We start from the raw sequence: 115,343 nt of genomic DNA on the forward strand, positions 1-115,343 counted from the left end.
CGTCCAGATCGCCGAAGAGCTTCACCAGCAAGGAAGGCGGGTGTATCTCTCGGTGGGCCCCCATGATCGCCCTCCTCGGCGCTATCGCGGACGCGATTTCTGCTGGTGGCTGGGGGTACTGGGGGAGTGGGATGCCGAGGCCATGAAGCCAGGCACCGAACACGTCACCATCGCCGTGAGTGGCGCCGGCGGCGGCAAGACCATCGACTTTCGCTCGCTGGCCCACCAGGGCATCACCCTGGTGGGGCGAACGCGAGACATCACCCATGGCGTTGTCAGCTTCGAACAGGACCTGGCCGATAACCTGGCCCGCGGCGATGCCAATTACCTGGCCATGCTGGATGCCGCAGATGCCTATCTGGCACGCAACGGCATGGACCTGCCGGAAGACCCGGACGCCAGGCAGATACCGGCCACGCCAGCATGCGTCAGCACTCCACTGGCATCGCTCGATCTGGGCGCTGAAGGGGTCACCTCGATCATCTGGGCGACAGGCTTTAGCGTCGACTATCGCTGGCTTGAGGTGGACACCTTCGATGCCCAGGGGCGCCCCCTGCATCAGCGCGGCGTCTCCCGCGAGCCCGGCGTCTATTTTGTGGGACTGCCGTGGCAATCTCGGCGCGGCTCAAGCTTTATCTGGGGCGTATGGCACGACGCCAGACACATCGCCGAGCATATCGCCACGCAACGCAAGTACCTGGCCTACGACGAAGACCGCCGTCAGCATGAACAGGCGTCGTCAGCGCTCCCGGCATCTCCCTGCGCCTCCCGTGACCTGAGGATCAGCTGATGCCGACACACACGCGTATTCGCATGTTCAACACCAAGGACACCTATCCCAACCAGACGCTGGACAACGATCTGTGTCAGGCAGTGAAGGCGGGAAACACGGTCTATGTGCGCGGGCAGGTAGGCACCGATTTCGAGGGCCAGCTGGTGGGGCTCGGGGACCCCGGCGCCCAGGCACAGCAGGCCATGCGCAACGTCAAGCAGCTGCTGGAAGAAGCCGGCTCCAGTCTTGACCATATCGTCAAGACCACCACCTATATTACCGACCCTCGCTATCGCGAGCCGGTGTATCGCGAGGTGGGCCGCTGGTTGAAGGGGGTGTTTCCCATTTCCACCGGACTGGTCGTGGCCGGTCTCGCCCAACCGGAATGGTTGATGGAAATCGACGTGATTGCGGTCATCCCTGACACGCAGGAGTCTCAGCCATGACGTTTTCCATTGCCGGCTATTGCAGCGACACCGGCCAGTTCGGCACCGCGATCAGCTCATCCAGTATCTGTGTCGCCAGCCGCTGCCCCTTTGTCGCGCCAGGCAAGGGCGCGGTCCTGTCGCAGAATGTCACCAATCCTGCCCTGGGCCAGCTCGGCGTGGCGTTGCTGGAAGAGCGCCTGGACGCTCAGGCTGTGCTGCAGCGACTGCTCGAACAGGAAGCGTTTCCCGAGTGGCGCCAGCTGCTGGTCCTTGATGCCAACGGCCATAGCGCCGTGCACAGCGGGGCCGAAACCCTGGGCATTCATGCCACGCGGCAAGGACACCACTGCGTTGCCGGTGGCAATATGCTGGCAACCACTGAGGTCGTGAGCGCCATGGTGGAGGCCTTTGAAGCGCACCGCGGCGAGCTGGCCGAGCGTTTGCTGGCGGCGATGGAGGCCGGGCAGGCCTCTGGGGGAGAGATGGGGCCAGTGCACTCTGCAGGACTGACCGTGACCGACAAGGCTAGCTGGCCTAGCGTGGACCTTCGCGTGGATTGGCACATTGCCCCGCTCACTGAACTACGCATGATCTGGGAGAACTACCGCCCACAGCGCGATGCCTATCTGCAGAGAGCGGCGGCACCACAGGAGTCACCCTCCTACGGCGTGCCCGGTGACCAACGCTGATAAAGCGGACCATGACAGCGGATTAGGACACATCAGGGGGCACATCTGGCGCCCCCCTTTCTTCCACTCACCTGTCTTTTTGTGAACCGCCTTTCTGGCAATGAACCCAACCTGCTGTTGGCGAACCTGCGAGGTCTAGCATGGCTCAAGATGCTGTTGTCGAGTTGCTCGCCGAGCTGGTGGCCATCGATACCACCAGCCACCGTTCCAACCTGCCCTTGATCGCCTTTGTCGAGGACTACCTCTCTCGCCACGGGGTAGACGCGAAGCGGATCACCGATCACAGCGGTCACAAGGCCAATCTGTACGCCACCATCGGACCGTCGGATCTGCCGGGATTGATGCTCTCCGGGCATACCGATACGGTCCCGGTCACCGGTCAGGCATGGACCCTTGCCCCCTTCGCACTGACCGAGCAGGACGGGCGCCTGTATGGCCGCGGGACCACCGACATGAAGGGCTTTCTCGCCGCCGTGCTGGCGGCGGTCCCTGCCATGGTCAAGGCCGACCTGGCGATGCCCTTTCACCTGGCGTTTTCCCACGACGAAGAGGTCGGCTGCCTGGGCGTGCGAACCCTGCTCGCCGACCTCGCCCACCAGCCAGTACGGCCTGCTGCATGCCTGGTGGGCGAACCCACTTCCATGCGCCTGGCCACCGCGCACAAGGGCAAGCTGGCGCTGCGCGTGCACCTGCACGGCAAGGCATGCCACTCGGGGCTCGCTCCACAAGGGGTCAACGCCATCCACGCCGCCGCCCACCTGGTCACCTGGCTGGAGGCGAAGGCCGCCACCAAGGCCTCGGAGGGACCTTTCGACACACGCTTTGCGATTCCCTACACCACCCTCCAGGTAGGCACCATACAAGGGGGAACGGCCCTGAACATCGTGCCCCAGGACTGCCAGCTGGATCTCGAATTTCGCAACGTACCGGCGGACTCCACAGAAACGCTGCTCGGGGAGCTCATGGAGGTGGTCACCTCGCTGGAAGCCAGAATGCAGCAGGGCCACCCCCAGGCCAGCATCCGCGTGGAGCCACTGAGTGACTATCCGGGCCTGTCCATGACCGATGACGACGCCCTGGTCGGCTTCATTCTCGATGTACTGGAAGACCGCCGCCTGGAGCCCATTGGCTACGGCACTGAGGGTGGCCTGTTTCAGCAGGAGCTGGGCATCCCGACCATCGTCTGCGGCCCCGGCAGCATGGCCCAGGGCCACCAACCCGATGAGTTTGTCACCCGTGAGCAGCTGGCTCACTGTGAAGCCTTCCTGACGCGACTGATCCGCGCCATGCAAGACCCCCAGGTCCACGCCCGGCTGGCAACCTCAGGCTGAGCCGGCTCTTCACACTGTCCCAGTCACACAGCCCCAGTCACACTGCCCCAGCACCCGCGCGAACGCAGGCGTCGATCCCGAGGCCAGCGCTGTGGGAAGATGGGGTTTTCTCAGCCATGACAACAGACCATGCGCCCCTTCACCCTCAAGCAATTGCGCTACTTCGTGGTGGCCGGCGAGCTATCGAGCGTCACCCAGGCGGCCAGGAAACTGCATGTATCCCAGCCGTCCATCTCCGCTGCCATCCATCAGATCGAAGAAGCCACCGGACTGCAGCTGTTTGTTCGGCACCACGCCCAGGGGCTGTCGTTGACCCCCACCGGCAGACAGCTGCTGACTCGGGCGCGCCAACTCCTGCGTGACGCCGAGGGGCTGGAAAAATTCGCCGCATCGCTAGGAGAAGAGGTCGGTGGCGAGCTTCGTCTGGTCGCATTCCCCACCTTTGCCCCGCTGTTCTTGCCACAGCTGCTGCGCCAGTTTGCGGACAGGCACCCTGCCGTCAGTCTCTATTGTGATGAGATGACTCAGGTCGACATCGTCAATGGTCTGCAGCAAGGCGACTATGAGTTGGCGTTCACCTACGACCTGGAGATTCCCGACGACATCGCCTTCATTCCCCTCTACCGCTTCCCTGCCTACGCGGTAGTGGCTGAGGATCACCCCTTGAGCGAGAAGGATTGTATTGGGCTGGCCGAATTGGCTACCTACCCGATGGTGCTGCTGGACTGGCCGCTGAGTCGCGAGTACTTCCTGTCGATATTTTCCCACCACCAGCTGCTGCCCCATGTCGCTCACCGTGCCAAATCCATGGACATGCTTCGTGGCCTGCTCGCCAATGGCTTCGGCTTTTCCCTGTTCAACACCCCCATGGGTGCCTTCAGCGCCGCCGACAACGCTCGCCTCAAGGCGTTGGCGCTGGAGGACGATGCCCAACCCCTGACCATGGGCCTGGCCTGCCTGCGTGGCCTGAGACTCTCTCCCGCGGCAGACGCCATGCGGCAACTGGCGCAGGAGATCGACACTATCACTGATGTGTTCGGAGCAAGCAGCGCTGTCACGTCGCGCACCTGAGGTCATCAAGGGGTAACGCCTACGTCCGCTGCCTGCGTCCGCTTCCACGCCCCTTTCTCTGACGCCCTTTTGGATAGGAAAAACTGAAGCTGTCGTTAATTTAATAGTATTTTAATTGATCAACAGCCTGGGGATATGGTGCTTGTACAGCCGGGTAGCGGAGTTGCACGGCCAAGATAACAACACTCCGACCGAGGTACCTTCCCCATGACGGAACATGATCTTTCCTATTGGCGTGACCTGAGCGCAAAGCTTGTCCTGCCCCACGATGCGTTCATCGACGGCGCGGCCACCGCTGCCAGTGATGGCGCGACACTGGTCACCTCCAACCCTGCCACCGGCCACCCCCTGACGGAGGTTGCGGCCTGTAGCGTCGACGATGTGGATCGGGCGGTCGCAGCCGCTCGCACAAGTTTCGAGTCAGGGGTCTGGTCACGCCTCGCCCCGGCACAGCGCAAGGCCACGCTGCAACGCCTGGCGGCACTGATTCGGCAACACCGAGAGGAGCTGGCGCTGCTCGAAACGCTGGATACCGGCAAGCCCATCCGTGACGCCTATGAACTGGATATTCCAGGCGCAGCCGGGTGTTTCGAGTGGTACGCCGAAGCGACCGACAAGCTCTACGGTGAAGTCGCACCGACCGACGGCGACAACCTGGCGACCATTACTCGAGAGCCCATCGGTGTGGTGGCGGCGGTGATTCCCTGGAATTTTCCCCTCGATATCACCGCCTGGAAGCTGGCCCCAGCGCTGGCGGCGGGGAATAGCGTGATTCTCAAGCCGGCGGAGCAGTCTCCGTTGACCGCACTGCGCCTGGCGCAACTGGCCAAGGAGGCAGGCTTTCCTGACGGCGTCATCAACGTACTGCCCGGTCATGGTCATGTCACCGGACAGGCCCTTGGACTTCACCCTGACGTTGACTGTCTGACCTTTACCGGATCCACCGCTACCGGCAAACGCTTTCTCGACTACGCCTCCCGCTCCAACATGAAGCAGGTCTGGCTGGAGTGTGGCGGCAAGAGCCCCAACCTGATCTTTGCCGACAGCGATATCGACGCTGCGGCGAGAGCCGCCGTGCAAGGCATCTACTTCAATCAAGGGGAGGTCTGCTCTGCCAACTCGAGGATTCTCGTCCAACGTGATATCAGGCCAGCCTTCGTCGACGCCTTCGTGGCCGCCGCCTCGCGGTTGGTGGTGGGGGATCCCCTGGACCCTGCGACAGATGTAGGAGCGCTGATCGACAGCGAGCACGCCGCCAAGGTCCGTGGCTACATTGCTCGCGGTATCGAAGAAGGTGCATCCCTCGCCATGGGCACCGCGCCGAGCGGAGACGAACAAGGCGCCTTCGTCGCCCCTACGCTGTTCGTCGATGTGGCGCCCAAGATGACCATCGCCCATGAGGAGATCTTCGGGCCCGTGGCTGCGCTGATCGACTTCACTGACGAAGACGAGGCCGTGGCCATCGCCAACGACTCCATCTACGGTCTGGCCGCCTCCGTCTGGACGACCGATCTATCCCGCGCCCACCGCGTCTCGCGCCGCCTGCGAGCAGGCACCGTCTCGGTCAACACCGTGGATGCCATCGACTTCACCACGCCCTTCGGCGGCTACAAGCAATCAGGGTTCGGGCGAGACCTGTCGCTGCATGCCCTGGACAAGTTCACCCAGCTGAAAACGACCTGGATTCGCCTGTAGCGAGTGTCTTGAGCAAAGGTCTAAAGCAGAGGCCTTGAGCCAGGGTCTTCGCTCCTTCCCATCCACCGCGGGAGGGCCCTGCGGCTTGCTGGGTGCTCGTCTCGGGCGGGCGCCTGCCGAACCATCCACGCTGCGCTCGCCAGCACTCAAATATCTATTCCGAACAAAGGCTTGAAGAACCCTTCTGAAAAACAGCTCCGAATCACAATGTCGAACAACAACAAGAGGATGTAGTGATGCAAACACACTCCCCCACCTCCCACCAGGCAGCGCCATCTGCCTCGGGCTCCTGCCGCAAGGCGCTGGGCCTGAAGTCGTTGATGGCGATCGCGGTGGGCCTGGTCGTCTCCCAGGGCGTCATGGTGATCATGCTCCAGGGCGTCGGCATTGCCGGGGCAGCGTTCCTGCTGCCCCTGGCCATCGCCTGGATACTGGCCATGTGCTACGCCGCCTCGTTCTCGGAACTGTCGCTGATGATTCCCCGAGCCGGTAGCCTCAGTACCTATACCGAGGTCGCGCTCGGTCACTTTCCCGCCATTCTGTCGGTGTTCTCGGGCTACGTGGTCGTCGCCATGTTCGCCCTGTCTGCAGAGCTATTACTGGTCGACTACCTGCTCGGTGTGCTCTACCCCGCCCTGGACAGCACTCACTTCATTGCCTTCGGCATTCTTGGCGCCTTTACCCTGCTCAACCTGATGGGTATCGATGTCTTTGCCAAGCTGCAGAACGTACTCGCCTTCGCCATGGTGGTGGCGCTCACGCTGCTGGGCATCAGTGCGCTGACCGGCGGCGTCGCACCCCATGCCTTCAATGCCAGCCACATCTTCGCCGAGCTTGACCTGGGCAGTGGCGCCTTCAGCCTCATGGCACTGGCGATCTGGGGCTACGTGGGGGTCGAATTTGTCTGTCCGCTCGTGTCGGAAACGCGTGATCCGGTTCGTCATATTCCCCGCTCCATGTACCTGGGGTTGACGGTTATCTTTGCGGTCTTCTCCCTCTACTGTCTCGGCGTCCTGTTCTACTTGCCGCAGGAAGCCCTGCTGGCGGCCGAACTTCCCCACTTGGAATATGCACGCGCTGTCTTCGGAGATGCCGGGCATCTTGTTCTTGCCGTCGCTGCTGTCACCGCCACCTGCAGCACCGTCAACACGTCCTTGGCGTCCATACCCCGTATGCTGCAAGGCATGGCGGAACAGGGCCAGGCCTTTCCCGCCCTTGGCTGGCTGACGAGCTCCACCAGGGTTCCCTGGGTTGCGGTCCTGTTCATTGCAGCCGTCACGGGGCTACCTCTGCTGGTCTGGGGAAGTGACCCTGGCACCGTCGGGCTACTGCTGACGGCGGCGGCGATTGCCTGGCTGATCGCCCACATTATCGCCCACGTCAATGTCATCGCCCTGCGCCGCCGCCACCCCGATGCACAGCGCCCCTACCGCACGCCCTTCTACCCCTTGCCTCAGCTCGTCGGCATTGCGGGCATGGTCTACGCGATCGTCTATGCATCCCCTTCCCCCGACATGACCCAGCAGATCTTCACCAGCGCAGGGGTGGTACTCGGACTGGTCAGCCTTGTGGCCTTGGTCTGGATCAAGGTCGTGATGAAAAAACCCCTCTTCACGCCGGAACCGCTTGACCGAGTCATCAGCCGCTAGAAATAACACCAGAACAGGCCAGGAATGAGGCCAATGCCCTGCCCGGATAGCATCATAAAGGAGAACGACAATGAACAGTTTTCAAGGCTCCCCCTCCCTCGACAAGCAGGACATCTGGGAGAAGGATCGCGATCATTTCACCCACCCATGGACCGACTTTTCCACCTTCAAGGAAAACGGCTCCATGGTCTTTACCAAGGCCGATGGCGTCAGCATCGAAGACGCCGATGGGCGGCGCTATCTGGATGGCATTGGAGGACTCTGGTGCGTCAACATTGGCTACGGCCGGGATGAGATCGCCGACGCGGTGGCCGATCAGATCCGCGCCATTCCTTACTTCTCGACCTTTGGCCACCACACCACGGCACCCGCCGCTCAGCTGGCGGCCAAGCTTGCCGAGCTCGCCCCCGGGGACCTCAACCACGTCTTCTATGGCTGCGGCGGATCGGTGGCCAACGATACCGCGGTAAGGATGATCCACTTCTATTTCAATCAGCTTGGCAAGACCAGCAAGAAACAGATCATCTCTCGAATCGATGGCTACCATGGCAGCACCTACATGGCGATGTCGATTACCGGCGTCAAGTTCGACCATATCGGCTTTGATATCGACGACACCCTGGTACATCACATCAGCTGTCCGAATCCTTACCGGCGCCCTGCGGGCCAAAGCCTGGAGGACTTTTGCGACGAGAAGGTCGCGGAACTGGAAAGCAAGATTCTCGAATTAGGGCCGGACAATGTCGCCGCCTTCTTCGCTGAGCCCATCATGGGCGCGGGCGGTGTCATTGTTCCCCCTGAGGGCTATCACCGCAGAACGCTGGAGGTGTGCCGCAAGTATGACGTCCTGTACGTCTCGGACGAAGTGGTCACCGCCTTCGGCCGTCTTGGCCACATGTTCGCCTCGGAGGACGAATTCGGTATCGTCCCGGACATCATTACCTGCGCCAAAGGGCTGACCTCGGGCTACCTGCCGCTAGGGGCCACGATCTTCTCCGACCGCATCTATGAGGTGATCAGCAAGCCCCAGGCGGACGGCGCCCTGTTCACCCACGGTTTCACCTATTCAGGCCACCCGGTGAGCTGTGCAGCAGGCCTCAAGAACCTGGAGATCATGGAGCGCGAAGGGCTGTGCGAGCACGTACAGGACGTGGGGGCCTACTTTGAACGCCGTATCCGCGAACTGTCAGACCTCCAGATTGTTGGCGATATCAGAGGCCGCAAGTTCATGATGTGTCTGGAAAACGTCGCGGACAAACAGACCAAGGCACTGATCGACCCCGCGGCCAAGATCGGTAATCGCATCGCCGATGAATGTCAGCAGCGAGGCCTGATCGTTCGGCCCTTGGCGCATATGAACATCCTGTCACCGACGTTGATCCTGACCCGAGAGCACGTCGACTTTGTCGCCACCACCCTGCGCGACAGCATCGAAGCCGCCACCGAGTCCCTCAAGGCCGACGGCTACCTGCCCCGCTAGTCCCGGCACCAACCGATAGGCCCAGCATCGCCCCTCTCCGACGTTGATAGCGGCGCCGTCAATGGCAGCGCTATCGATAACCGAGAGGGGCGATGCCGTTGGACCGGTTTAGGGGGAAAGTCATCTTGGGTAAACGTCCTGGGTAAGAGTCCTAGGTAAGACTCACGGCAAATAGCGTTGGGGACAAGTGCTGAAGAAAAGTGCTGGGCGTAACAGTTGCACTGGCCCGACGCACTTCCATCAGCAGACGACAAGCACTCGGGACGAAGGTGTTCCCTGCCATCAACCCTTCAGACAGCCCCCCTTGCCAGCCAACACAACCAATGCAACTTGGCCAACGCAGAGCGTCAATCGCATGAGCAGCGCGCCGTAAACGGGCAACATAGCATAAGGAAAGCGACGACTAACCCAGTCGACAGGTAATGATCATCACGGGGTCAAACGAAGGGAGGAAACAACGAGCATCGTACAAGAAAGGAATGGTGCCGGTGGTCGGACTCGAACCGACACACTGTTTCCAGCGGCGGATTTTGAATCCGCTGCGTCTACCAATTCCGCCACACCGGCAACGGGCGCTGATTATACGTGGGTGACAGCGAACGTCAATTGCTTCAGCTACCTATGCGCGATTCAAGCGCGCATTTGTTGCCCTCTGCGGGTGGTCCAGGTCCCTTGCAGCGCGTCCTGGCCTGTTTTTTTGCCCGTGCCGCCTGCTGGGCAGCAAGTCCACCGGGCCGCGCATAGGGGTGGTGGGTGCACGCGTACAGGCTCAACGGCTTCGCCCAGGGTGACCAACCACGTGAATGGCTGCAACGAAGCCGCCTTGCTATTGGACAAGCCCTGAGTGGACAAGCCCTGAGAGGACCAGCCCTGAGCTTGTCCAACAGCGACGTCTTGGCCAAAGATGGCTCGCCCCGGCGGCTTCGACCTTGGTAGACTGCCGCCGCCCTGCGTCAGGTTAACAATGCGTAAGTCTCCATCAACAACAGAACCGGCGCCGCTTGACCGCGCTGCTGATCCGTACCCCTGATCAGCCCCCTAGGCAGCGCTTCGCGAAGCACCTGTCGCGTCCTGCCGAGCGTATTTGAGGAGAAAGGAATCTGCCATGGCCGATACCCGCAACGATGCTGTTCCCCATCCGTCCGTCGCCAGCCGTATAGGCCTGGTGCTGGGCCCGCTGCTTCTGCTGCTCACGTTGATTCTGCCGCCTCCGGGCGATATGTCCCACGCCGCCTGGGGCTGTGTCGGCATCGCATTGCTCATGGCCAGCTGGTGGTCGACCGAGGCGATCCCCATTCCGGTGACATCACTGATTCCGCTGGTACTGGCACCAGCGCTGGGCATTGGTGGCATCAAGGATATCGCGGCTAGCTATGCCAATCCGATCATCTACCTCTTCTTGGGCGGCTTCCTGCTGGGCATCGCAATGCAGACCTGGAACCTGCACAAGCGCATCGCCCTGCATGTGCTCAAGGTGGTCGGCAGCGAGCCACGCCGCCAGATTGCCGGCTTCATGATCGCCACCGGCTTTCTCAGCATGTGGGTCTCCAATACCGCTACGGCCATCATGATGCTGCCGATCGGCATCTCGGTGCTCAGCCTGATGGAAGATTCCGATCCCAAGGAACTGCGGCGCTTTGCTACTGCGCTGCTGCTGGGCATCGCCTACTCCGCCAGCATCGGTGGCGTTGCAACGCTCATCGGAACGCCGCCCAACGCCTTGCTGGCCGGCTATCTGGCAGAAGACCGCGGCATCGATCTGGGCTTTGCACAGTGGATGCTGGTCGGCGTGCCGATCAGTGTGGTGATGATGGCTCTGGCCTGGTGGTGGCTGTCCCGCAAGGGCTTCGCGCTGAATATCGGCCAGGGAGACAGCGACAGTCTGATTCGTGATCAGCTCGCCGACATGGGCCCCATGAGCTCGGCCGAGCGCCGGGTGGGCCTGCTGTTTCTGGCCGCTGCCGCGCTGTGGATCGTTCGCCCGCTGCTCAATGACATGGGTGCGGACTGGCTGTCGGACACCACCATCGCCATCGTCGCCGGCATGGCCCTGTTCCTGATCCCGTCCAAGCGCCAGCCCGGCGAAACGCTGATGGTATGGGAAGATGCGGTGAAGCTCCCCTGGGGCATTCTGCTGCTGTTCGGCGGCGGCCTGGCGCTGGCCGGTGCCATCAGCAAGTCAGGACTTGCGGAGTGGATCGCCAACCAGCTTGCCATCCTCGGCGCCCTGCCTACGCTGGCGATCATCGGTGGCGTCGTACTGGTCATCATCTTCCTGACCGAGGTCACCTCCAATACCGCCACCGCAGCGGCGTTCCTGCCGCTTCTAGGCGCATTGGCCATGTCGCTGGACATTCCCGTCATGCTGATCACCGTGCCGGCCGCCATCGCCGCCAGCTGTGCCTTCATGATGCCTGTGGCGACGCCTCCCAATGCCATCGTGTTCGGTACCGGCCACATGCAGATTCAGTCAATGATTCGCGCCGGTTTTGCACTGAACCTGATCAGCACCGTACTGGTGACGCTGATGGCCTACGGCTTGATCCTGCTGCTCTGGTAACGCAGAGATGATCACCGTTTCCTGACGTGGCGGTCAGGAAACGGTATCCTTGTGCGCCTTTGGCATTCGATCTTCCTGCCTGACGACTTGCGAACCTCCATCTTGTGAATCCCCATGCAGCGCGCTGACTTTCACTTCGAGCTCCCCGAGGAGCTGATCGCCCGTTACCCCTCCGACATCCGCAGCGACTGTCGGCTGCTTTGCGTCGATGGCGCCAGTGGCCAGCTTGACCATCGTCGCTTCCCCGACCTTGAGCAGTTGCTCGAGCCAGGGGACCTGCTGGTGTTCAACGATACCCGCGTCATCCCCGCGCGGCTGCACGGCCACAAGGCCAGCGGCGGCAAGGTCGAGATGCTGCTCGAACGCCCGCTGGATGCCCATCGCGGGCTGGTGCACCTGCGCTCCAGCAAGTCGCCGAAGCCGGGCACGGAATTGATCTTCGAAGGTGACATCAAGGCCGTGGTAGAGGGACGCCACGACGCTCTGTTTGAGCTGCGCTTCCTCGGTGATACGCCGATGATCGCGCTGCTGGAGCAGCATGGACACATGCCGCTGCCACCCTACATCACTCGCGAGGATGAGCTGTCCGACCGGGAGCGCTATCAGACCGTCTACGCACGTCGCGACGGCGCTGTCGCGGCGCCGACCGCAGGCCTGCACTTCGACGAGCCACTGCTCGAGCGTCTCGCAAGCCGTGGCATCGAATCGGCCTACGTGACCTTGCACGTCGGTGCCGGCACCTTCCAGCCGGTGCGCGTCGACAATATTCACGAACACCACATGCACAGCGAGTGGATCGACGTCAGTGACGAGACCTGTGCCAAGGTGCGCGCAGCCAAGGCAAGAGGCAACAAGGTGGTGGCGGTGGGTACCACCAGCGTTCGTTGCCTGGAAACCGCCAGCGCCTCGGGCGAGATCGCGCCGCTGTCAGGCGACACGGATATCTTCATCTACCCGGGTTATCAATGGCGTTGCGTCGATGCCCTGATCACCAACTTCCACCTGCCTGAATCGACCCTGCTGATGCTGGTGTCTTCCTTCGCTGGCTACGATAACGTCATGGCGGCCTATCGAGAGGCGGTCAAGCAAGGCTACGCCTTTTTCAGCTACGGCGACGCCATGCTGCTGACGCCGACACCCGCGGCACTGAAAGCACAAGACTGATACAGCACAACGGATACGGCAGAACCGCGTTACGCCCCACAGGGGCACGGAGAGACCCATGCGAGAGCAATGTTTCATGCACTTCGACCACCTGGCCAGCGATGGCCGGGCACGCCGAGGCCGCATCACCTTTCCCCGTGGCACCATCGAGACACCGGCCTTCATGCCGGTAGGCACGTATGGCACGGTCAAAGGCATGACCCCCTCTTCGGTGGAAGAGATCGGCGCCGAGATCATCCTTGGCAATACCTTTCACCTGTGGCTGCGCCCGGGTACCGAGGTCATCGAAGCCCACGGCGACCTGCATGACTTTGCCCAGTGGGACAAGCCGATCCTGACGGACTCCGGCGGCTTTCAGGTCTTCTCCCTGGGAGAAATGCGCAAGATCACAGAGCAAGGCGTGCACTTTCGCTCGCCGGTAGACGGTGCCAAGGTCTTCATGGGACCGGAAGAGTCGATGGCAGTGCAGCGCTCGCTAGGCTCTGACATCGTGATGATCTTCGATGAGTGCACGCCCTACCCGGCCACCCATGCCGAAGCCAAGGCCTCCATGGAGATGTCGCTGCGCTGGGCCCAGCGCTCCAAGGATGCTCACGGCGAGTCACCGTCGGCGCTGTTCGGCATCATCCAGGGCGGCATGTACCCGGACCTGCGTGAGGCGTCGCTGAAAGGCCTCAACGACATTGGTTTCGACGGCTATGCCATCGGCGGCCTGTCAGTGGGTGAGCCCAAGGAAGAGATGATCGAGGTCCTCGATTATCTGCCCGACTGGATGCCGGCAGACAAGCCGCGCTATCTGATGGGCGTCGGCAAGCCCGAAGACCTTGTCGAAGGCGTTCGCCGCGGGGTCGACATGTTCGACTGCGTGATGCCAACCCGCAATGCGCGCAATGGTCACCTGTTCACCAGCGAAGGCACGGTGAAGATCCGCAACGCCAAGCATCGCCATGACACTCGTCCGCTGGAAGACGACTGCGACTGCTACACCTGCCAGAACTTCTCACGGGCCTACCTGCATCACCTGGACCGTTGTGGAGAGATGCTCGGTTCGATGCTCAACACCATCCATAATCTGCGTCACTATCAGCGCCTCATGGCTGGTTTGCGCGGTGCTATCGAAGCGGGTACATTGGCTGACTTCGTGGAAGGGTTCTACGCCAGGCGTGGCCTGCCGGTTCCCCCCGCCCCGAATTGATACATCGGTCGGCAGTTGCCGGCCGCTTGCTCCTGCTTTTCCCACGACTTACGGAGACCGTCGTACATGTTGGACTTCTTCATCTCCCCGGCCCAGGCCCAGGATGCCGGCGCCGCTGCCGGTGGCGGCATCGCCCAGATTGTGATGCTGGTCGGCTTCGTGCTGATCTTCTACTTCCTGCTGTGGCGCCCCCAGGCCAAGCGGGCAAAGCAGCACAAGCAGCTGATCGGCGGCCTCTCCAAGGGTGACGAGATCGTCATCGGCGGCGGCCTGATGGGCCGCATCACCCGGGTCAGCGAAGACAGCGAATTCCTGGCCATGGAAATCAGCGAAGGCACCGAGGTCAGCGTTCAGAAGAATGCCGTGGCCGCCGTGCTGCCCAAGGGCACGCTCAAGTCCATCTGATTGGTGCTCTTCCCCACCCCGGATCCCATCCGGTCGGTGGGGATGCCCCATGCTGACGCGGGGCGAGCCGATCGGTCGGCTGTCGCGCGTTGGCGAGGCAGCCGCACCCGTCGCCTCGGAACCTTGCAGTCCCATCTTGTTTGATCCTGCGATGTTCCCTCATTTGTCAGCAACCTGAGGGCAGAGCCCCGATGCTCAATCGTTACCCTTTGTGGAAGTACCTGCTGATTCTAGTGGTGCTTCTCGTCGGCCTGGTCTACTCCCTTCCCAATCTGTTTCCTGAAGATCCCGCGGTACAGATCAGCAGTGATCGCGGCGACCTGAGCCTTTCCGAGTCTCAGCAGCGAAGCCTGGAGCAGGCGCTTGCCGACGCCGATATCGAGATCAAGCAGGTCGAGCAGGAGCCCAACAGCCTGCTGATTCGCCTGCGTGATGCCGAAGACCAGATTCCCGCCCGCGACCTGATCAGCCAAGAGCTCGGCGAAGATTTTGTGGTCGCCCTGAACCTGGCAGAGTCCACCCCGGATTGGCTCGCCTCGCTGGCAGCCTCCCCGATGACTCTGGGCCTCGACCTGCGAGGCGGCGTGCACTTCCTGCTCGAAGTCGACATGGATGCCGCGGTCAGCCAGCGGCTGGAAGTGAATGCCAGCGCGATGCGCGAAACCCTGCGTGACGAGCGCATTCGCTATCGCAATACCGAGATCGACGGTCGCACCATTTCGCTGGACTTCATGAACGCCGAAGACCGCGATGCTGCCGAGACCCTCATTCGTCAGGAATTCCCCAACCTGCAGTATCAGGATGTCGATCGCGAGCGCGGCGCCGCCCTGGCCATGACCCTGACCGATGCCGCCGTCGATGAAATCCAGGACTATGCGATCAATCAGAACCTGACCACGCTACGCAACCGCGTCAATGAGCTGGGCGTGGCGGAGCCCCTGGTCCAGCGCCAGGGCCCGGATCGCATCGTGGTTGAGCTGCCTGGCGTCCAGGATACCGCCGCGGCCAAGCGCATCGTCGGCGCCACCGCCAACCTCGAGTTCCGTCTGGAGGCACGTACCGACACCCCCTCCAACGAAACCGAGGCACTGCCCTTCCGCAACGAACCGGCCCGCAGTGCAGACCTGATGCGTGACGTCATCATCACCGGCGACAGCGTCTCCAGCGCCAGCCGTGGTTTTGATGAAAACGGTCGCCCCCAGGTCAATATCAACCTGGACGGCACCGGCGGCACACTGATGAACCGCGCCACTCGCACCAATATCGGGCGCAACATGGCGGTGGTGTTCATCGAGCACAAGACCCGCGACCGCACGGTGATGGAAGATGGCGAGCGGGTCACTGTCCGCGACCCGTACACCGAGCGCGGTATCATCAGCCTGGCCACCATCCAGAGTGCCCTGGGCAACAGCTTCCGCATCACCGGGCTGGACAGCCCCACGGAAGCCGGGGAACTGGCCCTGCTGCTGCGCTCCGGCTCGCTGGCCGCCCCGATCTACTTCGCCCAAGAACGCACCATCGGGCCGAGCCTGGGCGCCGACAACATCGAACGCGGCATGCTGTCGGTCCAGATCGGTCTGTTGCTGGTCGTGCTGTTCATGCTGATTCGCTACAAGGTGTTCGGCATCATTGCCAACGTCGCCCTGGCGCTCAACCTGACCATGCTGGTGGCCGCCATGTCGATGCTCGGCGCCACTCTGACGCTACCGGGTATCGCCGGTATCGTGTTGACCCTGGGTATGGCCGTCGATGCCAACGTGCTGATCTTCGAACGTATTCGCGAGGAACTGCGTAACGGACTGTCGGTCCAGCAAGCCATCCACGCCGGCTACGAGCGCGCGTTCAGCTCCATCGTCGACGCCAACATCACGACGCTGCTGGTGGCACTGATCCTGTTCTCCATTGGCACCGGGCCGGTCAAGGGCTTTGCCGTGACCCTGTCACTCGGCATCCTGACCTCGATGTTCACCGCACTGCTGGTCACCCGCGCCATGGTCAACCTGATCTACGGCGGCAAGGCGGTGAAGAAGCTATGGATCTAAGCCCATGTCCACTCGCACACAACGGGGAGAGGGTATGAATCGCCTCACCAACCTCCAACTCGACTTCATGGGTCAGCGCAAGATCGCCTTCAGCCTGTCGGCGATCCTGATCCTGGTGTCACTGGTATCACTGGTGGTTCAGGGCCTTGCCCTGGGCCTCGACTTTACCGGCGGCACCCTGGTCGAAGTCCGCTATGCCAGCGCCCCGGCCCTGGACAGCGTGCGCGCAGCGCTGGAAGGCGCTGGTTTCAACGACGTCTCGGTGCAGACCTTCGGCGCCGCCAATGAAGTGCTGATCCGTCTGCAGCAGACCTTTGAAGCCAATGTGGGTGAGCAGGTCGTTGGCCTGCTCGCCCAGGGCGGTACCCAGGTGGATCTGGTGCGCGCGGAATTTGTCGGCGCCCAGGTGGGCGACCAGCTGCGTGACCAGAGCGGCCTTGGCATGCTCGTCGCTCTTGGCGTGGTCATGCTCTATGTGGCCTTTCGCTTCCAGTACAAGTTCGCGATCGGCGCACTGCTGGCCCTGGTCCACGATGTCATCATCGTGATTGGCGCCTTCTCGCTGTTCCAGCTGGAATTTGACCTGACCGTACTGGCCGCCGTGCTGGCCGTCATCGGCTACTCGCTGAACGACACCATCGTGGTCTACGACCGCATTCGCGAAAACATTCGCAAATCGCGGATCGACGACATGCCGGCGATCTTCAACGAAGCCATCAACCAGACCCTGGCGCGCACCCTGGCCACGTCCGGCACGACCCTGCTGGTGCTGATTGCTCTGGCCTGGCTGGGCGGCGACATGATCCACAACTTCTCCGTTGCCCTGCTGATCGGCATCGGTGTCGGTACCTTCTCATCGATCTACGTGGCAGCAGCGCTGTTGCTCAAGCTGAAGCTCCAGCGTCGCGATCTGATCCCCGAGAAGAAAGAAGACGCCGAGGAAGAGCAGCTGCCCTGACAGTGGCTTCCTGGCAGCCTCTTTCAGGCAACTGTGCCAGGCAGCTCTTTCACGCAGTTCTTTCACGCAGTTCTTTCACGCAGTTCTGGCTGGCCCCGCCGTGTTTCACGGCGGGGCTTTTTCATGTCTGCGGTGTTTCCGCAACAGCTCCCCTACAGGGCTGCGATACGTCAGGAAACATGAAAATATGCGGTATCGCTTGCCCTGCAGACGACCACCTTTCATGCTTAGCCCCTACCCTTTCGCCTTGATGAGGCCGCATGTTCCTGCTGATCGCCTTTGCCGTACTCTCCATTGGTGCGTCCTTCCTGTGCTCCGTGCTGGAGGCAGCACTGCTGTCACTGACACCGAGCTACATTGCACGGGTGCAGGAAACCAATGAACGGCTGCACCTGAAGCTGAATGCCCTGAAGCGCGACATTGACCGCCCCTTGGCTGCCATCCTGACCCTCAACACCATCGCTCACACCGTCGGCGCTACCGGCGTCGGCGCTCAGGTGACCGTGGTCTTCGGTGAAGCCTGGCTGGGTATCGCCTCGGCCCTGATGACGCTGGCCATCCTGATCCTCTCGGAAATTATTCCGAAGACGATTGGCGCCAACTACTGGCGCCAGCTGTCCCCCTGGCTGCCTCCTATCCTCAACACCATGATCCTGGTGCTGAAGCCCTTCATCTGGCTATCCGAGCAGATAACCCAACGCATTGGCGGCAACGCTGCCGATACCGATATGCGCGGTGAAATCAAGGCGCTGGCCCGCATCGGCCTGGATGAAAAGGCCCTGGATCCGGATGAAACTCGCACCATCACCAACATCCTTAACCTGCACGAAATTGCGGTCAGCAAGGTCATGACGCCACGCACCGTGTGCGTGACGGTTCGTCCAGGGCTTACCGTGGCGGAGTTCGAGGAAGAGCTGGTGCGCTCTCCCTTCACTCGCTTCCCGGTGATGGATGGCGGCGAACAGGCCATCGGCTATGTGCACAAGGCTGACGCCTACCGCGCAGACGAAGACCACAGCATGAAGGACATCATGCAGGATGCCCCTTCGGTACAGGCAGATGACAGTGTCGAAACCGTCTTCACGATGATGCTGAAAGACCGTCAGCACCTGGCGGTGGTCTACGATGACCATGGTACCTGGGTGGGACTGATCACCATGGAAGACGTGCTGGAGACAGTGCTTGGACAGGATATCGTCGATGAAACCGATGATGTCACCAACATGCGCAAGTACGCCAAGCAGCGCTGGACCCAACGTCGTCAGGCGGACTCTGAGAGACACCGGCAGGTCGACCCCAACCCCTCCTGATGCCACCAGGGGTGTTCATCGTTGCGCAACATGCCGTGCCATCGATGCCACCCCACTTCGGGCACTATTTGCGATAACATCTCCATTGAAAATGATTATCAATGGAGATCTCATGTACAAGCCCCTCGCCATCGCCGCCCTGCTCAGCGTGACTGCCCAAGCCTGGGCGCACGACGCCCCGGAACGGGTCGCCGCGCTGGACTACGCTACTCTCGATATTCTCGACAACCTCGACCAGGACGAGCACATCGCCGGTGTCGCACAGTCGACCCTGCCTGAACACCTGTCTGCCTTTGCCAGTGAGGAATATGCCGACGTCGGGACCCTCAAGGAGGCCGACATGGCAGCCCTTGGCGCCATTGAGCCGGACGAGATTCTGATCAGCGGCCGCCTGGAAGCACAGCGCGATGCCCTTGAGGAAATCGCTCCGGTCTACAGCTCGGCCAATGCCGGCGACACCACCTGGGACCAGCTGGAAACTCGCGTCGACCAACTGGCGGAACGTTTTCATATCCGTGATGAGGGCGACCAGGCGCTGGAGGATCTGCGCCACTTCCTGGATCAGCGCCTGGCCACTATCGACGGCTCCCCCAGCGTGCTGGTATTGACCCATAACGACGGCCACTTCTCAGCGCAGAACAATGCCATCGTGCACGACCTCATGGGACTTGCTGCTCCCAGCCTGCCAGACGATGTCACCCCGGTCACTCGCGGTGAGCGCACCTTTCTGCCCATGACACCGGCCCAGATACAGGCCACTGGCGCCGACCTGGTATGGATCGTGGATCGCAGCGCCGCCATTGGGGAAGCGGGCCTCGACCTCGCCACGCTGCAGCAGGACATCGGCGCTGACACGCCTCTGGCAGTGGGCTCACCGCGACTGTGGTACCTCGCCGGCCAAGGCCTGGCCAGCACTCGCCTGCAAGTCGAGGAAGTGATGACTGCCCTGGCGCGCTGATCCTCCGCGGCGGGTTCGTCACCCCCGGTGATCTTCGCCTTATCGGCTTCACGTCACTGACATATCGGCAACCCGCCCTATAACGACAATGCCCCCGCAGCATGGCTGCGGGGGCATTGCGTTACAGGCCCTGAGGCAGAGACGTCAAACGCCGTTGGCGCTGACTCTTACTGCCGTCCAGACGACTCAGTCTTGATCTTCCAAGCTCGGCGCCGTCTGCACATGGGGGGCCAGCTGCTTGATCAGCGCCTTGAACAGGCGAGGATTGGCGGCCATCAGTGCGCCTTCCACCGCTACCGAAGGCTTACCGTCAGGGGTTCCGATCAGCGCACCAGACTCCTTGAGCAACAGCGAGCCGATATCGAGATCCTGCTCTTCAACGCCAAGCACAAAGGCTGCGTCTGCGCGACCAGCCGCCAGCCGGGCCATGTCCAGAAGGCCACAGGCGCTGGACTGAAGCTGCTCAGCCTGCGGGCCAAGCTGCTGTACCAGAGTCAGGTAGGTCGGCAGGAAACGCGACCGCAGGTAGGTGTCCGGAAGACTCAGGGACAGACGTGCACCACCGGCTCCCTTGATCTTGGAGACACGCAGGCGCTTGCCGTTCAGCTGGGCGCCACGCCCACGGCTTGCCAGGTACTCATCATCGCTGAACGGACAGATCACCACCGCATGCTCCGCTCGGCCCTTGATCAGGCAGACCACGGACAGCGCAAACTCGGGAGAAGCGACGCTCAGGTTGGAATACCCGTGGAAAGGCTCGATGCGCCACAGTACATCAGCGCCTTCGCCCTCACCCGCGCGATGCGGAGTGTAGCGACCCACCACGCCGTGCTGCGGGTAGCCGCGGGTCAGCTGACGAGTGATCAGGGATTCGGCGTTGCGTGCCGTGTCCTCGAGCAAGCGATCGAGGTTGTGCTCTTCGTGGGCATTCTCGATACGTTCGCGAATGCGCAAAAACTGTTCGCCGGCGCTGCGGGCAGCGCGCAGGGCGTACTGGACCATCGGATGCATGATCAGGCCTTGGGAGTCGGTGGTGTTAAAGAACGGAGTCGACGAAGGGAACGGACTCGGCGCGAATCCTAGCAGAAGGCACGCATGAATGCCACGGACTTTGCCGTGTCTAGCATGCTAAACTGGTCGACCGGCTGGTCTCCAGCGGCACGTCGGCAGCGTCAACGTGCACCCTCGATGGCTTGCTCGACCAGTACACCGCACCCGCCCACTCTCGAACCCACTCGCCGCGTCGCAACAGGATCTTTCATGCTCGAGCGTATTCGCATCGTTCTCATCGGCACCAGCCATCCCGGCAATATTGGCGCTACCGCCCGCGCCATGCACAACATGGGGCTGGCCGATCTGGCCTTGGTAGCTCCTCGCTGCGAGGTCATCACCGCCGACAGTGTGTCTCGGGCATCCGGCGCTGACCGTCTGATCCAACAGGCCCAGGTGGTCGATACCATCGAACAGGCGGTGGCAGATTGCAGCCTGGTGGTTGGCGCCAGCGCTCGTTCACGCACCTTGCCCTGGCCGATGATCACGCCTCGGGAGCTTGGCGAGCGCCTGCCGACAGAGCTCGCCAGCGGCGACGCCCGCGTGGCACTGGTGTTCGGCCGTGAGGACAGCGGCCTATCCAATGCTGAGCTACAGCGTTGCCATGCCCACGTGCATATCCCGACCAATCCCGATTTCAGCTCGCTCAACCTTGCGGCGGCCGTTCAGGTACTGGCCTACGAGTGCCGGCTCAGCTGGCTGGCCCAGGACGCTACCCCCGCACAGCCCGACGAGGACCTTCAGCCCCTCGCCACCCACGACGAGCTGGAGCACTACTTCGCGCACCTCGAGCGCACCCTGATTGCCATCGGCTTCCACGATCCAGCCAAGCCAAGACAGCTGATGGCTCGACTGCGTCGCGTCACCCTGCGTTCGCGCCCAGAGCGTATGGAGCTCAATATCCTGCGGGGCATTCTTAGTGCCACCGAGAAAGCCGCAGGAGCGCCGGCGCTAGGCGGTAGAATGACGATGAGTGAGGCAGACAGAGCGACGACTGAAACGGCTGCACGTCATGCAGATATGGTAGCGGACGCCAGCACTGACCAGGACACCCAAGAGGCCGGACCAGAGGATCACCAGACGCCCTCCCGTTAACCCCGGGTACGCCTCTGCCACAGCCAGGCACCCAGCTGCGTTGCCTGGGCTTGAATGGCGTCACGTCTGTCCCCACTATGACCTTCTTAGCCGACCAAGGACCGCCGCATGTTTCAACGCCTACGCGAAGATATCAACAGCGTATTTGCCAGGGATCCGGCGGCGCGCAACTTTCTTGAGGTCCTGACCAACTACCCTGGACTTCATGCGCTGCTGCTCCACCGTATCTCCCACGCACTATGGAAGCGCAACCTGAAGTGGATCGCGCGTACGCTGTCGACGCTAGGACGCTGGTTCACAGGCATCGAGATTCATCCCGGTGCCACCATCGGTCGTCGCTTTTTCATCGACCATGGCATGGGCGTGGTGATCGGCGAAACCACGGTGGTGGGCGATGATGTCACGCTGTATCAGGGGGTCACCCTGGGTGGCACCAGCTGGAACAAGGGTAAGCGCCACCCGACGCTGGAGGATGGCGTCATCGTCGGGGCGGGGGCCAAGATTCTCGGACCCTTCACCGTCGGGGCCGGTGCCAAGGTGGGCTCCAACGCGGTCGTGACCAAGGCCGTCCCCGCAGGGGCCACGGTGGTCGGTATCCCCGGCAAGATCGTTCAGCGTGCCGACCCGGACAGCGACCCTGCACTGGAGGTCGACCCCGCTCGGCGCGAGGCGATGTGCCAGAAGTTTGGCTTTGATGCCTACGGCATGAGCCAGGACATGCCGGACCCCGTGGCCAAGTCGATGCAAGCCATGCTCGACCACATGCACGCGGTGGATGAGCGTATCGGCAACATGTGCCAGACGCTACGTCGCCTCGACCACAGCTATCGTGCTGGGCAGATGCCTGGCATCAAGGACGAGGACTTCGCCGGGATTCTGGAGGACGTCGACAAGGCCTGCGAGCCGGTGGTCGGCAGCCGCCACAATGCCACTCCCCCGCGCGATACCGCTGCAGACGATTCCGGCAGCCCAGACTCCGATGAACACTCTGCTGGCAGTCAGCTGTCGACGACCGCCCGCGATGACGCCAGCGCTCACCGTGAGAGCTCCCGCCACCGGCAGGAAGGTTGATGTACCGCAACAGCCAAACGTTCGAGCGTTGGCACACTGGCCCGGACACGCAAGCGCAGCACGCGCCAAATAGTTGACCGTGATGGTCGGTCTTTCTCATAATGACGGATTGCCAGTGGCGTCACCCTCAGTGGTGGCGCCATAACGTCAAGATTGCCGGCACCACTTGGCATCGAGGGTCCACCCCATGCGCCTGACCACCAAGGGACGCTACGCCGTCACCGCCATGCTCGACATGGCCGTCAATGCCGAACGAGGCCCCATTTGCCTCGCCGACATCGCCCAGCGTCAACAAATATCACTGTCCTACCTTGAGCAGCTCTTCGCGCGACTGCGGCGCGCCGGGCTGGTGGAGAGTGTGCGTGGCCCGGGGGGCGGTTACCTGCTGGCAGCGCCAGCTGAGGCGATTACGGTGGCCCGAGTGATCGACGCCGTCAAGGAGTCCGTGGACACCACTCGCTGTGGCGGCCTGTCGGATTGCCAGAAGGGCGATACGTGCCTGACCCATCACCTGTGGTTCGAACTGTCCGAGCAGATCCAGACGTTTCTCGACGGCGTGACGCTCGGGGAACTGGCCCAACGCCAGGAAGTGGCAGAAATCGCCGGTCGCCAACGCCGCCGCCAGCACAGCGACAGCATTGTGACGTCAGCCCCCTAAACTAGACTGTCGCCCTCGACGCTCGCCAACGATGACATTGCCCATGACTGCTCCCGTCTACCTTGATTACGCCGCCACCACCCCCGTCGACCCCCGTGTCGCCGAGGTCATGAGCCGGCACCTGACGCTCGAAGGCACCTACGCCAACCCCGCGTCGCGCAGCCACATGCCCGGCTGGCTGGCCGAGCAGGCCGTGGAGAACGCCCGCCGCCAGGTCGCTGACCTGATCAAGGCAGACCCTCGCGAGATCGTCTGGACCAGCGGCGCCACCGAGGCCGACAACCTGGCCATTACCGGCTACCTGCGGGCCAATCGCGACAAGGGCCGCCACCTGGTGACCTCGATCATCGAGCACAAGGCGGTCATCGACACCGCCAAGGCGGCGGAGCGTGAAGGCTTCGACGTGACCTGGCTGACGCCAACCCCCGATGGCCGCATCACCCCGGAACAACTGGCCGATGCCATGCGTCCCGATACCGTGCTGGTGTCACTGATGGCGGTCAACAACGAGCTGGGCAGCATCAATGACGTTGCGGCGCTCGCCGAGGTGGCCCACGCACACGGCGCCATGCTGCACGTCGATGCCGCCCAGGCCGTCGGGCGCATCGATCTGGACGTGACCGCCAGTGCCGTGGACATGATGTCTCTGTCTGCCCACAAGGCCTACGGCCCCAAGGGGATTGGCGCCCTCTTCGTGCGCCGCAGCCCAGATCTCAAGGTGGAAGCGCTGATTCACGGCGGCGGTCACGAAAGAGGCATGCGCTCAGGCACCCTGGCAACCCACCAGATTGCCGGCATGGGTGAAGCCTTCGCCCTGGCAGCAGCACAAGGTGACAGCGACCAAGCGCGTATCACCACGCTTCGTGATCGACTGTTGGCAGGAATCGACGACCTGGATGGGGTTCATCTGAACACCCAGCTGGAAACCGCAGTCCCCAATATTCTCAATCTCGGTTTCGACGGCGTCGATGGCGAGTCACTGTTGATGGCGCTGCGTGACATCGCCCTGTCCACGGGCTCCGCCTGTAATTCGGCCAGCGTCGAGCCCTCCTATGTGCTGAAAGGGATCGGCGTACCGAGACGTCTGGCGCTGTCTTCCCTGCGCCTGAGCATTGGACGCTTTACCAGTAACGACGACATAGACCGCGCTGGCCAGGCACTGCGCACTGCGCTGATTGCTCTGCGCCAGCGCGCCATGACCTGACCGCCGCCACGCGAGTTCGCGGCATGGTCATCAAGTCCACGCAGGCTGCTGCCTCTTCAGGCGGCGCCCGACCCAGGAGTAAACAGATGGCACACCTGACGATCACCCCTGCTGCAGCCAACCAGATCCGGCGCGTTCTGGAGGAGCGAGGCCAAGGCCTCGGACTGCGGGTAGCGGTCAAGCCAAGTGGCTGTTCCGGCTACAGCTACGTGCTGGACTTCGCCGACGAAGCCCAGGCCGAGGACGCCCTGTTCGAGGAGCATGACGCACGGGTCTACGTCGCCCCCGACGCTCTCGAGATGCTGGACGGCAGCGAAGTCGACTACGTCAACGAAGGCTTGAACCGGTTCTTCCGCTTCAACAATCCGAACGTCAAGGACCAGTGTGGCTGCGGCGAAAGCTTTACTGTCTAGCCGCCGGGCCGATCCCTCCAAGGGCTCGCGTACCCGCTGACGAACACTGTGTTCAAGACGCCATGAGAACGCTATAATCGGCGCTCTTCGGCGCAAGGCGCCACATCGCTTCGTTTTCCGCGTCGCGCCGCCCCGGTCTCCGGGGCGGCGCGACGCCATCTACCTGGCACCATGCCCATGTCCTGGGCTCAACCACTGGAGAGTTTCATGGCTACAGAGCGCACTCTGTCTATCATCAAGCCCGACGCCGTCGCCAAGAATGTCATCGGCGAGATCATCACGCGTTTTGAAAAGGCTGACCTGAAGGTCGTTGCCGCCAAGATGATCCACCTGTCCCAGGAACAGGCGGAAGGCTTCTACGCCGAGCACAAGGAACGCCCCTTCTTCGGCGACCTGGTGTCCTTCATGACCTCTGGCCCGGTCGTGGTTCAAGTACTGGAAGGTGACAACGCCATCCTGAAGAACCGTGAACTGATGGGTGCCACCAACCCGAAGGAAGCAGACGCTGGCACCATCCGTGCCGACTTCGCTTCTTCCATCGACGCCAACGCCGTCCACGGCTCTGACTCTGCCGAGTCTGCCGAGCGCGAAGTGACCTACTTCTTCAGCGCTGACGAGATCTGCCCGCGCTAAGGGCGTCGGGGGCTGTCACTATCGACGCCCCACCGGCGAGCGGATGCCCCGGGCATCCGCTCCCTCATATTCTGCCCACCGACTCGCTGATCCGATCATGACCACCACCGCCTCCCCCGAACGCACCAATCTCCTTGGCATGGCCCGAGAGGACATGGAAGCCTTCTTTCTCTCCATTGGTGAGAAGAAGTTTCGTGCCGCCCAGGTAATGAAGTGGATCCACCACGAAGGTGTCAGCAACTTTGCCGACATGACCAACCTGTCCAAGTCGCTGCGCGCTCGCCTTGAGGAAACCGCAGAAATACGCGGACCCAAGGTCGTCTACGAAGGCACCTCCAATGACGGAACGCGTAAGTGGGTGGTAGAGGTCGAAGACGGCAGCTATGTCGAGACCGTCTTGATTCCTGCTGACAACGGCAAGCGTCGCACCCTGTGCGTCTCTTCCCAGGTCGGCTGTTCACTGGACTGCAGCTTTTGCTCCACCGGCAAGCAAGGCTTCCAGCGCAATCTGACCAGCGCCGAGATCATCGGTCAGGTCTGGGTAGCCGCCAACAGCGACGGCGCCCGCAAGGACAGCAGCCAACGCCCTGTCACCAATGTGGTGATGATGGGCATGGGCGAACCGCTACTGAATTACGATAACGTCGTGCCGGCGATGAAGCTGATGCTCGACGATCAGGGCTATGGCCTGTCGAAGCGCAGGGTCACCCTGTCCACCTCTGGCGTGGTGCCCATGCTCGATCGTCTCGGCGATGAGCTCGACGTCAGCCTGGCCATCTCGCTGCACGCCGCCAACGATGAGCTGCGCAACGAGCTGGTACCGCTTAACCGCAAGTACAACATCCGCACCCTGCTGGATGCCTGTCACCGCTATCTGGCCAAGTGCGACGATACGCGTCAGGTGACCATCGAATACACGGTCATCAAGGATATCAACGATCAGCAGGAGCACGCTCGGGAACTGGCCGAGCTGTTGAAGGAGCTGCCCTGCAAGATCAACCTGATCCCGTTCAATCCGTTCCCGCACTCCGGGTACGAGAAGCCCTCGCGCAATCAGGTCGTTCGTTTCCAGCGCTGGTTATATGAACTGGGCCATACCGCTCCGATTCGCTCGACCCGCGGCGATGACATTGACGCTGCCTGTGGTCAGCTGGTGGGCCGGGTCAAGGACCGTACACGCCGTCACGAACGTTATATCCAGTCGATCCAGATCGACGCCGACTGATCCCGTCATCTTGACTTCGTTGAGGCACGGCGCTTTGATATTCGGGCCTTTTCCAGCCCTCCAGAGGGTGTCGACGACACCCCTCTGGCGGGGCCATGCAGCGGGAGAACGATAACGCCATGACGAGCCATGCAGACCGCCTGCCCCACTGCCTGCGCATTGTCGTCATGAGCCTGGCCATCGTGCTACCCGCCGCCTCCCTGTCAGGATGTGCCGTACCAGTCACTGATACCGAACACACTCCCGCCACCGCCTATCGCGACCTGGGAGAGGCCTACCTGCGCCAGGACAACCTGCCTCGGGCCCTGGCGGCGCTGGACAAGGCCTATCAGCTCGACGCCGCGGATCCGGTGACCCTGCAGGCCCTTGCCCTGGCACATCAGCGCCAGGGGGAGACCCACCTCGCCGCACAGTTTTTCCAAGATGCCCTTGAAAAGGACCCCAACTTTACCCGGGCACGCAACAATTACGCTGCCTTCCTGTATGATCGGGGGCAAACACGTGAGGCTTGCGATCAACTCGACCAAGCCAGTCACGACATACACTACGCTCACCGGGCCCAGCTGTTTGCCAACCTGGGACGCTGCCGGTGGGATCTCGGCCAGATCGAGGAGGCAAGAGCAGCACTACAGCGGTCACAGCAGATCGATGACCAGCTGGCTGCCAGCCACCTGATTCTGGCCGACCTGGAATACGCACAGGGCAACCTTATGCGCGCCCGTTCACAGCTGGATCGCTTCGTCAGTCTGGCGGGATGGAACTCCGCCGCCCGACGGCTTGCCGCGGACCTGGGGAACGCCGAGGGCTATCGTTCTCCGGCAGTCCAGGGCGAAGCCCTCCAGCCTTCACGCGCGCTTTGACCACTGTTTTCACGATGAAGGATGCTCAGCCATGAGCGACAGTCAGTACACCGACTCAGAGGTTTTCTCGTCTCAACCGTCTGCCGGAGATGACTCACCCGGCGCCCTGCTGTTGCGTGAGCGGGAGCGCCAGGGCCTGACCCGAGAGGAAGTCGGGGCAGCCCTGAACCTCCGACCCGCCGTCATCGAAGGGTTGGAGAACGACAATTACGACGAAGTCCCGGTCGTTACCTATCGACGCGGCTATCTGCGCAGCTATGCCCAGCTGCTGGGCGTCGACGTAGGCCGTGTGATGACGCTGTACAGCACGCGCATGGGCAACGAAGAAGTCGAACGCAAGGTGACCCCGGTCTACATCAACAAGCCCCCTTCGCGCCTTGGGGCCTGGCTGTTCCGCCTGATGACGCTGATCGTCATCGCTGGCTTGATCGGTCTGACCCTGATGTGGTGGCAGAGCCGTGGCGGCAGCCAACCGCCGGAAGTCAGCGACAATGGCCCGGTATCGGTGGATACCATCGACGGCAACGCTGCGGTCAGCGAAGACAGTGCCAGTAGTGACGAAAACCTGCCGCCGCTGCCTTCGGAAGACAGCGAGATGGGGCTGGTCGACGAGCAGGCGGAAGAAGCCAGCGCCGAAGTGGCCGAGAGCAGTGCCGACGCCACTCCGAGCACCGTGGCCGCCACCGAGGCAGCTGCCGCCAACGACGCAGCAAGCTCCGACAGTGACGACGCCGCACAGGACCTGGCCAGCGCGGATGACGCCTCCGAGCAAGACGCCGAGACTGACAGTGCCAGCGCTGCCGACGAGCAGAGCGCCAGCGAGGCAACGACCAGTCGGCGTATCCTCAAGCTGACCTTCAACGAGCAGTCCTGGACGGAAATCTTCGACAGCACCAACACCCGTGTCTTCGTCGGCCTGCAGTCACCGGGCACCGAAGCCACCGTGGAGGGCGAGCCGCCCTTCCGCATGACTGTCGGCAACGCCACCGGTGTCGAGCTCACGTGGGGCGGCGAACCCGTCGACCTGCAGCAACGCGCCGGCAGAAACAATGTCGCCCGCTTTACCCTGGGAGAGTGATTGATCGCCATGCATTCGCACTCACCGATCATCAGACGCAAGTCACGCCAGATTCATGTCGGCTCCGTGCCGGTTGGGGGCGATGCCCCCATCTCGGTCCAGAGCATGACCAACACCGATACGCTGGACGTCGAGGCCACCCTCGCGCAGATTCGCGCGCTGGAGCAGGCCGGTGCCGATATCGTGCGCGTATCCGTGCCGACCATGGAGGCCGCAGAGGCCTTCGGTCGCATCAAGAAAGGCACCCAGGTACCCCTGGTCGCAGACATCCACTTCGACTATCGCATCGCGCTGAGGGTGGCTGAGCTTGGGGTCGATTGCCTGCGTATCAACCCAGGCAATATCGGCCGCGAGGATCGCGTCCAGGCGGTGGTATCGGCAGCTCGTGACAACGGCATCCCGATTCGCATCGGCGTCAACGCCGGCTCGCTGGAAAAGGATCTGCAGAAGAAGTACGGGGAACCGACACCGGCCGCTCTGGTCGAATCGGCGATGCGTCACATTGATCACCTGGACCGTCTCGACTTCCCTGACTTCAAGGTCAGCGTGAAGGCTTCAGACGTGTTCATGGCGGTGGCGGCCTATCGCGATCTGGCCGCTCGCATCGAGCAGCCGCTGCACCTGGGCATCACCGAAGCGGGCGGTTTGAGGTCTGGCACCGTCAAGTCGTCGATCGGCCTTGGCATGCTCCTGATGGACGGCATCGGCGATACGATCAGGGTCTCCCTGGCCGCCGACCCGGTCGAGGAAATCAAGGTCGGCTTCGACATGCTGAAGAGCCTGCGCCTGCGCGCCAAGGGCATCAACTTCATCGCCTGTCCCAGCTGCTCGCGGCAGAACTTCGACGTCATCAGTACCATGAACGCCCTCGAGGAACGCCTTGAAGACGTCATGACACCGCTGGATGTTGCGGTCATCGGGTGTGTGGTCAATGGCCCCGGCGAAGCCAAGGAAGTCGACCTGGGCCTGACTGGCGGCTCCCCCGCCAACCTGGTCTACATCGATGGCAAGCCTGCCAGCAAGCTGCGCAACGACCACCTGGTCGACGATCTCGAGGCGCTGATTCGCCAGAAGGTCGCCGAGAAGGAAGCTACCGAACAGAACGTCATCGCTCGCCAGCTGTGACTCCGTCCCGGCGAACAGGCGCCGGCTAAACGTCACAGTCAGCCTACGAGAAGCAAGAGCGGCGAGACCAAGGAGCAAGTTTTGAGCAAGAAGATCCAGGCCATCCGTGGCATGAACGACCTGCTGCCGGATGCATCGCCCGTGTGGCAGTACTTCGAGGCCCAGGTACAGGCGCTGATGAAGCGCTACGGCTACAACGAGATTCGTACCCCGATCGTCGAGCAGACCGCGCTGTTTGCCCGCTCCATCGGCGAGGTCACCGACATCGTCGAGAAGGAGATGTACACCTTCGACGATCGCAATGGGGACAGCCTGACCTTGCGTCCAGAGGGCACCGCCAGTGCCGTTCGCGCGGCCATGGAGCACGGTCTGCTCTACAACCAGACGCAGCGCCTCTGGTACACCGGCCCGATGTTTCGCCACGAGCGCCCTCAGAAGGGCCGCTATCGCCAGTTCCATCAGGTCGGCGTCGAGACCTATGGGCTGGAAGGTCCTGATATCGACGCAGAAGTCATCCTGCTGTCGGCGCGGCTGTGGAAGCAGCTCGGACTGTTCGAGCACGTCACCCTGGAGCTCAACTCGCTTGGTTCCAATGAAGCCCGCGCCGCCTATCGTGACACGCTTGTGGCCTACTTCGAGGCTCACCGAGAGGTGCTGGACGAGGACTCTGTCCGCCGCCTGACCAGCAACCCGCTGCGGATTCTCGATTCGAAGAATCCGGCCATGGCCGCGATGCTCAGCGGTGCGCCGCAGCTGATGGATCATCTCGACCAGGAATCTCGCGATCACTTCAACGCGCTCACCGCGCGTCTTGATGCCGCAGGTATCGACTACGTGATCAACCCGCGCCTGGTGCGTGGGCTCGACTACTACTGTCGCACCGTGTTCGAGTGGACGACCGATGCACTGGGCAGCCAGGGCACCGTGTGCGCTGGAGGCCGCTATGATGGCCTGGTCGAGCAGCTTGGTGGCAAGCCGACCCCGGCGGTCGGCTTCGCCATGGGAATCGAGCGCCTGATCCTGTTGCTGGAGACGCTGAATATTGTCCCTGAAGAGGCCCGCGCGCCGCTGGACGTCTACGTCCTCGGCATGGACAGCGCCACCGATGGCGATGCCATGGCGCTCGCTGAAACACTGCGCGACCAGCTGCCGGAGCTTGGCGTGCAGCTGCATTGTGGCGGCGGCAGCTTCAAGAGCCGGATCAAGAAAGCGGATCGCAGCGGCGCCAGATTGGCCCTGCTGATCGGCGAAAACGAACGTGACACGGGCCAGGTGGCCATCAAGTTCCTGCGCGACGACCGCGAGCAGCAGCTGGTCGAGCAGGCCTCGCTCGAGACGACGCTAGAGCGCCTGCTGTCCGATTGATAGCCCCATTTCAGAAGGAGACCGCCCGTGGCGGAGCTGAGAACGGAAGAAGAGCAGCTTGAGGCGATCAAGCGCTGGTGGAAAGAAAACGGCACCTCGCTGATCGCGGGCGCCGTGCTGGCTGCCGCCGGCGTGTTCGGCTGGAATGCCTGGCAGGACTATCAGGAAGGCCAGTCCGTGGCCGCTTCCAGCAGCTATCAGCAGCTGCTGGACCTGGCCAGCCGTGATGAGCTGAGCGACAACGCTCTGACCCAGGCCGAGTCGCTGGTCGCATCGCTGCGGGAAGACCACGGTGACACGCTCTACAGCGAGCTTGCACTGCTGATGGAGGCGCGCCTGGAGGTCGACGGCGGCGATCTGGAAGCGGCCAGGGAAGCGCTCGAGTCGCTGATCGAAAGCAGTGACGACGGTTATCTGGTCGGTATCGCGCGTCTGCGCCTGGCTCGCCTGCAGAGTGCCGAGGGCCAGCACGACACGGCGCTGGCTACGCTGGATGGCGATATTCCTGCTGCGCTTGCAGCACAGCGCGACAACATCCGCGGCGACATCTACCACGCGACAGGTCAACGCGACCAGGCCGCCAAGGCCTGGCAAAGCGCCCAGACCCTGGCCGACGAGAACGGCCAACCGCTCTACGGCATTTCGCTCAAGCTCGATGACCTTGGCGACCAGGAGGCCACACTATGAAGCAGCGCACCAACAAGACCCGGATCGCCATCGCCACCGCCGTGACCATGGCCGCTTTGCTGGCGGGTTGCGCGAGCAAATCCGAGCCACAATATCCGCCGAAGGAACTCAAGGACTTCGCTGAATCGACCCAGGTGGACACGCGCTGGAGCGAAGGCGTTGGCGCCGGCCTGGGCGAGGCGACCTATCCCATCGAGCCCGCGCTGTCCGGGTCGACGCTGTTCGCCGCCGATGAGGAAGGCCTGGTCGAGGCGTTCAACACCGCCAATGGCGACACCCGCTGGGAAGTGGAGCTGGAATCTCCGATTTCCAGCGGCATCACCGCTGTAGACGGCGACGTCTTCCTGGCTACCCGCAATGGTGAAGTGGTGGCACTCGACCAGGACAATGGACGCGTCAAGTGGCGCACCAAGGTCCCCAGCGAAGTGCTGGCAGCACCGCAACCGACGTCGCAACTGCTGATCGTCCAGGCGGTGGATGGCACGGTGACGGCTCTGGACCGCCTGTCAGGTGACCGTCAGTGGGTCTTCACCGCCAATATGCCGTCCTTGACCCTGCGCAGTACCGGCACTCCGACCGCCATTGACCAGGTCACCTTTGCTGGCTTCGCCAATGGCCGCCTGTCGATCATCGACAATCGCTCCGGCCAGCAGATCTCAGAACGGACCATCGCCGTCGCGACCGGCATGAACGACATCGACCGCCTGGTAGACCTGGCCGGTCAACCGGTGCTGACGCCGGACGGTCGACTGTATGTCACCAGCTTCAACGGCCGCGTGGTAGCGCTCAACGCCCAGAGCGGTGAGACCCTGTGGTCAACGCCACTGTCCAGTTACCACACCCCGGTGCTGGTGGGCGACACCCTGTACGTCGTCGATGAAGCCAGCCGCCTGGTGGCCTTCGACGCCAACAACGGCAATGAGCTGTGGCGCCAGGAAGACCTCTACGGTCGCTCTGTCACTGCCCCGGCCTTCGCCGATGGCCGCATCGTGCTCGGTGATGCCGAGGGCTATGTGCACTTTATCGACGCCAGCAGTGGCCGCATGGTTGGCCGCACCCACATCGACGGCTCCGGCGTCAGCGTGCGCCCGCTCACCGATGGCAAGCGCGTCTACGCCCTGGCCAATGACGGAAGCCTGGAGGCTCTGGACATCCGCCCATGACCCCCGTTATCGCTCTAGTCGGCCGCCCCAACGTGGGCAAGTCGACCCTGTTCAATCGCCTCACCCGCTCGCGTGATGCGCTGGTCGCCGACTTCCCTGGACTGACCCGGGATCGCAAGTACGGCAACGGCATGCTCGGCAACAAGGCCTACACCGTCATCGACACCGGTGGTATCAGCGGTGACGAGGAAGGTATCGATGCCGCGATGGCCGAGCAGTCGCTGCAAGCCATCGACGAAGCCGACATCGTACTGTTCCTGGTGGACGCACGGGCCGGCCTCAACGTCGCTGACGAGGCCATTGCCAACCACCTGCGGGTCAACCAGAAGAAGACCTGGCTGGTGGTCAACAAGACCGACGGCCTGGAAGAGCATTCGGCCATGGCCGACTTCTGGCAGCTCGGTCTGGGCGATCCACGCCCGATCGCGGCTGCCCATGGTCGCAATGTCACGGCCCTGATCGACGAGGTGCTGTCGCCGTTCCCTGAGCGCGACATGGACATTCCCGCCGACACCGGCAGCAAGGGCATTCGTATCGGCGTCATCGGTCGTCCCAACGTCGGCAAGTCGACGCTGGTCAATCGCCTGCTCGGCGAGGATCGTGTCGTCGTCTTCGATGAAGCGGGCACCACCCGAGACGCGATCGAGATCCCCTTCGAGCGCCGGGGCAAGCCCTACGTGCTGGTCGACACAGCCGGTGTACGCCGGCGCAAGAACGTGACCGAAATCGCCGAGAAGTTCTCGATCATCAAGACCCTCGACGCGATAAAGGAATGTCACGTCGCGATCATGGTGCTGGATGCCCGTAGCGGCCTGGTGGAGCAGGACCTGCACCTTCTCGACTATGTGCTGACCTCGGGTCGCGCCCTGGTGCTGGCGGTCAACAAGTGGGATGGCCTGGAAAGTGAAGCCAAGGACAAGATGCGCGCCGAAATCAAGCGTCGCCTGGGCTTTGCCGATTATGCAGAGCTGCATTTCATTTCGGCGTTGCATGGCACCGCGGTGGGTGACCTCTATCCTTCGTTGGAGCGCGCCTTCGCTTCGGCCAATAGCCACTGGTCAACCAACCGCTTGACGACCCTGCTGCAGGACGCGGTGGAGCAGCACCAACCGCCGATGATCCACGGCCGCCGCATCAAGCTGCGGATGGCCCACCAGGGTGGCAGCAATCCGCCCATCATCGTGGTGCACGGCAACCAGACCGACAAGTTGCCCGACGCCTACAAGCGCTACCTGACCAACACCTTCCGCAAGGTGCTCAAGGTCCGGGGCACCCCCATGCGTTTCGAGTTCCGCTCGGGCAAGAACCCGTACGACCGCATGGCCGACGCCTCGGATAAGGTCAAGGCCAAGCAGCGCGAGCTGGGACGTACCAAGGAAGCGCGCAAGAACCGCAGGTAATCCGGCTCAAGCCGCACGCCAACGCCCGGCCACCGTGAGGTGGCCGGGCGTTTTGCTTCTATGGCTGTTCCGCCAGACGGTGTCGACCCACCCAGTCCACCGCAAACTGATAGGCGCAGCGTCCACTGCGCCCGCCGCGAAGTGTCGCGAAGCGAACTGCTGCCGTGTCGGCCTCATCTGTCCAGTCGCCCGCCTGCCCTAGCCGCGAGACCCAGTGGCGGCAGGTCTCCAGGTAGGTGTCACGATTGAAGGGATGAAAGGCCAACCACAGGCCGAAGCGGTCGGACAGCGAGATCTTTTCCTCCACCGCATCACCGTGATGCAGCTCCTCGCCGTCCGCGGTCAGCCGGCTCTCCAGATTGTCGCTCATATGCTCGGGCATCAGATGCCTGCGGTTGGAGGTCGCATAAATCAGCACGTTGTCGGGAGGCCCTGTCAGGGTGCCATCCAGCACGCTCTTCAGCGCCTTGTAGGCGTCATCCGAACCTTCGAAGGACAGATCATCGCAGTACACCACAAAGCGCTCGGGCTGGTGCCGTAGCTGCTCCACCAGTATCGGCAGCCCGGACAGATCGTGCCGGTCTACCTGGATCAAGCGCAGTCCCTCATCGGATAAGGTATTCAGCAAGGCGCGGACCATGGAAGACTTGCCGCTGCCACGGGAACCCCACAGCAACGCGTGATTGGCCGGGAGTCCCTGCAGAAACGCTCGTGTGTTGGCCACCAGTTCGCGTTTCTGGCGCTCGACGCCCACCAGGTCATCGAGCCCGAGGGCGTCCCTGGGGGGCACTGGCACCAGCTGGCCGCCGAGGGCATGACGCTGCCATAGCGCCGCCACATCACGGCGCCAGTCGACAGGCGTAGGTGGCTCAGGCAGCCAGGGGTCGACACGGTCGAGAAGGTTGAGCAAGCGCTGCGCTAGTTGGGTATCCATGGGGTGAGTGTCCTTGTCGCGTGTTAAAGCCGCCGGTCAGGGTCAGTGTCGCCTCGCGGAGACCCAGGTTGCACCACCTTTGCGGTTGACCCTTCCAGCAGTCCGGGTATCTTTGGCCAAACGCTTCTGATTCTACACGGGCAAGCGATGCCCGCTGTACCACGACAAGGAGACTCACCATGCGCTGGATGAAGGCTGTTGGCGCCTGCGCCATCATGGCGACCGTAGCTGCCTGTGCGACCTCACCGACGGGCCGCTCCCAGATGCTGTTGCTGGACGAGCAGCAGCTTAATCAGATGGGTGCCCAGGCCTTTGCCCAGTACCAGCAGCAGCTGCCTACCGTAGGCGGCAGCACCCTGGAGTACGTGCAGTGCGTGACGCGCAATGTGGTGCAGGCGCTGCCGGATGACCAGCGCAACCAGAACTGGCAGGTCAAGGTGTTCGAGTCGGAAGACGCCAATGCCTTCGCCTTGCCGGGTGGCTATGTAGGGGTCAACACCGGCCTGCTCGACGTCGCCACCAACCAGGACCAGCTGGCCACCGTGATCGGCCATGAAATTGGCCATGTGCTGGCTCATCATGCCAACGAGCGCGCCTCCACCGAGAGCGCGACGCAGCTGGGACTATCCGTGGTCGGCTCGGCGCTGGGCACCCAGGGAGTCACCGGCAGCGATCAGCTGATGGCCGCCATGGGCATGGGCGCCCAGTACGGCATCCTGCTGCCGTTCTCGCGCAGCCACGAAAGTGAGGCCGATACCATTGGCCTCGAGCTGATGGCCCAGGCCGGGTTCGACCCACGCGCCAGCGTCCAGCTGTGGCAGAACATGAGCGCTGCAGGGGGTGGCCAGCCGCCGGAATGGATGTCGACTCACCCGGCACATGGCAACCGCATCGCGGGTCTGGAAGCCGCCATGGGTGATGCCATGGCCCGCTACGAGCAGGCCCAGGCGAATGGCCTCAGGCCTAACTGCAAGGCACCCTGAGCCGTTCATCAAGGAGCGCCGTCGTCATGACCCTCAATCGCCTCGGACTGCTGTTGCTGGTCCTGCCCATCCTGCTACTGCTGGGGTTCTACTTCGCGGAATGGGGCGATATTCGCCAATGTGAGATGATCGACCAAGGACATTGGAACTATCTGACGGGTCAATGCAGCGAGAGCCCTTCACCCTTTGTACCGTGGATCGTCCGCAGCCCGTGGTTGGTCAACGGGGGTCTGTTGGTGTCGGTCATCGGCCTGGGCTGCTGCATGGTGGGGCTCTATCGGCGACGCCGCTAAGGCGCCAGTGCTGGTCTCTCATTACCGGGGCTCTATATCGGACGCGAATGCCGGGCGCCATGCCAGCCCCGTTGCCGGACCCGCTGCCCTGACCCTCTCCCCCGTACACCGCCCCCGTACACCGCCCCAGTCCAACACACAGCAGGCGCCCTGGTGGCGCCTGCTGTGTGTTGTGGATAGCGGCCATGACCACGATGGTCAGGCACCCGCCGATAACGCCTGTCGCAACGTCGACAGCACCGGCGCCGTCTCCGGAGCGACGCCTCGCCAACGGGCGAAGGACGCGGCGGCCTGCTCGACCAGCATGCCCAATCCATCGACACTGCGTGCACCACGCTCTGCTGCCCACGCCATGAACACGGTCGGCTCGGCGCCATACATCATGTCGTAGGCCAGCGCGCCCTCGGCGAAGAGATCGTCCGGCAGGGGTGGCAGCTCTCCCGAGAGGCTTGCGCTGGTGCCATTGATGACCAGATCGAAGGGTCCCGCCACACTGTCGAAGCCGCCCCCCCGGATAGTGCCAAGATCGGCAAAATCCTGCGCCAGGGCGCTCGCCTTGGCCGCGGTGCGGTTGGCTACGGTCAAGCCAGCAGGGTCATGGGCCAGCAACGGCGCCAATACCCCACGTACTGCGCCTCCAGCCCCCAGGACCAGGATATTGGCGCCCTGCAAGCGTGCGCCCTGACGCTTCAGATCCGCGACCAGGCCCACACCGTCCGTGGTATCCCCTTCCAGATTGCCGTCAGGCAGCAGACGAAGGGTGTTGACGGCTCCTGCGCGACGGGCCTGCTCGGTCAGCTGAGTGCACAGTCGATACGCTTCCTCCTTGAAGGGGACAGTGACATTGGCCCCCTGTCCCCCGGATGCCATGAACGTCTGCCAAGCGCCGGCAAAGTCATCCAGCGGCGCCTCGATGGCCACGTATTCGATGTTCTCACCTGTCTGGGCTGCAAAGGCCGCATGGATGGCCGGTGATTTGGAGTGACCGATGGGATGGCCGAACACACAATAGCGAGTCATTTCTGCTCCTGAGCAAACACTGCATCAATATCGCGACGGGAGGATCACCGCTCCGCCCACGGCGGGCGCCGGAAGCCGCTCACGGGGAAGCGCTGGTGGCCTGCTCTTGCTCTTCGGCCAGCCAGTCACGAGGGCGCAGGTAATCCTGCAAGGCCGCCTCGGCGCTTCCCTCTGCGGGTCGATAGTCGTATTCCCAGCGCGCCAGCGGCGGCATCGACATCAGAATCGACTCGGTGCGACCTCCGCTTTGCAAGCCAAACAGCGTGCCCCGATCCCATACCAGATTGAACTCGACATAGCGTCCGCGCCGATACAGCTGAAAGTCTCGCTGTTGCTGGCCCCAGGGCGTGTCGCGACGGCGTTCGACGATCGGCAGATAGGCCTCGAGAAAGCCATCTCCCACGGCTTGTTGAAACGCAAAACAGCGATCAAAGCCACCTTCATTGAGGTCATCGAAAAACAGACCGCCCACCCCTCGCGTCTCATCCCGATGCTTGAGGAAGAAGTAGTCGTCACACCAGCGCTTGTAGCGCGGATAGACATCCTCACCGAAAGGCTCGCAAAGGTCTCTGGCAACCCGGTGCCAATGGCAGGCGTCTTCGTGTTGGGGGTAGAACGGGGTCAGATCGAAGCCACCACCGAACCACCACACCGGCGCTTCGCCCTCGGCGGTGGCAATGAAGAAGCGCACGTTACCGTGGCTGGTCGGCACATGGGGGTTATGCGGGTGCAACACCCAGGATACGCCGATGGCCTGAAAGCCCCTACCCGCAAGTTCCGGCCTGGCGGCGGTGGCTGAGGGAGGCAGGGTTGTGCCGTGCACATGGGAAAAGTTGACGCCGCCCTTCTCGAATAGCGCACCGTCTTCGATAACCCTCGAGCGACCGCCGCCGCCTGCCTCGCGAACCCAGTCGTCCTCACGAAAGTGCGCTTGCCCATCGGCATGCTCCAGCGCCTCGCACAGGCGATCCTGAAGCTCCAGCAGATAGCGTTTGACCACGTCGAGATTTGGCTGTGTCACATCGACTCCGTCGTTGCTTGTCGAATGGGCGTTGTCGCGTCACGCCCCACCCCGGTCTTGTGCAAATACAAGGCTGCCGCGCCATCGTCAGTGGCGCAGCACCTCACCACTGACCAGGTCGCGAATGATACTGGGGCGCGGATTTCCCCCCAGGTCACCGGGCACCACTGCGTCGAGTTCATCGCCGAAGATCCGATGGATATCGGCTTCGCTCATGGCCGGAGGCTCTCCAGCGCGATTGGCAGAGGTCGATACCAGCGGCCCCCCGAAGGCGCGACACAGAGCCTGAACCCCAGGATGATCGCTGACCCGTAGCGCCACCTTGTCATGGCTTCCGCGCACCAGCGCCGGGGTGCGCCCGTTGTCGGGCACGAGCCAGGTGTTGGGCCCAGGCCAGGTGCCCAGCAACAGGGCTCGCTGTTCTGCTGATACGGCGGTCAGCCAGGCATCGAACTGAGCAATATCTGCCGCTACCAGGATGACCCCCTTGGCGGGGTCCCGCTGCTTGAGCGCGAGCAAACGCTTCAGCGCCTCGTCGTTGTCAGGATCGCAGCCCAGCCCCCACACGGCCTCGGTGGGGTAGGCAATCACACCACCACGGCGAAGCACGGCGGTGGCTGAGGTCAGAATGGAATCAGGGTCACTCATGGCATCGAAGTCCGAATCGGCACATCGTGATAAACGGGTTGGAGCCGCATACTAGCATGAGGCACCGGACGCGTCGCACTGCGCCCTGCTTCGCGAGCGGGCGATACTTGGCCTCTAGCTGCCTCCGCCCAGCCTGACCCACCCACCGGCCACCAAGCCAGCGTGTCCCTCTATCTCGAGCAAGGTCAACTCGCGCTGACAGGTGGCGACATCACATCCCGCCAGCCCCATCAGCACATCCACCGGCAATGGCCTGGCACTCAGCAGATCGAGCAGCGAGCGGGCAGCGGCGCCGGATGGCGCCTCACTCCCAGTCGAGGACACTGCCCCCTGACGCGGCCCCCAACTGGCCAGCTCCTCGAACAAGTCATCGGGGTGACGTATCAGGGCGGCTCCCTCACGAATCAGTCGCAGGCAGCCTCTTGCCTGAGGGGAGTGGATAGAGCCAGGTACCGCCAGCACTTCCCGCCCTTGCTCCCCGGCCAGGCGGGCACTGACCAGAGAGCCACTGTGCTCTGCGGCCTCGACCACCAGCACGCCACAGGACACCCCCGTCACAATCCGATTGCGCCGGGGAAAATCCCCGGAATGAGGCCTGCGTCCAGGGGCAGACTCGGCCAGCAACAGGCCACCGTCATCCCGCAGGCGCCGGTACAGTGAGCCATGTTGGCCGGGATAGACGACATCGACACCACCGGCCAGCACGGCAACGCTGCGCCCACCCACATCCAGAGCCGCGGCCTGAGCCGCGCCATCAATTCCCAGCGCCATACCACTGACCAGGCACCATCCCGCTTCCGCCAGGCTGATGGCGAAACTGCGTGCATTGACAAGCCCTTCCCGGGTAGGGCGCCGCGACCCCACCAGGGCCAGCCGCGGTGGGGTCAGCGCATCCAGATCCCCCAGCGCCCAGAGCACCACAGGGGGATCGGCAATCTGATCGAGCAAGGCCGGCCAGCGTGGATGCCCCGGATGCAGTAAATGACGCTGTTGCCCATGTGCCGCCCCCTGGGCCTGCCATTCCAGGGCCTCTTCGACAGGCGCCGTCAGCGGGCTGCGGCGTGGGTGCTCCAGCCACAGTCGCAGTGCCGCAGCAGCCATGGGGGGCAAGCCGGGCAACCAGCCTTCCGGCCAGGCAGGATTCAGGGAGCGTAACCGTGCCAGGCGCTTCGGTCCTACCTGAGGAAGCGCTTGCAATACCATCCAACGCTCGAAGTCGGAGTCCATGTCTACCCTCCCTGGGAAACATCGACGCATAGTCAGTGACGCTGTCGCGCCGGTTATTGTTATCGCTGTCGTTCTTGTTGATGTGCTTGCTGATGTTCTTGCTTTGCCGTTGTCGCCCACGCCGCCACTTCCGTCATGGCCGAAGGTGTGGCTGTCAGCGTGGACGTCGCTGGCGCTATCGGCGCTACTTTCGTCGTTGCTTATGTTTAGCCAGTGTAGAAGGCCCGCCACGCCGCAAAGCGATGGGCTTCGCCGCAACGCCACGCGGTATCAGGCGATGACGTTTTGAGCATGGTATAGTGGTCGCCTATCAAGCCCATAGACGACAGCGGCTACTGCAACTTGCAGCGCCCCCCTAAAATGGGCATCACGAACTGTACGAACAACGGTGGAACCACAGCATGGCCAGACTCCCCATTCTCGAGTTTCCAGACGAGCGGCTGCGCACCAAGGCGGTTGTCGTGGAGCACGTCGATGACGAAGTCCGCCAGCTGGTCGATGACATGCTGGAAACCATGTACGCAGCCCCTGGTATTGGTCTTGCCGCCACGCAGGTGGATGTGCACCGCAGGGTCATCGTGATCGATGTCAGCGAAGACCAGTCAACGCCGGTCGTACTGATCAATCCCGAGGTCACGCCGCTGGGCGACGAGCGCGAGCCGATGCAGGAAGGTTGCCTGTCCATCCCTGAGTACTACGCTGAAGTCCCGCGCGCCCTGCGCGTGCACTTGAAGGCGCTGGACCGTGATGGCAATCCCTACGAGCTCGAAGCCGACGGACTGCTGGCCCACTGCATCCAGCACGAACTCGACCATCTCGAGGGCGTACTCTTCGTCGATTACCTGTCGCCGCTCAAGCGCGACCGCGTGATGAAGAAGATGCAGAAGCGCCACCGTCAAATGCAAGGCGCCTGACCCCTACCTCTCCATCGCCATCAAGATGCAAGGCCGATAGCACTCCAAGTGCTATCGGCCTTCGTCGTTGCTCGCGTCTCCGTTACTATTGACTCCGCATTCTTCGGCCAAGGCCCTGAACATGACCCAAGCGCTGCGCGTGATCTTCGCTGGCACGCCTGACTTCGCTGCCGAGAGCCTCTCGGCGGTACTCGACAGTCACCATCAGGTGATTGCCGTCTACACTCAACCAGATCGACCTGCAGGACGCGGTCGCAAACTGACACCTAGCCCGGTGAAGTCACTGGCGTTGTCTCATGACATACCGGTATACCAGCCGGAGCGGCTCAAGGATGCTGAGGAGCAGCAAGCGCTGGCAGCCTTGGAGGCAGATGTCATGGTGGTGGTGGCCTACGGCTTGATCCTGCCGCTTCCCGTGCTCGAAGCCCCCCGCCTTGGATGTCTCAACGTGCATGCCTCACTACTGCCACGTTGGCGCGGCGCTGCACCGATCCAGCGAGCCATTGAAGCCGGCGACAGCGAAAGCGGTGTGACCATCATGCAGATGGACGAAGGCCTGGATACCGGCGACATGCTGATGATCCGCCGCACCGAGATCAGCAATACCACGACGGGTGGCGAGCTTCACGACCGTCTGGCCAGCCTGGGGGGCAAAGCCATTGTCGATGCCCTTGATCAGCTTGCCGCAGGCGAGCTGACGTCGACGCCCCAGCCGGATAGCGGCGTGACCTACGCCGCCAAGCTGAGCAAGGCCGAGGCAGAACTGGACTTTCGCCAGGATGCACAAACGCTCGCCGCGCGAGTGCGGGCGTTCAATCCGTGGCCTGTCACCTGGTGTGCCCTGGGCGATGACCGCCTGCGCATTCATCTGGCAGACGCCGTGGACAGCGCTGACGCGGCTACACCAGGCACCATCGTCAAGGCGGAAGGAGAGCTGCTGGTCGCCTGTGGTCAAGATGGCCGCGAGCGCCTGCGCATCACCCATGCCCAGCTGCCCGGTGGCAAGGCGCTGCCGATCAATGAGCTGCTACGTGCCCGAGCAGAGCGTTTCGCCGTAGGCGCCTGCCTGGGCCAGCCGCAAACGGAGGCCAGCGAATGAGCGATTCCCGCCCACGCCAGCACGGCCAGCGCAACGCTCGCCAGCGCAAGCCCGATCAGCAAAGCCGTGCCCACACCAATGCGCGCAGAGACATGGGTGACTGTGTTCGAGCTGCAGCAGCGAAGGCGCTGGTTCCGGTCATTACCGGCAAGGGCTCGCTGTCTTCTCTGGATGATCATCAGGTCGTGGCTCGCGACAGGGCGTTGTTCAAGGCGATGTGCTTTGGTGTCTGCCGGACGCTGCCCAGACTGGAAGCGCTGGCGGACCAGTTACTGGAAAAGCCCTTCAAGACTCGCGACGCCGACATTCAGGCGCTGCTGCTGCTCGGCATCTTCCAACTGCTGTACCTGCGCATTCCCGCCCATGCGGCGGTAGGCGAGACCGCAGGGGCCGCTCGCCTGCAGGGCAAGGCCTGGGCAACCCGCGTTCTTAACGGCTGCCTGCGCCGTCTGCAGCGCGAATCCTCAACACTGGAAGCAGAAGTCGACCGTGACCCTGCAGTGGCCTTGCTGCATCCGCGCTGGTGGCTCAAGGCGCTGCGCCAGGCGTGGCCTGACGACTGGCGCGATATCTGTGAGGCCAATAACCAGCCAGGCCCAATGACCCTGCGCGTCAACCGTCGCCACAACGACCGAGAGCAGTATCTGGACATCCTCGACGGTGCCGGGATCAGCGCACGTCTGTGTTCACACGCGCCTGACGGCTTGATCCTGGATGCCCCTCGCGATGTGGACAGCCTGCCAGGCTTCGCCGAGGGCCATGTCAGCGTCCAGGATGAAGCCGCCCAGCTGGCCGCTGTGCTGCTGGGCCCTGTCATCGCCCCTCGCCCCGGCGCGAGAGTCCTGGATGCCTGCTGTGCACCTGGCGGCAAGACCGCTCACCTGCTTGAGCTGTTCGACATTGATCTGCATGCCATCGACTCCGACGCTGCACGTCTTGCCCGTGTGGAAGACACCCTGACTCGCCTCGGACTCTCGGCCACCCTGGCCCAGGGCGATGGTACCCAGCGGGACTGGTGGGATGGCACGCTGTTCGATGCCATCTTGCTTGACGCTCCCTGCTCGGGCAGCGGAGTCATCCGCCGTCATCCCGACATCAAGCGCTTGCGCCGTGCCAGCGACATCCGCCAGTTGACCGAGTTGCAGCAGGCCTTGCTCGATAACCTGTGGCCGCTGCTCAAGCCCGGCGGCACCTTGTTGTACGCCACCTGCTCGGTCCTGCCGGAAGAGAATCGCGACCAGATTCGCGCCTTTCTTGAGCGCACTGAGGATGCCAGCGCCAACATGCCTTCCGACATTGCCTGGGGCCAGACATCAGGAGCCGGACGCCAACTGTTACCGAAGATCGACAGTCACGACGGTTTCTTCTATGCCAGACTGGTCAAGGCAACCCACTGAGCCACACGGCAGCAGGGTTGCTTGCCCGCCACCAGGCCGCTGTTGCCCAGGCGGGCGGTCCCACGACGTCTACCGCTACAGGGAGTATGTATGAGCCAACACGTGTACAAGCAGATCGAGTTGACCGGTTCGTCCGAGACAAGCATCGAAGACGCGGTCCAGCGCGCCATCACCAAGGCGTCTGAGACGGTGCATGACCTGCGCTGGTTCGAGGTGACCGAAACACGCGGGCACATCGAAAACGGCCGGGTCGCCCACTGGCAGGTGACGTTGAAGGTCGGCTTTACCCTGGACTGATCCAACGATCAGCTCTCCCCGGAGATGCCTGGGCTTGCATACTGACAGGCCTTCGGTGTTTCCTTTCGGCACAGGGCGGGAGACATCCCGCCCTGTTGGTCTGTTCAGGGCTCAGGTATGCTGGCCCTATGTTGCAGCGCACCATGCGCTCTCGACCTCTCTTCGGACACGACGATGAAGATCATCATTCTCGGCGCCGGCCAGGTTGGCGGCACCCTGGCGGAGCATCTGGCCCGCGAGGAGAACGACATCACGGTGGTAGACACCGACGGTGAGCGTCTGCGCGAGCTGCATACGCGGCTGGATATTCGCACGGTTTCCGGGGCGGCCTCCTACCCCATGGTGCTGCGTCAGGCAGGCTGTGAAGATGCCGACATGCTGATCGCCGTGACCAACTCCGATGAAGTCAACATGATCGCCTGTCAGGTGGCCCATACCCTGTTTCGCACACCGACCAAGATCGCCCGTGTGCGCGCCACGGCCTACCTCGCCCGCAAGGGCCTGTTTGCCCATGAGGCCGTCCCTATCGACGTGCTGATCAGTCCCGAGCAAGTCGTCACCGATCACATCCGGCGCCTGATCGAGCATCCTGGTGCCTTGCAGGTGCTGGAATTCGCCGGGGGCCTGGTCCAGCTGGTGGCGGTCAAGGCCTTCTACGGTGGCCCGCTGGTCGGCCAGGAGCTTGGCTTCCTGCGACGTCACATGCCCAGCGTCGACACACGCGTTGCCGCCATCTATCGCCGCAATCGCCCGATCATTCCCCGCGGCGACACGGTCATCGAAGCCGACGACGAGGTCTTCTTTATCGCCGCACGCCGTGATATCCGCGCCGTGATGAGTGAGTTGCGACGGCTCGACCGGGATTTCCGCCGCGTCGTGATCGCCGGTGGCGGCAACATCGGCGAGCGCCTGGCCGAACATCTCGAGCACAGCCACCAGGTCAAGATGATTGAACACAGCCTGGACCGCTGCACCCAGCTGTCAGAACGCCTTGACCGCACCGTGGTGCTGCACGGCAGTGCCACCAGCAAGCGGCTGCTGGAAGAAGAGAACATCGAAGACTGCGATATCTTCTGTGCGCTGACCAACGACGACGAGGTCAACATCATGTCGTCGATGCTGGCCAAGCGGATGGGGGCCAAGAAGGTTCTCACCCTGATCAACAACGCGGCCTACGTCGACCTGGTCCAGGGTGGCGAAATCGATATCGCCATCTCGCCTCAGCAGGCCACGATTGGCAGCCTCCTCACCCACGTTCGCCGCGGCGACATCGTCAACGTGCACTCGCTGCGCCGGGGTGCCGCGGAGGCCATCGAGGCGATTGCCCATGGCGACAGCCAGTCATCGCGAGTGGTGGGACGCGCCATCGGCGACATCGATCTCCCCGGGGGCTCGACCATCGGCGCCATCGTGCGCGGCAAGGAGGTCTTGATCGCCCATGACGACGTGGTAGTGGAAAGCGGCGACCATGTCATCCTGTTCGTGGTCGATAAACGCAAGATTCGTGACGTCGAGCGCCTGTTCCAGGTCGGGCTGACGTTCTTCTGATGCGCATGGCGTTACCTCGAGAGACGACCATCGAGTTACCACAAGGAGAGCCGCCGCATGAGTCCGTTCCCGACCGGGCTTGAGACGACGACCCGTTCACTGACATCTTCCCCTTGCGCTACTTTGCACAGGAGCCGGATGGCATGAGCCTGAGAATGATTCTGCGTATTCTCGGGCTGCTGCTGATGATGTTCAGCCTGACCATGGTGCCGCCCATCGCCATTTCGCTGCTGTTCGGCGATGGCACCTGGGACGCCTTTCTGATCGCCATTGCCATCACCGTGTTCACCGGTGCTGCGATGTTTCTGCCGAATCGACATGCTCGGCGGGAGCTGCGGACCCGTGACGGCTTCCTGATCGCCGCCATGTTCTGGACGGTACTGGGGCTGTTCGGTTCCCTGCCACTGATGCTGACGGGAAGCACGGCGCTGTCTTTTACTGATGCCGTTTTCGAATCCTTCTCTGGGCTGACGACCACGGGTGCGACGGTCATTACCGGCATCGACTTCCTGCCGGAGGCCATCCTCTACTATCGTCAGCAGCTGCAGTGGCTAGGCGGCATGGGCATCGTGGTCCTGGCGGTCGCCATTCTGCCGACCCTCGGCGTCGGCGGCATGGCGCTGTATCGCACGGAGATTCCGGGACCGCTCAAGGACTCCAAGCTGACCCCTCGGATCACCGAGACCGCCAAGGCACTGTGGTACATCTATGCCACCCTGACGCTAGCCTGCATGCTCGCCTACATGGCGGCGGGCATGGATTGGTTCGATGCGCTGGGCCATAGTTTTTCCACGGTCGCCATCGGTGGCTTCTCGACCCATGACGCCAGCATTGGCTACTTCGACAGCGCCTTGATCGAAGCGATCTGTGTGGTATTCATGCTGATCTCGGCGCTCAGCTTCAGCCTGCACTTCCTGGCCTGGCGCGAGCGCCGCATCAGCCACTACTGGGAAGACTCCGAGGCACGGTTTTTGCTGCTGTACCTGACCGGCCTGGCGGCTATCACCGTCATCGTGCTGTGGCTGACCGGCACCGAGGAGACCACGGTCGGCCTGCGCCACGGCATCTTTGAGGTGGTCTCGGTCGCGACCACGGCCGGATTCTCGGTGGCCGACTTTTCTGCCTGGCCAGGCGCCTTGCCGCTACTCCTGTTCATCGCCGCCTTTGTCGGCGCAAGCTCAGGCTCTACCGGTGGCGGCATGAAGGTCATTCGCATCATCCTGATCATCAAGCAGGGAATGCGCGAGATCATGCGCTTGATTCACCCCAACGCCGTGATCGCCGTCAAGATTGGCAAGGTCAGCGTGCCTGACGGCATTGCACAGGCGGTCTGGGGGTTCTTCTCGGCCTACGTCCTGCTGTTCTTCCTGATGCTGGTCGGGGTCATGGCCACCGGCGTTGACCAGGTCACGGCCTGGTCCACCGTAGGCTCCGCGCTCAACAACCTGGGCCCGGCGCTGGGTGAAGCCAGCCTGCACTACGGCGATATGCCGGCGATGGCCAAATGGATCCTGGTGATGGCCATGCTGATGGGACGCCTGGAGATCTTTACCGTACTGGTACTGTTCACACCCGCTTTCTGGCGCAAATAGTGCGGACTCCTGGGCCGCGTCGACGCTCAAGCGTGTCCGCCTGCCGACCTGCCCGCTTCAGCGTCGGCAGCCGTCCCCATCACCAGCAGGGCACGCTCGGCTCTGGACGATAGCGGCCATTCAGCCCGATGTATCAGGTAGAGGGTATCCGCCACCTCGGGCTGCCCCGTCACCACCCGAAGGGAGGCCTGCTGCTCAAACGCCTGACGGGCGAAGCGTGGCAGCACGGTAAAGCCCAGCCCCTCCGCTACCGGCGCCAGAATCAAGCCGATCTGATTGGTGAAGCCGCTGATTGGCCAGTGGGCATAGCCGGGGGAGCCCGGAAAGCGTCGGCTCAACAGTCGAGACGCCAGCGCCTTGCCATCCGGATGGTCGATGAACCCCAGCGACATCAGGTCATCCCAGCGCTCTACCTTTGCGGCGGCAGGCACGATCAGCTCCAGCGGTTCCGTCGCAAACTCGCTGACGGTCAGCCTCGGGTCATCGGGACACTCGATGACCAGCCCCATCTCTACCCGCGCCGCCAACACCGCGTCGATGATGTCCTGGGTCGGCCCGAAGCGATGTCGAATGCACAGGCCAGGCGAGCGCTTCTGCAGCTCCAGCAGCCGGGGATACAGCGCCAGGCCGATGCTCCCCGGCGTCATCAGACTTATCTCGCCATGATCATCGCGATCCCCGGCCAGACGCAGCTTAAGCCGCTGGTCCACCTCCGCACGCTCCCCCAGATAGTCGACCAGGGCGTGCCCCGCCGGGGTCAGTTCGAGCTGCCGCGGCCGTCGGATGAACAGCGCCCCTAGCTCGGCTTCAAGTTTCTGTACATGCTGACTGACGGCCGCCTGGGTGAGCTCCAGTTGATCGGCAGCCCTGGTGAAGCTTCCCTGTTCGACCAGGGCATGAAAAGAACGTAGCCAGAGCGGATTAAGCATAAGCATCTATTATCACCACCATAAGCGGCACACTATTTTCATTATAGCCATCACCGCCCAGACTGTGTGCATTCACTCCACAGCAAGAGGCAACGAGACATGAGCTCATCCCATCAGGACCGCCCCAACTATCCACGCAGCTTCTCCCATATCGGCATCTCGGTACCGGACGTCGAGGCGGCCGTGGCGTTCTACACCGAGGTCCTGGGCTGGTACCAGATCATGGCCCCCACCACCATCGAGGAAGACGACTCCGCCATTGGCGAGATGTGCACCGATGTCTTCGGGCCTGGCTGGGGCAGCTTCCGCATCGCGCACCTGTCCACGGGTGATCGCGTCGGTGTCGAACTCTTCGAGTTTGCCAACCATGAAGATCCCGAGAACAATTTCGAATACTGGAAAACCGGCGTCTTCCATTTCTGCGTGCAAGATCCGGACGTGGAAGGGCTGGCGGAGCGCATCGTCGCCGCCGGCGGCAAGAAGCGCATGCCCAAGGTCCGTGAATACTATCCCGGGGAAAAGCCCTACCGGATGATCTACATGGAAGACCCCTTCGGCAACATCCTCGAGATCTACTCCCACAGCTATGAATTGACCTACTCGGCCGGCGCCTATCAGGACGAGAGCAACGCGTGACATGGTGATCGACAGGCCTGGGATGGGTACCCTCAAGCCCCTCCTTGCGTCACGAATCATGACAATAGCGTGATTTGCCGACGGACAGGGCAGGCCATGTTTGGCCTGCCCTGCTGGTTCATGGATAATCGATCCTTCACATTCTTCAGGCCTCGAGGCCCATGAGCGAGATCGACGACACCGTACTGGCCGAGCGGCCGGAGACCCAAGGCGGCCCACGCCGCGATATCACCGTTGGCGAGACCACCTTCACCTTGCTCGGTACCGCCCACGTCAGCGCCGAAAGCGCCGACGAGGTTCGCTCGCTGATCGATTCAGGCGACTTCGATGCCGTGGCTATCGAACTCTGCGATGCCAGACACAGCAACCTGGCCAACCCTGACGCCCTGGCGGAACAGGATCTGTTCCAGATCTTTCGCCAGGGCAAGGCCGGGATGGTAGCGGCGAACCTGGCGCTCGGGGCATTCCAGCAACGTATCGCAGAACAGTCAGGCATCGAGCCGGGGGCCGAGATGCGTGCCGCCCTGGAGGCCAGCCAGCGCCACCAGCTCCCGCTGTTGCTGATCGATCGCGACGTGGGCCTGACGCTGAAAAGGATCTACCAGAATGTTCCCTGGTGGCAGCGTTTTAGCTTGATGTCCGGGCTACTGGGCAGCGTGCTGTCCCGCCAGGAAGTGTCGGCAGAGGAAGTGGAGCGCCTCAAGCAGGGTGACGTGCTGGAGTCGACCTTCAGTGAGTTTGCCGCTGAATCCGAAACCCTGTTCACCCCGCTGATCAGCGAGCGTGATCGTTACATGGTCATGCGCCTGGCCCAGCAATGCCCGCCAGGCAAGTTCCGGCGAGTGCTGGTGGTGATAGGCGCGGGTCACCTCAAGGGCATGGCGGAGCACCTCGAGGGCCCTCCCTCTCAGGCTCCAGACGAGGAAATCGCCGCGCTGGAGGCCACGCGTCCCGCCTCCAAGGTGTGGAAGATGGTGCCCTGGATCATCACCGCACTGGTCCTCACGGGCTTCGCCATCGGCTTCTCGCGCAACACCGAGCTTGGCTGGCAGCTGGTGGCAGAGTGGTTCATCATCAACGGTGCGCTGTCGGGCATCGCCACCCTGTTCGCCCTGGCGCATCCCGTCACGGTCATCGCCACCGTCTTTGCCGCGCCGCTGACCTCGCTTAACCCGACCATCGGCGCAGGCTTCGTCGCTGCAGGCGTGGAGCTGGCCATGCGCAAGCCCAAGGTGCGTGACTTCTCCACGCTGCGCCACGATGTGACCGAGGTGAAGGGCTGGTGGAGGAACCGTGTGTCCCGCACGCTACTGGTCTTCCTGACCGCCACGCTCGGGTCCGCTGCGGGCACCTGGATCGCCGGTTTCCGGATCGCCGGCAGCCTGTTCGGCTAAGCGGACCATCGATCGCATCCACCTCGCCGTCGCTGACGCGGCGGGGTGGAAGGCGCCTGTCACCCGCTAAGCGTTGCTCTGGACCATCCTGCGTTCCCGCCCCCTCCACCGCTCCGCCGAGGCAATCGTCAGCTCTGCTGCCGCCCGCTCACTCGTAATCTCATGTTTTCCTCCAGCGCCGATGTCTCGGTGCGGCTGCAGATCCAGTCATGCACCAAACGACCTCGATGGTAGGTTTCCTGCACCGCGCCACTCATGCCTTCTGCAGGAGCCGAGATCGCCTGGCGATAGGCTCTGACGACGCCTGCAGGCAAGCCAGCCGCCCATGCGCCAAGTACTGGCGACGACGCCTCCTGGCGATCCAGTAACTGATGAAACTCCTGCATGGGCAGACGCAATGCCGGCAGGGCAGCGTCCAGCAGGCCGCATATCGTCCGAAAGCCATCTAGCTCCTGGCGCTCCCTGTCGGGGTCAAGGTATTCCAGCCGAGTTGCCAGATCCTCGAGAGACTCCATCAAGATGCGACACCCGGGGTCCACGGCCAGCAAATTGACCCGGGGCGTCCCCTCTCTGACCTCCGCCAACCGCTGCAAGAACGCATCGGCGCCGTGGTTGACCAGGATCCTGCCCAGGGCCAGGCGCAGGTAGTGGAAGAACTGGCCCGGCCCCTCAGAGCGGTCCCGCTGATAGCGCGCCAGAGCCCAGTCCAGCATGCCGCCTAGACTCCAGCGTCGCACTACCCCGTGGCGGCAGAAGCAGCGCTCGTTGAGCGCAGTGGGTCGCTGGCCTTGGCGCCGCTGAAAGGTATCTTTCAATTGGGTCATCAAACCTGCGGGATCTATCAAACCCCGTTCCACGATGGCCTCGAGCCGGGCCAGGGTCTGCGCGATGGCATCGGCGGCATCGACCAGGTAGGCGGCCGGGTGACGGCTTCGATGGGTCAGTCCCAGCGCCCCACGCATGGCCGTTTCGATAGCGGCCTCACTACGGTAGCTGTTGCCCGTAAAAGGCCCAGACAGGGCCTGCTCGGGCCATGGTTCATGCCGTCCTAGCAATGTTGCGCTCTGCGTATGGGTCAGGCTGATACCTTCCAGGGTCACAATGCTGCGCAAGGCCTGGGCACGTGCATCAAAGCGGCATAGCTCCGCCAGCACCGCGTGCCCCTCCTTCTTGTCGACGGACAGCCCCCCTGCCGTCATTCCTCCAAACTCCGGCAGGTGGCTGTCGAACCAGCCACACACGGCAAGCTCTCCCGCCTGACCGAAGGGAGGACGACCGACATCGCAAAGCAGGCAGCCAACGTCGACCAGACAGCCGAGCGCAGTGTCGAGTCCTGTCAGTTCGTGCCTGGCGGGCTCCTGCTCAGTCAGCTCTTTTTCTGCCAGTTCGTGCCTGGCCAGTTCGTGCTTAGCCAGGTTGCCGTGGAGCTTGCGATAAATCAGGTGGACGATACGGCGACCCACTTGCTGACGTTCAAGCGCCAGCGACAGCAACCGTCGATCGCTGTCCTGGGCCAGGATTCCCCCCTGCTGCGGGAGCAACTGCAGTCGACGAACGCTGGCGCTATGAATGACCCGAGAACGATCCTTGTCGAGACGACGCTCGAGCAAAGGAAGCGACAGATCGACCTCCTGTGCATCATACGGCCAGCCACCTAGCCGTTGATCATCGGGCTGTGGCCGACAGGAAAGAAAACGCTGGTGTAGGTGCATGGGGCTCCCCGCGCGTCATCGCGCTCATTATCGTAGTTGTGTCAAAAAGAGAGCCTGTCGCAGAAAAAGTGCAGGCGAACTAAGACATTTACGACAATGAGTGCCCGATTTGCGGGAATAATGATGTAGCTGATCAGCGATTCATCTGCCTAAAACTTCGCATCAGCACATAACGACCGAGTGCTAGCGCCCCTCAGTTGATGAGGATGGTGCCTGCTGAGCTCTCCTCAGCGCTGCCAGCCTTGTCATCGAGGGGGTGGGCGTCTCGATCTTGGTGTAGTGACGACTGGCCGCATAGCTGTCATTGAACACATCAAAGTAGTCGTCGAGCACCTGAGCCGCCGCCACGTCACCGCTTTGCCGCAGCAACTCGGCTGCCACTTCTGCCGTGCACAGGTGTGCCTGGGAGGCCGGCTTGCGCAGCTGATAGCGGGTCAGGCGATCGGTGCGAAGGGGTAACACGGGAAGGTGTTCCAGGTAGGGGCTCTTGCGAAAGATCCGACGTGCCTGGCGCCAGGTGCCGTCCAGTAGAATCAGCACGGGAATGCGCCCGTCTTCCACCTGGGTGACGGCCTCTACCTCTACCACGCGATCCGCGTAGTCAGGCTGGTCGTCAGGAAAGACCACGAAGGGCGCGTAGCGCGGATCAGCGAGCAGGGCCAGCAGGGTGTCATCTGGCGCCGTGCGATACCAGGTGAAGACGCGAGTCGTGGCCAGCACGTCAGCAATCAGCCGTCCGGTGTTGGTGGGCTTGTGATGTTCCAGCGGATGCGTCATCAACCACACCTGCACCCGGCTGTCGGCCTTGGCTTGATAGGGACAGAGGCAGTTGAGTTCCGGCAGATTGCAGCCTTCACAGCGGGTCACGAAGCTGCCGCGCGCCTTGAACTCGCGACGCGGAGGGCGGGGGTGGCCAGTGGCAGGATCGACCGCGGCAGACTCGGCGCCATCGCTCATGGGCGCAGCATCACGTTCGGCGTCGAGCGAGGCGGCAGGGAAAGCATCACAACGGGAATCACACATGGCAAGGAGGGTGCTGAGGCAAAGGGCGCCCAATCTACCACGCCAGACGGAACACGTCAGTCACGCTGCCAGCACCGCGTACCCGCCACGACCGTCGACATCGCTATCAGGCGTTACCTGATGGCGGCACGAACAGGCGCCCCTCACGCTGCCAGTGGCGGGTAAGCGCAGGCACCCCTTCCCCGGCAGGCATCACCCAGCGGGTCACCCCGGCGGGCACCTGCAGACCAGGGTCTGGATCCACCAGCACGCACTGTGCGTCCAGCGGCAGCTCATGGATCAGGGCAGCGGCAGGCATCACCGCCAACGAGGTCCCTACCACCAGCAGCAGATCCGCGTCGGCCACTAGCTCGCAAGCCTCCTGATAGGCGGGAACCGCCTCACCAAACCAGACCACGTCAGGTCGCAGCTGGCTGCCTCGATCGCAGACGTCCCCCATGGCGATGTTGCGCCGTCCAAGGGGGTAGCGCATGCGCTCATCGACGGAGGAACGTGCGACCATGATCTCACCGTGCAAGTGCAGCACCTGGCGCGAACCGGCCCGCTCATGCAGATCATCGATGTTCTGGGTCACGATGCTGACATCGAACCCCAGGGCCTCAAGATTGGCCAACGCACGATGGGCCGCGTTGGGGCGCGCATCCCGCACCTGCTCACGCCGAGCATCGTAGAAACTGAGCACTCGCTGAGGATTTTTCGCCCATCCTTCAGGCGTCGCCACGTCCTCGATCGGATGATTGGCCCACAGGCCATCTGCTGCCCGAAAGGTCTCGATGCCGCTCTCGGCACTGATGCCAGCGCCGGTCAGCACTACCAGGTGAGGAGATTTGGCCATGCAGGCGCTCCGTGACAGATTGCAGTGATCTTCGCGCCGCCGTTCGCGATCAGTAGGTCAAGCCCCCGGGGTCCGAGGCGAAGCGCTGCTTGTTGCGATAGGGATAGACATCGATCACGTGTCCATCGGTGATCGCACGCTGCAGGCTTTTCCAGTAATCGGCGTCGAACAACTCCGGGTGCAGCTCGTAGAACAGCTTGCGCAAGTGAACGTTGGCGAACAGGAAGGGCCCGAATTCCTCGGGGAAAATATCATTGGGGCCAACCGAGTACCAGGGTTCGTCAGCCAGCTCCTGCTCGGGGTACAAGGGCTCTGGAATATGCCGGAAGTTGCACTCGGTGAGGTAGCTCACCTCATCGTAGTCATAGAAGATGACCCGACCATGCCGGGTGACGCCGAAGTTCTTGAGCAGCATATCGCCTGGAAAGATGTTGGCCGCCGCCATCTGCTTGATGGCATTGCCGTAATCTTTCAGTACCGCGCGGGTTTCCGCCTCATCACACTGTTCCAGATAGAGATTGAGCGGGGTCATCATGCGCTCGGTGTAACAGTGCTTGATGATGACCTTGTCATCCTTGAGATACACCGTGGAGGGTGCCACTTCCAGCAAGTGTTCCAGGCACTCCGGGTCAAAGTGATCCTTGCGCGACACCAGATAGGAAAATTCCTGGGTATCGGCCATGCGCCCTACCCGATCATGGCGTTTGACCAGCCCATACTTGTCGCGCACGTTGTCCCGACTCATCGCCTTGGACGGATCGAAGCGGTCCTTGATGATCTTGAACACGGTGCGATGGGACGGCAGCACGAACACCGCCATGACCATGCCACGCACCCCTGGCGCGATGATGAACTTGTCCTCGCGGCGAGCAATCTGCTGATTCAGCGCGCGGAAGAACTCCGTCTTGCCATGCTTGAAGAAGCCAATCGCAGCGTACAGTTCACTGATGGGCTTGTCCGGCATCAGCATGTGCAAATAGGCGACGAACTCTCTGGGTACCGTCGCATCGACCTGAAAATAGACGCGGGTGAAGGAAAAGATGATCGAGACCTCGTCGGGCTCGATCAACACCGTGTCCAGATGCAGCCCCTTGCCCTCTTCATGCAACACGGGCAACACCAGCGGCACCTGCTGATCTCCGCGATGCAGGCGTCCAACCAGGTACGCCCCCTTGTTGCGGTAGAACACGCTCTTGAGCAGTTCGATCTCGACTCCGTGGCCGTCACGCAACCCCTCGGGCAGGTGATCGACCAGGAAATCCCGGGCCAGATGCCCGCAATGATCGAGGTCGATAAACGGAAGTCCCAGCTGCGCGCCCTCCAACGCCTGGTGGATGGCCTGCGCCCAGTTGCCGTCGACGGCGATGCGTCGACACAGATCGATGCCGGAGTGATGACTGGCGGCGTCCCGGGAGGAATTCACGAACATCCAGTCGTCGCGAATATGACGATGATGGAAGATCGAGCAGAACTGGGAATTGAAGTAGGTTTCCGCCAGCTCGTAGTCGAGGCGCTGGCTGATCAGCTCGATGTAGTGCCCCTTGGCTTCTCGCCAGCACTCGCAGTGGCTCAGGGTATCTTCATCAAAGGTCCGCCTCAGACGCTCCAGGGTCTCGTCGACCTTGGCCTGATACAGGTTGATCCGCTCGGCGGAGGCTTGCTGCGCCTCGCGCCAGGCAGCGTCGCAAAAGCGCCGATTGGCGTCCAGGGTGATCTGCTTGAAGCGCGAACGGTACTCATCGAAGCCATGCAGGATGGTGGCAGCGATGCGATAGGCAGGGGACAGTTTCATCTCGGCACTCCCGGCGGACGTCGACTCAGAATGACGGTCCCCGCCGGTCTCGGCGAGACGACCAATGTCGACTGTCATGTTGCCCCGCAACATGACCAGCGCCAACCCCACTGTCCTAACCAGCACATTGATGACGTCAACGCTTGGCGCGGGCGTCCCACATCGCCTATTTGCGCCAGAACATCGGAGTCAACAACACCAGCACCGTCAGAATTTCCAGGCGCCCCATCAGCATGCCCACACATAACAGCCACTTGGCCGCATCGGGCAGGGTCGAGAAATTTCCGGCAGGGCCAATGATGTCGCCAAGCCCCGGCCCCACATTGGTGACCGCCGTGGCTGCCCCGGTCAGCGCCGTCACCAGGTCCAGCCCCAAAAGGCCCAGCGCCAGTGCCAGACCGGCAATGGTCAGGAAGAAGAAGAACGAGAAGGCGACGACGCCTCGACTGATCTCGTCCGATAGCGGGACGCCGTTATAGCGCGATACGAACACGCCATGGGTATGGATCAGAAAACGCAGCTGGCTCAGCAACATCTTGATAGCCACCTGAAAGCGGAAGATCTTCATGCCACCGCTGGTAGACCCACTGCAGCCGCCCACGAAGGTCAGATAGAAGAACGCCATCGCCGCAAAGGGGCCCCACTGACTGTAGTCATCGCTGGCATAGCCCGTGGTGGTCACCACTGACACCACATTGAAAGCAGTGTGCGTCAGCGCCATGAATCCCGGCTCGCCACGCCATACCCGGTAGAGGGTGAGCGCCACAATGACGACCACTAACAGCCACAGCAGACCGCGTACCTGCTCGTCACGCCACAGCGCCAACGGTGCGCCTCTCAGGCAGCGGATATACAGCACGAACGGCAAGGCGCCGAGCAGCATGAACAGCGTAGCCAGCCACAATAGATGAGGCTGATCGGCATAGGCCCCGAAAGAAGCATCCGAGTTGGCAAAACCGCCGGTCGACGCTGAGGTCATGGCATGGACCACCGCGTCCAGTGGGGTCATGCCACCGATGGCATAGGCCAGCGTTGCCGCCAGGGTACCGAAGACGTAGATGCCAAGGGTGGCCTTGGCGATTCCGCCGGTACGCGGCATCACCTTGTCCGACCAGTCAGACGACTCCGTCTGGAACAGGCGCATCCCGCCGACCTTGAGGAAAGGAAGGATAGCGATACCCATGACGATGATGCCGATGCCCCCGAGCCACTGCATCAGGCCACGCCATAGCTTGAGGCCATCGGATAGCCCATCGATATCCGTGAGGATGGTCGAGCCGGTGGTCGTGATCGCGGACACCGACTCGAATACCGCATTGGTCAGCGTCAGGTGGGGCGCCCCCAGCACCAGTGGAAGGCTGGCGAAGCCACTGATACTGAGCCAGCTCAGGGTGGTCAGCACGAACATCTGCCGGGTCTTGAGCTCCACCGGGATGCGCCAGGTCAACCACCAGCACACCAGCACCGTTGCCAGTACCGTCAACAGCGAGCGGGCGAAGGCGGGAGCATCACTGTCGCCCTCCCATAGCAGTACCCCCCATGGCAGCAGCATGAACAGCGCCAACACCAGCCACAGCACCGACAGCACCTTGAGCACAGGTGCCCAATCCAGCCACCAGCGCAGCATCCCAGTCCCTCGGGCCATAGTGGTTCTCTCACTGATTGTCGGCGCTCATCATAGACCAACGGCGCACCCGGAAAAGCCCCTTCTGCTCACACCCTGATGTGATCACGGATGACAGAACGGCACGACATGGCGACAATAGCGCGCCTTGAGTTCGCATTCACGCCATAGGTACCCCCACGATGTCTCTGCCCCTGCCCATTCTTTACCAGGACAACGACCTTGTGGCGGTGCACAAGCCTTCAGGGCTGCTGGTTCATCGCAGCCCCCTGGCCCGAGGAGAAACCGAGTTCCTGCTGCAACGGCTGCGCGATCAGCTGGGGCAACGGGTCTACCCGGTGCACCGACTCGACAGACCGACCTCAGGAGTGATGGTGTTTGCCCTGTCACCTGAGATGGCCGCGCCGTTGAGCCAAGCCTTCAGCGAGCGCCACGTCGACAAGCGTTATCTGGCAGTGGTGAGGGGCATCGGGCCCGATCATGAGCGCATTGATCGAGCGCTGCGGGAAGAAGATGGAACACGCCCCAAGGCCGACATGCCGGCCATGCCCGCCATCACCGAGGTGCGACGGCTCGACAGCGTGGAGCTGCCGGTGCGAATCGATCGCTACCCCCAGGCCCGCTATTCACTGATGGAAGCCACACCAATGAGCGGCCGACGCCACCAGATCCGCCGACACCTCTCTGGCATCGGCTACCCCATCATTGGCGACGCCAAGCACGGCAAGGGCAACCATAACCGCTTCTTTCGTGACCAACTGGACTGCGATCGCCTGCTGCTGGCCGCCGTGAGCCTGGCATTCGAGCACCCCCGTGAACGCCACCGGCTTCACCTCTGCTGCCCACTGGATGACACCATGACTCGTCTGTTCGATCGCTTTGGCTGGCGCGCTCACCTTCCTCGGCCCGGCGCTGACCTGACGCCGCCAACGACCCACCGAGATCCCCCATGAGTAACGATATATCCCACCAGGACAACGACTACGACTTGCGCTTCGGGGGCATCCGCCGCCTGTATGGAGCGACCGCCGTCCAACGCCTCGCCCACGCCCACGTGGTGGTGGTCGGAGTGGGAGGCGTCGGCAGCTGGGCGGTGGAGGCGCTGGCGCGAAGTGGTATCGGCAAGTTGACCTTGATCGACCTCGATGACGTCTGCGTGTCCAACATCAATCGTCAACTGCACGCACTGGACGGCACCATCGGTCGTCCCAAGGTGGAGGTACTGGCCGAGCGCTGCCGAGCCATTCACCCCGGTATCGAGGTAGTGACCGATGTGGCCTTCGCCACGCCCACCAATCTCGCCGAGCGCATTCCTGCCGATGCCGATCACCTGATCGACGCCATCGACAGCGTGGTGGCTAAGGCCGCGTTGATCGCATGGTGCAAGCGCCGCAAGCTGCCCCTGACGGTGACCGGCGCCGCCGGTGGCCAGACCGACCCTACGCGAATCAAGGTCGCCGACCTGACCCGCACGGAACACGACCCGCTGCTGGCCAAGGTTCGCTCACGCTTGCGCCGAGACCATGGGTTCTCGCGCAACCCCAAGCGACGCTTCAGCGTCGAGTGCGTCTACTCCGACGAACAGCTGGTCTATCCCGGACAGGACGGCGAGGTCTGTCACACCAAACCTGGTGCCGGTGAGGCCACTCGACTGGATTGTGAAGGCGGTTTCGGCGCCGCCACCTTTGTCACCGGCAGCTTCGGCTTTGTCGCCGCTTCCCGTGCGCTGGCCAGACTCACCCGGGTCAACTGAGCAAGCGCCTTGCCACACCGCTAGACACCTTACGGGCCAGCCACGCCACGGGCCTCACGAAAAAGCCCAGCCCGAAGGGAGTCCGGCGTCCATCATGTCAGGAGACGACCATGACACCCCTTTCCCATCCTCCGGTACCCGGCATCTATCGCCACTACAAGGGCGCGCTTTACGAGGTCTGCGGCGTCGCCCAGCACAGCGAGAACGAGGAGGCGCTGGTGGTCTACCGCGCGCTGTATGGCGACTACGGCCTGTGGGTACGTCCGCTGGAGATGTTCTGCGAAACCGTCCAGGTCGACGGGGAGAACCGACCGCGATTTGCCCTCGAGAAGGCATTTTGAACGGCGGCAAGGCGTTTTTTAACGCCGTATCACCAAGCGCAGGCACTTTTCGTGCAAGCCCTAGGCGGTAAAGCCGCCATCGACGGTATATTGCGATCCCGTCACAAAGGCGGCCTCATCGGAAAGCAGGAACGCCACGACATTGGCCACTTCCTCCGACGTTCCGATACGCCCGATGGGATGCAGCGCAGCGAGCGAGTGATATTCTTCACGGCTCAACGCATCAAGCAGCGGCGTGTCGATGTAGCCGGGATGCACGGAGTTGATGCGAACGCCCTGGGCGGAATACTGAAGTGCTGCACTTTTGGTCAACCCCGATACCGCATGCTTTGCCGCGGCATACGGCACATAGTTAGGCGTACCCAAGAGGCCCAGGACGGACGCTGTATTCACAATGGCCCCACCGCCACCCGCAACAATGGCGGGAATCTGGAATTTCAGGCCATAGAAAACCGCATCAAGGTTGATATCGATGAGCTGCTTGTACGCCTCGATATCGACGTCGTGCAATGGCCCTTGCGGGCCGATGATGCCGGCATTGTTGAACGCTAGCTGCAAAGCCCCGAATTCTTCGACGGCAAACGCCACCGCGGCCTCATTCACGGCGGGTAACGTGAAGTCTCCGCCGAATGCGACCGCCTTGCCACCCGCTGCAGCAATCTCGTCCACTACCGCCAGAGCAGCTTGCTCGTGCAGATCTGCGACGATCACCGCCGCGCCTTCGGCGGCTAACTTGACGGCTGTCGCCTTCCCGATCCCGGAGGCCGCGCCAGTGAGCAGTGCTGTCTTTCCCTCGAACCGAATCGACATGAGTCTTCTCCCTTCTGCACGGGACATGCGTGCGTACGCAGCAGGCGTACATCGCACAGCCTCGTAGCCTCTCAGTGCTCGGGTTGCTGCGCATGAAGCAGATTAGCAGACGGCCAGCCGCGCGCTGGCCTCAAGGTATCGCTCAGGCAGGCCGATAACCGGCTTGATCATGGCCAAACGCTGGACGCGGCTCGCCGCATGGGCCCTCGCGAAGTGGCAACGCGCTTCACCGCCACCATGGCGACCTCCCGATAGAGCACAGTTATCTCCATCAGGCGCACGTGTGCGGCAGTGCCTTCGAAGAGTAGGACTGCGAGTTCCCGCGTCCACTGGCTCACCAGAAAAGGCCGATCCCAGTGCGCGCCAAGCGTGACCTAGGTGCTACGCCCTGGGCCCTGGACTCACCGCTATGTGGGTGACGTGCCCTAGTCCTGATCAAGGGTCTTCTGATCAGCCTGATCGAGGGGTAGCTCCTGCTCCCATTTCCGGGTCGACGTCACAAGCGAAAGGGGAGGCCAGTGGCCTCCCCTTTTTTGACATTCTGGATTTAGACATTCTGCGCTTAGACATCCAATGCCTGGCCATCCAACGTTTGGACATCCAACGCCTGGACATCCAGCACCGCATCAGGCGCTGGACAATGTCACAGGTTACTCTTCGCCGCCGGCTTCCTGCATTTGCTTGTGCAAGTAGTTCTGCAGGCCGACCTTGTCGATCAGGCCAAGCTCGGTCTCGATGATGTCGATGTGCTCTTCCTCGTCGTCGAGGATCTTCTGGAACAGATCACGGCTGACGTAGTCCCTCACCTGCTCGCAGTAGGTGATGGCTTCGATCAGATCATTGCGACCCGTGTGCTCTGCCGCCAGGTCAGCCTCGAGCATTTCGCGAGTGTCTTCGCCAATGTGCAGCTTGCCCAGGTCCTGCAGGTTGGGAATCCCTTCGAGGAACAGAATGCGCTCGATCAGGGTGTCAGCGTGGCGCATTTCCTCGATGGACTCGTCGTACTCCCACTTCGCCAGGCGCGCCAGGCCCCAGTCCTTGTACATCTTGGCGTGGAGAAAGTACTGGTTGATGGCCACCAGCTCGTTGCCCAGCACGGTGTTCAAATGCTGAATGACCTTGGGATCGCCTTTCATGGGAAGCTCCTCATTGCTTGTCGGTGGTGACCGACCATGCGTTGCCAGTCGACTTGCTATCAATGAACGAGGCTCTACTACCGCCTCGTTTGCGTATCGTTATTGGACTGCCATCCGCCGGGGGCCTTGCCTCCCGCCTCAAGCATCACCAACACACTGGCACGGCAAAAGTAGCCCTACCAGCTCCTGTTAAGAAGCAGTATAGGCCACGAATGAGAAAATTCAATCAAATCAATAACTTGATAAAAAGAACTACAACGATATTGATTGCCAATTCAGGCGATAGAGACCCTCGACAAGACTGCTGGCGGCTGCCGTAACCGTCTCAGGATCAACCGCTTACACCGCCGCTTACACCGCATAGGCGAGCGATTCCAGCTCGACGCTCGTCGCTTCCTGGATGGCATCACGAGTAATTTGTTTACCTACACAGGCACACTTGCCGCACTGAGTGCCACAACCGGTCTCGCGTTGCACCTGGCGCCAGCTGCGCGCACCGTCGTCTACGCTCTGACGAATCTGGCGGTCACTAACCCCTTTGCACAGGCATACGTACATTGCCATCTCTCCTGAATCACTATAGGCAATGTAAATGATTCCCATAGCGGTACGCAACCTTTTCGAGATTTATTCGTATTCGCTTTCGCTAAAGATATGAATTTCCATGATTCCGCTCAACTTCTGACGCCGCCGTTCAGGCAAGACGTCAGCGTGCGAGGCCCATAACGGACGTAAAAAGAAGAAAGGCCAGACAGGAGAAAGCAGGTGAAGGACTCACCAGGAAGAGGATGGGGCGTGCACAAGGCAGGCCTGGACCACGAACGCTGCGACGCCCGCGCGAGCCATCACGCGTCCATCAAGACCGTTTAGGCAGCACCACGACTTGGGTACCGGAGGCCAGGTCCGCCCAGCTGCGTCGCTCGCCGTCAAACACTACCCAGAGGTGCCCAAGCCCCAAAGGCAGAAAGGACACCGCCCCTACCGCAAATCGCACCATGGTCTGACGCAAGCTGATAGGCGCCCCGTCAAGCGTCTGTACCCGCAAGCGCCACGCCTGCATGCCCAGAGTCATGCCGCCGCGGCGCCAGAAGAAAGCGAAGAAGGCAAACGCTGCGGCCACCAGCAGCAACCTGAGACTGAACACTTGCCACACACCAGCGCCGACCTCTGCCGGTGCCAGTCCCAGTACCTTGCGCACCACCAGCACGTGCAGCGTGGTAATGGCGATCCAGATGGCGAGCAGCAAAAAACCGTCGTAAAGCATGGCACCGAGGCGGCGCCCGAGCCCCGCCGGCCAGACATCATCAAGATCGGTAAAGCGTCGATTCATGGCAATTGCTCGACCACATCAGCGCACGCCGGCAGAGTGCCCGCGCGCATAGCCTAACCACAGACACCGGCCCTGCCGGTATCCCCCACCCATCAACCGGATCGTCTCAGCAGGTGCAGGCCCAGCAGGGCGCACACCAATGTAGGTGCAAGCACCGCCCAGGCAGGAGAGAAACCGAACACGGTAGACGCAGGCGCCAGCAGGTCCTGCAGGTACTTGAACACCAGTCCGGTAATCACGCCGTAGAACACCCGTGTGCCAGCGGCTACTGTCCGCAATGGACCAAACACAAAGGACGCTGCCACCAGGACCAGCGACGCCATGGTCAAGGGCATCAGCATCTTCTGCCAGAAGTACAAAAGCGGCTGGGTAGCATCCAGGCCCTGGTCATCCAGGTAACTGGCATACGCCCACAGCTCACTGGGCGCCTGGGTTTCCACATCCCGCAGCAGCCGCGAAAGCTGGGTCGGCGACAGACTGGTTTCCCAACGCTGGTCCGGCACCTTGATGACCTCGGTGCGATCATCATTGAAGCGAGTGACTTCTACCTGTTGCAGCTGCCAGTGCTGCCCCTGCCAGACCGCTCGATGGGCCGTCGTCACCGACTCCAGGCGATGGCCATCAAACTCATAGCGAGTCAGATCCAGCACGGTATCGTCGGCGCGTATGGCACCAAATCGATAGAAATCGTCGCCTTCGCGCTGCCAGCCGCCACGCTCGGTGACCACGGCGCCCTCGCCTTGCATCTGCTGTACCTTCCAGGCGTGGGCAAACTGCTCCGTGCGTGGGCTGACGAACTCGGCCACCGTCAATACGATCACCACCACCAAAATGATGGGCTTCATGACGCCCCAGACGATCCGCGCCAACGAACGGCCCGCTGCGCGCATGACGGTCAGCTCGTTGTTGGAGGCCATGCTGCCAAGTCCGATCAACGCACCAATCAGTACGCCTACCGGCGCATATTGGTAGAAGCGCCAGGGCAGCCTCAAACAAAGAAACAGGAACACTTCGAAGGCACCATAGCCTCCCTCGATGTCTCCCAGATCGTCGATGTAGGTGATGATGAGGTCGAGACCCAGCAACACCACCTGTACCACCAGAATGGCACCCAGCACATTGCGGGCGATGTAGCCGTCCAGCCGATCGAGAATCATCCGCTCATTCCCTTGCGTTGGGCGTTGAATGCCAGGCCCAGGCCAAGCAACAGAAAGCCTGCGTGAATTGGCCACATGCCGATGATGGCCGGCAGCGTCCCACCACCGATGGCATCCATGGCGGCCAGCAGCATGCTGAGATAGGCCACATAGAGAAAGATCGCCGGCAACAGCTTGGCGAAGCGCCCCTGACGTGGATTGACCCGCGACAGGGGTTGGGCAAGTAACGTCAGCACAAACACCATCAACGGCGCCCCCAGGCGCCACTGCAGCTGCGCCTTGGCTTCCGGGGTGGGGTCCGCGAGCAGCGCTGGGGTAGTGGCAAACTCGGCCGAGTCCGTTTCGACGGCCTCGACCGCCCGGGCCAGGCGGACGGCATAGGTGCCGAACTCCAGCCGCTCGGCATCGGCACGCCCTGCTTCCGCGCTGTAGCGCTCACCATCTTCCAGCACCAGATAGCGGCTACCGGTATCCGGGTCCACCGTCTGGTATCCCTGGGTCGCCCGGGTCACCACGCTTTCGGGAGACCCGTCGCTGCGTTTCTGGCGCTCGCTGATAAACACCTCCTGCATGCGCTCGCCGTCTGCCGAGACGTCGCTGGCATAGGCAATGCGGCCACTGCCGAACTCCTGGAAGCGTCCGGGCGCCAGCGCCGAGAAATCAAGCTTGCTGCGCTGCTCTTCCAGTACCAGCTCGTTGTGCAGCGCACCGGCCGGCGTCAACCACAGACTGAACATCCCCACCAGCACCGCCACCAGAGTGGCCGGGACCAGGCTGACCGTCAGCAGCCGATTGGGACTGGTGCCGCAGGCCACCAGTACCGTGATTTCGCTGTTCAAGTAGAGCTGGCCATAGGCCAACAGGATGCCCAGGAAAAATGCCAGTGGAAGAATCAGCTCAAGAAAGCCGGGCATGTGGTAGAGCATCAGAGAGCCAAGAATGCTCGCGGGTATCTCGCCCTCAGCCGCATTGGCAAAGTAACGGATGAAACGGCTACCCATGATGACCAGCAACAGCACGCCAGCCACTGCCGACATGGTCAGCAGGATTTCACGGGTAAGATAACGAAAAATGATCAATGCACACTCCTGGCCATGGGCATTCCCAGCTGTCTTCCTTGCTCCAGTGTAACCCCGGGGCGAGTCGCCTTGCCTGAGGCGTTGCCTGATCCCGCCAACGCTAACGGCGGCCATGCAATCCACAGGGTGCTTGGGTACACTGGGTGGACTCGGCATCGTGCCGGCATTATCCAGAATCCCCCTACGCTTGTCTTGTGGAGTCAGCATGGAATTCCCTGTAAAGACGGCCAATCCGGTCAAGATCGAGACTGCCTGCCTGGTTATCCCGGTGTTCAAGGACGGCCAGCTCACCCCTGCCGCAGCCAAGCTCGATGACGCCAGCGAGCGCCTGATTGGACAGCTGATCGAGCGCGGCGACTTCAACGCCAAGCTGGGCAACGTTCAGCTGGTGCCCTTCGCACCGGGTCTGTCTGCCGACCGCCTGCTGCTGGTCGGCTTCGGCGATCGCGCAAAATGTCAGGAAGGCGCCTTCTGCAAGGCCGTCGATGCCGCCTTCGCGGCGCTGTCCCAGCTCACCATCGATGAAGTCTCGGTCGCTCTCACCGATGTGCCGGTCGATGACCGCGACGTCGACTGGAAGGCCCACAAGATTGCCGAAAGCGCACTCCGTGCCAGCTACCGCTTCACCGACTTCAAGAAGGACGCCGGTCCTGCCCCGAGCCTCAAGAGCGTGTCGATTCTGCTCAGCGAGGGCGATGACCGCGCCTCTGCCGAAGAAGGCGCTCGTCAAGGCGCCGCCGTCGGCACCGGCATCAACCTGGCGCGTCAACTCGGCAACCTGCCCGGCAATGTGTGTACGCCGCGCTATCTGGCCAGCGAGGCCGAGCGCCTGGCGGCAGAGTCCGCGGGTGCCCTGTCCACCGAGATCCTCGATGAAGAGGCATTGGAAGCGCTTGGCGCTCACTCGCTGTTGTCGGTTGGCCATGGCAGCGACGAACCCTCACGGTTGATCGTAATGCGTTACCAGGGGGCTGACGACGAGAACGAAGCCCCCCACGTCCTGGTCGGCAAGGGCATCACTTTCGACACTGGTGGTATCTCGTTGAAGCCTGGCGCGGGCATGGACGAGATGAAGTTCGACATGTGCGGTGCCGCAAGCGTGTTCGGCACCGTGGCCTCCGTGCTGGCCATCAAGCCCAGGATCAACCTGGTGGCCATCGTCGCAGCGGCAGAAAACATGCCCAGCGGACGCGCGACCAAGCCCGGCGATATCATCAAGACGCTGAAGGGCCTGTCGGTGGAGGTGCTCAACACCGACGCCGAAGGCCGCCTGGTCCTGTGCGACGCCCTGACCTATGCCGAGCGCTTTGAACCCGCCAGTGTCGTCGATATTGCCACCCTGACAGGCGCCGCCATCATCGCCCTGGGTCATCACGCCACCGGCCTGATGTCCAACGATGACGATCTGGCCCTGGACCTGCTCGATGCCGGCGAGACCGCCTGGGATCGCGCCTGGCACCTGCCGCTGTGGGACGAGTACCAGGAGCAGCTGGACTCCAACTTCGCCGACCTCGCCAACATTGGCGGGCGTCCGGCGGGGACCATCACCGCCGGCTGCTTCCTGTCACGCTTTGCCACCGACTTCCCCTGGGCACACCTGGATATCGCCGGCACCGCCTGGAACAGCGGCGCCGCCAAGGGTGCCACCGGTCGTCCGGTAGGCCTGTTGACCCGCTACCTGCTCGACCGCGAGTCAGAGGTCGTCGCCAGCGACGACTGAAACAGCGTCTGTCAGGCCAGGCGGTCTGCACTGACAACCCAGCAGCGCCAGCCCCACGACAGTGATGCTGCGTTGTGACCATGACCAGGCTTCCCCGACAGGGGGAGCCTGTGTCATTCTGGCTCTATCGGCAGGAGCGCATTCTGCCCGCCCCATCCTGGTCGAGCCCCTGACTCGACCCCGATCCGCTGTCGCCGCTTGCCATTGCGGCGCGATACGATTCTGGAGAACGACCCGTGTCCATCCAAGGCTTCTCGCTCGAGCCCAACGCCAACGCTACCGATGCGAGCATCCGCAACACTATTCTCGAGAACCCGGGCTTCGGTCGTCACTTTACCGACCACATGGCTCACATCCGTTGGACCGAAGACGCCGGCTTCCACGGTCATCAGGTACGCCCTTACGGCCCGCTATCGCTGGATCCGGCGGCATCCGTGCTGCATTACGCCCAGGAAATCTTCGAGGGCATGAAGGCCTACCGCCATGCCGATGGCAGCGTCTGGACCTTCCGCCCCGAGAAAAATGCCGCACGCTTCCGTGCCAGCGCTCGTCGCCTGGCCTTGCCGGAACTCTCCGACGAGGACTTTATCGGAGCCATCAAGGCGCTGGTTGCCCAGGACGTCGAGTGGGTACCGACGCCGGCAAGCGAGGCTGAAGAGTCCAGCCTTTATCTGCGTCCCTTCATGATTGCCTCCGAGGCCTTCCTGGGTGTGCGTCCCTCCAAGGAAGTGGATTTCTACGTTATCGCTGCACCGGCCTCCGCCTACTTCAAGGGCGGCATCAAGCCGGTGTCCATCTGGCTGTCCTCCAACTACAACCGTGCGGCCCCCGGCGGCACCGGTTCTGCCAAGTGCGGCGGCAACTACGCGGCATCACTGCTGGCTCAAAAAGAAGCCTTCGACCACGGCTGCGACCAGGTTGCCTTCCTCGACGCCGTCGAGAACACCTGGGTCGAGGAACTCGGTGGCATGAACCTGTTCTTTGTCACCCGTGATGGGCGCCTGGTCACGCCCCGCCTGACGGGCACCATTCTCGAGGGCGTCACCCGAGACTCCATGCTGCAGCTGGCCCGTGACGAAGGCCTGACCCCGGAAGAGCGTCCCATCAGCATTGATGAATGGCGCGACGGCGTCGCGTCCGGCGAAATCACCGAGGTGTTCGCCTGCGGTACCGCCGCGGTGATCACGTCCATTGGTCGACTGGTCAGTGAAGACGGCGTCATCGAGCACTCAGGCAGCAATGAAGTGGCCAGTCGTCTGCGCAAACGCCTGCTGGACATCCAGTATGGTCGCGTCGAGGACACCCACGGCTGGTTGACGCGACTGGTCTAGTACCCGCCGTTCCCCCAACCGCCTCAAGCCACTTCAGACAACAGGCCGCCTGCGGGCGGCCTTTGCCGAGTTTTCAGGTCAGATTGCATGACCAAGATCGACTTCTACATCCTTCCCGACACCACGCTGGAGGCGCGTATCGCCTTCGCCTGCCGGCTGACCGAAACCATCGCACGCAAGGGCTACCGTCTTTACCTTTACGCCGAGGACGAAGCCATGGCCCGCGAGCTGGATGAACGTCTGTGGGACTTCCGCCCAGACGCCTTCGTCCCGCACGTCCTTGAAGGCAGCGACGACGCCAGCATCGAAGCGGCCAAGCGTGTGGCAGTGACCATCGGCTGGGAAGGCCCGCCGGCAAGCCTGGACCCGCCTCCCCAGGCCATGCTCAACCTGTCGCCGGAGATTCCCGAGTGGTTCTCCCGCTTCGAGCGGGTGGCAGAAATCATCAACCAGCATCAGGACGTGCTGACGGCCAAGCGCGAGTGCTGGAAGACCTACAAGCAGCGCGGCTATCCCGTCACCCCGCACCAGCTCAAGGGCCAGGGATAAGTACCGTCTTATTCGCCAGCCGATACCCTGACGCCCTGCTTCAGTTCAGGGTATAATCGACGCCATTTTTCGCAGGCCTCGCTCTCGCCAGCGCTCCGTCGGGACGCGTCACGCACGCTCTTGTCAGGCGCGCTGACTCGAGCCGAAGGCCAGCCATCGAACGTCCCGCCCACCCTCGCCATGGCAAGGCCATGATGTCGTCAGGGCGCCGCCAGCAAGAGCATTCCATGGAAAAGACCTACCAACCCGAAAGCATCGAAACCCGCTGGTACCAACGCTGGGAAGAAGACGGCCGTTTTACCCCGTCGGGTGAGGGTGATCCCTTCGCCATCATGATTCCGCCGCCCAACGTGACCGGCAGCCTGCACATGGGCCACGCTTTCCAGGACACCATCATGGATACCCTGATCCGCTGGCGGCGGATGCAGGGCCGCAACACCCTGTGGCAGGTGGGTACCGACCATGCAGGCATCGCCACGCAGATGCTGGTAGAGCGCAAGATCGCCGCAGAGGAAGGCAAGACCCGCCATGACCTGGGCCGCGACGCCTTCATCGACAAGGTGTGGGAGTGGAAACACGAATCCGGCGGGCATATCACTCGTCAGCTCCGCCGCATGGGCGCCAGCCTCGACTGGAGCCGCGAGCGCTTCACCATGGACGACGGCTTCTACAAGGCCGTACAGGAAGTCTTCGTGCGCCTCTACGAAGAGGACCTGGTCTACCGTGGCAAGCGCCTGGTCAACTGGGACCCGACCCTGAACACCGCGATCTCGGACCTTGAGGTAGAGAACCGCGACCAGCAGGGCCAGTTCTGGCACTTCCGTTACCCTCTGGCCGATGGCGTCACCACCGATGCGGGCCTTGACCACCTGGTGGTCGCCACCACTCGTCCCGAGACGCTGCTCGGCGATAGCGCCGTCGCCGTCAATCCAAAGGATGAGCGCTACGCCTCGCTGGTCGGCAAGTTTGTCGAACTGCCGCTGGTCGGTCGCCGCATTCCCATCGTCGCCGATGAACATGCCGACATGGACAAGGGCTCTGGCTGCGTCAAGATCACCCCGGCCCACGACTTCAATGACTATGAGGTCGGCAAGCGTGCTGGCCTGCCGCTGATCAACGTCTTCTCCAAGACCGCCCATATTCTCGAGTCTGCCGAAGCCTTTGATATTCAGGGCCGCCCCCTTGGCGATATCGACACCGCGCTGCCCGCGGCCTACGCCGGACTCGACCGCTTCGCCGCACGCAAGGCGGTTGTGGCCGACATGGACGCCCAGGGCCTGCTGGAGAAGACCGAAACCGTCAACAATACCCTGCCCTACGGCGATCGTTCCGGTGACGTGATCGAACCGCTGTTGACCGATCAATGGTTCGTGGCGGTGGAGACCCTGGCCAAGCCCGCCATCGAGGCGGTCGAGAACGGCGACATCCAGTTCGTGCCCAAGAACTACGAGAACATGTACTTCTCGTGGATGCGCGACCTGCAGGACTGGTGCATCTCACGCCAGTTGTGGTGGGGCCACCGCATTCCCGCCTGGTACGACGACGAAGGCAACGTCTATGTAGCGCGCACCGAGGCCGAGGCCCGCGACAAGCATGGCATCGCAAGCGACGTCGCCCTGACCCAGGACGAGGACGTGCTCGACACCTGGTTCAGCTCCGGCTTGTGGACCTTCGGCACCCTGGGCTGGCCCGAACAGACCGACGAGCTCAAGACCTTCCATCCCAGCAGCGTGCTGGTGACCGGCTTCGACATCATCTTCTTCTGGGTCGCGCGGATGATCATGCTGACCCTCAAGTTCACTGACGAAGTGCCGTTCAAGACGGTCTATGTCCATGGTCTGGTGCGTGATGGCCAGGGCCAGAAGATGTCCAAGTCCAAGGGCAATGTGCTCGACCCGATCGACCTGATCGACGGCATCGATCTGGAAGCGCTGGTGGAAAAGCGCACCGGCAACATGATGCAACCGCAGAAGGCCAAGGCCATCGCCAAGGCGACCCGCTCGGAATTCCCCGATGGCATTGAAGCCCATGGCACCGATGCCTTGCGCTACACCTTCCTGTCCCAGGCCACCACCGGTCGTGATATCAAGTTCGACATGGGGCGTCTGGACGGTTATCGCAACTTCTGCAACAAGTTGTGGAACGCCTCACGCTACGTGTTGATGAATACCGAAGGCGAAGACTGTGGCCGCCATGGGGAAGACGTCGAACTGTCCCTGGCCGACCGCTGGATCGAGGCCCGCCTGACCCAGACCATCACCCAGGTGACCCGGGCGATGGAAGAGTTTCGCTTTGACCATGCGTCGCAGGCGCTCTACGACTTCGTCTGGAACGAGTACTGCGACTGGTACGTCGAGCTCTCCAAGCCGGTGCTGTGGGACGAAAGTGCCAGCGAAGCCGCCAAGCGCGGCACTCGCCGCACCCTGGTGCGGGTGCTGGAGTCCATCCTGCGTCTGGCGCATCCCATGATGCCGTACATCTCCGAGGAGATCTGGCAGCGCGTGGCGCCGTTGGCCGGTACTCTCGAGGGCGACAACGACTCGCTGATGGCCAAGGCCTGGCCGCTGGCCGACGACGCCCTGATCGACCAGGACGCCATTCGCGATATCGAATGGCTGAAGGGCGTGATCGTGGCGGTACGTAACATTCGCGCCGAGATGAACATCGCCCCAGGCAAACCGCTTGACGCGGTCCTGACCAAGGGCAGCGAGGCCGATCGTACACGCTTGTCCGACAACCGTCTGTTCCTGTCGAAGCTGGCCAAGCTCGCGTCCATCGAATGGCTGGAGGACGCAAGCCAAGCCCCGCTGTCCGCCACTCAGCTGGTGGGTGAGATGGAAGTGCTGGTGCCGATGGCTGACCTGATCGACAAGGACGCCGAACTGGCACGTCTGGGCAAGGAGATCGACAAACAGGACAAGCTGATCATGGGCGTCGAGAAGAAACTCGCCAACGAAGGCTTCGTGGCCAAGGCGCCGGCGGCGGTCATCGACAAGGAGCGCGGCAAACTCGAGGAGTATCAGGCGGCTCGTCGTGTGCTGGTCGAGCAGCGCGAGAAAATCGCCGCGCTTTAACAAGCACCCGCCCATCGGCCTGACATCGACCCCGCCCCTCGCACTGGCGGGGTCGATGTGTTGGGGCCAGCGCTCAGCCGGCAGCCTGGCTGGCCAGCGAGCGTCGTGCCAACTCCACGGCCGACGCCACCGCCGTCCTGGCCTGGGGGCTGTTCTTCCAACAGGTACTGCCAAGCATCGACGCCACCTGTTCAACGATGTCTGGCATCTCGTACTCGGCCAACGCCTCGAAAGAGTCGATGCCGATCTCCTCGAAGCGCTGCACGACGCTGGGTCCTACCCCGCGTAGCTCAAGCAGCGCCGCCCGTTCCTGGTCAGTGAATGCCATGCTGTCTCTCCGTGTGTTGTCGGCTTCCCCGTGGACACCATCAGCATAGTCGTTGCGCACTAGTGGCCGGCTGCCACATGCCACTGACGCACAGGCGCGGCGTCTTGCCCCCTCATGCATCAGCTGGCGTCGCGGAACCCACCCAGCACCAGCGAGTTGGGGCCAAAGAACACCAGGCGGTCATGATCGATCAGATAGCGGTAGGCGTTGTCGAGCATATCGCGAACCTGCTGGGCCCCCTGGGGGTTGGCACAGGCCATGCGGGTAGCCGCCAGCTCGCTGAAGTCGATCCGCTGACTGTCGCCAAAGCGCACGCTACCGGTAAATCGATTGCAGCCGTCACTGCCACTGACGCTGCCGTCACGGGCGACTTCAAAATAGGGCTTGGTGGGCATACTGAGCCGATCACTGGTCCCGACCAGCAGCAGGTTCCAGCGCTTACCGACCACCGGGCTGGATACGCTACCTGGTGCTGCGGTGCCGCCGCCGTCGACAGTGGACGAAGGCTGACTGGAACAGGCTCCCAGGGCCAGGGCGCAAACGCTGAGAGCGGTGATACGACGAAGTCGTGGCAGAACCATTCGTAGCAGAACCATGCTATCTTCCTTGCAGCTTTATCATCAGGATGCCGCCTAATATGCCAGAAAACCGCGCCATCTCGCCCGGTTTTGTCCAAATCTCTTGGGCACTGCGCTATCGGCACGGTGTTCTGTCATGGCCACTCAAGCCCATCGTGAAAAGGACCTCACCATGCTCAAAGCCCTCGACAACGACGACCTGGGAAAGCTGATCCTGCGCCTGGCGCTGGGCATCATGATCCTGCTCCACGGCATCAACAAACTGATCAATCCCGGCAGCCTTTCCTGGATCGGCGACACTCTGGCCTCCCATGGATTACCGACGGTGCTGGCCTACGGCGTTCTGCTGGGCGAGGTCGTCGCTCCGTTGATGGCGATTCTGGGCTGGAACACCCGCATCGCGGGCCTTTTGATCGCAGGCAACATGGTCGTGGCCATCTACCTGGCTCATATGGGCGAATTGTTCAGTCTGGCCAGCAGCGGCGGCTGGGCCCTGGAGCTGCAGGGCATGTTCCTGTTTGGCGCCTTGGCCATGATGTTCCTCGGTAGCGGCCGCACCGCGCTCAAGCCCGACTGAGCGCTGCAGCGCCTTCTCGCTTTCAAGCGACGCCACATCTTCGCCGACCCGCGTTCCCCGACACCGCCCACCTCCCAGGCGGTGTCTTGTTGCCGTCGCCCGTCCAGCACCAGCACGTCCGGGCCGAGTTCAACTAACGTCGAACGTCTCCTTGATGAGTGTCATCTAGCCCTTGGCTTAACTGTGCGTAAATAAGCAGGACACGTTCAGGTTTGCTCTCTCGCGAGAGAAGACGTTTTGCCCTAGCCGACACACGGAGCCCATCATGCTCGCGTTCAAGCCCATCCCCGCCCTGGTCGCCATTGCCCTGGGCCTGGCGATCTGGTTTGCCGTCCCTATTCCAGACGGCGTCACCCCCGAAGCCTGGCACCTGCTGGCGATATTTGTCGCCACCATCGCTGCCATCATTGGCAAGACCATGCGCATTGGCGCCCTGGCCATCATCGCCATCACCCTGGTGGCTCTGACCGGCGTCACCAACCCGGACAACTCCAAGGCCGCGGTAGCGGATGCCCTGTCGGGGTTTTCCAACCCGCTGATCTGGCTGATCGGCCTGGCCATCATGATCTCGCGGGGGCTGGCCAAGACAGGGCTTGGCAACCGCATTGGCTACGCCTTTATTGCCGCCTTCGGCAAGCGCACCCTGGGCATCGGCTACGCCCTTTCCCTGGCCGAGCTGACCATCGCGCCGATTACCCCCAGCAACACGGCACGGGGCGGGGGCATCATGCACCCGATCATGCGCTCCATTGCTGACAGCTTCGGCTCATCACCTGACGCCGGTACCAGCAAGAAGATCGGTGAGTATCTGGCGCTGGTGAACTATCACGCCAACCCGATCACCTCGGCCATGTTCATCACCGCCACTGCCCCCAACCCCTTGATCGTCGACCTGATCGCCAAGGCCACGGGCTCCGCCCTCTCGATCACCTGGACCCAATGGGCGCTGGCGGCACTCCTTCCAGGCCTGGTCGCCATCGCGCTGATGCCAGCGGTGCTCTACGTACTGTATCCCCCGGAGCTCAAGCGTACTCCCGACGCTACCTCCTTCGCCCGCAAGCAGCTGGATGACATGGGCGCCCTGACTCGCGCCGAGAAAATCATGATTGGTGTGTTCGGTCTGCTGCTGACGCTTTGGGCAGGCATCCCGGCCATGCTGTTTGGCCCCGAGCTCAAGGTCAATTCGACCACCGTGGCGCTGCTCGGTCTGTCCATCCTGCTGGTGACGGACGTGCTGACCTGGGATGACATCCTGGGCGAAAAATCCGCCTGGGACACCATCGTGTGGTTCGCCGCCCTGGTCATGATGGCAAGCTTTCTGGGCAAGCTGGGACTGATAGGATGGTTCTCTGGCGTCATCGAAGAAGGCATCGGTAGCCTCCAGATGGGCTGGTTCGGCATGGCGCTGGCGCTGACCGCTGTGTACTTCTATGCCCACTACTTCTTTGCCAGTACCACCGCCCATATCACCGCCATGTACGCCGCCTTCCTGGCTGCCGGCATGGCGCTCGGCATCCCTACCCTTTACATCGCCCTGCTGCTGGCCGGCGCATCATCCTTGATGATGTCGCTGACCCACTACGCCACCGGCACCGCGCCGATCATCTTCGGCTCAGGCTATGTGGAACTCGGCACCTGGTGGAAGGCCGGCTTCATCATGAGCATCGTCAACCTCACCATCTGGATCGGGGTCGGCAGCCTGTGGTGGAAGGTGCTCGGCTACTGGTAAGCCCATCTAGCGATCCGTGGCCCCACCTCGAGACGCCACCGCCTTGCGGTGGCGTTGTCGTCTGGCCTGTCGGTTGGCTTGCCTGACGTCCCTTCCCGGCGCAGAATCGACAGCGACAGGATGTCGTTTCTGTATCGTCTGGAGGTTGGCCATGGATTTCCTCTCCCCCGCGCTATGGTGGCTGCTCGCAGGGCTCGCGGCCCTGATCCTCGAGCTGCTCAGTGGCTCCTACGTATTGCTTGCCTTGGCGGCGGCATTGATCGTGGGATCCCTGGTCGCCTGGTCGGGTGGCGACATCATCATGCAGCTGATCGCCTTTGCGGTGGCCTGCGGTGTGCTCGTTCCCCTGGCTATCTGGCGCCTGCGCAAGCGTCGCTACGGCCCCCACCCAACGTTTGGCGTGGCCGGTGGCGGCACCCGCCAGGGTGAGCGCTTCGTGCTGGTCAGCCGGGATTTTGACGACGCTCCTTGCATCAAGCTGGACGGAGACCTGTTTCGTGCCTGTTTGGCACAAACCGATGCCGAGGCCCCTGCCCTGCGTCCAGGTGACGAGGTCATCCTGTTACGGTTTGAAGGTACTCAGGCCATCGTGCGCCCAGCCGGAGAAGGCTCCTGAGAGATCCGCTTGCCGTGACTCCTGTTCACGCATCCGGTCAGCGCTGTCGTCTCCTTCTATCGCATGCCCTGGCGCCAGCTCTAGCGCTTAACTATACGCTTCCCTATCCATTTCCCTATCCGCTTCCCTATCCCGTGCAACCAACGAGCACGGATTCCCACGGCGGCACATCGCCGCTCCCGACGGGCAGCCAGGCCGGCTTGACGGATGATGCCCTTGCTACCAAGGAGGTGTTTGCATGTTGTTGAATGTCGTTAGCCCAGGCCTGTTGCTGGCCATCGTGGTGGTCGTCATTGCTCTGATCATGCTGATCAAGGGACTGGTGATCGTGCAGGAGTCCGAAGTGATCGTGATCGAACGCCTCGGGGCTTACAACCGCACGTTGCAGAAAGGGGTGAATTTCATCATTCCCTTCTTCGACAAGCCCAGGCCCATGAAGATGGTGCGCTACATTCGTCAGGGCCAGGAATTCACCCCGGTACTGAGTCAGGAAACCCGCATCGATCTGCGCGAATCGGTCATGGACTTTCCGTCCCAGCCGGTGGTGACAACCGATAACGTGACGGTACGTATCGATGGCGCCATCTACTTCCAGATCATCGATCCCGCCAATGCGGTCTACAAGATCGAGAACATGAGTCAGGCGGTCGAGGTGCTGGCCAAGACCACCTTGCGTTCCGTGGTAGGCCAGATGGAGCTGGACAAGATCTTCGAGTCCCGTGCCGAGGTCAACGCCAAGATCAAGGAACAGATGGAAGAACCGGCCTCCAAGTGGGGGGTGGCGATCAACCGTATAGAGGTGCAGGACATCGAGATGCCAGCGGAAGTGAAGGAGGCCATGCATCTGCAGATGTCAGCCGAGCGTCGCCGCCGGGCCACCGTGACCGAGGCTGAAGGCGACAAGGCAGCGGCGATTGCCAAGGCTCAGGGCCAGAAGGAATCCGCCATCCTCAATGCCCAGGGCGACAAGGAGTCCGCCATTCTTCGTGCCCAGGGGGAAAGTCGCTCGATCGAGCTGGTACTGAATGCCATGGGCGAGGGCGAAAAAAGCTCCAAGGCCGTCATCGGCTATCTGCTGGGTCAGTCTTACATCGCCATGCTGCCAGAGATGGCCAAGCAGGGTGAGCGGGTCTTCGTTCCCTACGAAAGCTCGGCCCTGCTAGGCGCCATGGGGGCCTTCCGTGACCTCAACGCCACCGACGAGGCACTGGGCGACATCGCACGCCGGGCAGCATCCGCCGGCGGACTGACCGGCGCGGCCAGCGCCCACGGCTGATGCCTTTCCCTCGCCGATAGCCCTTGCCGACAGCAACCGCTGAACATCGCCAACCCTATCGCCACGCGGCAGGGTTGGCGGCAGGGTTGGCGGCAAGGATGAGCGCTGCGCAGACAGCAGGGTCTGTCCATGGGAAGCACGCCCGAGAACAGACGGCAGCGCAGTTGGCACGCCCTGCCGCCACGCTTTGCCCCTACCAGCTCCCCGTGTTCTCCATGGATGCCCACGGCTCTTGGGGGGCAAGGGCATCGCCTTTTTGCAGCAGTTCCACCGAAATACCATCGGGGCTTCGCACAAAGGCCATATGACCGTCACGGGGAGGACGGTTGATGGTCACACCATTGTCCTGGAGCTTCTGGCAAAGCCCATAGATATCATCGACACGGTAGGCCAGGTGGCCAAAATTCCGTCCGCCCTGATACTCCTCCGGATCCCAGTTCCAGGTCAGCTCAAGCTCAGGTGCCTGCAGCTCGCTGGAGCGCGACTCATCTTCTGGCGCCGCCAGAAAGACCAGGGTAAAGCGCCCCTTGTCGTTCTCCTTGCGCCGGACCTCTTTGAGGCCCAGCAGGTCGCAGTAGAAATGCAGCGACGCGTCGAGGTCGCTGACACGCACCATGGTGTGTAGAAATTGCATGGCCTGTATCTCCAAGTCAGGGGCTCTTCCTCCCGGCAGCGCAGACACCACTGCCGTTACGGATAGCGGGCCACTACCTTGGCGCGATCCTCCCCCGCTGTAAAGCTCAGCACGGCATAGTCATCCACCCGTCCGGTTTCCATGCCTGGGGAACCATGGGGCATACCGGGAACTGCCAACCCATCGATGTCAGGCGACGCTTGCTGAAGCCAAGCGAGCTGTTCGGCAGGTACGTGCCCTTCGATCAGGTACCGTTTGCCGGCGTCCGTGGTCAGCACAGCGGTATGGCAGGATGCCAGGGCCATGGGAACGCCAAGTTCGCGTTTCACGGCGCCCATGTCGGCTTCTTCGAGCACCGACACCTCAAACCCCGCCGCTCTGACATGGTCGGCCCAGGCGCTACAGCAGCCGCAGTGGGGATCCTTGTGCATATCGATTCCAGCCGCCATGACCAGCGGACTGACAACGCCGAGCAACGCCGCGCCCAGGGCGCGCAAAGAGTGAGCCATCGCGTATGATCTCCTGAACAACGTAACGTCTGTGAGTCGACACAGCATCGCAGAAGGTCGTCAGAAGGGAAATGCCAGAACTCAACCATGAGGCACAGGCCCACCAACCTCCATCAAGACAATGCCTGCCAGAACGACAGGAGAAGACGGCATATACCGGGCCCCTTTACATCGCCTCCTTTAAGACGAACTCTTTGACGGTGGCCGCTTACCGAGGAATCCAGCGAATGAGTGAGTACTGCAACGTGGCACCGGGGCACCCCCTGCATGGGCCCTACCACGATACGGAATACGGGTTCCCCATCACCAGCGAGGCCGACTTGTTCGAACGACTGGTGCTGGAGATCAACCAGGCTGGGCTCTCCTGGCTGACGGTACTGAAGAAACGCGACGCCTTCCGCCATGCCTTCGACCACTTCGAGGTTGACCGGGTGGCCGCCTATGGCGATGAGGAGCGGGCGCGACTGCTCAATGATGCGGGCATCATCCGACATCGGCAGAAGATCGACGCGGTGATTCACAACGCCCAGGTGCTCCAGCAACTACGCGTGTCTCACGGCGGTTTCGAGGCCTGGCTGAATGCCCATCACCCTCTTCCCCACGCACAGTGGGTCAAACTCTTCAGGCGACACTTCCGCTTCACCGGCCCCGAGATCGTCAAGGAATTTCTGATGAGTACCGGCTATCTCCCTGGGGCCCATCATGATCAGTGCCCGGTGCAGCAGCAGGTCTTGGCCGCCTCCCCGGCATGGACGCAAACCGCCTCCGACACCAACTCGCCCGGCTAAGCGGCGCCAGGAAGAGATAGTGGATTCACTGACACAAGCGGCACTGGGCGCAGCCCTCGGCGGCGCGACACTAGGACGTCAACTCGGGCGAAAATCGCTGTTGGCCGGTGCCGTGGTCGGCAGCCTGCCGGACCTGGATGTGCTGATCGACTATGGCGACGCGGTCGCCAACGTCACCTACCATCGCGGCTTCAGCCACTCGCTGTTTGTGCTTACCGCTGTGTCACTGGCGCTCGCTTTTGCCGCCACGCGGCTTGGCAAGCGATGGGCGGTCACCGCGACGATACCCGCGTTGCGCTGGTGGCTGTTCTTCTGGCTATGTCTCGTCACCCACCCCTTGCTGGATTCGCTGACGACCTATGGCACCCAGCTATGGTGGCCGCTTGAGGTGGTAGCACCCAGCGCCACGCCGCTAGTGTTCATCATTGATCCCGTGTACACCCTGGTACTGCTGGGTGCGCTCGGCGTGGCCCTGTGGCCGAGCACCACGCGCTCTGCACTCCAGCTTGCCGCCAGCGCGGGGCTGATCATCTCGAGCCTATATCTGCTGGCTGCGATGGGCGCCAAGAGCTGGGTGGAGCTGCGAGCACAAGCCGCGCTGGAGCGAATCGACATGGCCTCGGCGCAGGTGCTGGTCCAGCCGGCACCGTTCTCGACCCTGCTATGGCGAGTAACGGCCATCAAAGGTGATCGTCATGCCGAGATGCTGATCGGCCTGCTGGATGGTGACACCCAGCCTCAGGTAGAGCTGTTCCAGCGCGGTGCAGCCCTGGAGAAAGCCGCCACATCACTGGCCAGCGGCCAACGCCTGGAATGGTTTGCCGGGCCCTTTCTCCGCTACGAGACGCTGACCACCGAGGATGACACCCTGCTAATCGCCACTGACTTGCGTCTAGGCTTTCCCGGATTTCATCCTTTTCGCTTTGCGCTCGCCCGATGGCGGGGGGATCGCTGGGTCGCCCTGTCGCCCAGCCGGCAGTTGCCGATGTCTGCTCAGCAGCGTCCTCTCGGGCGTTTACTGGCACGCATCATCTCGCCACAGCCCAGACTTTGTATGGGTGACTACGTGGCACCACGTTGGCACCTGGCGACCGATACGGCTGTCTGTGCGGTCCATCACTCAGGGCAATGACGCAACAATGCCGCGACGAAAGCATCCGTCGCGGCATGGCCTCTAGCCTGGGGGAATGGCTGGAGGGGTATAGCTAAAGGGATGTTGCTAGGGGGACATTGCCAAGCAGCTTGGCGGGTTATTGCCAGCCGGCCTGGCATCGGCCGGCGTTACAGCGCCTCGACCAGCGTCGCGATCTCTGCGTGGGCCTGGGTGAGCGCGGCTTCCTTGATCTCATCGCCCATGTTCAGGCCCTCGGCATAGACCGCCTCGAACTCGCTGATGCCGATGAGCCCCAACAGGTGACGAATATGCGGCGTCTGGGTGTCCAGCTCGCTACCTGCATACTGCCCGCCACGGGCTCCCAGCAGTATCGCACGCTTGCCTTCGATCAAGCCCACCGGACCATTTTCCGTGTACTTGAAGCTCTTGCCGGCGCGCAAGATGCGGTCAAACCAGGCCTTCAGCTGGGACGGCATGCCCAGGTTGTACATTGGCACCGCAAGCACCACCACGTCATGGGCCAGCAGTTCGTCGAGCCGCTCGTCGGAGCGCAATGCCAGCTCACGCTGCTGCTCGCTGCGCTCCTCTGGTGCGACCTGCCAACTGGACAGCTCTGGCAGAGTCAAGTGCGGCAGATCGTCGGCAACGACATCGCGGTGTGTCAGCTGAATATCGCTGCGCTGACGCACCTGGCGCTCAAACTGTCGGGCCAGGTCGTTGGACTGACCATGCTCACCCAGAATCGAAGACGTCACTAGCAATACGCGGGTCATGGCAAACTCCCTAAGAAGAGGTATCTGCCGATCAGTTTACCGCCTAAAAAGTTGACGAAAAGCGAAAAAATACGGGCCTATCTTTCTATAAAAGCGAAAGAAAACGCCTGCTACATCACGACAGGAGCGCCCTGTCGGGCGCTCCTGACATCGTCCTCGACGCCGGGTAACGACTGGTTCAGGGCGCGATGCCCTGGCCACATCCCTGCAACTGCTGGCCATTGACCGTCAGCGTCACCTGAGCAGGCCAGGGCGTGCCGGCCATGTCGTCGAAACAGGCACCAGATTCGATACGCAGCTCAAAGGGGGCGTCCGCACGCCCACTCTGCAAGATTACTCGGCCCGCCTCATTATCCAGCGTGGTGACCCGATACGGCAGGCTCGCCTCGCGCTCGCCGTAGTCCAGCGACATGTCGATGCGCGGCACGTCGTTGGCCAAGGAAAGATGCCACCCGGGCTCATTGCCACGGGCATAGAACATGACGCCCGGTTTATCCGTGCGCCGAAGCGAATCGCGCCGGGCAGTCGCCTCACACTGCAGCCGTCCACGGCCGCTCTTGATCACCGCCCGATCACCGACCACGTGGGCACTCAGCTCTCCCTGCTGATAGCGCTCGCCCTGGTCCACTACCGCCTGGGGCAGCTGCTCGGCGCCATGGGTCGTCCAAAGCCGCAGGGAGTCTCCCTGAGTGGCGGTGACCACATCCTGGCGTGGTGTGCAGTGCCAGCCCACAAAGGTGGTGCCGTCGCCAACGAAGTACGCCGATGGCAATAGCGGTGCCTGCTGCTCGACAGGAGCGTCAGTGAAGGATCCGCGCCTCTCCACCGCGGGAGCCTGATCCGATCCGGCGTCCTGACCTGACTGGGAGGCACATCCCGCCAGGCCAGCCAGCGCGGCGGTAAAAAGAGTCGAAGCGATAACGGATCGGCGCATGGAAAGCTCCTTCGATAACAGCGGCAAAACGGTCCTTTGACGCCACACGATACCACCGCCAGGCCCATCGTGACCCGTTTTCCCCGGACAATCCCTCCCGATTCAGCACGCTATGTAAGCATAGGTGTTGCCACCCAAGCCCTCGCCACGGTCTGTGATCGACGCAGGTAGAGAGCTATCCACGTTCCACCGCCAAGCGTCAGTCCTGAATGCCCCTTTCAAGACCCCGAACCGCGCCTTTTATCACGCCATCAGAATGAACCAGACTCATGCTCTATCTTACGGAACATGAGCGATTCCACAGATTTGGACTAGCCCCGCAAGGGTGAGTCAAACTAAACTTCTTAATCTTTATTATGAACAAAGCTCACGATAATGCTTGAACTCCGTCATCTGCGTACATTGATCGCCCTGCGCGACGCTGGTTCTCTGGTGGAAGCCGCCGAGCGAGTGCACCTGACACAATCGGCCCTTTCTCATCAGCTCAAGGACCTGGAGGAGCGACTGGGGAGTCCGCTGTTCCTGCGCAAGACGCGACCGGTCGAGTTCACCCGCGCGGGGCTTCGTCTGCTCGGGCTGGCTGAGCAGATTCTGCCCCAGGTGCGCATGGCGGAGCGGGACCTGGCGAGACTGGCCGGCAACGAGCACGGCCGCCTGCACATGGCCATCGAGTGCCACAGCTGCTTCCAGTGGCTGATGCCCACCGTGGACCATTTCCGCGACCATTGGCCCGAGGTCGAGATCGACATCCCCGGGGGACATCATTTCGATCCCTTGCCCGCGCTGGCCCGGGAACAGCTCGACCTGGTTATCACCGCCGACCCCCAACCTCTCCCGGGGGTGCACTACGAGCCACTGTTCCGCTACGAAGGCCTGCTGGCCGTCGCTCGTCAGCATGCCCTGGCAGGCAACAGCCACGTCACCCCGGCAGATCTCGCCGACCAGGTGCTGATCACCTATCCGGTAGAGCGCTCGCGCCTGGATATCTTCACGCAGTTCCTTGACCCAGCGGGAGTCACGCCGCGTGAGGTACGCACTGCCGAGCTGACCATCATGATGATGCAGCTGGTCGCCAGCGGCCGTGGGGTCTGCTCACTGCCTAACTGGGCCATGACAGAGTATCTGGAGCGGGACTATGTGAAGGCCGTGACGCTGGGCGAGACCGGCGTCTGGAGCACGCTCTTTGCGGCAATTCGTGAAGACACCAGGGAGGCCCCCTGGATGGTGGACTTTCTGCGCACGGCTCGTGAAACCTCGTTCGCGGTGCTCGAAGGTATCAAGCCCGCCTGACGCAGCGAGACGTTCAAGGGTCAGAAACGCCGGGGAATGATCAGGGTAAAGCGGGCGCCCTGCAGGGTCGGGCTTTCATCGACGGTGACACTGCCCCCGTGCCAGGCCATGACCTTCTGCACGATGGACAGACCCAGGCCATATCCCCCCGAACGGCGGGTGCGGCTATCGTCGAGACGCGCAAAGGGCTTGAAGATATCCTGGCGGGCCTCGGGGGGAACCCCCTCGCCGTCATCTTCCACGTCGACACGCACCAGACGGCTTTCATCGTACAGGCTGACCTTGACGCGGGAGCGGGCATGGCGACAGGCGTTGGCCACCAGGTTCTGGATGGCACGCTGCAGATAGCGCAAGTCCGCGTGTATCTCCACTTCCGGTCCCGCCGCCAGCTGCACGTCGAGATTGCCGTGCAACGGCATCAAGGCATCGATCACTCGCTCGCAGGTATCGCGCAGTTCCACCGGTTCCGGTGTGGCATCCACCCCGTGGATGGTCTCGCTGTCCAGGCGAGCGTAGGTCAGAATCTCGTCGATCAGATCATCAAGCTCATCGATATCACTATCGACGCCCTGCAGCTGGCGCCGAACCAGGGCGTCCTCGGACATGTCCTCGACCATCTGCACCGCAAAACGTATCCGCGCCACCGGCGTCCTGAGCTCATGCGACACCGCACGAATCATGTCCTGCTGGGCGCGTAGCAGCGATTGCACCTGGGACGCCATACCGTTGAAGGCCATGCCGACACGTCCAAGGAAGTCGCCACTCTCGACCTTAACTCGGGTATCGAGACGACCACTGGCGAGTCGTGTCGCAGCCATTTCCAGACGCGCCATGCGCGCCTCGATGCCGCGTACGATCAAGTAGATGACGATGGCCAGAGCGCCCATCAGCAAGACCAGCATGGAAGCCAGCAGTGCAGGCGGCAGCGCCTCGTAACTTGCCATGGGGCCGACGGTCAGCCAAAACGGCGCCTCTCCCGGTGGCGAGACCTGCATGAACAGCACCACCGACCAGTGCTCGGGCAGCAGCTGCATCATCACTTCGCCCCCGGCCAGACGCGACAGGTGACGCTCATCCAGCATGGTCGGCGGCGACTGACTGATCGACACCGCCAGATCCCCTGAACTCAAACCATCGAGGCTGGACTGACGATCCTTGGCCGGGAGGCTCGCCAACCACTCACCGCTGAGCTGGGTCAGGCCCCGCAGCTGGCGTTCCGACAGCCCTGACAGCGCCACCTGCAGCACCGCCCCGCCTCCCGGCATCAACCGCCAGAAGCGCCAGTCATGGGGACTGTCGCGATCCACCAATACGCCGCCGCGCTGTAACCGCAGGCGAGTAAAGTAGCTCGGCGACAAGGACGAAAGGGACACGATCGACATCGATATATCGAGCGCCTCGGAGCGCTCTTCCATCCACTGGCGACGCTCCGATCGAGGCAAACGATCGATCATCGTCGCCATCAGATTCATCGGAGCCTCAGCCAGCGTCTCGCGATAGTGCTCGATACGGATCTTGTCGATCAACGTCATGCCCGACATCGCCACGCCAAGCGCCAGCACCAGAGTCGCCGCCAGCATGACGTAGACCCGCAGGAAGGTACTGTCGGCGAGGGCGCGACGCATGCGCTCAGCTATCCTTCACAAACAGATAGCCCTTGCTTCTGACGGTCTTGATGCGATGCGGATGGTGGGGGTCATCACCGATCTTGGGGCGGATCCGCGATACCCGCACATCGATAGACCGATCCTGTCCGTCGTAGCGAATACCGCGAAGCTGAGAAAAGATCTCTTCCCGGGTCAACACGCGTCCGGCATGGCTCGCCAACAGCCACAGCAGATCGAATTCTGCACTGGTCAGGTCGATACGCTCACCCTTCAACCAGGCTTCCCGGGTCGCATTGTCGATGTCCAGATCCTGGAACGACAGCCGGCTTTCGCCCCCGGCCTCTGCGCCGTCGAGTCGGCGCAGCAACGCGCGCATGCGTGCCAGCAGCACACGCGGCTGCACCGGCTTGGGCACGTAGTCGTCGGCGCCCATCTCGAGTCCCAGCACCTGATCCATGTCATCCGTGCGAGCGGTGAGCATCAGGATCGGGCCTGAGTAGTCGCTGCGTACACGGCGACAGATGGACAGGCCATCTTCCCCCGGCAGCATCAGGTCAAGGATCACCAGATCCGGCTGCAGCGACAGGATGCGATCGACTCCCTTACCGCCGTCCTCTTCCAGGCTCACGCGAAAGCCGTTGGCTTCCAGGTAGTCCCGTGTCAGACCAGCGAGACGCTCATCATCTTCGATGATGAGTACGTGATCCTGTTCTCGTTGCTCTGAGCGATCTTCCATAGGGTTTCTCATTCCTTGTGGCGAGTACCGGGCATGAAGCATGCCGGACAGACGACTGATACTAAGCAATGTCACACGCGATAACACAAGGATACCCGAAATTTTCGCCGTCGCCTGCCCTCTCTTCGGTCCCGTCCTGACGCTGCCTTACGCCTGCCAGCGGCACCAACACTGGCCTGGCTGGACGCCCCGGGATGCCCCTCTCCCAAGCGCTGCGACCGGCGTGACATTACCCACTTGATGAAGGCAAAAATGCACACTATCTTGTGTTCGTGGCCCGCCAAGGCACTACATAGTGTGCCTCTAGCAAGTCCACCGAAGGCTGTCAATCAGCACGGAACGACGCCTTCTCACGCCCTTTTCCACGACTCTTCTCGCCTTACAGGGAGCCTCGGCGCCATGGAAACCATCGCAAGCCCGGATCGACCGTCTGTCTCTGTCACTGCGCCCAACACATTGCGCGTGATCAAGCGCACCGGTGATGTGGTGCCCTTCGATGCCGGCAAGATCGCGGTGGCCATCAGCAAGGCCTTCATCGCCGTCGAGGGAGACAACGCCGCCACCTCGAGTCGGGTACGCGACTTCGTCAAGCACTCCGCAGAGGCCATCGAACACACCTTCGCCCGGCGCCTGGCGGATGGAGGCACCGTACATATCGAGGATATTCAGGATCAGGTCGAGCTAGTGCTGATGCGCAGTGGCGAGCAAAAGGTCGCCCGCGCTTACGTGCTCTATCGTGAAGAGCATGCCCGAGCCCGCCAGGACAGCGGCATCGCCAAGCCTCACCCCACGCTCAACGTTACCGCCGCCGACGGCAGCCGCCGCCCCCTCGACCTGGGACGCATAGAAACCCTGGTCTTCGACGCCTGCGAAGGGCTCGAGAACGTCGACCCGAACAAGATTGTTCAAGACTCCCTGAAGAACCTTTACGACGGCGTGACCATCGACGGCGTGTCGCAAGCGCTGATGATGACCGCCCGCACCCTGGTCGAGAAAGACCCCAACTACACCTACGTCACCGCTCGCCTGCTGCAGGACAACCTGCGCCGCGAGGCACTGTCGTTCCTCGAAGTGGCAGAAGACGCCACCTACGGTGACATGGCCAGGCTCTACACGCCGGCCTTCGTGCGCTATGTCGAGCGCGGGATCGAGTTCGAACAGCTCGACCCAGAGCTTGCCAACTTCGATCTGGAGCGTCTCGGCGAAGCCCTGGATCACCGCCGCGACAATCAGTTCACCTACCTCGGCCTGCAGACCCTCTACGATCGCTACTTCCTGCATCGTGACAACGTGCGCTACGAGCTGCCCCAGGTGATGTTCATGCGTGTCGCCATGGGCCTGGCATTGAAGGAAACTGAGCGTGAGGCCCGCGCCATTGAGTTCTACGAGCTGCTGTCGAGCTTTGACTACATGGCGTCGACACCCACCCTGTTCAATGCAGGCACCGTGCGCAGCCAACTCTCCAGCTGCTACCTGACTACCGTGTCCGACGACCTCGAGAGCATCTACGGCGCTATCCGTGACAACGCCATGCTGTCCAAGTGGGCCGGTGGTCTCGGCAATGACTGGACTCCTGTGCGCGCCCTGGGCTCCTACATCAAGGGCACCAACGGCAAGTCCCAGGGAGTAGTGCCGTTTCTCAAGGTCGTCAACGACACCGCCGTGGCGGTCAATCAGGGCGGCAAGCGCAAGGGCGCGGTCTGCGCCTACCTGGAGACCTGGCATCTGGATGTCGAGGAGTTTCTCGAACTGCGCAAGAACACCGGCGACGACCGGCGTCGCACCCACGACATGAATACCGCCAACTGGGTGCCGGACCTGTTCATGAAGCGGGTGTTCGACGACGAGCAGTGGACCCTGTTCTCGCCGTCCAGCTGCCCGGACCTGCATGACCTGTACGGTGTTGCCTTCGAGAAGCGCTACACCGAGTACGAGGAAATGACCCGCAACGGTCAGATCACCCTGTACAAGCGGGTCAAGGCCAAGGACCTGTGGCGCAAGATGCTGTCGATGCTGTTCGAGACCGGCCATCCCTGGATCACCTTCAAGGATGCCTGCAATCTTCGCAGCCCGCAGAGTCATGCTGGCGTTGTGCACAGCTCCAACCTATGTACCGAGATCACCCTCAATACCTCCGCTGACGAAATTGCGGTGTGCAACCTGGGGTCCATCAACCTGGCCAATCACATCGTCGAGGGCCAGCTGGAGGCCAGCAAGCTGAGAAAGACCGTGCGTACCGCCGTGCGCATGCTCGACAACGTTATCGACATCAACTACTACGCGGTGCCCCAGGCGCGACAGTCAAACCTCAAGCACCGCCCCGTGGGTCTTGGCCTGATGGGCTTCCAGGATGCGCTGTATGCCCAGGGCATCGCCTACGCCAGCGAGCAGGCAATCACCTTTGCTGATCGCTCCATGGAGCTGATCAGCTATCACGCCATCGAGGCGTCCAGTGACCTGGCTGCCGAGCGCGGGCGCTACGCAAGCTTCGAGGGGTCGCTGTGGAGTCAGGGGATTCTGCCGATCGACTCGATCGACAGGCTCAAGGCCGAGCGAGGCGAGCGCTTCATTGAGATCGACACCAGCCAGACCCAGGACTGGGAACGCCTGCGCAGCAAGGTGCAGCAGCAGGGCATGCGCAACTCCAACGTCATGGCCATCGCCCCCACCGCCACCATCTCGAACATCTGCGGCGTCACCCAGTCCATCGAGCCGACTTACCAGAACCTGTTCGTCAAATCGAACCTGTCCGGCGAATTCACCGTGGTCAACGCCTACATGGTCAGCGACCTCAAGCAGCGCGGCCTGTGGGACGAGGTGATGATCAATGACCTCAAGTACTACGACGGCAGCGTCCAGCCTATCGATCGTGTCCCGGACGACCTCAAGGCCAAGTACGCCACTGCCTTCGAAGTCGAGCCAAAGTGGCTGGTCGAGGCGGCCGCGCGACGTCAGAAATGGATCGATCAGGCCCAGTCGCTGAACCTCTACATCCAAGGGGTATCCGGCAAGAAACTGGACGTGACCTATCGCATGGCCTGGTTTCGAGGACTCAAGACCACCTACTACCTGCGGGCGCTGGGCGCCACCTCGGTGGAGAAATCCACGGTCAACCGCGGCAAGTTGAATGCCGTCGCCAACGGCGCTTCCACTGACGCGCCCACCGCAGCTCCCTCGCCCAGTATCGACACCGCAGTCGAGGGAGAGCCCCGGGGCATCGATGATTTCCTCAAGGGCAAGGGCGGCCAACGTCCTCCCTCCGCCGGCGATATCGATGAACTAGGCTGCGAGGCCTGCCAGTAATCCGGACCACCACGCTCGGTCCTGTGGGCAAGCCCCCGCAGGCCAGGCCGAGGCGACCAGACACCCCTGCCGACGCCCTGCGCGTCGGCCGATCAGACGATCGGGAGAGAGCCACAATGCTGAACTGGGACGAGTTTCACGAGGACGACACCGCCACCGCCGAAGTTCCGGAACCGCGAAAGGTACCGGAGCCGCAAAAGGCACCACAGCCGGCAACGGCTCCGGTCACCGAACCGGCGGTCGAGGCGAAGGAGGCGGTGCGCGAAAGCACTGGCCACTATGGCGTCGCCGACCACAACCGCCTGGCCCGCGCACGCCAGGCCCTTGAGGAGCTCGACGTGGCGGCAGGTCTCGAAGAGCTCGAGATGGGCGCGGCGCGTATCCAGGTCGATGACAAGCAGATGATCAACGCCCGCGCCGACCTCAATCAGCTGGTGCCGTTCAAGTACGAGTGGGCCTGGCAGAAGTACCTGGACGGCAGCGCCAACCACTGGATGCCCCAGGAAGTGAACATGAACGCGGACATCGCGCTATGGAAGAGCAACGACGGCTTGACCGCCGACGAGCGCCGTATTGTCGAACGTTCGCTGGGCTACTTCTCCACCGCCGACTCCCTGGTCGCCAACAATCTGGTGCTGGCCCTGTATCGCCTGATCACCAACCCGGAATGCCGCCAGTACCTGCTGCGTCAGGCTTTCGAGGAAGCGATCCACACCCACGCCTACCAGTACTGCGTGGAGTCGCTGGGCATGGACGAAGGCGAAGTCTTCAACATGTATCGCGAAGTGCCTTCCGTGGCCGCCAAGTCCGCCTGGAGCCTGAAACATACCCAGTCCCTGGCGCGCCCGGACTTCCACACCGGCACCGTAGAGACCGATCAGGAACTGCTGCGCAACCTGATCGCCTTCTACTGCGTCACCGAAGGGATCTTCTTCTACTGCGGCTTCAGCCAGATCCTGTCCATGGGCCGTCGCAACAAGATGACCGGCGTGGCCGAGCAGTTTCAGTACATCCTGCGTGACGAGTCGATGCACCTGAACTTCGGCGTCGACATGATCAACCAGATCAAGATCGAAAACCCGCATCTGTGGACGCCCGAGTTTCAGGATGAGGTCACGCAGATGATCCTCGAGGGCACCGAGCTCGAGATCAGCTACGCGCGTGACACCATGCCTCGAGGGGTGCTGGGCATGAACGCGGCCATCATGGAAGAGTACCTGCACTTCATCTGCAACCGCCGCCTGGCCCAGATTGGCCTGAAAGAGCAGTTCCCCGGTGCCCAGAACCCCTTCCCGTGGATGAGCGAGATCATCGACCTGCGCAAGGAAAAGAACTTCTTCGAGACCCGCGTCACCGAGTATCAGGTCGGCGGCGCACTGAGCTGGGATTGACACCGTGGGACGCCCAGGCCGCATGCCACGGGCGTCTTCATCTTGAGCTGTGAACGGCATCCGCTTGCGAGCGGGTGATGGCGAGACCCCAAGATCTAGCCACCTAGTGAGAGGGCAATACCATGACAGTGTCCAACGCAACACCACAGCAGCACCAGCACGACACTCGCGCCTGGCAGACCGCACTGGACCAGGCCCTGGCCGCCCATGGCGGCGAGCGCGCCCTGGCTCGCTACGACCACCTGGCCCATGCCTTCCCTGCCCCTAAATATGACCCCCACGATGATCACCACCCCCACCTGAACCTGGACGCTTTGAAGCGCTGGGCGCTGTATCGTGGCTGGCGCGCTCAGCCGGACACCGATCGCGTAGGGCTGGCCAGCACGCCACCGATTCGCTTTACCCGGCTGTCACGACATCGCATTACCAGCCATTAAGGCTTCGAGAGACGTGACAGCGCTCACTGACGGTCATCACCGCGTGGGAGCGCTGTCGCATGGCGTTTCATCCAGCCTGTGACACGCCAACCTCAGCGGCTGCACCGACGCCCGATCCAGCCGCTACCGATCAGCATGCCCAGGGTAATCAGCCCCGCGGCACCGGCCAGCCACAGACTGGGGGCGGCATAGCCAGTGACCACCAGCACCAGCGTCGACAGCAGCGGCGTAAAGTAGGCGAGGAAGCCCAGCAGGCGTAGATCGCCCTGCTTGACCCCGATATCCCAGGTAAAGAACGCGCTGCCTACCGGGCCCAGACCCAGGGCAATGACACCGAGCCAAGCGCTGCCCTCGGGCCAACGAGTCGTCTCGAAGGCCAGGTGACAGATCGCTGCGAGTATCGCCGTGGCCAGGCAGAAGCCGCCCACGGCGGCGGTCGGCACCTTGCTGGTGGCCCGGGACAGTACCGAGTAACCGCTCCACACAAAGGCACTGGCAAAGGCGGCAACGTAGCCAAGCAGACTGCCACCGGCATTGACATCACCGCCGATCAACAACACCGCACCACAGAAGCCCAGCACACTGCCGATGACGTGATAGCCGCGCAGGCGCTCGCCGGGTAACAGCGCTACCATCAGCACGATCAGCAGCGGCCACAGGTAGCTGATCAAGCCAGCATTGGCAGGCGGCGCATTCTGCTGAGCAACGAAATACAGGGCGTGATAGCCAAACAGCCCACCGACACCCAGCGCCCAGATCAGCGCTGGCTGGCGCATGGGCGCGATGACCGCCTCTCCCCGCAGGCGCTGATAGACCACGAAGCAGACGAAGGCCACCGCAAACGCCAAGGCGGTCAATAGAAATGGCGGCACCGGACCGGCCAGTTGGGTGAACAGCGACAGCATGGCCCAATTGAGCACGGTGGTAGCGCCAATCAAGGTGGCCCGGCGCCGCAGATCAGGTCGCACTGCGATGTCACTGCTGGATGAGGATGAAGAAACAGACATGAGGACCTCCACACAGACGAGGACTCGAGTGTGTGCGGCGCACGCCATCATGTCTTGTACGATTCTGACCTTTGCAAGACCTGCTGGGCGGTCTGTTGTCGCCAGCGCCCCGGCGGCATCCCGTGGGCCTCACCAAAGACCCGGGTAAAATGTGCTGCATCGTGAAAACCACAGGCCAGGGCAATCTCGCTGAGGGAGACGGGCATGGCCCTCCCGTGGGCGCCAGTGCCCATCAGCAGCTGACGGGCCAGGATCAGACGCTCGCGGCGTAGCCAGGCCGCCGGTGCCATGCCCATCAGGACGCGAAATTGACGCGCAAAGACGGCCTCGGACAGGTGACAGAGGCTGGCCATGTCGCTGACCCGCCATGGCTGCTCCAGACGACGACGGACCTCTGGCAACAGTCTGAGCAGACTTAGCCGCTGGGACGGCAACGGCTTGCCCCCCCCTGCGTCAAGCGCTGTCGCCAAGGTCAGCAGCCACTGAGCCAGCCGAGGTACATCCGCAGGGCCCGTAGGCGCGGCGGTCGCCAGTGCTGTGGGGACCTTGATCCCCGACAGGCGGCGGCTCGCCCCTCGACCGGATTCAAACAAGGATTCGATACCCAGGGCATGGCACCACTCCACCGGGAGATCGAGCACCAGGACGTCATTGTCCGCGGGGGCGAGATAATGATGCAGGTCACCGCTGGGGACCGGTGCCAGCACGCCTTCGCTTACCCGCAGACACCTACCGGCCACCTCCAGCTCGACCATGCCACCTTGCCCCAGCAGCAGTTGCTGGTAGTCATGCCGGTCACTGAGCACCCTATCCGGGTAGCTACGCCGTTCGATTACTGGAGCGTCAAGCATCATTGCAAGGTCATGTCCCAAAGCCAGACCTTCAGTCTAGCCCTCGCGCCGTCGCCCTGGAAACCTGGGCGCCAGCTGATCCAGGTCAAACGTACTTCCTTGGCAGAAGCGATACCCTCTCATTTACAACCCCGCCAGGCTCTGATAGAGATGTCTGTCGGAGGTCCTCTCCATGGAACATGCAGGAGGTCCGTCATGGCGACATCCAAGAGTGTCATCAAGCGCGTTTACGTTCCCACCCACGTCAAGACCCTGCCCAACGGTGAACGGGTAAAGGTCCCGGGCCACTACAAGAAGGTCCCGACGGCACACTAGTTCGCGTTTGCCACGCCCTGGAGCCGTCGATCGCTGACCGCTGTCACGCGTTGCTGATTCTGTCACTCTAGATCCAGCCACCCTTGACCCCGTCACACTGATCCAGTCACCCCAGACCCAGTCACCCCAGACCCAGTCACCCAGACTCCGTCATCCAAGGATCAGGCGGAAGACGGCTCCCGACACACCCGCCACCAGCCAAGTCCTGCCGGCACGCCGAAGAGTAGCGCATGCACCAGCAGCTCCTCCCCCAGGGCATAGCCGTGTGACAACCCGACGCTTAAGTTCCAGGCACAGACTCCCAGCCATGCCAGGCTAAAGACCCACATCGCGGTATGCTGACGAGGCTTTGGACAGGTCAAGAGCAACAGCAAGACCAGTGCCACGCCAATGATGATCATGATCAGCAGACGCATCTCCCTCTCCTCCTGCCAGTCGAGCGAAGCGCACCGACGGCGCTTTGCCATGGATGTTGACGCAGCCTGTCATCGCCATGACCGTGCGAGACACGGCGACTCGCTATTCAGGCATCGCGTCCGGCGCCATCACGATCAGCCGTGACGCCCCTTGCCGATGCTTCAGCGCCACGACGAGGTACGACGTCCCTGGTGCTTCGGTGAACGTCCACAGCCCCTCTACGGCACCGCCAGCAAGGGACTGTGTGCCCAAGGCTTGGCCAGTGTCGGGCTGCAGGAAATACAGCCTCGAGGCACTGCTGGCACCGACGACCACGGTGTTTTCGATCGTGACAGGTGCGGTCAAGCCACTCGCCCCCATCAAACGTCGCGGTGAGAACTGCGACGGCTTCAGGTGGCGAACGTCCAGGCCCGCCACCGTGGCCACCCACTCCCCCGTTGCCGAAGGCCCTAGGCCGACACGCGCCACCGCCCCCCAAGGAGGCGTTTGGCACCATGGCCACGCAAGCCTGCCCCCGTCGCGGCTGACCAGGCCAGTGCTGGCAAGCAGGTAGGCGCCTTCGTCCGGCGAGCCGAAGATCGTTTGTCGTGACCAGGGCGGTGCCATGGGCAGATGCACGAGCAGGTCCGCGAGCAGGTCTGTCAGCGGAGCCGGTAGCGCACTGGGAAGACCGTGATCCCGAGTGCGCTGGCGCAGCCGACACCAGAGTTGATCAACGGGGGTGAGCCCCCAGGCATCTCGCTCAGCCGCGCTAGCCGTTGTCAGCGCTGTGTTGCGCCAGGGCTCCTCGGCCAAGGGCGGTGAAGCGGCCAGCACCTCGTGGGACAGTATCTCCCCGGTCAACCGGTCGAATAGCGTCAACCCGGCGGCGGTGTCAGCCACCATCACCAGCGCTGTCGCGTCAGGCTGTTCCTCTCTGCCGCCGGCATCTTCCCCAGCGTCGGCGAGACCTGCCTCTTCTGCCGTCAGTGTCACCAAGGCAGCCGTGCCAGACGCGGTGATACCGCCCAGCATCTCGGTCTGCCACAGGACGGTGCCATCGCTGATATCCACTGCCTGTATCAGGCTTCCTGCGTCGCCGGTAGGCACCCTGGCGGCGGACGACACGATCAGGCGATTCAGTGCCTGATCGACCGCCAGCAGTCTGTCGCCACCTGCCGCGTCTCCCCAGCTCCACAGGCTCTCTCCCGAGCCGCTGTCGAGCAGTTGGAGGGCGGGGCCATCCTCCATGGCAGATGCCACTATCGCGCCATCGGTCACCTGCAACGCCGCCAGCGACGTCGCTTCGACGGTGGTCATCCCGGCCGCGGCAAAGCTCTCGCAGGGCCTGCCGGTGTCGGCGTCCAGCGCCAGCAAAGTGCCGGATGAGGAGGCGACAAACAGCCGCTGCGGACACATCAAGTCGGTCTCGCTGATACCGCTCTCACCGGCGCCTTCATGGGTGGATGCCAATTCCAGGGGATCCCCTTCTTGCTCTCCTGGGATGGGTACAAACACCCCCGCCGCGCCCTCGACGGGGCCTTGCCAGGCATCATGAAAGGCCAGATACGCGCAGCGTTCCCCGGCAACATCGCCTTGCCACTGGTAGGCCCATAGCGGCTCTCCCGTGGTGGCTCGGCGTGCCATCACTCCCTGCTGGGTGCAGACAAACAGCTGCTGCTGATCATCCGACAGTGCTAGGGACGACACCCCTGCCGTCAGCTCGGTGTGCCAGACGTCGGTCAGTGCGAGCGGCGCAAGAGCACGATCACCTTGCTGCCACGCCTCGACAATATGCGGTGCCGCCGCCAGCAGCGGTAGCGCCAGACCAACGATCGACGTCAGCCCGGTTCCCTGACGACCGAGGCCAGTGGCGCCGCGAGACCACCATGGCAGGAGCAACACCAGTCCCAGCAAGGCCGGGGCCCAGAGCCGAGGTATCAAGCGCCAGGCATCCAGCCCCACCTCCCACAGCGCCCAACCAAGCGTGCCGGCGAGCAACGCCGCATACACCGTCAAGGTGCCGCGCCAGCGCCCCATCAACCCTGCGGCCACTGCCACCAGCCCCGCGGCAGATACCACGTAATAGACACTGCCGCCCTGAGCCAGCAGCAGCGCTCCCGCCAGTAGCTGCACCAATGCCACTACAGCCAGCACCAGTCCCAGCATGATGGAAGGCCCCTTGGCAGCCCGACGGTTATCCATTGAGTGCATCTCCTTTCGTCCCTGACGGCCACGAGGCAAGTCGTCGCCTCAGCTCTCGCGACGTGCAGCTTCAGAATAGAAGCTGCCGGTGATCACTGCGACCTACGTCCACCCTCGTGGCGTACCGTGCAGAGGCACGCCAAATGCCTGGCGTGAGGCGACGAACATGGCATGATGTGCCATCCATCCGTTGCTCCAGAGGAACACGCCGATGAATCTGTACGGCGATACCCGTTCGGGAAACTGCTACAAGATCAAGCTGCTGGCCTCACTGCTCGACATCCGAATGGTGTGGATCGGCATCGATATCCTGGCCGGTGACACCCGTGAAGAGGATTTTCTCGGGCGTAATCCCAACGGCAAGATTCCCCTTCTTGAGCTGGATGACGGACGCTTTCTGGCAGAGTCCAACGCGATTCTCCACTACCTGGCCGGCGGCAGTGATTGGCTACCGCAGGACCGCTTTGAGCATGCCAAGGTGCTGCAGTGGCAATACTTCGAACAGTACAGCCATGAACCCTATATCGCCGTTGCCCGCTTCATCTCGCTGTATCTCGGCCTGCCTGATGAACGCAAGGCCGAGTACGAAGCCAAGAAAGAGGGCGGCTACAAGGCGCTGAAGGTCATGGAGCGTCAGCTGGAAGCGACGCCTTATTTGGTCGGCGACCGCCCGACCATTGCGGATATTTCGCTGTATGCCTATACCCACGTTGCCCATGAAGGCGGCTTCTCGCTGTCGACGTTTCCCGGCATACGGGCCTGGCTCGAGCGCATTCAAGCGCTGCCAGGCTATGTCTCCCTCGGTGACGAAGCGCTCCCTGCCTGAGCCGTTGAGGTGGCCATGGTCAATGACCGACCGGCCCGGTCGGTCATCTCTCATTGTCGGATATCAGGTATGCTGGTGGCTTCTTGCAACGCCGTAACGGAGTCACGACTTGGCCACCGCCCTCCTTTTCAACGTCTTGATTTTTCTTGCTGCAGCCGTGGTGGTGGTACCCGTCATCAAGCGCCTGGGACTGGGAGAGGTGCTGGGCTACCTGATCGCTGGGGTACTGATTGGCCCGTCTGCCCTCGGCCTGGTGCCTGACGCGGAAGGCGTGCTGCAGTTTTCCCAGGTCGGCATCGTCTTCCTGCTGTTTGTCATCGGCCTGGAACTCAAGCCGGCGCGTCTCAAGCTGATGCGTAAACCGGTCTTCGGCTTCGGATCGCTGCAGGTCGCCATCACCACCCTCGTGCTCGGCGTCACGGCTCTCGCGCTAGGCCTGTCTCCGGTCGCGGCGGCCGTCGTCGGCTTCAGCCTCGGACTGTGCTCCACCCCGCTGGTCCTGCATCTGCTCGGTGAGCGCCAGGAGCTCAACAGTCGCCACGGGCGCAAGGCGTTCTCCCTGTTGCTGTTTCAGGACATGGCCGCCATCCCGGTGCTGGCCGTGATCCCGATCCTCGGCGCGGATAGCCTGGCCGCCGGAGGAGTGATGTCAGCGCTCAAGGAGGTGGCGATTGCGGTCGCCGCCTTCGCCGGCCTTATCTTCGGGGGACGCAAGCTATTGCCGCCGCTGTTTCGCAGAGCGGCCGCCACCGAAAGCCGCGAGGTGTTTGCCGGCATGTCGCTGCTGGTCTTGATTGGTGCCGCCTTGCTGATGGAGCTGGCAGGCCTGTCGATGGCCCTGGGGGCATTTATTGCCGGCATTCTGCTGGCCGACTCTGAATACCGCCACAGTATCGAGGCAGATATCGAGCCCTTCAGAGGCCTCTTGCTAGGTCTGTTTTTCATGGCCGTGGGCATGACCGCCCAGATCGGGCTGCTGGCCGAGACCCCGGGGCTGGTCCTGGGGCTGACCGCACTGCTGCTGGTGGCCAAGGGCGCCAGTCTGATGCTGGCGGCACGCGCCTATGGCTGTGGCTGGCGCGAGACCACCACCCTGGGGGTGCTGCTATCTCAAGGTGGCGAGTTTGCTTTCGTGGTACTGACCGCGGCCGGCAGCGCAGCGCTGCTGGAGACCAGTCTCGTCAGCCTGCTGGTGCTGGTCGTGTCGCTGTCCATGGCCACCACGCCGGTACTGTTTCTCGGCTATGAGCGGTGGATCCGCCCGCTCTTCAAGAAACCTCGTCCGAAGCGCCAGTTCGACGCCATGGACGACGACTCACCCAGGATCATCCTGGCGGGATTCGGTCGCTTTGGTCAGGTGATGGGACGCGCGCTCCAGGGACTCGAGATTCCCTACACGATTCTCGACATCAACGCCGACCACGTGGATTTCGTGCGACGCTACGGCAACAAGGTCTACTTTGGCGACGCCACCCGTCTCGACCTGCTGGAGGCCGCAGGGGCTCGCCAGGCCCAGGTACTGGTAGTGGCGGTGGGTGATCCCGAGATTTCCATGCGTATCATCCAGCGTGCCAGCAAGCGCTTTCCCCACCTCAAGATCTACGCTCGCGCGCGGGATCGTCAGCATGCCCAGCGGCTGATGCGAGCCAAGGTGGATTACGTGCTGCGCGAGCTGCTGCCAGCCAGTCTCGAGATGACCCGAGAAGTGCTGATCGGGCTGGGCATTCCGCGGGACAAGGCCCAACAGACCATCGATACCTTCCGCCCCCATGATGAAGATACCCTGCGGCGACAGCTCGAAGTCTTCGGCAATGAGAAGAAGCAGATGCAGACCATCCGACAGGCGGCCAAGGAACTCGAGACGTTGTACGAAGCGGACGAAGACATCCTGCGCAGGGTCGATGAAATTCCTTCGAGGGCCAGCACCGAGCCCCCCGCCTCCCATCCCCCTGAACGCTAAGGGTCGGGCGAACTCACCTGACGCGGCTGCCACCAGGACGGCAGCCTTTCGCGCACCTCCGGCCAGGCGAAGCGATCATCCAGCAACACCAGCGTGCCGCTGTCCTCTGGCCCGCGGATCACACGTCCGGCGGCCTGAATCACCTTGATCAGCCCAGGAATTCGATAGGCGTAGTTGTCCCCCTGGCCAAAGCGCGCCTCGAGGCGTGACTTCAAGGCCTCCTGGCGAGCGTCGCTGGGAGGCAAGCCCAGGGTCGCCACAAAGGCACCGATCAGCCGATCTCCCGGCAGGTCCACGCCCTCCGAGAAGACACTGCCCAACACCGCAAACGCAATACCAAAGCCTCCCGGTGCGAAATCGGCCAGAAACGCTTCCCGCTCGGCTTCGTCCATGCCGCGACGCTGCACCCGCCGGGGAATCTCCGGGTAGGCATCGGCCATGGCGGCGACCACTCTATCCAGATAGGCAAAGCTCGAGAAAAACGCCAGGTAGTGGCCGGGACGCCGCTGATACTGGGCTGCCATCATCTCGATGATACCCGGCAGCGACTGTTCCCGGTGGCGGTAGCGGGTCGACAGATGGGTGCAGATCCTGACGTCGAGCTGCTCGGCAGTGAAGGGAGATTCGACCTCGGCCCACACGCTGTGGGCCGGTAGTCCCAGCAAGTCTTGCTGGTAGCGTGGCGGAGCCAGCGTCGCCGAGAACAACACGCTGGCATGGGCGGCTGCAAAGCGCGGAGCGAGAAAGTCGCCAGGCACCTGATTGACGATGGCAAGTCGGGCGCGACCTCGCCCCCGGCGGGTCAACTCGCACATGGAGTGGTCGCCGAATCGCTCGGCCAGGCGAGAGAATGCCAAAGCCTCGAACAACGCATCGGTCAGGGCGGGCCGGGTATCTTCAGGATGTTCTCCCAGGTGATCACCGATGGCACCGCTCAATCCTTGCAGGGCCTGCAGAAACTCTGCCGGAATCGTCCCCAGGGTCATCCAGCGCGGTGCATCCCGAGACCCGGGCTGGTCGCCGCCATGTTCCCGCACCACCGCCTGCCACTGCCGCACAACCCGTGCCAGAGGCTGTTTCAGCGCGGCGGGCGCCTCCTTGCTCAGACGTGCCAGACTGCGCTGATCGATACTGGCCGAATACATGCCTCGCGCTCTATCGATCAGATTGTGCGCCTCGTCCACCAGCAGCGCCAGGCGCCATTGGCGCGCCTGAGCCAGGCCATGCAGCAGAGCGCTAGCGTCGAAGTAGTGATTGACGTCCCCCACCACCAGGTCGCACCAGCGTGCCATTTCCTGGCCCAGATAGTAGGGGCACAGACGATGCGCCAGCGCCACCTCACGCAGCCCGGGGCGATCCAGCCTGGCGTGGGCTACGGCGGCCTGGCGCGCTTGGGGCAGTCGATCATAGAAGCCCTGCGCCAACGGACAGCTATCACCGTGACAGGCCAGATCAGGGTGTTCGCAGGCCTTGTCTCGCGCGACCAGCTCCAGCACACGAAGCCGCCGCTCGGGGCCTGGATCCAGCTGATTGACGGCTGACAGCGCCAGCTGCCGCCCGGTGGTCTTCATGGTCAGGAAAGCCACGCGATCGAGGCCATGCCGTGGCATGGCCTTCAACGCCGGAAACAGGCTGCCCAGGGTCTTGCCGATCCCGGTCGGCGCCTCGACCAGCAAGGCCTTGCCGGTGGCCACCGCCTTGTAGGTGGCTTCCGCCATCTGGCGTTGCCCGGGACGAAAGTCGAGATACGGAAAGCGCAGGCCCTGCAGGGCACTGTCGCGGCGGCGTCGATGGCGCGCCTCGCTCTTGGCCCAGTGCAGATAGTCGTGACAGGCCGCAGCGAGCTCCTGCCACAGCTCCGAGGCGGATGCCTCACAGCTGAGAAGAGTTTCACGACCTGTCACCAGATCGAGGTAGACCAAGGCCAGGGTGATGCGCTCACGCCGCTGCTGGCGACACCACAGCGCGCCGTAGGCGCGCACCTGCGCCCAGTGCAGCGCCCGCTGGTTGTCGGCCATGCGATCCAGGCGCCCGCGGTGGGTCTTGATTTCCTCGAGCCGTGAACCGTCGTCGGCCACACCATCGATGCGCCCTCTCAGGTGTAGCCCTGCCAGCGTTCCTTCGACGGCCACTTCACTGCGGTAGCCCTCACCGCGGCGGGCCACCACCTGGGCATGACCGTCGATGCCCTCGCGGGAGCTGGGGGCTGGCGTAAAGCGATGATCAAGGTCTCCCCGACGTGCCGTGAAGTCGCACAGCTCACGCACCGCCACCGACATCACCAGGCTATCGTCAGCGACACTGCCGGATAGCCCTTCTCGTTCTGCCTCAGGCAAAGCGTCTGGGTCGTCCGGGCAGCGCGAGTCGTCACTCATCATGCCACCGCACATGACACACCGACACCGCAATCCCGTGGTGATGAAAATGCTCAAGCCAGCGTTTCTGGTTGTCCTGCAGACGGTCTCCTGGCGCCTTGATCTCGATTAGGCGGTAGCGGGGCTCGCCCTCAGCTGCCGCTGGAAAGAACTGAATCAGGTCTGGCCAGCCGGCCCGATTGGCCTTTACATCCTCCAGCATGCGGGTGAAAAAGACCCGAAGATCTGCGCCATCGATGCACTCGAGCGCCACATCCAGCAGCGTGGCATCTAGCACCTCCCAGTGTACAAACGGATTGGCGATGCCCCACTTCTGTTCCCAGCGCCGACGTATCTGGGGGACGTGGGCCTGGTCGTCCAGCGCAGACAGGCAGGCATCGAACCGCTCTCGGCGACGGCTCACGAAGTCCGCGCGATAAAGGTCTGCAGGCCCACGATGAAACGGATGAAAGAAGGCCCCCGGCAAGGGGGTGAAAATGACATCCCAGCACAACAGGCCAAACAGTCCGGCGATCAAGTGATTCTCGACGTAGAACACCGGCGCGCCATCCTCGCTGAGATGATCTCGCACAGCGCGCTCGACGCAACCGCTGTCATTCAGCGCACGGGACGGCAGCGATAGCTGCCACAGCGTGATATCCGCGAGCGCTGCGCGCTCCTGCCGGGGCAGCCCGAGTCGGCGTCTCAGCCGCGGCACCAGGCGCTCCAACGCCTGGTGCTCAGCCTCATCCTGCGGCGCCTCGAGCGCCTGTTCCGCCAGTTCCAGAGCCTGCTGATCATGACCAAGACGCTCCAGCAGGCGTAGCCGCTTGACCCTGGCCTCACCGGGACCCGCCAAGGCATACGCCTCCAAGGCCAGGGCGTCGTGACCAGCACGCTGGGCCTGCTGACCCAGTCTCAGCAGCAGGCGTGCCCGTCGCGATCTCAGCCACGCATTGTCATCAGGCAGCTCAGGCACATCGGCCCATACCGACGCCACGTCCTCGCCTTGCTCGAGGCGCTCGCGCAGGTGGTGCAGCTGAAGATAGGTGTCGACCTCCTGTCGCTGTTGAAAGCCGCGAGAAGCGGGATCGAGTGCCACCTGTTCGTAGCGCATGTGCCCGAGCTCCGCCATGACGAAGTCCGACCAGCTTTGCCGCAGGTTGCCGAAGAACATCAGGCGCAGGCGATCACAGACCTCCATCACGGTCAGTCTCCACAGGCCATCGTCGCTGTCGGGCCACCACTGACTCCAGCGCTGGGGACCCAGCAAGGAAGGCTCCTCATCCGCCGACCTATCCAAGGCATCCGCCGATTGATCCTGGGCATCCGCCAGCGCCTGAGCCAAGCGGGTCTTCGATACCGAGGCCGGGAGCTGATGATCCGGCAAACGTGGCACCAGGACCCGCCGCGCCTCAGCAAGACGCAATTGCGTCATCAGCTCGACATGGCTCACTACCGGGTCCGCCGCGATCAGTTCGGCGGCGGCCAGTTCTTCCAGGGCGAGGCCAAGATCCCCCACTTCCACGTAGTCGAGCCGGGACGTACGAAACAGCTCTCCCTTGCGCGACACCATGCGCACCAACAGAGCTTGAGCAGGTTCGGGGAGACCACCGAACTGCGCGATGAAATCACGCTCAGGAGCGGCCAGCAGATCGCCGTGTCGGCTACTCACCCACGCCAGCACATACTGGAAATGGCGCAGGTAATAGAAGGGGTCGTCGCGCAGGTCTGGAGGTAGCTGCGGCAGGTCAGGAGTCATGGCGGCATCTTATCAAGGATGCCCTATCACGCCCAAGCGCCCACTGACGGACACTTCACTCGCCGTCTTGCTGATCGCCAGCAACGGAAGAGGAAGATGTCCGCTACCGCCATGGACATTTCCTTTTGCTGCTAAGCATTGATGAGCAACTGCTACAGAAAGCCATTTCAGCAAAAGCCGAGTCTGTAATGCCAGTCTATGCTGGTGACACTGAAAACGGCGGAACATGCGGCAGGTAGCGCAAGCGACTTAGATAGCGGCAGGTAGCGCAAGCGCCTTCGATAGACAGTAGATAGATACCAAGGCGCCGATACCCCGTACTGATGAAACACATCGACAACCACGTACTGATCGAGAGCCAGAGGACACGACTCATGCCCCAACAGAAGACCGCCATCATCACCGGATCGACCAGCGGTATCGGACTTGGCATCGCCGAGGGGTTCGCCAAGGCAGGCATCAACCTGGTCATCAACGGTATCGAAGCGGCGTCAGACGTGGAGGCCACCCGGTTGGAGCTTGAGAAACACGGCGTCAAGGTGGTCTACGACAACGCCAACATGATGGAGCCGAGCGAGATCAGCGCCATGCACAAGCGCGCCGAAGCCACGTTCGGCGCCGTCGACATCATCGTCAACAACGCTGGCATACAGCATGTGGCACCGGTCGACGAGTTTCCCGAGGACAAGTGGAACGCCATTATCGCCATCAACATGAATTCGGCCTTTCACCTCACCAAGGCCGCTCTGCCTGGCATGAAGGCCCGCGGCTGGGGCAGAGTGATCAACATCGCCTCGGCTCATGCCCTCGTTGCCTCTCCCTACAAGTCGGCCTACGTGGCCGCCAAGCATGGGGTCTTGGGATTGACCAAGACGGTAGCACTGGAAGTTGCCGAACAGGGCATTACCGTCAACGCCATCTGTCCTGGTTATGTGCTGACGCCGCTGGTCGAGAAGCAGATCCCGGATACCGCCAAGGCACGCGGCATCTCCGAGGATTCGGTCATTCGCGACGTGCTGCTGGCCAACCAGCCCACCCGTGAATTCGTCACCACAGAGCAATTGGCGGCCACCGCCCTGTTCCTGTGTTCTGACGGCGCCGCCTCCATGACCGGCATCGCCTTGCCGGTGGATGGCGGTTGGACAGCACATTGACCCTCCCTGTGCTGGGCTGATGATGCGTAGACAGCACATCGACCGTAACGGCAGCGTTAAGCGGTCAGCTGAAAGGGCCTTACAAAAGGCCTTATAGGAAGGTCTTACAAGAAGGTCTGATAAGAAGGTCTTAAGGACGGTCTTGTGCAAGACCGCTGCACCACAGGAGAAGGTGATGGCCAAGCCACCCAAGAAGATCAATCTGGCATTACAAGGCGGAGGCGCCCATGGCGCCTTCACCTGGGGGGTTCTGGACGCCCTGCTCGACGACCCCTGCATCGAGATCGAAGCCATTTCAGGCACCTCCGCTGGTGCCATGAACGCCGTTGTTCTGGCCGATGGCCTGGTTCAGGGCGGGCGCGAAGCCGCCAGGGAAAAGCTGGAAACCTTCTGGAGAGCGGTCTCCAAGGCAGCACGATTCAGCATTCTGCAGCGCACCCCCTGGGACCGGCTCAGTGGCAACTGGAGTCTCGACTACTCACCGGGCCACGTCTACTTCGACCTGATGACGCGCTTTTTCTCGCCGAGTCAGTTCAACCCGATGAAGTACAACCCCCTTCGGGACATCATCATCGAGCAGGTGGACTTCGATAACGTCTGCGGCTGTGACCAGATGAAGGTCTTCGTCGCCGCCACCAATGCCGAAACAGGACGGGTCAAGATCTTCAACCGCCAGGAACTGACACCGGACATGGTGATGGCGTCTGCCTGTTTGCCGTTTCTGTTCGAGGCTGTGGAAGTCGATGGCGTGCCTTACTGGGATGGCGGGTATTCAGGTAACCCTCCGCTGTTCCCGTTCTACCAGACAACAGAGTCTCGCGACATTCTGATCGTGCAGATCAATCCGGTAGAGCGCGAAGGATCACCCATCAGCGCGCAGGAGATCCTCAATCGGACCAACGAGATCACCTTCAATGCCAGCCTGCTCAAAGAGCTGCGAGCCCTGGCCTTCGTCAAGCGCTTGATCCATGAAGGCCATCTTGATCCGGACACCTATCGCGACATGCTGGTCCACATCATCGACAGCCAGGACCTGCTGAAGCCGCTGGGCGCTTCATCCAAGCTCAATGCGGAGTGGGAGTTCCTGTGTCTGCTTCGTGACAGAGGTCGCCAACGTGCCCAGGCCTGGATCGAGCAACACTACGACGATATCGGCAAGCGAGATAGCGTCGACCTGAGAGAGATGTTTGACGGTATCCACTGATCCAAGGCGACCGGAACGGCAGGCCTGTTGGCATGGGGCGAGTGAGCAGAGGCGCCCTCTCTCGGAAAAGCGAAAGAGCATAGCAGCGCCAGTAAGGCATGGCCTCTGGCGCTGACAAAGCCGGGCCACTGTGGAGCGCTGCCTCAACCAGCCAATGGCCATCGAGAGTCCTGATATCACGTTTGCCGAGGTGCACCCAAGACAAGAAGAGTGCGGCTCACAACAGCAAAGAAAGACACGAAGATCAGTTGAAGTGTGCCGGATGAAAGATAGGCCATCACGGGCACGACAGATGCAACGCTATAAAACGGCCGTATGTTTTAAACAAGAATTTCATTTTCGATGACACCCCCCTAAGTGATGGATGCATGCCATCCCAAAACGCACAACGAGGACGCCGCAATCATGAGCTCACACCCGCCATCACCCAATATGGAAAAAGGCCTCGCCTTCTTCAGGCAACACAATCCTGCCGCCGCCCAGGCGCTGGAAGAAAAGCTCGGTGACTTTGCGCCGGACCTGATGCGCCTGGTGGCCGAATTTCCGTTTGGCGAAATGTACGGTCGTGACGGGCTGGAGCCCAAGGTGCGCCAAGCCGCCACGCTATCGGCCCTGGCCTGCGGCGGCCATGACACCCAGTTGCGCATTCATATCGGTATTGCGCGTTCCCTAGGATTCAGCCGTGACGAATTGGTCGAGCTTTTTATGCAGCTTGCGCCTTACGCCGGTTTCCCCGTGACGATCAATGCCGTACTCGCCGTCAAAGACATCTATCCCGAGTCATGACATCACCCCGGTGATACACGACCCACCCCAACGTAGCGTAAAAAGGAGTCACGCCATGTTTGACCATCAGCAAAATCCGCCCATGGAACCGGTTGACGAAACCGATACTACCCTGGCATTCATCGACCTGGCCGACGTCAAGCTGCCCGCTGGCGCCGCACCGCTGGAGCAGCGTCATCTGCGCTTCCGTCGTGTCGACGTTGGTCCCGGCGGCATCGTGCCCTACCACTCCCACGAAAACCGCCCGGCCATTCTGTTCGTGTTCCAGGGTGAAATCGTCGAGTACAACTCAAAGCACGAGGAGCCGCGTGTGCACAGGGCTCCGTCCATCATCGCCGAGTTCAACGAGATCTGGCACTGGTGGAAGAACGAGTCTGATGGCGACGTCATCATCTATGCCGCCGACCTGGCCGAAACCGAGAAGTGCGCCGAAGGCGAGTGCTAAGACTCGCGGGTGGGGCTAGCTGACACAGCCCCCATCCACAAAGCCGCAGCGATGTGCTGCGGCTTTGTCGTATTTTCACTATCGGTCTTCGGCGCTCGTCTGTTGGGATTCACCTATTCCCCCTCGCCACGGCGACAGACGTCCAGGCGTCACTGACATGGCCGAGTCGGAAAGCCCAGCTCAGTCTGCCAAGCCTCCGGCCAACCACTCTAGCTGTTCCGCGACGGGAATCTCACGGCAGTGCTGGCGATTTTCTCCTGCCCAGAGCGGTGAGAAATCACCGCTGCAGCGGGATTCGTGGGCCGCGCGCAGTTCGCAGAGTGCGCTGGCCGCCAGGGGGAAGTCCGGTACCTCTCGGGAAATGGGGCCCAGCTCTCGCATGGCCCGGTTGACTATTCCCCGGGCCGGTCGGCCAGAAAAGACGTTGGTGATCTCGGTCGTTGAAGCAGGATCCAGCAGCGCCTTGCGATGAACGGCACGCACAGCGGCCTCCGGACAGCACAGTAGCGCTGTGCCAATCTGTACGGCGGCAGCCCCCTGATCAAGCGCCCATCGGACCCCCTGAGGGTCGGCGATCCCCCCTGCCGCCACCACCGGCACCGCCACCGCTTCCACGATACTCGGCAACAGCTTGGCCAAGGGTTGCTGCAGGCTGAGATCATCGCTCAGGAAATGCCCTCGATGGCCGCCGGCCTCGGTGCCCTGCGCAATAATGACGTCGGCGCCATTGGCCTCGAGCCAGCGGGCCTCGTCCAGGGTGGTGGCACTGGACATGACCAGGGCACCACAGCGCTTGACCCGCTCGACGAGCTCGGCGCTCGGCAAGCCGAAGTGAAAGCTGACCACTGCGGGCTTGTGCTTTTCGACAATGGCACAGGAGGCCTCATCGAAAGGACGTCGGGTCGGGCTGTCGCTAGGAGGGGGAGGAGCAATACCGAGCTCCTGATGATAGGGCTCCAGACGTTCTCGCCAACGCTCCAGGCGCTCTGGTTGCGCCTCAGGAGTGGTGTGGCAGAAGAAGTTGACGTTGACGGGGCCATGCCCCTCGATCGCCGCCAGCGCGTGCTCCAGCGCCTCCGGTGACAGCATGCCTGCGGGCAGTCCGCCCAGGCCACCTGCAGCCGTCACCGCGATCGCCAGCGTCTCGTCCTGAGCCCCTGCCATGGGCGCCTGAAAAATGGGGCGCTTCAAGCGAAGTCGCGCAAGGCTGGTCATGGTTGAATCTCCTTATGTGGAGCGGCGGCCTCGTGGTTCAACGACGCCTCACGGGGTCGCAGCTCCAGAATATCGCCACGAATGGCCAAATCGAAACGGCCAAGAAAGCTCATGCCCAGCAATACCGTCTCACCCTCCATGCCAGGACTGATGGAACCATCGACGCGAGACGCGGACAAGCCCCCCAACGTCACAGATTCCAGCGTGGTCAGGGTGCCGCGGGCACGCCCGTTGGCGGTGTGAAACCAAGCGCTGCCATGATCCGGCAACGACAGTTGTCGAGCAAGACTCCCGGGAAGAGCGACCCGCGTCGCACCAGTATCCACCAGGAACGTCACAGGTATGCCATTGATGCTGCCCGGCGCTACAAAGTGTCCACCAGGGCCTCTTTTGAGCTGCAGCGGCTGTCCTTCTGCCACCGCTTCAAGCTGGGCATTGGGGTGCATTTTCTGCGTCAGCCAGACAGACATCCACCAGCCACCCAGTGCCATGAACACCACCCAGAATAACAGCATCATGGCGAGACCTGGGCCACGGGTCCCATGTCGACGGGTCATGCCATTCTCCTTGCTGACGAACACACCACGTCGCCAGAAGCGACGAAGGCAGCATGGCGCAGCCGAGCGGCGACCGCTGTACTGATGCCAGTCGCTACGCGACAAGCGGCAGATCACGGCACAAGTGCCAGGCGTAGCCTCTTATACGGCAGGCGCATCCCATCGGAATGACACCAAGGAGGGTTTATGATGACAGCTTCTACTGACGTACTCCACGACCGCCCCTCTCAACACTTTCATCACTTTCATCACTCTCATCCCTTCCGGCAGGTTCTGGGCACGACCCTGGCCGTGCTGCTCACGGCGATGTTCAGCCCAGGTAGCAGCGCAGACGCTAGCCTTCCGCCCACGACCTCCATGGATGCGGTCGACAAGCATGTCTTCGAGATGTCCCACTACACCACGCAGGGAGGCGACACTATCGCGCCGGTCAGAGTGGGTTGGGAAGCCTATGGCGAGCTCAATGACGCCGCTGACAATGCCATCTTGATCACGCACTTCTTCTCGGGCACTAGCCATGCCGCAGGTCGCTATTCCGGAGAAGACGTTGCCGGCTATTGGGACGCCATCATTGGTCCGGGGAAGCCACTCGATACCAACCGTTACTTCGTGGTGTCCTCGGACACCCTGGTCAACCTCAATGCTGGCGACCCCAGGGTCACCACCACCGGCCCCGCCAGCCTCAACCCCGCCACCGGCGAGCCCTGGGGTACGACATTCCCCCTGGTCGGTATTGGTGACTTCGTGAACGTACAGAAGGCGCTGATGGATGAGTTGGGCATCCAACGCCTGCACGCCGTGATGGGGGCCTCGATGGGGGCTTTGCAAGCGTATGAGTGGGCCAGCGCGTACCCTGATCGGGTCGACCGTCTCATCGCAGTGATTGGCGCTGGCGTTGCCGATCCCTGGCTGATCGCCAGCCTCGACGCCTGGGCCGCTCCGATTCGCCTCGATCCCAACTGGCGCGACGGTGACTACTACGATGATGACCGCCCGCCCATCGACGGCCTGAGAGAATCGCTCAAGCTGATCACCCTGCAGGCCAACCACTGGCGTTGGGCTGATGCCACCTTCGATCGCGACTGGGCGGACCCTCTGGCGTCACCTGAAGCCGATCTCGCTGCCGACTTTGAGGTGGTGGCCACACTCGATGAGATTGCCGCTGCCCGCGCCAGCAAGGCAGACGCCAACCATCTGCTGTATCTGGTTCGGGCCAACCAGAACTTCGTGACCGGAACCGAGGGTGACGCCGAGTCTGGCCTGGCCGCCATAAAGGCCCCCACCCTGCTGCTCTACAGCGCAGATGACCTGGTGTTTCCAGCAGAGAACGTGCTCGACACGGCCCGCATGATTCAGGCTGACGGCACCCCGGTTACCTTGCACACGCTGAAGGGAGATCGCGGGCACCTTGATGGCGTGGTCAGTATCGAGCAAGCCGCCGATCAACTGCGCGGTTTTCTCGAAGCGCCAGTGCGCTGATGGTCGCGCCGACGGCTGCAGCGCCATCGACGCCCACCACCCGTCAGCGTCAGCCCAGGCACCCTCGCTAATGGCCATGGCATCAGCGGGCAAGGTGCCCATGACTGGACCTCAGCAGACAGCCATGCTGGGATGGTCGAGGGTCTGAGGTTACTGACCCTGGGAGCACCGTTTCAGGGTGCTTCCAGGCATATCGACAAGGAGTTCACCGTGAGTCATGACGCTACTCTCCAGGTTGCCGACCTGGATGCAGGTCTGATCTATCGTCTGTTTTCCGGCGCTATCGCACCGCGCCCGATTGCGTGGGTATCAACGCTGAGTAGCGAGGGGCATGCCAACCTGGCGCCTTTCTCGTTTTTCAATGTGGCCAGTGTTGCCCCACCCATACTGGCGTTCTCGCCGCTGCTCAATGGCGAGGGTGGCACCAAGGACACCGTTGCCAATTTGCGAGAGGTGGGCGAATGCATCGTGCACATCGGCGGGGAAGCCCTGGCGGAGGCGCTCAATACCACCAGCGCCAGCCTGCCGCGGAACGGCGATGAGTTCAAACACGCGGGGCTCACCAAGGCGCGCCTTGGCGATCTTCGGGTTCCCCGGATCAGCGAAGCGCCGATCGCCTTCGGCTGTCGTCTCCACGACATCCTTACCTTTGGCGATCAGCCGCTTTCAGGCAACCTGGTGCTGGCCGAAGTGACCGTGATTCACGCCGATCCCAAGGTGTGGGACGGACGCCACGTAGGCCGCGAGGCGCTTGCCCCCATCGGCCGCATGGCTGGCAGTGACTATATTCGCTGCACGGATCTGTTCGCGCTGGAACGTCCCAAGTAACCAGCATTCGGCGCCGGCTCGATTGTCCGGGGGGAACCCGGCAGTGCATCAGCCCCCAAGCAGGGAGCGAATCACCAGGTATCCGCCCATGGCCAGCAATCCCATCAGGAACACCTGACGAAAACGTGCCTCGGAGAGTCGTCGCCGGAGCTCGGCGCCCAGCCACATCCCAAGCCCTGCCGGCAGCAAGGCCAGGCAGGAGGCCTGCAACTGATCAATGGACAAGAGCTCTCGCTCCCCCAGCGCCAGCGCCAGACTGAGCGTGGACAGGCTGAACAGCATGCCCATGGCCTGCACCAGGGCATCTCTGGGCAGGCCGATGGACTGTAGGTAAGGGACGCCAGGAAAGACACTGGAGCCGGTCAGCCCGGTCAACAGACCGTTGCACGCACCCAGCCACCCCGCCTGGGTATGACTGCCGCGAAAGCGCAGCTGCCGGCCGCTCAAGTTCAGCACGGCGTAAAGGATCAGCAGACCGCCCAGCAGCAGCGATAGCCAGCGCGCATCGACACGGGAAAGGACCCATACCCCGGGCCAGACGCCAACGCAGGCCATCAGCAGGAACCCCCACAGGCGACGACACAGCAACAGCAGCTGCCCTCCCACCAATGCCTGCCACACATTGGTGATCACTGTCGGCACCAGCATCAGCGCCATGGCGTCAGGCAGCCCCAGCGTTACCGTCAGCAGCGCCAGCAACACCGTCGGCATGCCCATGCCGAGCACTCCCTTCACCAGCCCTGCCAGCACGAAGATCAGCGCCAGCAGGGCCAGCGACATGACGCCGCTGCTCAGCATGAGGGTGTCATGCTTCAGCTTCCCGCTTGGCTTCCCAGTCACCGGCCACTTGCTGCCCACGGCGCTGATTGACCCCGGCACACAGTATGATCGCGATGATAAAGAAGGCGGCACACAGCAGGATCGAGGCCTTGAGACCGACTGCAGCTTGCAGCAAGCCCAGGCCAACGATCCCGACGATACCCGCCAACTTGTTGGCCAGGCCCCAGAAACCGAAGAACTCCGCCGCCTTCTGGCGTGGTGAGAACAATCCCACCATCACGCGACTGGCCGACTGGCTTGAGCCCAGGCTGAGCCCGGCCAGGCAGCCGACGAACAGAAACAGCTGCTCCGCCTGCCAGTCGAGCCCCCAGGTGGCGTTCAGCCAGGCGGTCACCTCCGGGGTCGCCCAGATGGCCAGAATGGCCAGGACCCACAGCACCAGCGTCAGCAGGTACGTCACCAAGGTGCCGATGCGGTCTTGGATGAAGCCAAACCCCAGCGCTCCGGCGGCAGCCGTGATCTGCACAATGATGAACATCAGATTACGCGTGTTTTCCTGCCAACCGATCACCTGGGCGCCATAGATGAAGGCAAAGGCAATGATGATGTAGACCCCGGCCATGGAAAACAGTACCGATATCAGGAACAGTCCCAGATCACGAAAACTCTTGAGCTCATGAAAGGTCAGTGAGATGCGCTGCCAGGCAATCTGGCTGAACCGCTGACGCAGCGGTTGCGGCTCGGCCCGCTCCTTTAGCCACAGGAAAGTGGGAATGGCTGCCACCAGGAAGAACCCGGCGGCAAACGGGCCCACCCAGCGAATCCGCTCGAAGTTGTCCGCCGTCGCCTCGCCCAGTACCGCCAGGGTAAAGCCGGCCGCTACCAGTCCGCCGACATAGCCCAGTGCCCAGCCAAACCCTGAAATCGCCCCTAGCTTGTCCGACGGTCCAAGCCCGGGCAAGAACGCCGCGATAAAGGACTCCCCCATGGAATAGGCATAGTTGGACAGGATGATCAGCACGAAGCCCATCACCACATAGCCCGGTTCGACAAAGTAGAGCATCGCCGTCGTCGCTATGGTGGCCACGTAGCTGGCAAACAGAAAACGCTTCTTCTCGGCCCGGTAGTCCATCACCGCGCCACATAACGGCCCGGTCACGACGACCAGCACAAAGCTGAGCGCCAGCGCCAGGCTCCACAGCAGGTTGGCCAGTCGATAGCCATCCCCCCGATCACCAACGATCACCGTGGTAAAAAGCTCGCCGAAGACCACCGTGATGATCAGCAGGGTGTAGGCCTGGTTGGCGAAATCGAACATCGCCCAGCCGAAGATCTCTCGCCGACGCACTCGGTCAGTGGCGGCAGGAATAATGCTGCTCACGCTCATCGCGCCTTCCTGTTGGCAAAGGGGTTCAAGATAGCAGTCGGACACTGCCCGGGGCCACGGCGTTCATGCGCCTTGGGCAGCATGGCCTTCCACGGGAGCACGCACCTAGCGCGACGCCGGTCAGCCCTCGGCCTGTCAACGATCACTGAGCAGAGGGTTGACAACGACCGAGGGTGACAGAGCCTGAGAATGGTAGAGTATGGCGCACGACGTTGACACTCATGTGAGCTGAATGACTTCCATCGATCATCTGGCCAGTGCCGCCGCCCAGGGCTGGCATCAGCGGCTGGCTGGCCTGATTCAAGGCGCCGATCGCAGCGACCTGCCCCAGCAGCTGGATGCCACTCTGACCGAACTGGTGGCCATGGACGCACTCATTCTGCATGCCTACCAGGGACGTGGCAGGCCACAGGTGATTCACGACAACTACCCACCAGAGCGGCGCGAGCGGGACATCGAGCCCTACTTGAGCCGCATCTATCTGCTAGACCCGATGTTTCAGGCGATCGAGGCTGGCGTGGAAAGTGGCGCTCATCGACTGCGCGACCTGGCACCGGATCGTTTCGAAAGCAGCGAGTACTACCATCACTACTATCGCGGCCTGGGGCTGAGGGATGAAGTTGGCCTGTTTGCCCGGGTCAGTGACGACACCGTCATGGTGCTGTCGCTCGGTTTTCGCCTTCAGGCCCCAACGCTGACACGCCGCATGCTCCAGGCACTGCGCCACCTCACCCCGGTCATTGAAGCGTTGCTACGCCACTACTGGACCTGGCAGCGCTCCGCCGTCGAATCGACCGCACCGGACGACGAGCCGGTCGACCTGGCGTTCTCGAGCTTTGGTCAGGGCGTACTCACCCGGCGCGAGCAGGATATCGTGCGACTGCTGCTAGCGGGACACTCGGCCAAGTCTGCTGCGCGTCAACTCGGCATCAGTGACGGTACCGTCAAGGTCCACCGCAAGCACATCTATCAGCGACTGTCGGTGACCAGCCAGGCAGAGCTGTTCCGCGCCTTTCTCGATCACGTTGCTCTGATCTCCCGGCGCCAGCGGGAATAAGCCGGAGGTCAGAACCGGTAGGACAGGTACAGCTTGCCTTCCCAGATATCCAGGTCATCGTGACCCAGGCTTAAATACCCTGCACTGGCTTCCAGCAGCAGCGTATCGTCCAAGAACCAGCGTGCGCCCGTCCGCAGCGTCCCCATCAGGTCTGAAGGGTTCTCCCACTCGAGGTCATCGTTCAGATAACGCCCATCGTTGGGCTGCTCGAAGGCCCAGTTGATCCCAAGCTCAGCGTAGGGCATGACCAGGCCATCATCGCCAACACTGTAGATACGGCTGATTTCGCCACTGGCGGTGGCCAATCCGGTGCTGTATGAGTCCCCCGGAACGTCGACATCCACGGGAACTCCGAGGATATCCCCTTGCAGGTCGTAGTCGTCACTACGCTCGTGGGAGTAGAAAAGCGACAGCGTGGGACGCAGCAGAGCTTGTCCCCAGCGGTACTGGCCGTGTGCGTTGACTGCTCCGCCAAAGCTGCGGGTATCGTAGCTCCCCTCAAGGGTTGCCAGCTCGCTGTCGTTATCGCCCCACCGCCAGATGAGTGAAGCGTCCAGCGCCCACCGGTCAGACAGACGATAGGCGACATAGGGGGAGACGCTGAAGCCGTCGCTGTCGTTCTCCCAGGCGCCACCAAAGTTATCCGCATGGCTCGAGTCGACGCTGAAGCTGACGCCTGCCACGGCCTGATCCGACACCCACCGGTCAACGCCAACCGCTACCACCTGAGAGTCTCCGTCGAGATCCTGCCCATCGCGGTCATCCGAGATGTCGGTGTAGCGTGCATCGACCCAGGTATTCCAGGGGGATCCCGGCTCACCTTGACGCCCCTCGGTAATCGGCACCTGCTCAGCCAGAGTGGCTTCGAGCGCATTGCGTGTTCGTGCTTGAGCATGCTCGCGCAGCACATTCTCGGGGCAGGTCAGCACGGGCAGGCTGCCGTCTGGCAGTGGCTGTCCACCGAGTCTTGGATCATGACGGGGGTCGATGCACCAGTCTCGCGGCAGGGGAATATGGCCCGCCATCCATTGTGCGGCGTCCACCCTGCCGACGACCGTGCCTGGCAGCGGCTCAGGAGTGGGACGCCCTCCTGGTAACACACCGATGGGGGGCGATACTCCCTCCGGGAGATCGGGCGTGGGCCTGGTCGGCAGCGAAGGTGTGATGCCTTCGGGCCCCAGCTCGCCAATAGGCGGAACGACACCTCCAGGACGCCCCCTATCGGGAGGCAGCTGCCATTGCCCGAGAGCAGGACGCTCTGGCGTCACGCCGACGGGCGGGCGATCTGGAGTGGGCAGGGTGCCGATGGGAGGCGTCACACCATGGGGCGGCAGCGACGGCATGATTCCCGACGGTGGCAGCGTAGCGATAGGCGGCGTCACACCATGGGGCGGCAGCGACGGTGTGATTCCCGACGGCGGCAGCGTAGCGATAGGCGGTGTCACGCCACGGGGAGGCAAGGTGCCAATAGGCGGCGTCACGCCATGGGACGGCAGCGACGGCGTGATTCCCGACGGCGGCAGCGTGCCGATAGGCGGTGTCACGCCATGGGGCGGCAGCGTCGGTGTGACACCCGATGGTGGCAGCGTAGCGATAGGCGGCGTCACACCATGGGGCGGCAGCGATGGCGTGATTCCCGACGGTGGCAGCGTAGCGATAGGCGGCGTCACGCCACGGGGAGGCAAGGAGCCAATAGGCGGCGTCACACCATGGGGCGGCAGCGATGGCGTGATTCCCGACGGCGGCAGCGTGCCGATAGGCGGTGTCACTCCATGGGGCGGCAACGCCGGTGTGATTCCCGACGGCGGCAGCGTGCCAATAGGCGGTGTGACGCCATGGGGCGGCAGCGTCGGTGTGACACCCGATGGTGGCAGCGTAGCGATAGGCGGCGTCACACCATGGGGCGGCAGCGATGGCGTGATTCCCGACGGCGGCAGCGTGCCGATAGGCGGCGTAACGCCACGGGGAGGCAAGGAGCCAATAGGCGGCGTCACACCATGGGGCGGCAGCGACGGCGTGATTCCCGACGGCGGTAGCGTGCCGATAGGCGGTGTCACTCCCTCAGGCCGAGCAAAGTCAGGAAAGATCTTGCCGATCGGAGGTGTGATACCGGGCCGCTCTGGCAAAGGAATCTGTCCGGCAGGAGGCAGCGTGAAACCGCCCTTCTGATTCTGCGTGGCCAACTGGCAGTCCTTGTTGCCTCCCAGATCCAGCAGCTTGTGC

General features: G+C 62.5%; 103 protein-coding genes, 1 tRNA gene and 1 pseudogene (1 of these 105 running past the window's edge). 67 read left to right on the forward strand and 38 right to left on the reverse strand.

Annotated elements, in window-relative coordinates:
• From JF545_RS09430 to JF545_RS09465, 8 genes are all read left to right on the forward strand, one after another.
• Nucleotides 1-790: the 3' portion of a flavin-containing monooxygenase gene (locus JF545_RS09430; protein WP_206941529.1), read on the forward strand. The gene continues 542 nt to the left of window position 1, outside the view; the window shows 790 of its 1,332 coding nt (coding positions 543-1,332); its start codon lies off the left edge, out of view; it ends in the stop codon at nt 788-790.
• A complete protein-coding gene (locus tag JF545_RS09435; protein ID WP_206941530.1) occupies nt 790-1,218 on the forward strand; it encodes a RidA family protein in 429 nt (142 codons plus the stop codon). The genes JF545_RS09430 and JF545_RS09435 overlap by 1 nt, the downstream gene beginning before the upstream one ends.
• The gene (locus JF545_RS09440; RefSeq protein WP_206941531.1) at nt 1,215-1,889 is read left to right on the forward strand and encodes a DUF1028 domain-containing protein; all 675 of its coding nucleotides are present in this window, start codon (nt 1,215-1,217) and stop codon (nt 1,887-1,889) included. Before JF545_RS09435 ends, JF545_RS09440 begins: the two co-directional genes overlap by 4 nt.
• 140 nt (nt 1,890-2,029) lie before the next feature.
• Nucleotides 2,030-3,220 (forward strand): acetylornithine deacetylase, encoded by a 1,191-nt coding sequence (argE, locus tag JF545_RS09445; RefSeq protein WP_206941532.1) that lies wholly within the window; start codon nt 2,030-2,032, stop codon nt 3,218-3,220.
• 129 nt (nt 3,221-3,349) lie between these two features.
• The gene (locus JF545_RS09450) at nt 3,350-4,291 is read left to right on the forward strand and encodes a LysR family transcriptional regulator (protein WP_206941534.1); all 942 of its coding nucleotides are present in this window, start codon (nt 3,350-3,352) and stop codon (nt 4,289-4,291) included.
• 207 nt (nt 4,292-4,498) lie between these two features.
• Nucleotides 4,499-5,986, forward strand: coding sequence for an aldehyde dehydrogenase (locus JF545_RS09455; RefSeq protein WP_206941535.1), 1,488 nt, complete (start codon nt 4,499-4,501; stop codon nt 5,984-5,986).
• Between the two features lie 236 nt (nt 5,987-6,222).
• Nucleotides 6,223-7,635: an APC family permease gene (locus tag JF545_RS09460; protein ID WP_206941536.1), complete on the forward strand. Its 1,413-nt coding sequence runs from the start codon at nt 6,223-6,225 to the stop codon at nt 7,633-7,635.
• 70 nt (nt 7,636-7,705) lie between these two features.
• On the forward strand, nt 7,706-9,115 hold the full coding sequence (locus JF545_RS09465) for an aminotransferase (RefSeq protein WP_206941537.1): 1,410 nt from the start codon (nt 7,706-7,708) through the stop codon (nt 9,113-9,115).
• Between the two features lie 480 nt (nt 9,116-9,595).
• Here the strand turns inward: JF545_RS09465 and JF545_RS09470 are convergent.
• Nucleotides 9,596-9,682 (reverse strand) — tRNA-Leu (locus tag JF545_RS09470).
• A gap of 538 nt (nt 9,683-10,220) precedes the next feature.
• Here JF545_RS09470 and JF545_RS09475 point away from each other — a divergent pair.
• From JF545_RS09475 to JF545_RS09510, 8 genes are all read left to right on the forward strand, one after another.
• Nucleotides 10,221-11,675, forward strand: a complete 1,455-nt coding sequence (locus tag JF545_RS09475; RefSeq protein WP_206941541.1) for an SLC13 family permease — start codon at nt 10,221-10,223, stop codon at nt 11,673-11,675.
• A 114-nt stretch (nt 11,676-11,789) separates the two neighbouring features.
• Nucleotides 11,790-12,839: a tRNA preQ1(34) S-adenosylmethionine ribosyltransferase-isomerase QueA gene (gene queA, locus JF545_RS09480; protein WP_206941543.1), complete on the forward strand. Its 1,050-nt coding sequence runs from the start codon at nt 11,790-11,792 to the stop codon at nt 12,837-12,839.
• Between the two features lie 76 nt (nt 12,840-12,915).
• Entirely contained in the window at nt 12,916-14,034 is a 1,119-nt protein-coding gene (tgt, locus tag JF545_RS09485) for a tRNA guanosine(34) transglycosylase Tgt (protein WP_206941812.1), read from the forward strand.
• A 66-nt stretch (nt 14,035-14,100) separates the two neighbouring features.
• A complete protein-coding gene (yajC, locus tag JF545_RS09490; protein ID WP_206941545.1) occupies nt 14,101-14,439 on the forward strand; it encodes a preprotein translocase subunit YajC in 339 nt (112 codons plus the stop codon).
• A gap of 191 nt (nt 14,440-14,630) precedes the next feature.
• Nucleotides 14,631-16,481 carry a protein translocase subunit SecD gene (gene secD, locus JF545_RS09495; protein WP_206941547.1) on the forward strand — a complete coding sequence of 617 codons (1,851 nt, stop codon included), beginning with the start codon at nt 14,631-14,633 and terminating at the stop codon, nt 16,479-16,481.
• A 34-nt stretch (nt 16,482-16,515) separates the two neighbouring features.
• The gene (secF, locus tag JF545_RS09500; protein WP_206941549.1) at nt 16,516-17,439 is read left to right on the forward strand and encodes a protein translocase subunit SecF; all 924 of its coding nucleotides are present in this window, start codon (nt 16,516-16,518) and stop codon (nt 17,437-17,439) included.
• A gap of 260 nt (nt 17,440-17,699) precedes the next feature.
• Nucleotides 17,700-18,749, forward strand: a complete 1,050-nt coding sequence (locus JF545_RS09505; RefSeq protein WP_206941557.1) for a CNNM domain-containing protein — start codon at nt 17,700-17,702, stop codon at nt 18,747-18,749.
• A 112-nt stretch (nt 18,750-18,861) separates the two neighbouring features.
• Nucleotides 18,862-19,707: an ABC transporter substrate-binding protein gene (locus tag JF545_RS09510; protein WP_206941559.1), complete on the forward strand. Its 846-nt coding sequence runs from the start codon at nt 18,862-18,864 to the stop codon at nt 19,705-19,707.
• 186 nt (nt 19,708-19,893) lie between these two features.
• Here the strand turns inward: JF545_RS09510 and JF545_RS09515 are convergent, their stop codons facing one another.
• Nucleotides 19,894-20,718 (reverse strand): inositol monophosphatase family protein, encoded by an 825-nt coding sequence (locus JF545_RS09515; protein WP_206941561.1) that lies wholly within the window; start codon nt 20,716-20,718, stop codon nt 19,894-19,896.
• Nucleotides 20,719-20,967: 249 nt separating this feature from the next.
• On the opposite strand from JF545_RS09515, the pseudogene trmJ reads away from it, so the two are divergent.
• From trmJ to der, 14 genes and pseudogenes are all read left to right on the forward strand, one after another.
• Nucleotides 20,968-21,696: pseudogene (gene trmJ / locus JF545_RS09520) on the forward strand (tRNA (cytosine(32)/uridine(32)-2'-O)-methyltransferase TrmJ); the annotation flags it as partial.
• 264 nt (nt 21,697-21,960) lie between these two features.
• A complete protein-coding gene (gene cysE / locus JF545_RS09525) occupies nt 21,961-22,923 on the forward strand; it encodes a serine O-acetyltransferase (protein ID WP_206941564.1) in 963 nt (320 codons plus the stop codon).
• Between the two features lie 187 nt (nt 22,924-23,110).
• Nucleotides 23,111-23,581 carry a Fe-S cluster assembly transcription factor gene (locus JF545_RS09530; RefSeq protein ID WP_206941566.1) on the forward strand — a complete coding sequence of 157 codons (471 nt, stop codon included), beginning with the start codon at nt 23,111-23,113 and terminating at the stop codon, nt 23,579-23,581.
• A 43-nt stretch (nt 23,582-23,624) separates the two neighbouring features.
• Nucleotides 23,625-24,785, forward strand: coding sequence for an aminotransferase class V-fold PLP-dependent enzyme (locus JF545_RS09535; protein WP_206941569.1), 1,161 nt, complete (start codon nt 23,625-23,627; stop codon nt 24,783-24,785).
• Between the two features lie 86 nt (nt 24,786-24,871).
• Nucleotides 24,872-25,198, forward strand: coding sequence for a HesB/IscA family protein (locus JF545_RS09540; protein WP_206941571.1), 327 nt, complete (start codon nt 24,872-24,874; stop codon nt 25,196-25,198).
• 207 nt (nt 25,199-25,405) lie between these two features.
• Nucleotides 25,406-25,831, forward strand: coding sequence for a nucleoside-diphosphate kinase (gene ndk, locus JF545_RS09545; RefSeq protein ID WP_206941573.1), 426 nt, complete (start codon nt 25,406-25,408; stop codon nt 25,829-25,831).
• 97 nt (nt 25,832-25,928) lie between these two features.
• A complete protein-coding gene (gene rlmN, locus JF545_RS09550) occupies nt 25,929-27,056 on the forward strand; it encodes a 23S rRNA (adenine(2503)-C(2))-methyltransferase RlmN (protein ID WP_206941575.1) in 1,128 nt (375 codons plus the stop codon).
• A 119-nt stretch (nt 27,057-27,175) separates the two neighbouring features.
• A complete protein-coding gene (locus JF545_RS09555) occupies nt 27,176-27,916 on the forward strand; it encodes a tetratricopeptide repeat protein (RefSeq protein WP_242520760.1) in 741 nt (246 codons plus the stop codon).
• A gap of 31 nt (nt 27,917-27,947) precedes the next feature.
• The gene (locus tag JF545_RS09560; protein WP_206941577.1) at nt 27,948-28,994 is read left to right on the forward strand and encodes a RodZ domain-containing protein; all 1,047 of its coding nucleotides are present in this window, start codon (nt 27,948-27,950) and stop codon (nt 28,992-28,994) included.
• A gap of 9 nt (nt 28,995-29,003) precedes the next feature.
• A complete protein-coding gene (gene ispG, locus JF545_RS09565; protein ID WP_206941579.1) occupies nt 29,004-30,119 on the forward strand; it encodes a flavodoxin-dependent (E)-4-hydroxy-3-methylbut-2-enyl-diphosphate synthase in 1,116 nt (371 codons plus the stop codon).
• A gap of 81 nt (nt 30,120-30,200) precedes the next feature.
• Nucleotides 30,201-31,484 carry a histidine--tRNA ligase gene (gene hisS / locus JF545_RS09570; RefSeq protein WP_206941581.1) on the forward strand — a complete coding sequence of 428 codons (1,284 nt, stop codon included), beginning with the start codon at nt 30,201-30,203 and terminating at the stop codon, nt 31,482-31,484.
• A 27-nt stretch (nt 31,485-31,511) separates the two neighbouring features.
• Complete coding sequence (locus JF545_RS09575; RefSeq protein ID WP_206941583.1) at nt 31,512-32,171, forward strand: YfgM family protein; 660 nt, start codon at nt 31,512-31,514, stop codon at nt 32,169-32,171.
• Nucleotides 32,168-33,334 carry an outer membrane protein assembly factor BamB gene (gene bamB, locus JF545_RS09580; protein WP_206941585.1) on the forward strand — a complete coding sequence of 389 codons (1,167 nt, stop codon included), beginning with the start codon at nt 32,168-32,170 and terminating at the stop codon, nt 33,332-33,334. Before JF545_RS09575 ends, bamB begins: the two co-directional genes overlap by 4 nt.
• Nucleotides 33,331-34,734 (forward strand): ribosome biogenesis GTPase Der, encoded by a 1,404-nt coding sequence (gene der / locus JF545_RS09585; protein ID WP_206941587.1) that lies wholly within the window; start codon nt 33,331-33,333, stop codon nt 34,732-34,734. Before bamB ends, der begins: the two co-directional genes overlap by 4 nt.
• Before the next feature lie 58 nt (nt 34,735-34,792).
• Here der and JF545_RS09590 read toward each other — a convergent pair whose 3' ends face one another.
• On the reverse strand, nt 34,793-35,668 hold the full coding sequence (locus JF545_RS09590; RefSeq protein ID WP_206941589.1) for an ATP-binding protein: 876 nt from the start codon (nt 35,666-35,668) through the stop codon (nt 34,793-34,795).
• Nucleotides 35,669-35,847: 179 nt separating this feature from the next.
• Between JF545_RS09590 and JF545_RS09595 the strand changes: the two genes are divergently transcribed.
• Both JF545_RS09595 and JF545_RS09600 read left to right on the forward strand, forming a co-directional pair.
• Entirely contained in the window at nt 35,848-36,651 is an 804-nt protein-coding gene (locus JF545_RS09595) for a M48 family metallopeptidase (RefSeq protein ID WP_206941590.1), read from the forward strand.
• A gap of 26 nt (nt 36,652-36,677) precedes the next feature.
• On the forward strand, nt 36,678-36,944 hold the full coding sequence (locus JF545_RS09600; RefSeq protein ID WP_206941592.1) for a hypothetical protein: 267 nt from the start codon (nt 36,678-36,680) through the stop codon (nt 36,942-36,944).
• Nucleotides 36,945-37,142: 198 nt separating this feature from the next.
• Here the strand turns inward: JF545_RS09600 and aroE are convergent, their stop codons facing one another.
• The 4 genes from aroE to dprA all read right to left on the reverse strand — a co-directional run bounded on the left by aroE (nt 37,143) and on the right by dprA (nt 40,860).
• Nucleotides 37,143-37,964: a shikimate dehydrogenase gene (gene aroE, locus JF545_RS09605; RefSeq protein ID WP_206941594.1), complete on the reverse strand. Its 822-nt coding sequence runs from the start codon at nt 37,962-37,964 to the stop codon at nt 37,143-37,145.
• Nucleotides 37,965-38,043: 79 nt separating this feature from the next.
• Nucleotides 38,044-38,985: an oxygen-dependent coproporphyrinogen oxidase gene (gene hemF, locus JF545_RS09610; RefSeq protein WP_206941596.1), complete on the reverse strand. Its 942-nt coding sequence runs from the start codon at nt 38,983-38,985 to the stop codon at nt 38,044-38,046.
• A gap of 87 nt (nt 38,986-39,072) precedes the next feature.
• Complete coding sequence (locus tag JF545_RS09615; protein ID WP_206941601.1) at nt 39,073-39,633, reverse strand: L-threonylcarbamoyladenylate synthase; 561 nt, start codon at nt 39,631-39,633, stop codon at nt 39,073-39,075.
• Nucleotides 39,634-39,747: 114 nt separating this feature from the next.
• Entirely contained in the window at nt 39,748-40,860 is a 1,113-nt protein-coding gene (gene dprA, locus JF545_RS09620; RefSeq protein ID WP_206941609.1) for a DNA-processing protein DprA, read from the reverse strand.
• Nucleotides 40,861-41,261: 401 nt separating this feature from the next.
• On the opposite strand from dprA, the gene def reads away from it, so the two are divergent.
• The 6 genes from def to JF545_RS09650 all read left to right on the forward strand — a co-directional run bounded on the left by def (nt 41,262) and on the right by JF545_RS09650 (nt 47,707).
• A complete protein-coding gene (gene def / locus JF545_RS09625) occupies nt 41,262-41,774 on the forward strand; it encodes a peptide deformylase (RefSeq protein ID WP_206941611.1) in 513 nt (170 codons plus the stop codon).
• A gap of 121 nt (nt 41,775-41,895) precedes the next feature.
• Entirely contained in the window at nt 41,896-42,873 is a 978-nt protein-coding gene (gene fmt / locus JF545_RS09630; RefSeq protein WP_206941613.1) for a methionyl-tRNA formyltransferase, read from the forward strand.
• A gap of 92 nt (nt 42,874-42,965) precedes the next feature.
• On the forward strand, nt 42,966-44,270 hold the full coding sequence (gene rsmB, locus JF545_RS09635) for a 16S rRNA (cytosine(967)-C(5))-methyltransferase RsmB (protein WP_206941814.1): 1,305 nt from the start codon (nt 42,966-42,968) through the stop codon (nt 44,268-44,270).
• Nucleotides 44,271-44,360: 90 nt separating this feature from the next.
• Nucleotides 44,361-44,567, forward strand: a complete 207-nt coding sequence (locus JF545_RS09640; protein ID WP_206941615.1) for a dodecin — start codon at nt 44,361-44,363, stop codon at nt 44,565-44,567.
• Between the two features lie 174 nt (nt 44,568-44,741).
• On the forward strand, nt 44,742-46,115 hold the full coding sequence (gene trkA / locus JF545_RS09645) for a Trk system potassium transporter TrkA (RefSeq protein WP_206941617.1): 1,374 nt from the start codon (nt 44,742-44,744) through the stop codon (nt 46,113-46,115).
• Nucleotides 46,116-46,258: 143 nt separating this feature from the next.
• Entirely contained in the window at nt 46,259-47,707 is a 1,449-nt protein-coding gene (locus tag JF545_RS09650) for a TrkH family potassium uptake protein (protein WP_206941618.1), read from the forward strand.
• A 26-nt stretch (nt 47,708-47,733) separates the two neighbouring features.
• Here the strand turns inward: JF545_RS09650 and JF545_RS09655 are convergent, their stop codons facing one another.
• Nucleotides 47,734-48,642 (reverse strand): LysR family transcriptional regulator, encoded by a 909-nt coding sequence (locus JF545_RS09655; protein ID WP_277987376.1) that lies wholly within the window; start codon nt 48,640-48,642, stop codon nt 47,734-47,736.
• A 93-nt stretch (nt 48,643-48,735) separates the two neighbouring features.
• Between JF545_RS09655 and JF545_RS09660 the strand changes: the two genes are divergently transcribed.
• Nucleotides 48,736-49,272 (forward strand): lactoylglutathione lyase family protein, encoded by a 537-nt coding sequence (locus JF545_RS09660; RefSeq protein WP_206941620.1) that lies wholly within the window; start codon nt 48,736-48,738, stop codon nt 49,270-49,272.
• A gap of 161 nt (nt 49,273-49,433) precedes the next feature.
• Nucleotides 49,434-50,666 carry a TraB/GumN family protein gene (locus JF545_RS09665; RefSeq protein WP_206941622.1) on the forward strand — a complete coding sequence of 411 codons (1,233 nt, stop codon included), beginning with the start codon at nt 49,434-49,436 and terminating at the stop codon, nt 50,664-50,666.
• Between the two features lie 128 nt (nt 50,667-50,794).
• Here the strand turns inward: JF545_RS09665 and JF545_RS09670 are convergent, their stop codons facing one another.
• From JF545_RS09670 to JF545_RS09690, 5 genes are all read right to left on the reverse strand, one after another.
• Complete coding sequence (locus JF545_RS09670; RefSeq protein WP_206941623.1) at nt 50,795-52,378, reverse strand: hypothetical protein; 1,584 nt, start codon at nt 52,376-52,378, stop codon at nt 50,795-50,797.
• A gap of 183 nt (nt 52,379-52,561) precedes the next feature.
• Nucleotides 52,562-53,335 (reverse strand): tRNA-uridine aminocarboxypropyltransferase, encoded by a 774-nt coding sequence (locus JF545_RS09675; RefSeq protein ID WP_206941817.1) that lies wholly within the window; start codon nt 53,333-53,335, stop codon nt 52,562-52,564.
• Nucleotides 53,336-53,507: 172 nt separating this feature from the next.
• Complete coding sequence (locus JF545_RS09680) at nt 53,508-54,236, reverse strand: SIR2 family NAD-dependent protein deacylase (protein ID WP_206941625.1); 729 nt, start codon at nt 54,234-54,236, stop codon at nt 53,508-53,510.
• A gap of 49 nt (nt 54,237-54,285) precedes the next feature.
• Nucleotides 54,286-56,028 carry a bifunctional isocitrate dehydrogenase kinase/phosphatase gene (gene aceK / locus JF545_RS09685; RefSeq protein ID WP_206941627.1) on the reverse strand — a complete coding sequence of 581 codons (1,743 nt, stop codon included), beginning with the start codon at nt 56,026-56,028 and terminating at the stop codon, nt 54,286-54,288.
• 166 nt (nt 56,029-56,194) lie between these two features.
• The gene (locus JF545_RS09690; protein WP_206941629.1) at nt 56,195-57,673 is read right to left on the reverse strand and encodes a TrkH family potassium uptake protein; all 1,479 of its coding nucleotides are present in this window, start codon (nt 57,671-57,673) and stop codon (nt 56,195-56,197) included.
• A 161-nt stretch (nt 57,674-57,834) separates the two neighbouring features.
• On the opposite strand from JF545_RS09690, the gene JF545_RS09695 reads away from it, so the two are divergent.
• The 3 genes from JF545_RS09695 (at nt 57,835) to JF545_RS09705 (ending at nt 59,746) form a co-directional block, all read left to right on the forward strand.
• The gene (locus tag JF545_RS09695) at nt 57,835-58,605 is read left to right on the forward strand and encodes a pseudouridine synthase (protein ID WP_206941631.1); all 771 of its coding nucleotides are present in this window, start codon (nt 57,835-57,837) and stop codon (nt 58,603-58,605) included.
• The gene (tcdA, locus tag JF545_RS09700) at nt 58,602-59,405 is read left to right on the forward strand and encodes a tRNA cyclic N6-threonylcarbamoyladenosine(37) synthase TcdA (RefSeq protein WP_206941632.1); all 804 of its coding nucleotides are present in this window, start codon (nt 58,602-58,604) and stop codon (nt 59,403-59,405) included. Before JF545_RS09695 ends, tcdA begins: the two co-directional genes overlap by 4 nt.
• 110 nt (nt 59,406-59,515) lie before the next feature.
• Entirely contained in the window at nt 59,516-59,746 is a 231-nt protein-coding gene (locus tag JF545_RS09705; protein WP_206941634.1) for a DUF1653 domain-containing protein, read from the forward strand.
• A gap of 60 nt (nt 59,747-59,806) precedes the next feature.
• Here the strand turns inward: JF545_RS09705 and JF545_RS09710 are convergent, their stop codons facing one another.
• The 6 genes from JF545_RS09710 to lptF form a co-directional block, all read right to left on the reverse strand.
• The gene (locus JF545_RS09710; protein ID WP_206941636.1) at nt 59,807-60,556 is read right to left on the reverse strand and encodes an SDR family NAD(P)-dependent oxidoreductase; all 750 of its coding nucleotides are present in this window, start codon (nt 60,554-60,556) and stop codon (nt 59,807-59,809) included.
• A 650-nt stretch (nt 60,557-61,206) separates the two neighbouring features.
• Nucleotides 61,207-61,692 carry a bacterioferritin gene (gene bfr, locus JF545_RS09715; RefSeq protein ID WP_206941638.1) on the reverse strand — a complete coding sequence of 162 codons (486 nt, stop codon included), beginning with the start codon at nt 61,690-61,692 and terminating at the stop codon, nt 61,207-61,209.
• Nucleotides 61,693-62,043: 351 nt separating this feature from the next.
• The gene (locus JF545_RS09720) at nt 62,044-62,250 is read right to left on the reverse strand and encodes a (2Fe-2S)-binding protein (protein ID WP_206941640.1); all 207 of its coding nucleotides are present in this window, start codon (nt 62,248-62,250) and stop codon (nt 62,044-62,046) included.
• Between the two features lie 298 nt (nt 62,251-62,548).
• Complete coding sequence (locus JF545_RS09725) at nt 62,549-63,022, reverse strand: RDD family protein (protein ID WP_206941642.1); 474 nt, start codon at nt 63,020-63,022, stop codon at nt 62,549-62,551.
• A gap of 92 nt (nt 63,023-63,114) precedes the next feature.
• Nucleotides 63,115-64,179, reverse strand: coding sequence for an LPS export ABC transporter permease LptG (lptG, locus tag JF545_RS09730; protein WP_206941644.1), 1,065 nt, complete (start codon nt 64,177-64,179; stop codon nt 63,115-63,117).
• Complete coding sequence (gene lptF / locus JF545_RS09735) at nt 64,176-65,258, reverse strand: LPS export ABC transporter permease LptF (RefSeq protein WP_206941647.1); 1,083 nt, start codon at nt 65,256-65,258, stop codon at nt 64,176-64,178. The genes lptG and lptF overlap by 4 nt, the downstream gene beginning before the upstream one ends.
• A gap of 205 nt (nt 65,259-65,463) precedes the next feature.
• On the opposite strand from lptF, the gene JF545_RS09740 reads away from it, so the two are divergent.
• The 4 genes from JF545_RS09740 to JF545_RS09755 all read left to right on the forward strand — a co-directional run bounded on the left by JF545_RS09740 (nt 65,464) and on the right by JF545_RS09755 (nt 71,932).
• Complete coding sequence (locus tag JF545_RS09740; protein WP_206941649.1) at nt 65,464-66,978, forward strand: leucyl aminopeptidase; 1,515 nt, start codon at nt 65,464-65,466, stop codon at nt 66,976-66,978.
• Nucleotides 66,979-67,214: 236 nt separating this feature from the next.
• Entirely contained in the window at nt 67,215-68,309 is a 1,095-nt protein-coding gene (locus JF545_RS09745) for a branched-chain amino acid aminotransferase (RefSeq protein WP_206941651.1), read from the forward strand.
• Between the two features lie 87 nt (nt 68,310-68,396).
• Nucleotides 68,397-68,858: a DNA polymerase III subunit chi gene (locus JF545_RS09750; protein ID WP_206941653.1), complete on the forward strand. Its 462-nt coding sequence runs from the start codon at nt 68,397-68,399 to the stop codon at nt 68,856-68,858.
• A gap of 227 nt (nt 68,859-69,085) precedes the next feature.
• The gene (locus tag JF545_RS09755) at nt 69,086-71,932 is read left to right on the forward strand and encodes a valine--tRNA ligase (RefSeq protein ID WP_206941662.1); all 2,847 of its coding nucleotides are present in this window, start codon (nt 69,086-69,088) and stop codon (nt 71,930-71,932) included.
• Nucleotides 71,933-72,005: 73 nt separating this feature from the next.
• On the opposite strand, the gene JF545_RS09760 is transcribed toward JF545_RS09755, so the two are convergent.
• Together JF545_RS09760 and JF545_RS09765 are read right to left on the reverse strand one after the other, a co-directional pair.
• Nucleotides 72,006-72,260, reverse strand: coding sequence for a helix-hairpin-helix domain-containing protein (locus JF545_RS09760; RefSeq protein ID WP_206941664.1), 255 nt, complete (start codon nt 72,258-72,260; stop codon nt 72,006-72,008).
• Between the two features lie 119 nt (nt 72,261-72,379).
• Nucleotides 72,380-72,856 carry an META domain-containing protein gene (locus JF545_RS09765; RefSeq protein ID WP_242520761.1) on the reverse strand — a complete coding sequence of 159 codons (477 nt, stop codon included), beginning with the start codon at nt 72,854-72,856 and terminating at the stop codon, nt 72,380-72,382.
• A gap of 154 nt (nt 72,857-73,010) precedes the next feature.
• On the opposite strand from JF545_RS09765, the gene JF545_RS09770 reads away from it, so the two are divergent.
• The 4 genes from JF545_RS09770 to JF545_RS09785 all read left to right on the forward strand — a co-directional run bounded on the left by JF545_RS09770 (nt 73,011) and on the right by JF545_RS09785 (nt 77,036).
• Nucleotides 73,011-73,415 (forward strand): DoxX family protein, encoded by a 405-nt coding sequence (locus JF545_RS09770; RefSeq protein WP_206941666.1) that lies wholly within the window; start codon nt 73,011-73,013, stop codon nt 73,413-73,415.
• Nucleotides 73,416-73,680: 265 nt separating this feature from the next.
• Complete coding sequence (locus tag JF545_RS09775) at nt 73,681-75,144, forward strand: DASS family sodium-coupled anion symporter (RefSeq protein ID WP_206941667.1); 1,464 nt, start codon at nt 73,681-73,683, stop codon at nt 75,142-75,144.
• A gap of 151 nt (nt 75,145-75,295) precedes the next feature.
• Nucleotides 75,296-75,760 (forward strand): NfeD family protein, encoded by a 465-nt coding sequence (locus JF545_RS09780; RefSeq protein WP_206941670.1) that lies wholly within the window; start codon nt 75,296-75,298, stop codon nt 75,758-75,760.
• Nucleotides 75,761-75,998: 238 nt separating this feature from the next.
• Nucleotides 75,999-77,036, forward strand: a complete 1,038-nt coding sequence (locus JF545_RS09785) for an SPFH domain-containing protein (protein ID WP_374107022.1) — start codon at nt 75,999-76,001, stop codon at nt 77,034-77,036.
• 193 nt (nt 77,037-77,229) lie between these two features.
• Here JF545_RS09785 and JF545_RS09790 read toward each other — a convergent pair whose 3' ends face one another.
• Nucleotides 77,230-77,670, reverse strand: coding sequence for a VOC family protein (locus tag JF545_RS09790; protein WP_206941671.1), 441 nt, complete (start codon nt 77,668-77,670; stop codon nt 77,230-77,232).
• 56 nt (nt 77,671-77,726) lie between these two features.
• A complete protein-coding gene (locus JF545_RS09795; protein ID WP_206941672.1) occupies nt 77,727-78,179 on the reverse strand; it encodes a DUF411 domain-containing protein in 453 nt (150 codons plus the stop codon).
• Between the two features lie 227 nt (nt 78,180-78,406).
• Between JF545_RS09795 and JF545_RS09800 the strand changes: the two genes are divergently transcribed.
• Together JF545_RS09800 and JF545_RS09805 are read left to right on the forward strand one after the other, a co-directional pair.
• Nucleotides 78,407-78,967, forward strand: coding sequence for a DNA-3-methyladenine glycosylase I (locus JF545_RS09800; RefSeq protein ID WP_206941673.1), 561 nt, complete (start codon nt 78,407-78,409; stop codon nt 78,965-78,967).
• A 19-nt stretch (nt 78,968-78,986) separates the two neighbouring features.
• Nucleotides 78,987-80,099, forward strand: coding sequence for a metal-dependent hydrolase (locus JF545_RS09805; protein ID WP_206941674.1), 1,113 nt, complete (start codon nt 78,987-78,989; stop codon nt 80,097-80,099).
• Between the two features lie 149 nt (nt 80,100-80,248).
• Here JF545_RS09805 and JF545_RS09810 read toward each other — a convergent pair whose 3' ends face one another.
• Both JF545_RS09810 and JF545_RS09815 read right to left on the reverse strand, forming a co-directional pair.
• A complete protein-coding gene (locus tag JF545_RS09810; protein WP_206941675.1) occupies nt 80,249-80,854 on the reverse strand; it encodes an FMN-dependent NADH-azoreductase in 606 nt (201 codons plus the stop codon).
• A gap of 178 nt (nt 80,855-81,032) precedes the next feature.
• Entirely contained in the window at nt 81,033-81,788 is a 756-nt protein-coding gene (locus JF545_RS09815; protein WP_206941676.1) for a C-type lysozyme, inhibitor, read from the reverse strand.
• 375 nt (nt 81,789-82,163) lie between these two features.
• Here JF545_RS09815 and JF545_RS09820 point away from each other — a divergent pair, with 375 nt between their 5' ends.
• Complete coding sequence (locus tag JF545_RS09820; protein ID WP_206941678.1) at nt 82,164-83,078, forward strand: LysR family transcriptional regulator; 915 nt, start codon at nt 82,164-82,166, stop codon at nt 83,076-83,078.
• A 20-nt stretch (nt 83,079-83,098) separates the two neighbouring features.
• Here the strand turns inward: JF545_RS09820 and JF545_RS09825 are convergent, their stop codons facing one another.
• Together JF545_RS09825 and JF545_RS09830 are read right to left on the reverse strand one after the other, a co-directional pair.
• Entirely contained in the window at nt 83,099-84,703 is a 1,605-nt protein-coding gene (locus tag JF545_RS09825) for an ATP-binding protein (protein WP_206941679.1), read from the reverse strand.
• Between the two features lie 4 nt (nt 84,704-84,707).
• Nucleotides 84,708-85,421: a winged helix-turn-helix domain-containing protein gene (locus tag JF545_RS09830; RefSeq protein WP_206941680.1), complete on the reverse strand. Its 714-nt coding sequence runs from the start codon at nt 85,419-85,421 to the stop codon at nt 84,708-84,710.
• Nucleotides 85,422-85,820: 399 nt separating this feature from the next.
• Here JF545_RS09830 and JF545_RS09835 point away from each other — a divergent pair, with 399 nt between their 5' ends.
• From JF545_RS09835 to JF545_RS09845, 3 genes are all read left to right on the forward strand, one after another.
• A complete protein-coding gene (locus tag JF545_RS09835; protein ID WP_206941681.1) occupies nt 85,821-88,724 on the forward strand; it encodes a ribonucleoside-diphosphate reductase subunit alpha in 2,904 nt (967 codons plus the stop codon).
• A 116-nt stretch (nt 88,725-88,840) separates the two neighbouring features.
• Nucleotides 88,841-90,115 (forward strand): ribonucleotide-diphosphate reductase subunit beta, encoded by a 1,275-nt coding sequence (locus JF545_RS09840; protein WP_206941682.1) that lies wholly within the window; start codon nt 88,841-88,843, stop codon nt 90,113-90,115.
• A 122-nt stretch (nt 90,116-90,237) separates the two neighbouring features.
• Complete coding sequence (locus tag JF545_RS09845) at nt 90,238-90,552, forward strand: hypothetical protein (RefSeq protein WP_206941683.1); 315 nt, start codon at nt 90,238-90,240, stop codon at nt 90,550-90,552.
• Between the two features lie 92 nt (nt 90,553-90,644).
• On the opposite strand, the gene yddG is transcribed toward JF545_RS09845, so the two are convergent.
• From yddG to JF545_RS09865, 4 genes are all read right to left on the reverse strand, one after another.
• Nucleotides 90,645-91,559: an aromatic amino acid exporter YddG gene (gene yddG / locus JF545_RS09850; protein WP_206941684.1), complete on the reverse strand. Its 915-nt coding sequence runs from the start codon at nt 91,557-91,559 to the stop codon at nt 90,645-90,647.
• Nucleotides 91,560-91,606: 47 nt separating this feature from the next.
• Nucleotides 91,607-92,413 (reverse strand): helix-turn-helix transcriptional regulator, encoded by an 807-nt coding sequence (locus tag JF545_RS09855; protein WP_242520762.1) that lies wholly within the window; start codon nt 92,411-92,413, stop codon nt 91,607-91,609.
• A 473-nt stretch (nt 92,414-92,886) separates the two neighbouring features.
• The gene (locus tag JF545_RS09860; protein WP_206941685.1) at nt 92,887-93,141 is read right to left on the reverse strand and encodes a hypothetical protein; all 255 of its coding nucleotides are present in this window, start codon (nt 93,139-93,141) and stop codon (nt 92,887-92,889) included.
• Nucleotides 93,142-93,244: 103 nt separating this feature from the next.
• A complete protein-coding gene (locus tag JF545_RS09865) occupies nt 93,245-95,326 on the reverse strand; it encodes a PQQ-binding-like beta-propeller repeat protein (RefSeq protein ID WP_206941686.1) in 2,082 nt (693 codons plus the stop codon).
• 211 nt (nt 95,327-95,537) lie between these two features.
• On the opposite strand from JF545_RS09865, the gene JF545_RS09870 reads away from it, so the two are divergent.
• Nucleotides 95,538-96,152, forward strand: a complete 615-nt coding sequence (locus JF545_RS09870; protein WP_206941687.1) for a glutathione S-transferase family protein — start codon at nt 95,538-95,540, stop codon at nt 96,150-96,152.
• Between the two features lie 109 nt (nt 96,153-96,261).
• Entirely contained in the window at nt 96,262-98,112 is a 1,851-nt protein-coding gene (locus JF545_RS09875) for a monovalent cation:proton antiporter-2 (CPA2) family protein (protein ID WP_206941689.1), read from the forward strand.
• Here JF545_RS09875 and JF545_RS09880 read toward each other — a convergent pair.
• On the reverse strand, nt 98,109-100,391 hold the full coding sequence (locus tag JF545_RS09880) for an ATP-dependent DNA helicase (protein ID WP_206941825.1): 2,283 nt from the start codon (nt 100,389-100,391) through the stop codon (nt 98,109-98,111). The two genes, JF545_RS09875 and JF545_RS09880, sit on opposite strands and share 4 nt — an antisense overlap.
• Nucleotides 100,392-100,479: 88 nt before the next feature.
• Nucleotides 100,480-102,228, reverse strand: a complete 1,749-nt coding sequence (locus JF545_RS09885) for a VRR-NUC domain-containing protein (RefSeq protein ID WP_206941691.1) — start codon at nt 102,226-102,228, stop codon at nt 100,480-100,482.
• A gap of 374 nt (nt 102,229-102,602) precedes the next feature.
• Between JF545_RS09885 and JF545_RS09890 the strand changes: the two genes are divergently transcribed.
• The 4 genes from JF545_RS09890 (at nt 102,603) to JF545_RS09905 (ending at nt 105,817) form a co-directional block, all read left to right on the forward strand.
• Nucleotides 102,603-103,382, forward strand: a complete 780-nt coding sequence (locus JF545_RS09890; RefSeq protein ID WP_224908555.1) for a 3-hydroxybutyrate dehydrogenase — start codon at nt 102,603-102,605, stop codon at nt 103,380-103,382.
• 175 nt (nt 103,383-103,557) lie between these two features.
• On the forward strand, nt 103,558-104,586 hold the full coding sequence (locus tag JF545_RS09895; RefSeq protein WP_206941695.1) for a patatin-like phospholipase family protein: 1,029 nt from the start codon (nt 103,558-103,560) through the stop codon (nt 104,584-104,586).
• A gap of 405 nt (nt 104,587-104,991) precedes the next feature.
• Entirely contained in the window at nt 104,992-105,372 is a 381-nt protein-coding gene (locus tag JF545_RS09900) for a carboxymuconolactone decarboxylase family protein (RefSeq protein ID WP_206941697.1), read from the forward strand.
• Between the two features lie 55 nt (nt 105,373-105,427).
• On the forward strand, nt 105,428-105,817 hold the full coding sequence (locus JF545_RS09905; RefSeq protein WP_206941700.1) for a cupin domain-containing protein: 390 nt from the start codon (nt 105,428-105,430) through the stop codon (nt 105,815-105,817).
• Nucleotides 105,818-105,997: 180 nt separating this feature from the next.
• Here the strand turns inward: JF545_RS09905 and JF545_RS09910 are convergent, their stop codons facing one another.
• Both JF545_RS09910 and JF545_RS09915 read right to left on the reverse strand, forming a co-directional pair.
• Entirely contained in the window at nt 105,998-107,032 is a 1,035-nt protein-coding gene (locus JF545_RS09910) for an NAD(P)H-dependent flavin oxidoreductase (protein ID WP_206941702.1), read from the reverse strand.
• Nucleotides 107,029-107,589, reverse strand: a complete 561-nt coding sequence (locus JF545_RS09915) for a retropepsin-like aspartic protease family protein (protein WP_242520763.1) — start codon at nt 107,587-107,589, stop codon at nt 107,029-107,031. Before JF545_RS09915 ends, JF545_RS09910 begins: the two co-directional genes overlap by 4 nt.
• Nucleotides 107,590-107,778: 189 nt before the next feature.
• Here JF545_RS09915 and JF545_RS09920 point away from each other — a divergent pair, with 189 nt between their 5' ends.
• Complete coding sequence (locus tag JF545_RS09920; protein WP_242520764.1) at nt 107,779-109,068, forward strand: E22 family MetX-like putative esterase; 1,290 nt, start codon at nt 107,779-107,781, stop codon at nt 109,066-109,068.
• Between the two features lie 210 nt (nt 109,069-109,278).
• Nucleotides 109,279-109,896: a flavin reductase family protein gene (locus JF545_RS09925; RefSeq protein ID WP_347401323.1), complete on the forward strand. Its 618-nt coding sequence runs from the start codon at nt 109,279-109,281 to the stop codon at nt 109,894-109,896.
• Nucleotides 109,897-109,944: 48 nt separating this feature from the next.
• Here the strand turns inward: JF545_RS09925 and JF545_RS09930 are convergent, their stop codons facing one another.
• Nucleotides 109,945-110,694: a sulfite exporter TauE/SafE family protein gene (locus JF545_RS09930; RefSeq protein WP_206941706.1), complete on the reverse strand. Its 750-nt coding sequence runs from the start codon at nt 110,692-110,694 to the stop codon at nt 109,945-109,947.
• 7 nt (nt 110,695-110,701) lie between these two features.
• On the reverse strand, nt 110,702-112,063 hold the full coding sequence (locus tag JF545_RS09935) for an MFS transporter (RefSeq protein WP_242520765.1): 1,362 nt from the start codon (nt 112,061-112,063) through the stop codon (nt 110,702-110,704).
• 232 nt (nt 112,064-112,295) lie between these two features.
• On the opposite strand from JF545_RS09935, the gene JF545_RS09940 reads away from it, so the two are divergent.
• A complete protein-coding gene (locus JF545_RS09940) occupies nt 112,296-113,120 on the forward strand; it encodes a helix-turn-helix transcriptional regulator (RefSeq protein WP_206941708.1) in 825 nt (274 codons plus the stop codon).
• A gap of 8 nt (nt 113,121-113,128) precedes the next feature.
• Here JF545_RS09940 and JF545_RS09945 read toward each other — a convergent pair whose 3' ends face one another.
• The gene (locus JF545_RS09945; RefSeq protein WP_206941710.1) at nt 113,129-114,463 is read right to left on the reverse strand and encodes an autotransporter outer membrane beta-barrel domain-containing protein; all 1,335 of its coding nucleotides are present in this window, start codon (nt 114,461-114,463) and stop codon (nt 113,129-113,131) included.
• On the opposite strand from JF545_RS09945, the gene JF545_RS09950 reads away from it, so the two are divergent.
• The gene (locus JF545_RS09950; protein ID WP_206941712.1) at nt 114,420-115,289 is read left to right on the forward strand and encodes a hypothetical protein; all 870 of its coding nucleotides are present in this window, start codon (nt 114,420-114,422) and stop codon (nt 115,287-115,289) included. The two genes, JF545_RS09945 and JF545_RS09950, sit on opposite strands and share 44 nt — an antisense overlap.
• The last annotated feature ends 54 nt before the right edge of the window (nt 115,290-115,343 follow it).

This window comes from Halomonas litopenaei, from assembly GCF_017303055.1.
Classification (GTDB): domain Bacteria; phylum Pseudomonadota; class Gammaproteobacteria; order Pseudomonadales; family Halomonadaceae; genus Halomonas; species Halomonas litopenaei_A.

Bases quoted from the DNA above. Each gene is read 5' to 3' on its own strand.
- JF545_RS09640 (WP_206941615.1), top strand. From the start codon at position 44,361: ATGAGCCAACACGTGTACAAGCAGATCGAGTTGACCGGTTCGTCCGAG.
- JF545_RS09435 (WP_206941530.1), top strand. From the start codon at position 790: ATGCCGACACACACGCGTATTCGCATGTTCAACACCAAGGACACCTAT.
- aroE (WP_206941594.1), bottom strand. From the start codon at position 37,964: ATGACTCGCTATTGTGTGTTCGGCCATCCCATCGGTCACTCCAAATCA.
- JF545_RS09770 (WP_206941666.1), top strand. From the start codon at position 73,011: ATGCTCAAAGCCCTCGACAACGACGACCTGGGAAAGCTGATCCTGCGC.
- rlmN (WP_206941575.1), top strand. From the start codon at position 25,929: ATGACCACCACCGCCTCCCCCGAACGCACCAATCTCCTTGGCATGGCC.
- JF545_RS09755 (WP_206941662.1), top strand. From the start codon at position 69,086: ATGGAAAAGACCTACCAACCCGAAAGCATCGAAACCCGCTGGTACCAA.
- JF545_RS09510 (WP_206941559.1), top strand. From the start codon at position 18,862: ATGTACAAGCCCCTCGCCATCGCCGCCCTGCTCAGCGTGACTGCCCAA.
- JF545_RS09920 (WP_242520764.1), top strand. From the start codon at position 107,779: ATGACAGCTTCTACTGACGTACTCCACGACCGCCCCTCTCAACACTTT.
- JF545_RS09785 (WP_374107022.1), top strand. From the start codon at position 75,999: ATGTTGTTGAATGTCGTTAGCCCAGGCCTGTTGCTGGCCATCGTGGTG.
- JF545_RS09830 (WP_206941680.1), bottom strand. From the start codon at position 85,421: ATGGAAGATCGCTCAGAGCAACGAGAACAGGATCACGTACTCATCATC.
- JF545_RS09890 (WP_224908555.1), top strand. From the start codon at position 102,603: ATGCCCCAACAGAAGACCGCCATCATCACCGGATCGACCAGCGGTATC.
- tgt (WP_206941812.1), top strand. From the start codon at position 12,916: ATGCACTTCGACCACCTGGCCAGCGATGGCCGGGCACGCCGAGGCCGC.
- JF545_RS09800 (WP_206941673.1), top strand. From the start codon at position 78,407: ATGAGTGAGTACTGCAACGTGGCACCGGGGCACCCCCTGCATGGGCCC.
- JF545_RS09790 (WP_206941671.1), bottom strand. From the start codon at position 77,670: ATGCAATTTCTACACACCATGGTGCGTGTCAGCGACCTCGACGCGTCG.
- JF545_RS09535 (WP_206941569.1), top strand. From the start codon at position 23,625: ATGACTGCTCCCGTCTACCTTGATTACGCCGCCACCACCCCCGTCGAC.
- JF545_RS09935 (WP_242520765.1), bottom strand. From the start codon at position 112,063: ATGAGCGTGAGCAGCATTATTCCTGCCGCCACTGACCGAGTGCGTCGG.
- JF545_RS09600 (WP_206941592.1), top strand. From the start codon at position 36,678: ATGACCCTCAATCGCCTCGGACTGCTGTTGCTGGTCCTGCCCATCCTG.
- JF545_RS09895 (WP_206941695.1), top strand. From the start codon at position 103,558: ATGGCCAAGCCACCCAAGAAGATCAATCTGGCATTACAAGGCGGAGGC.
- JF545_RS09760 (WP_206941664.1), bottom strand. From the start codon at position 72,260: ATGGCATTCACTGACCAGGAACGGGCGGCGCTGCTTGAGCTACGCGGG.
- trkA (WP_206941617.1), top strand. From the start codon at position 44,742: ATGAAGATCATCATTCTCGGCGCCGGCCAGGTTGGCGGCACCCTGGCG.
- JF545_RS09725 (WP_206941642.1), bottom strand. From the start codon at position 63,022: ATGAATCGACGCTTTACCGATCTTGATGATGTCTGGCCGGCGGGGCTC.
- JF545_RS09740 (WP_206941649.1), top strand. From the start codon at position 65,464: ATGGAATTCCCTGTAAAGACGGCCAATCCGGTCAAGATCGAGACTGCC.
- JF545_RS09560 (WP_206941577.1), top strand. From the start codon at position 27,948: ATGAGCGACAGTCAGTACACCGACTCAGAGGTTTTCTCGTCTCAACCG.
- JF545_RS09900 (WP_206941697.1), top strand. From the start codon at position 104,992: ATGAGCTCACACCCGCCATCACCCAATATGGAAAAAGGCCTCGCCTTC.
- JF545_RS09455 (WP_206941535.1), top strand. From the start codon at position 4,499: ATGACGGAACATGATCTTTCCTATTGGCGTGACCTGAGCGCAAAGCTT.
- JF545_RS09720 (WP_206941640.1), bottom strand. From the start codon at position 62,250: ATGTACGTATGCCTGTGCAAAGGGGTTAGTGACCGCCAGATTCGTCAG.
- JF545_RS09835 (WP_206941681.1), top strand. From the start codon at position 85,821: ATGGAAACCATCGCAAGCCCGGATCGACCGTCTGTCTCTGTCACTGCG.
- JF545_RS09450 (WP_206941534.1), top strand. From the start codon at position 3,350: ATGCGCCCCTTCACCCTCAAGCAATTGCGCTACTTCGTGGTGGCCGGC.
- der (WP_206941587.1), top strand. From the start codon at position 33,331: ATGACCCCCGTTATCGCTCTAGTCGGCCGCCCCAACGTGGGCAAGTCG.
- argE (WP_206941532.1), top strand. From the start codon at position 2,030: ATGGCTCAAGATGCTGTTGTCGAGTTGCTCGCCGAGCTGGTGGCCATC.
- JF545_RS09930 (WP_206941706.1), bottom strand. From the start codon at position 110,694: ATGCTGAGCAGCGGCGTCATGTCGCTGGCCCTGCTGGCGCTGATCTTC.
- queA (WP_206941543.1), top strand. From the start codon at position 11,790: ATGCAGCGCGCTGACTTTCACTTCGAGCTCCCCGAGGAGCTGATCGCC.
- bfr (WP_206941638.1), bottom strand. From the start codon at position 61,692: ATGAAAGGCGATCCCAAGGTCATTCAGCATTTGAACACCGTGCTGGGC.
- JF545_RS09945 (WP_206941710.1), bottom strand. From the start codon at position 114,463: ATGCCGTCGCTGCCGCCCCATGGTGTGACGCCTCCCATCGGCACCCTG.
- JF545_RS09680 (WP_206941625.1), bottom strand. From the start codon at position 54,236: ATGGCCAAATCTCCTCACCTGGTAGTGCTGACCGGCGCTGGCATCAGT.
- yajC (WP_206941545.1), top strand. From the start codon at position 14,101: ATGTTGGACTTCTTCATCTCCCCGGCCCAGGCCCAGGATGCCGGCGCC.
- JF545_RS09595 (WP_206941590.1), top strand. From the start codon at position 35,848: ATGCGCTGGATGAAGGCTGTTGGCGCCTGCGCCATCATGGCGACCGTA.
- JF545_RS09910 (WP_206941702.1), bottom strand. From the start codon at position 107,032: ATGACCAGCCTTGCGCGACTTCGCTTGAAGCGCCCCATTTTTCAGGCG.
- JF545_RS09695 (WP_206941631.1), top strand. From the start codon at position 57,835: ATGTCTCTGCCCCTGCCCATTCTTTACCAGGACAACGACCTTGTGGCG.
- JF545_RS09705 (WP_206941634.1), top strand. From the start codon at position 59,516: ATGACACCCCTTTCCCATCCTCCGGTACCCGGCATCTATCGCCACTAC.
- JF545_RS09660 (WP_206941620.1), top strand. From the start codon at position 48,736: ATGAGCTCATCCCATCAGGACCGCCCCAACTATCCACGCAGCTTCTCC.
- JF545_RS09650 (WP_206941618.1), top strand. From the start codon at position 46,259: ATGAGCCTGAGAATGATTCTGCGTATTCTCGGGCTGCTGCTGATGATG.
- JF545_RS09465 (WP_206941537.1), top strand. From the start codon at position 7,706: ATGAACAGTTTTCAAGGCTCCCCCTCCCTCGACAAGCAGGACATCTGG.
- aceK (WP_206941627.1), bottom strand. From the start codon at position 56,028: ATGAAACTGTCCCCTGCCTATCGCATCGCTGCCACCATCCTGCATGGC.
- JF545_RS09615 (WP_206941601.1), bottom strand. From the start codon at position 39,633: ATGAGTGACCCTGATTCCATTCTGACCTCAGCCACCGCCGTGCTTCGC.
- secF (WP_206941549.1), top strand. From the start codon at position 16,516: ATGAATCGCCTCACCAACCTCCAACTCGACTTCATGGGTCAGCGCAAG.
- JF545_RS09915 (WP_242520763.1), bottom strand. From the start codon at position 107,589: ATGACCCGTCGACATGGGACCCGTGGCCCAGGTCTCGCCATGATGCTG.
- JF545_RS09940 (WP_206941708.1), top strand. From the start codon at position 112,296: ATGACTTCCATCGATCATCTGGCCAGTGCCGCCGCCCAGGGCTGGCAT.
- JF545_RS09590 (WP_206941589.1), bottom strand. From the start codon at position 35,668: ATGGATACCCAACTAGCGCAGCGCTTGCTCAACCTTCTCGACCGTGTC.
- JF545_RS09710 (WP_206941636.1), bottom strand. From the start codon at position 60,556: ATGTCGATTCGGTTCGAGGGAAAGACAGCACTGCTCACTGGCGCGGCC.
- JF545_RS09815 (WP_206941676.1), bottom strand. From the start codon at position 81,788: ATGCGCCGATCCGTTATCGCTTCGACTCTTTTTACCGCCGCGCTGGCT.
- JF545_RS09880 (WP_206941825.1), bottom strand. From the start codon at position 100,391: ATGTCGGTGGCGGTGCGTGAGCTGTGCGACTTCACGGCACGTCGGGGA.
- JF545_RS09885 (WP_206941691.1), bottom strand. From the start codon at position 102,228: ATGACTCCTGACCTGCCGCAGCTACCTCCAGACCTGCGCGACGACCCC.
- JF545_RS09515 (WP_206941561.1), bottom strand. From the start codon at position 20,718: ATGCATCCGATGGTCCAGTACGCCCTGCGCGCTGCCCGCAGCGCCGGC.
- JF545_RS09865 (WP_206941686.1), bottom strand. From the start codon at position 95,326: ATGGATAACCGTCGGGCTGCCAAGGGGCCTTCCATCATGCTGGGACTG.
- JF545_RS09765 (WP_242520761.1), bottom strand. From the start codon at position 72,856: ATGGTTCTGCTACGAATGGTTCTGCCACGACTTCGTCGTATCACCGCT.
- JF545_RS09855 (WP_242520762.1), bottom strand. From the start codon at position 92,413: ATGATGCTTGACGCTCCAGTAATCGAACGGCGTAGCTACCCGGATAGG.
- JF545_RS09870 (WP_206941687.1), top strand. From the start codon at position 95,538: ATGAATCTGTACGGCGATACCCGTTCGGGAAACTGCTACAAGATCAAG.
- rsmB (WP_206941814.1), top strand. From the start codon at position 42,966: ATGGGTGACTGTGTTCGAGCTGCAGCAGCGAAGGCGCTGGTTCCGGTC.
- JF545_RS09655 (WP_277987376.1), bottom strand. From the start codon at position 48,642: ATGCTTATGCTTAATCCGCTCTGGCTACGTTCTTTTCATGCCCTGGTC.
- lptG (WP_206941644.1), bottom strand. From the start codon at position 64,179: ATGATTCTCGATCGGCTGGACGGCTACATCGCCCGCAATGTGCTGGGT.
- JF545_RS09675 (WP_206941817.1), bottom strand. From the start codon at position 53,335: ATGAGCGATGGCGCCGAGTCTGCCGCGGTCGATCCTGCCACTGGCCAC.
- JF545_RS09665 (WP_206941622.1), top strand. From the start codon at position 49,434: ATGAGCGAGATCGACGACACCGTACTGGCCGAGCGGCCGGAGACCCAA.
- JF545_RS09845 (WP_206941683.1), top strand. From the start codon at position 90,238: ATGACAGTGTCCAACGCAACACCACAGCAGCACCAGCACGACACTCGC.
- JF545_RS09690 (WP_206941629.1), bottom strand. From the start codon at position 57,673: ATGGCCCGAGGGACTGGGATGCTGCGCTGGTGGCTGGATTGGGCACCT.
- secD (WP_206941547.1), top strand. From the start codon at position 14,631: ATGCTCAATCGTTACCCTTTGTGGAAGTACCTGCTGATTCTAGTGGTG.
- JF545_RS09475 (WP_206941541.1), top strand. From the start codon at position 10,221: ATGGCCGATACCCGCAACGATGCTGTTCCCCATCCGTCCGTCGCCAGC.
- JF545_RS09775 (WP_206941667.1), top strand. From the start codon at position 73,681: ATGCTCGCGTTCAAGCCCATCCCCGCCCTGGTCGCCATTGCCCTGGGC.
- def (WP_206941611.1), top strand. From the start codon at position 41,262: ATGGCCAGACTCCCCATTCTCGAGTTTCCAGACGAGCGGCTGCGCACC.
- JF545_RS09670 (WP_206941623.1), bottom strand. From the start codon at position 52,378: ATGCACCTACACCAGCGTTTTCTTTCCTGTCGGCCACAGCCCGATGAT.
- JF545_RS09780 (WP_206941670.1), top strand. From the start codon at position 75,296: ATGGATTTCCTCTCCCCCGCGCTATGGTGGCTGCTCGCAGGGCTCGCG.
- yddG (WP_206941684.1), bottom strand. From the start codon at position 91,559: ATGTCTGTTTCTTCATCCTCATCCAGCAGTGACATCGCAGTGCGACCT.
- JF545_RS09440 (WP_206941531.1), top strand. From the start codon at position 1,215: ATGACGTTTTCCATTGCCGGCTATTGCAGCGACACCGGCCAGTTCGGC.
- dprA (WP_206941609.1), bottom strand. From the start codon at position 40,860: ATGGACTCCGACTTCGAGCGTTGGATGGTATTGCAAGCGCTTCCTCAG.
- JF545_RS09840 (WP_206941682.1), top strand. From the start codon at position 88,841: ATGCTGAACTGGGACGAGTTTCACGAGGACGACACCGCCACCGCCGAA.
- ispG (WP_206941579.1), top strand. From the start codon at position 29,004: ATGCATTCGCACTCACCGATCATCAGACGCAAGTCACGCCAGATTCAT.
- JF545_RS09825 (WP_206941679.1), bottom strand. From the start codon at position 84,703: ATGCGTCGCGCCCTCGCCGACAGTACCTTCCTGCGGGTCTACGTCATG.
- JF545_RS09905 (WP_206941700.1), top strand. From the start codon at position 105,428: ATGTTTGACCATCAGCAAAATCCGCCCATGGAACCGGTTGACGAAACC.
- JF545_RS09530 (WP_206941566.1), top strand. From the start codon at position 23,111: ATGCGCCTGACCACCAAGGGACGCTACGCCGTCACCGCCATGCTCGAC.
- JF545_RS09810 (WP_206941675.1), bottom strand. From the start codon at position 80,854: ATGACCCGCGTATTGCTAGTGACGTCTTCGATTCTGGGTGAGCATGGT.
- JF545_RS09555 (WP_242520760.1), top strand. From the start codon at position 27,176: ATGACGAGCCATGCAGACCGCCTGCCCCACTGCCTGCGCATTGTCGTC.
- JF545_RS09860 (WP_206941685.1), bottom strand. From the start codon at position 93,141: ATGCGTCTGCTGATCATGATCATCATTGGCGTGGCACTGGTCTTGCTG.
- tcdA (WP_206941632.1), top strand. From the start codon at position 58,602: ATGAGTAACGATATATCCCACCAGGACAACGACTACGACTTGCGCTTC.
- JF545_RS09750 (WP_206941653.1), top strand. From the start codon at position 68,397: ATGACCAAGATCGACTTCTACATCCTTCCCGACACCACGCTGGAGGCG.
- fmt (WP_206941613.1), top strand. From the start codon at position 41,896: ATGACCCAAGCGCTGCGCGTGATCTTCGCTGGCACGCCTGACTTCGCT.
- JF545_RS09820 (WP_206941678.1), top strand. From the start codon at position 82,164: ATGCTTGAACTCCGTCATCTGCGTACATTGATCGCCCTGCGCGACGCT.
- JF545_RS09505 (WP_206941557.1), top strand. From the start codon at position 17,700: ATGTTCCTGCTGATCGCCTTTGCCGTACTCTCCATTGGTGCGTCCTTC.
- JF545_RS09460 (WP_206941536.1), top strand. From the start codon at position 6,223: ATGCAAACACACTCCCCCACCTCCCACCAGGCAGCGCCATCTGCCTCG.
- cysE (WP_206941564.1), top strand. From the start codon at position 21,961: ATGTTTCAACGCCTACGCGAAGATATCAACAGCGTATTTGCCAGGGAT.
- JF545_RS09795 (WP_206941672.1), bottom strand. From the start codon at position 78,179: ATGGCTCACTCTTTGCGCGCCCTGGGCGCGGCGTTGCTCGGCGTTGTC.
- ndk (WP_206941573.1), top strand. From the start codon at position 25,406: ATGGCTACAGAGCGCACTCTGTCTATCATCAAGCCCGACGCCGTCGCC.
- bamB (WP_206941585.1), top strand. From the start codon at position 32,168: ATGAAGCAGCGCACCAACAAGACCCGGATCGCCATCGCCACCGCCGTG.
- JF545_RS09540 (WP_206941571.1), top strand. From the start codon at position 24,872: ATGGCACACCTGACGATCACCCCTGCTGCAGCCAACCAGATCCGGCGC.